Here is a 115343-nt window from a genome sequence, read left to right on the forward strand (position 1 = left end):
ACATCCACACCCAAACCAACCGCAGCCAACAACACCAACACCGACGAACCACCCACCCAAGCCTGGGGTCGGCAGGACGCCGGGTAAGGCGCGGGACTGTCGCCAGCCTCGGTGCCATGACCGGCGAAGAGTTCCGGCAAGCGGCCATCGAACGCGACCGAAGCAGCCAACAGCCCCTCCACCAAAGACGCAGCGGCGTCCGGGAAGCCGGCCCTGACCAGGCCGTGTATGGCGATGGCGGTGTCGTGCGGCCAGATCGAGCCGGTGTGGTAGCCGTAGGGGTTGAAGCCCACCGAGTCGCTGCTCAGTGTGCGCAGACCGTGGCCTGCGTCGAGGTCGGGCCCTGTGAGCCGGGCGGCCAGCAGGGCGCTTTCCTCCTCGTTGAGCAGGCCCGTGCCGAGTAGGTGCCCGAAACTCGAGGTCACCGCGTCCGCTGGTCGGCCATCACCGTCCAGGGCGACCGCCGGGTAGGGGCCCTGCGCGTCCTCCACCCAGAAGTGCTTGCGGAAGCGGTCGGCCAGATGCTCGGCCCACTCCTCCCACTCATCGGCCCCGGGGCGGCCGAAGGCCCGGAGCAGTGAGGCTCCGCCCCGTGCCGCCTCGTAGGCGTACCCCTGGACTTCGCACAGTGCGATCGGTGCGGTGGCGAGGCGGCCGTCGCGGTAGCGGATGGAGTCGCTGGAGTCCTTCCAGCCCTGGTTGGACAGGCCGTGGCCGGTGTGGTCGACGTACTTGAGGAAGCCGTCGCCGCTCGCGTCTGCCTGGTCGCGCATCCAGGCGAGCGCCGACTCGGCGTGCGGTAGCAGCTGTTCGACCTCCTGAGGGGGCAGGCCCCAGCGCCAGGCGTCGTGGAGGAGGATGATCCACAGGGGGGTGGCGTCCACGGTGCCGTAGTACAGGGGCGGGAGGGAGAGCTGGTCGGCGATCTGGAGGGTGCCTCGGCGTACTTCGTGCAGGATCTTGCCGGGCTGTTCCTCCGTGGTCGGGTCGGTGACGGCGCCCTGGCGGCGGGCGAGCGTGCGCAGGGTGCCGGCGGCCAGGTCGGTGCCGAGCGGGAGGAGCATGCGGGCGGCCCACAGGGAGTCCCGGCCGAAGAGGGTCAGGAACCAGGGGGCGCCGGCGGCCAGGAACTGGTCCGGGCGGTCCGGGTGAGGTGACATCGGGTCCGTCAGTCTCAGGCGGTCCAGGTCGGCGAGTGACTGCTCCAGCCACCGGTCGAGGCCGCGTTCCGCACTGCGCAGCACCGGTCTGCGCCAGGGGAGTTGGTCCTCGGGCGGGGCCGGGAACTGGTCGCCGTCCGCGTGGGCCGCGGTGCAGCTCAATGTCACGCTCCATGAGGCACCGGGGTGGAGGTCAATGTCGTACGACAGCTGCCCCGTCGGCACCTCGAGCGTGTCCGGGGCGGGCTCGCTGAGCAGGCTGACGGTGAAGTCGTCGTCGTTCCAGGACAGACCGTTGCCGCCGGTGTCCGCGGCCTGCGGCGTCACCGCCTCGAATATCTGCCCGGACTTGACCTGCTCCATGGTGGCCAGGTCCGTGGCGGCGCTCACCGTCAGTTGGAGGGTGACGTGCTTGATACCTGCGTTGGTGACCTCGAAGGTCTCTTCCAGCCGGCCGGCCGCCGTGCGGCGACGCCGGTGCAGGGCGACCGCCGGGTCCGGGGTGGTCTCGCCGAGGCCGCGCAGGATCGCCCGGAAGTCTGCGCGATCCGCTCCTCGCAATCCGCCCTGGACCGGGGCCAGAGCGATGCCCTCAGCCGCGACGGTCAGCCAGGACAGCGCTCTGCGGTCGCCGTGGTAGAAGCCGTCCGCACCCTCGCTGAGCTGCCCGTCTGCATGCGAGATCACGAGGCTCGGCGCATGCAGCGTGATGACCGCGTCATGCAGGAACGGCTGTAGGCCCGCGGCCGTGGACGGGGGTGCCGTGACCGGGTCGTTGGTGTCCTGGGTCTTGACATTGGTGTCCAAGGAAGTAGAACCTCTCAGCGTTTGAACGTTCCAAAGACATTAAGTCACTCTTCAGAGCGCTGACAACGACTTTGGAACGCTAAAACCAAGTCCGCACCTCCTCTGCACGTCGGAGAGCCGCATGCCCCGCTCCAGCAAACGCCCATCGGCCCAGGGCGGCCCGGTGACCCTCGCAAGGGTCGCCGCCCGGGCCGGGGTCTCACCGCAGACCGTGTCGAACGCGATCAACTCGCCGGACATGCTGCGGCCCGAGACCCTGGAGCGGGTCCGCCGCGCGATTGACGAGATGGGCTACCGCCCCAGCCGCGCCGCGCAGACGCTGCGCACCCGTTCCAGCAAGCTGATCGGCTACGGCATCCAGCCCGCGCCGTCCAGCAATCCCGTCCTGGACCGGTTCCTGCACGCCCTGTCGCAGGCTGCCGACGAGGCCGGTTACCGGATCCTGCTCTTCGCCTGCCCGCCCGGCGGCCCGGCCCTGGACGGATACGAGGAACTGCTCGACCAGCACGAGGTCGACGGCTTCGTCCTGAGCGGCACCGACCGCGGCGACCCGCGCCAGGCATGGCTTGCCAAGCGGGGCGTGCCCTTCGTCGGCTTCGGTCGGATGTGGTCGGGGCGGCAGATCGGTGACTGGGTCGACGTCGACGGCGCCTGCGGTACGGACGCCGCGGTCGAGCACCTGGTGGCCCAGGGGCACCGCAAGATCGCCTTCCTGGGCTGGGAGCGCGGTACCTCCGGCGCCGGTGACGACCGCGCCGAGGGCTGGCAGCGGGCCATGCGTCGGCACGGGCTGCCGACCCGCGGGCGGCGCGGGCAGAGCGTGAACGACATCGACGCGGCCCGCGCCGCCGTGAAGCCTCTCCTGGACGGGGGCGCGACCGCGGTGATCGCGGCCAGCGACATGCTGGCGCTCGGCTGCTACCAGACGCTGCGCGAACGCGGCGCCCTGCCCGGAGGGGACGTCGCCGTGGTCGGCTTCGACGATTCGCCGACCGCCGAGATCCTCTCGCCCGCCCTGACCTCCGTCGCCCAGCCGCTGGAAGACGTCGGCCGGGAGTGCGTACGGCTGCTGCTGGCCCGGATCGCCGCCCCCGACGCACCGCCCGAGCGCCTCCTGCTGGAGCCGTCCCTGGTCGTCCGCGACAGCACCACCTCAACGTCCACCGCCGGCGAGTAAGCGCCACCAGCCCGCCGGCCCTCACCCGAAACGCCCGTCTCCTCCACCCCACACCCCGGGCCCACGCCCCTGTGCACGCCCGGGTGGAGCCGCCTGTACCACCCCGATCCCCTCGGAGGAATCCATGGTCAACCGTACGGCCGCAGCGGCACTCGTAACCTGCGCGGCACTCCTTGCCGTCACCGGCTGCTCGTCGAGCTTCGACAGTGACAAGAAGACGGCGCAGGACTCCAGCGGCAAGCAGCACCTCTCCGTGCTGATTGCCTCCTCGGGCGATGCCGAGGCCAAGGCCGTCAAGGAGGCGGCGGCCGCCTGGGCCAAGCAGTCCGGCCACACCGTCACCGTGGACGTGGCCAAGGACATCAACCAGCAGCTCGCCCAGTCCTTCACCGGGCACAAGCCGCCGGACGCCTTCTACGTCGACTCCGCCCAGTTCGCCAACTACGCCAAGGGCGGCTCCCTGTACCCCTACGGCGACCAGATCACGGACGCGAAGGACTTCTCCGCCCAGCTGCGCGCCTCCTTCACCCATGACGGGAAGCTGGTGTGCCTGCCCAAGGACACCTCCACCCTCGCCCTGGCGATCAACACCCGTCTGTGGAAGAAGGCCGGTCTGACCGCCAAGGACTACCCGACCACCTGGGCACAGCTGAAGAAGGTCGCCGCCAAGCTGACCTCGGGAGGCGTCACCGGGCTGGTCACCAACGGCGAGTACGCGCGCGTCGGCGTCTTCATGAAGCAAGCCGGCGGCTGGATCACCAACGCGGACCAGACGAAGATGGCCGCCGCCAGCAAGCAGAACACCGAGGCGCTCGGCTACGTGCAGTCGCTGCTGAAGTCCGGCTCGATGAAGTACGCCAGCCAGGTCGACACCAACTGGGGCGGCGAGGCCCTCGGCAAGGGCAAGGCCGCCATGACCATCGAGGGCAACTGGCTCACCGGCGGTATGGAAGCCGACTTCCCGGATGTGAAGTACAAGGTGGTCCCGCTGCCCGCCGGTCCGGCCGGCAAGGGCACGCTCGCCTTCAGCCAGTGCTGGGGCGTGGCCCAGGAAAGCTCCCACCGGGCGGCGGCCGTGGACCTCGTGAAGTATCTGACCTCCAGCGCACAGCAGTTGAAGAACGCCGCCGCCTTCGGCGTGATGCCCTCCCGTACCAGCGCCCAGGCCCAGTACGCGAAGCAGAACCCTTCCGCCAAGGCGTGGGCCGACGCCAGCGCCTACGCACAGGGCCCCGTGACCGTCGCCGGCTTCGACAAGGTCCTCACCCAGTTCAACACCGACCTCGCCGGGCTGGCCACCGCCGACCCGAAGAAGATCCTCGCCGACCTGAAGCGCAACGGCGAACAGGCCCTCACGAAGGGCCACTGAGCCACCATGCCTCCCCGTGACACCACCCTTACGGCAGCAGGCGGCAGCTCCCAGACGGCCGACTTGCCGGGCGCCCCTGACCCGCCCGGCAAGGCCGGCCCGGCCGCGGCGCCCCCCACCAAGCCCGCCCCGCGTGTGGGGCGCCGCGGCGAAGGCGCCTGGGGCTGGCTGTTCGTCAGCCCCATGGTGCTCATCCTCGGCCTGTTCCTGGTCCTGCCGATCCTGATGGCGCTGTGGGTGAGCCTGCTGCACTGGGACGGGCAGTCCAACCCGTTCAGCGGCCAGGCGAAGTTCGTCGGACTCGACAACTACCGGGCCCTGCTCACCCAGGACGGCCTCGACCGCACCCTCTTCGCCACCTCGCTGCGCAACACCGCCTACTACGTGCTGCTGACCGTGCCGCTGCAGACCGTCCTCGCGCTCGGGCTGGCGCTCCTCGTCAACCAGCGGATCGTGCGCGGCCGTGGCGCCCTGCGCACCGTGTTCTTCTTCCCCTCGGTCACCAGCTCGATCGCGGTCTCCACGATCTTCCTGTTCCTGTTCCAGGGCAGCGGCGCCGTCAACACCGTACTGTCCTGGATCGGGGTGAAGGGCCCGAGCTGGTTCAACGACCCCCGCGGAGTCCTCTCCCTCCTGCTCGGCGGACTCGGCATCATCGACACCGCCCCTCACTCGGGCGCCCTGGCCGACCACTCCTTCATGGGACTGCCCTGGTTCGAGTGGCTGTCCGGACCGTCCGTCGCGATGTGCACGATCATCCTGCTCGCCGTGTGGACGACCTCCGGCACCTTCATGCTGATCTTCCTCGCGGCCCTCCAGGACATCCCGCGCGAACTGGAGGAAGCAGCCGCCCTCGAAGGCGTGAGCCGCTTCCAGATGCTGCGCTACGTGACCCTGCCCGCGCTGAGGCCCGTCCTCTTCCTCGTCCTCACCCTCGGCCTGATCAGCACCTGGCAAGTCTTCGACCAGGTCTACGTCATGAGCCAGGGCGCCCCCGGAAACACCACCCTCACCCCTGCCTACCTCTCCTACTCAACCGCCTTCGACGACGCCAACTACGGACAGGGCGCCGCCATCGCTTTCATCCTGCTCGCCCTGATCCTGGCCATGACCGCCCTGCAACGCTTCCTGCTGCGAGAGCGCACCACCCGTCCCCGGAGGAACCGATGAACGCCAAGGCCACGGCCTCCCGGGAGCCGGGAGGCCCCGTCCTCGGCCGCTTCCCCCTCCCCCTCCGGATCCTCGGATACACGACCATCGCCGCGCTCGGACTGCTCTACCTCATGCCGTTCGTCATCCAGGTCGTCACCGGATTCAAAACCGACCCGGATGCCGCCGGCCACCCCCTCGGGCTGCTCCCCACCACCCCCACAACCGCCGCCTACCAGCGCCTGTTCGGCCTCAGCCAGGCCGGCGACGGCGTGCCCTTCCTGCGCTGGCTGGGCAACTCGGCGTTCATCGCCGTCGTGGTCACGGCCGGGCGGGTGCTGTTCGACTCGATGGCGGGCTACGCCCTGGCCCGCCTCCGCTTCCCCGGCCGCACCCTGCTCTTCGCCTTCATCCTCGCCGTCCTCGCGGTGCCCGGCGTGGCCCTGCTCATCCCACGCTTCCTGGTGCTCAACACCTTCGGCCTCTTCGACACCTACACCGGCATGATCCTGCCGCTGATGGTCGACGCAGCGGGCATCTTCATCATGAAACAGTTCTTCGAATCCATCCCCCGCGAAGTCGAAGAAGCCGCCCGCGTCGACGGCGCCGGCATCTTCCGCACCTTCTGGTCGGTCGTCCTGCCCATGGCCCGCCCCGCCCTGCTCACCCTCACCATCCTCTCGTTCCAAGGCTCATGGAACGAATTCACCCACTTCCTCGTAGCCACCCAGTCCAGCCAGTACGAAACCCTCACCACCGGCCTCGCACGACTCGTCTCCGGCAGCCTGGGCGGCGGCACCCAATACCCCCTCAAACTCGCCGCCGCCCTCCTGGCAACCCTCCCCGTCGCAGCCCTGTTCTTCTCCTTCCAGCGCTACTTCGTCCAAGGCGCCAACGCAGGCGCCGTCAAGGAATAGCCCAGCCCCGCAACCACCCGATGACTGCTGCCCCGACCCCCGACCCGAGCCGCCACGCGATCGCCGACACCGTGGCGTCGCCGAGGCCCAGCAGGCTGACCGCCCACTCCACCTCCCGGCTGTTGAACTTGGCCCACGGCGGCGCGAAGGCATGCTCCTCAATCCGGTGGCGGAGTTGCGGTGGTGTGCTCGGGCGTGAAAGGGCTACCTGGCGGACCGTTCGAGCCGCCCTGGTCGGCCTCGAACCCCGCCACGCAAACCTCTGCCTCGGCGGCCGACCGCCATCGATCCCGTCCAGAACCTCATCGACTCCATGATCGAAGCAGGCCACGGGCCCGGCGCGATCTGGGTCCAGCTCATGGAGGAACACGAGACCTCGATCTCGTACGCCCTCATCAGACGCTGCGTCCAAGACCGCGCACAACCCAAGCACGTCGACTCGGCCAACACTTCCTCGATCGAGGTGTCGCAGGAACAAGGGACTTGGTGGACTGACGACATGACGCCCCTCTCGAAGCGAGTCCTCCGAGCGCTCGACCAGTTCAATGCCGCCTACCCTTGGGACCACAACGCCCACTACCACCGGTGGCTCATGCGGCAACTTCCCCAACGCTTCGACAGTGCGCTGGACGTCGGCTCCGGCAGCGGCGCACTGGTCCGGCGCTTGGCCACACGCGCCAACGAGGTCCAGGGAATCGACTCCGACCCGGTGATCACAGCCCAGGCGCAGAGGCTGACTTCTCCGTCAACCCCAGCGACCTTCACGGTCGCAGATGCGCTGACCGGGATCCCCGCCAGTTCCTACGACGTCATCACCTGCGTCGCCACCATCCACCATCTGCCCTTCACCGAAGCTCTCACTGTCTTCCGCAAGCACTTGGCCCCCGGAGGAACCCTGGTGGTCGTCGGCCTGTCCCGGGCGCAGACTGCCGGAGACTATCTGCTCGGCGCGGCCGCCAGCCCGCTGAATGCAGCCACAGGCTGGCTCAAGAACAAAGGCCGCAGGGTACCCCGGCCGGTCTCGATGACCGCCCTGACCCGACCAGCGGACATGAGCTTTTCCGACATCGTCAGTCAGTCCCATGACGTGCTGCCCGGCGCACGACTGCGTCGTCGACTGTTCTGGCGCTACACGCTCGTATGGCATCGCCATTGAGCGGACACCAAGATCACCCTGCCGAACGGACCGAGTCGGGTGTCTCACTCAATCCAGTCTGCGCAGCTCAACAGGCATGTCGTCGACCAACTTCATTGAGCTCTTTCCACTCTCACGCTGACGCGAGTGAAGGCCGTCCTCTGTCTTCACCTCACATCAGTGTGAGGGAATTACGGGGCGTCGCAGTGCAGTCTTGGAAGCAGCAGAGTTCTCGAGGTTCCGAGGAAATCCGTTGGGCTGCCCGGCTTGCCCCAGTCATGATCTACTCATGGATGCCTATCTGGAGACCGAGCGCCTGGTCCTGCGGCACTTCACCGCCGATGACGCCGACCTGCTGATCGAGCTGGACAGCGACCCGGCGGTGATGCGCTACCTGACCGGCGGCCAGCCGACCGCGCCGCAGGTCGTCCGAGAGGAATACCTGCCGCGCATCCTTGCCGGCTACGAGCGGTGGGACGGCGCACTCGGGCTCTTCGCCGCGCACGAAAGGGACGGCGGTGCATTTATCGGCTGGTTCCACTGCCGTCCACAACCAGAGGGCCCGCTGGACGAAGTCGAACTCGGCTACCGACTGCGACAGGCAGCATGGGGCAAGGGCTATGCGACCGAGGGCTCGCGAGGCTTGCTGGCGAAGGCATTCACTGAGCTCGGTGTGCGCATGGTCTGGGCCGAGACGATGTCCGTGAACCACGGTTCGCGCAACATCATGGAAAAGCTCAAGATGACGCTCACGGACAACATCCCCATCCCCTCCGACATGGAGATGATCGAGGGCTCCGAGCACGGGGGCGTACGGTACGAGATCACCCAGGAGCAGTGGAAGCAGAAGTAGCCCTGGTTTGCGCGGCATCGAGTCACCAGGCGGTATCCGGGACCGCTCCTACGGATCAGGTCGTCTCCGTCCGCTGCCGGCGTACGGCGGGCAGGGCGATGTCATCCCCTGTGTCCCTGCCGGAGTGAGCCCTTCTCACACGGACGTGAGGTGAAGGGTGAGGACGGCCTTCACGATGCCCGTGATCCGGTTGGTGCTGCAGCGGAGCTTGCGCAGGAGTCGCCAGCTCTTGAGGGTGGCCATGGCCTGTTCGCCGACGCACCGGATCTTGGCGTGGGTGGTGTTGTGGCGGCGCTGCCACCGCTTGAGCTCGCATCCCTTGAACGGGACGCGGACAAGGCGGCCGGCGCCTTGGTATGCCTTGTCGGCCCAGCATTTGAGACCGGCCTCGGTGAGGGCGTCGATGATGCCGTGCTCGCGTGCCGCGGTCAGATCGTGTGTGGCGCCGGGCAGTGCGGGCGAGGCCCACAGCAGCCGTCCGAGCGGGTCTGCCAAGACCTGGACGTTCATGCCGTGGTGCCGTTTCTTGCCCGAGAAGTAGGGCCGGTCGGCGGCGATCCGGTCGATCGCCAGCACGGTGCCGTCCAGGATCACGTACGCCTTCGTGCGGGCCGTCGCTATCGCCTCGTCGAGCATGGGGGCCTGCGCTGCCAGGACCTCGATCGCTTCGCGGATGTAGCGGTAGACGGTCGCGATCCCGATGCCGAACCCGGCCGCAAGCTGTGCGTAGGGATCACCGCACCGCAGGTGGGCGAGGGTGAGCAGGGCCTGGCGTCCTGCAGTCAACCGCCGCCACCGGGTGCCGATCTCCCGGCGACGGGCTGCGAGTTCGCGGCTCAGGTGGCGCAGCCGCGCGGTGGACAGATCGATCGCCGACGGGTACACAAGCACACGAAGCTCCTGACAGGGCGCGGTGGATCCTGGTCGTGACACCTCCTACCCGGCGCTTCATCGCGTTGCCGAGCTGCCCAGCTAACGGACACCGAAGTCAGGTAGGAATCAGCTCATTGAGAGCAGACAGAGGAGACAACGGACAAGCGGTTGCTGAGACTCACCTGCAAAGCCGCTCATTGGGATTCCGCGGCCGTGGCTTTCGGTGTGCCCTTCCCTCCCTTTAGGCACGCTGCGTCTCACCGCAGGAAGAAGTACCGCTTTGCCGATTCTCATGAGGTCGCGGTTGCGTGGTAGCGATGGTCGCCCCGGCGGCGGCTACTCGGTTGGGGGGCAGGCTGCCTTCCGGTAGTCGGTGGGCGGGAGGCCGTAGGCGGTTCGGAAGGCGCGGGTGAAGTCGGCTGCGCGGGGGAATCCGCAGTGGGTGGCGATGGCGTGGATGGGGGCGGTGCGCCAGGTGGGGTCGGCGAGTTCGCGGCGGGCGCGTTCGAGGCGCTGCCGGCGGATGAAGGCCGAGACGGTGGTCTCTTCGTGTCGGAAGAGGCGGTGGAGATAGCTGGTGGAGATGTGGTGCGCGGCTGCGATGATCGGGGGCCGCAGGTCCGGGTCGGCCAGGTGTCGGTGAATGAAGGCTTGGATGCGCAGGGTCAGAGCGCGCCGGTGGGTTTCGGGGGGCACCTGGTCGTCGGCTTCCAGGTGGTGGGCGAGGGTGGCGGTGAGCAGGTCCAGGGCCACCGTGCTCAGCCGGGCGGCGTCTGCGGCCTGGTAGCGCGTGGTGTTGGTGGTCAGGCCGGTGAGGAACTGTGCGAGTAGTCCGCCGATCCCTTCCCCACCGGGTAAGGGGCGGGCGAGGAGGCCGTCAACACGGTTGGGGGGAAGCGGCAGCAGCCCCTTGGGTATCGAGAATCCCACTGATTGCAGCGGACCGGCGACGGTCTCCCAGGGGCGTGAGGTGTCGACGACGTACATCTGCTGTGTGCCGTGTACCGCTTCGTGGCCGGCGTGCCGGATTCCCAGGGTTCCGCGCAGGAGGAGTGCGAGGGTGTAGCACTCCGGGTCGGACTGCCGTATCAACTTGGGTGTCCGCAGTCCCGTGACCGGCTGGACCTTCGTCGGTACGATCGACAGCGACCCCAGCTGGAGACGGCGCAGCTCACCGTCGAAGTCACCGGAGTGTTCGCTGCTGGTGTCCATCGGGCAGATCGTCGTGGCCAGGTGTTCGCGCCAGACATCGAACCGGTCGGCCGTCGGCACGTCACTGCTGCGGAAGACCGTCTCCAGCGTCATCGTGTTCCCCCATGGGTGAGGCTGCGTTCTTTGGTCATGCCGTGACTCCGCGTCGGTGCCCCGGTGACGGCCCATCACGGAGCGCTTCTCGCCATGCGGTTCCGGCTGTTGTTCACCCAGGAGGTTGGCACGGCCGCGCCCGCTGTTGACGACGGCTCGCCCCTCCGCTCGCGGGATGACCGGAACTCGGCCCCTCCGTGGCCCGTTCCCCGGACCCGGCATCACCACGGCTCATGCCCCGCAGGAAGCCCGATCGTTGTTCGACCGCGCAGAGTGCATCGGCCCACAGACGTCTCGCTTCGCGACACACGCCGACTCCCGCCTTCGGCTCGCCGGCTCCGCCGGTACCGCTCCGGTAGGACGTGCCACTCCCCCGGGTGACTCACGTCCCGCCGACCACCTGGCACCGAGCCGTCTTGGCCGGACTGCGGAGAGGGGGACGGCAGACCATCAGGCCCGGCCTCGGGTCGGTGATCCCTGCTTGCTGCGTAGATGCCTTGTCAGGGAGGTGTGGTCTGTGTGCTAAGGGCTGTGGTCTCTCTGCTAACGACGTGTCCTTGAGGGCTTGGGAGTCTGTTCCGGTCGACACCGCACGTAGATCGCGCGCGCCAGTAGATCACGCCAACGCACAAGAACCAGTTGGAGGAGAGACATGATGCGTATTCGTCTTATAGCCGCTGCGGGCGCCGCCGCCACTGCGCTCTCGCTCGGCGTCGCGTTGCCGGCCTTTGCCGGCGACGCTCAGCCGTCGGCCGGGCGGTGCCACGCGGTGGCTTCCCACCGCACCGCTGACCTCGGGGCGCTCATGGCCAAGAAGAAGGTCAAGGTCTACCAGGACGCCAAGTACAAGAACAGGAACACGACCTTCACTGAGGACATGTGGGATCTGAAGAAGGACGGCTGGAACGACACGATCAGCTCCGCCAAGAACCAGGGCAAGCGCACGGTCACCTTCTACTCGGAAAAGAAGTTCCATGGCGCCCACTTCTCCCTGGCGCCGGGCGACCGGGAGGCGCACTTCGGCGACCGCGGCATGTCCGACACCACGAGCTCCATCAGGTTCCGCTGACAGCAAGCCCTGATCTTTGCTGACAGCGAGTCGCTGACGGGCAGGGTGCGGCGCGGCGCCCAGGGCCGTACCCCGCCCAGCCTGACGCACACCGCGCAACGCACTCCGAGAGGCAACCATGTCGCTCTCCCGGGCACGGGCCGCCACCGCACTCGCGCTGCTCCTGGCCACCAGCGCCGTTGCCTGCACAGCGGTGGAAGACAAGCCCGCACCCGCCCGTCACACCACCGCGCAGCCACCGTACGCAAACCGGCAGACCGGGCAGCTGAGGCTGCCGCTGGACGCCTATGCATCGACGGATGCCGAGACCCACCTCGTGGAGGACGCCCAGGACATCCTCATGCGCCGGTGCATGAACGAGCTGGGCATGGAGTGGAAGACCCTGCCCCGGGTGGCCGCCCAGGACATCGAGCCGCCGAACCTCGGCCGTTACGGAACCGGCGAGGCGGAAGCCCTCCGCTACGGGTACCACCCGCCCCCCGACGCGCCGTCGGTGGTACGGCGGAACCGTGCCTGGGACGAGCGCGAGGCGCTCCCCGCCGAGGTACAGCGCGCGGCCTACGGCCCCTCCGGCAAGGGCGGCTGCCTCAAGGCCGCCCAGCACCAACTCGTCGGCGACACCGCCCCACCCGACTACCACGTCTTCAACCAGCTGACCGGCACCGCCCTGAGAACCTCCCGGCAGGCCCCCGACGTACGCGACGCCCTGCGCAGATGGCACACCTGCATGGCCAAGGCGGGCTTCGACTACCCCGACCCCATGGCCGCCGCCGTCAGCGAGCGCTGGAAGACGCCCGAACCCACACCGGCCGAGCGCGTCACCGCCCGTGCCGACGCGGCCTGCCAGCGGTCCAGCAAGGTGATGACGGTATGGGCAGCCGCCGAGACCCGCATCCAACACCACCTGATCCAGCAGAACACCGACCGCCTGCGCGAAGCGAAGGCCCGCAAGGACCGCTGGCTGGCAGCTGCCCGCCGCGTCCTGACCCGCGAGGGTCGCACCCCTCACCCGCCTCATGTGTCCGACCACTAGCCGTCCAAAGGGGTTCATCATGCGTATCGGTCGCATGGCCGCTGCGGGCGCCGCCGCCGCACTCACCCTCGGCGCCGCGCTGCCGGCAACCGCCGATGGATCCCCGGCAGCCGCCGGCCCGCTCAAGGCCGACAGGGCAAAAGTCGAGGTCTTCAAGCACCCCAAGTTCAGGGGCAAGCACACGGCCTTTACCCGCAGCGTGCCGAATCTGGCGGCCCGCGGCTGGGACCGCATCGGCTCCGCCAAGAACGTCGGCAAGCGCACCGTCACCTTCTACCAGCACGCCGGCTACCACGGCGTCCGCTTCTCCCTGGCACCGGGCGAGTCGGAGCCCCACTTCGGCGATGTCGGCATGGGCGACAAGACGGGCTCCCTCCACTTTCGCTGACAGCGGGTAACGTCCACAGATCCGCGGCCGGCACGTCCCGTAGCGGGGTGGGTCGGAGGTGTTCTTGTCACCGGTGGCGAGCGCCACTCCCCCACGGGTCGACCCAGCGCACCAACGAACGGCCGCGACCCATGCTCTGAGCAGCTGCTCGTATGCGTCCTGCTCGTCGGCCACACGGCCCGCCGGTGCGGGCGGCCATGAACTCGCGTATCGCGCGGTGAGCCTCGGCGGGGATGGCGTCGGGGCCGCAGGGGGTCGCCATGCCGGGGACCGTACGGGCAGCCACTGACAAACGCACATGAAATCGGCCCCAGGCGTGCAGCGCGAGGGGCATTGGCCACGCTCCGGGCCCTGCCACGGCGTACCGTTCTGAGTGCTGAGGTCAGAATGGAGGCCCATTATGGCGTACTTCACCGACACCCACGGGGGCGACAGCAACGGCCAACGTCTGGCGCGGCTCCGTATGAGGCGCCGTTGGACGCAGCAGCGCCTCGCTACGGAGACCGGCTACAGCCTCTCTGCCATCAAGGCGTTTGAGCAGGGGCGCCGCGCCCTGGACAGGCCCGCGACCATCCTGCCGCTGTGCCGGGCGCTCGACTGTCACCCCACGGAGATCACCGGTGGCCCTGTCATCCCGCCCCAGGCAGACCTTGAGGGACAAGCCGCCATGGCCGCGGTGGCACCGGTGCGACGGGCATTGCTCCGTCACGGTCGGCCGACTCGCCCCAGCGACGAAGAGGTAGCGAGCGTCGACGTGGACGAGCTGCGGGTGCGCAGCACCGCGGCGAACTCCGATCGGCATGCTGCACGGCTGGCTCAGGCTGGTGGGACGCTGCCGGCGCTTCTGCGGGATCTTCAGGTGGCGGCCGAGGTAACGGAGGGGCCCGAGCGCCGGGACGTCTATTCGCTGCTGGCTACGGCCTACGAGTGCGCCATGCAGTACCTGTACAAGCTCGGCCACGTCTCGGACGCCACGCTGGCGACCGAGCGTGTGCTGTGGTCTGCGGAGGCCACGGGCGACCCCTTGCGGGTGCTGGCGGCGCGTTGGTACGACGCCGGGGAGTTCCTGAACATCGGAGAGCACGACGAAGCCGGCGCGATCATCGACGAGGCTTTGGCTCAACTGACTCAACGTTCGGCGGCGTCGGCCGAAGCAGTCTCTCTGCGCGGCGCGTTCGAGCTGAAGGCGGCGCTGAACCATGCCCGTGCGTCGGAGAAGGCGGCGGCGGAGCGTCATTGGCAGCGTGCTGTGCAGGCTGCTGATGTGCTCGGCGAGGACCGGGACGATTGGCACCTGCAGTTCGGGCCCACCAATGTGGCGATCTGGGGTGTCAGTCTGCCGGTGGAGTTGGGGCAGGGGCGGGTTGCGGTGGACCGCGCGAAGGACGTCAAGCTGCCGGAGTCGTACAGCCGTGAGCGCCGTTCACACCACTTCATCGACGTGGGGCGGGCCCACTTCTACAACGGGCAGAGGGACCTGGCGCTGGATGCGTTTCTGCGGGCTGAGCGGCTGGCGCCCCAGGCTACGAGGATGCACGCCGGCGTACGGGAAACGGTGGGCACCATGATTCGTACTCAGAAGCGCGGCCAGTTGGCTGAGTTGGGTATCCGTCTCGGGGTCGTGTGACCTCTGGGGCTACAACCTGTAGTCCTTGTGTCACTCAGCAGTCCCTAGCGTCAGTGATGCAGGTCATCTCAGACGCCAGGGGTTCGTTGTGCAACCAGTCTCGCAGGACAGCCCATCAGTACCGCCTGGTGCGGCGCAGCAGGTCGACGCGGAGACCATCAAGCGGACGATCCGGCGGGCGCTGGTTCTCGGTTCCGGCCCGGTGGACCTCGACGCAATGGCCGTCCTGGACGGGGAGTTGCGCGACCACATCGGCCTCCTGCTGCCCCTGTCGCGGGAGTCAGTTGGTCGACTGTGGGCCGGCAGCATCGAGGCGCACCGGCTGACAGCCCGGCTCGATGGCATCGAGCGGCAGACCCGGCAGGGCCTCGGCCCTGGGCCACTGTCGGCTCAGGTCCAGGTGCACCAGCTCGCCCGGGACTGCCAGTGGCTGCTGGCCCGGCACGCCGCGGAGGGCCGCCGGTGACTGACGAGATGGCCCCGCTGGTGTTCGTCTACGACCGGTGCGCCAGCCGCACCCGCCGCGAACTCGACCTCCGACTGATCGGCTGCCACAACTACGCGGACGGCATGGGCTGGGTCCTGGCCGGCGGTGGCCCGTGGCTCGACCGCGGCGCCGATGCGCTGACCCCGCACCGGCCGCAACTGGCCGCGATGCTCAACCTGATGCAGACAGAGGCCGCGCGCCGCGAAGTGCTGTGCCTGATCCACAACTGGGGCCGACTGGCGACCGACCCCACTCACCGCCTGGTGCTCCAGCAGCGCATCGTTGAGGCCGGCGGGTGGACGATCACCACGTTCGGCGAGTCGGACCGTCGCAGCCGTGAGGCGCTGGTGGTGAGGGGGTCGTGACGCGCAAGCGGCTGAATCCCGTTCGCGTCGCCACGTACCTGACCTGCCTGGCTTCGCTCACCTTGCTTCTGGCCGTCGGCATCGCTAGGAGCGACCATGACTGACACCCCGTCTCCTCCTGGTGGCGGCATCTGGTGCGTGGTCTGTCCTCACACCGTGCAGCCCGACGAGATGACGCGGGTGGTTGTCCCGCCCGCCGCCCGCTGGCAGCAGGCAGCAGGCCTTCCGGCGACCGCGCACCAGGCGTGCGCCGAGCGGTACGGCCTCCAACCGCCCGGACCGAACACCGAAGCGGGAAGGCCGGCCGCACAGCCAGAGAAGTACTGACACCCACGGGTGTAATCCGACTGGAGGTAGCTGTGAGACTCCCGCGCACTCGATACCCTCCGCCGCATGGGGACCTTCGCCGAAGAAGCGCGGTCTCGGCTGGCCACCATGCTGCGGATGGCAGGGGATAGCGCGCCGGACCGAGACAGAGTGATCTCATACGTGGACGCCACCCCGGAGCCGCCACCACTCGGCCCGGACGGCATCCAGACCAGCGGATGCCCGCACTGCCAGGCGACGATGTGGGGCCAGCGCGACCGGGACGGACGACCGATCTCCGTGTGCGCCCGCTGCGGGCACGTCGAGGAGTGATCCATATGCAATGTCCCGAGTGCCGGGCAGAGATGACCCCTCCAGGTGTGTACGACGACCGGCACTGGTGCCGTTGCGGCCGCGTCGCGTACGAGGGCGAGACGGCCGAGGACATCGAGATCCGCGAGCGCGGCCGACGGGAGACGTTGGACCTGCTCGACTACGCGATAGCTCTGAGCGGCGGAAGCCGTGCGCCCTCATTGCGAGAGGAGCCCGACATGGGCCAGCAAATCCAGACCCGCGGATGCGGGAAATGCGGCGGAACGCAGTACAAGACCTACGAGGTGGATGAGAACGGGCAAGTTACCGGCGAGAGCAACTGGATCTGCCAGAGTTGCGGGCGCATGGGCTGATCGCTCCATACCCCGCACTGAACACACGGGGCGAAGCCAGACCTGCCAGTCCACCGGGCAGCCAGCTACGAATCCCGGACGAGCGCCGACAGGGGCACGCCGAACGCGTCGGCAAGGAGCAGCAATCGCGCTACGTGGGTACGGGACGGCGCAGCGCTCGGCGTCGGCGAGCCAGGCGACGCTCACTCACCGGGATCAGGTCCAGGCAGATGTCCGCCGTCTAGCTGACTTCGCCGCGGAAGCTGGCGAGGGCGGCGGCCAGGTGCTGCAGCGCGTCCGGCTGCATAGACCGAGCGCAGCCAGCGGTCGGCTGTCCGGCAGCGCCAGGACCAGCTCGGCGCGCTCGGTGTACATCGGCCGGGCCGGATCTGCCGTGGCGGGCTTGGTGATGTCGACCAGGGTCATCGGCGGGCCTCCTGGGCCAGCGCGAAGTGCACCGAGTGGACCGGAGGTGCGGCCGGAGGGGTACGGGCGTCGACTTCGGCGTAGGGCGGGCATGCGCGCTGCGGGTAACGGCCCGTCGGCACCCAACCTCGGCACCACACCAGCAGCCACGCGGACCATGCCTGGTTCCGGCACAACCACATGCTTGTAAACCGGCGGGTGTATGCCATGGCTGACGAGTACGACGGGTAGGACGCAGTGCCCTGCCGCAGGCTGCTTAATCGGAGGCAGATTCATCGGAGGCAGAGGCAAGTACTCGTTCGGTGGAGCGCGCCGGGATATCACCGCTGACTTGCACCCCTAAGACAACGCACATAGACCGGTCACTTGCTGCCCCTGTCTGCGCACATCGGGTTCCTACGTTGGCTCACGCCGCCCGAGCACGAACAAGGCGTCAACACCCGTAACACCGCCCAGGACATGGACGTCATCCGGGCCGCCCTCGGCGAGAAGAAGATCAACTACGTCGGCTACTCCTACGGCACCTACCTCGGCGCCGTCTACGGCAGCATGTTCGGGCCCCACCGGGACCGCAGCGTCCTCGACTCCTCCCTCCCCCTGGAAGGCACCGGACAGTCGTACATGATCTCCAAGTCGCAGGCGGAGCGCCGCAACGTCGAGGAGTGGGCCGAGTGGGCGGCCCGACGCAACCGCGCACTCGGGCTGGGTACGTCGCGCGAAAAGGTGCTGAAAACGGTCGAGACGGTCTCGGCACGGCTGGCTCGTAAGCCCGTGGGGAGCTGGAGTCAAAGCACCTTCGACTTGCGGATGGGCGACGCCCGTCTGCTGTCGCAGTGGGCCCGACTGGCCGAGCGCGTTGCCGCGTTGCGCGACGGCAAAGAACCGGATCCCGATCAGAGCACCGGCCGCAAGGCACCCGCGCCCGACGGCGCGGGGCCCGACGAACGCCCTCAGGAAGAGTCCAAGGAACGCAAACTCGTCGACCGGGCCACGGACACCATCCTCGCCGAGGGCAAGTGGCCCAGCGACCTGGAGACCTACCGCAAGGACGTCCGCGAGAACCGCGACCACTACCCCTACGGCTTCGGCATGATGGGCTACCTCCCCCAGCCCTCCACCTTCCGGTCGTTCACCCCGCCGGAGAAGCTGACCCGTATCAAGCGCGACGGCTACCCTCGCGGGCTGGTCGTCCTGGCCAAGCGCGACATCCAGACGCCGTACGAAGGCGAAGCGGCCATGGCTGAGCGGCTCGACGACGTGCTGATCTCCGTCGACGACGGAAACCACGAGCAGTACCTGACCCGCCGAACCGCCTGCGTGGACCCGAAGGTCACCGACTACCTCATGAACGGAAACCCGCCCGCCGGTCCGGTGTCCTGCTCGGGCCCCGAACGCAGGCCGGACATCCCGGCCGACGGCTCCCGTAGAGTCTCCCGAGTTTGAGGCTTGGGTGGTGCAGCAGCTCGACGCGCTTGCCACTGCTCCCCGGACGAGACCAACGAGAACCGCTGACCACACAGGATCGCCGCAGCATCCCCCGGAAGAACAAGGAACTCCACTGACGAGAGCCGATCGCGGCATCTGTGGGGCGGGCAAAAGCGCCCGCCCCACAGGGCACACCCAAACGGAATACCCCGCCGGGGTATGTAGTTCTGGGCTGCGTGGAGGCCCGGCAGCGGGTCACACTGGACGGGAATGGGGATGACGGTCATGGAGCCCAGCACGCACCACACCGGTACCGCACACGACCACGCCACACATCAGCATCACCTCGGGCAGCACGGCCCGCACGCGTCGGGGGCCTCGTGGTCCACGGCGGCGAAGGCAACGCTGCACTGCCTGACTGGCTGTGCCATCGGCGAGATCCTCGGCATGGTCATCGGCACCGCCCTGATGTGGGGCAACGTCGAGACCATGGTCCTGGCGATCGCGCTCGCCTTCGTGTTCGGCTACTCGTTCACGCTGTTCGCGGTCCGCCGGGCGGGCCTGGACATCAAAACCGCGATCAAGGTCGCGCTCGCCGCCGACACCGTGTCCATCGCCGTGATGGAGCTGATCGACAACGGCATCATCGCCCTGGTCCCCGGCGCGATGGACGCCCACCTGTCCGACGGGCTGTTCTGGTCGGCGCTCCTGGGCGGCTTCGGCGTCGCCTTCCTGATCACCACCCCGGTGAACAAGTGGATGATCGGCCGCGGCAAGGGTCACGCCGTCGTCCACGCCTACCACTGACCCAGCCATACCGGGACCGCGCCCGGGACGTCCCGTACGGCGGGGAGGTCCGGGGCGCGACTGCGTTCCCGGGACTCGATGGCCGTCAATGACCCCGACGGGTCGAACCCCTCCTGGTCGCAGCCCTCGCGCCGGACTCGGCGTACCGTACTCCTGCCAGGAAGGCCTCTGCGGCACCTGCCTGCGCCAAAGGTCATCCGCGGCCCCATCCACCGTGATCCCAGCGACCTCGAACCGACCGACGCAGAAGCAGGCCTCGCCCTGGCCTGCCGCACCCGATCCGCCGGGCCGGGCGTCACGCTGGACTTCGACCAGGGCTAGGCGCGCCCCACCCCTGGGTGAGCGTCAGCCCGAGGCCGCACAGCGGTTCACCGGTCCGCGGTAGGCGCTGGAGATGTCCCGGGCTACGGCAGGACTGATCGCACCGACTCCGGTGACTGGCCCAGCACCGCTGTGCCGTCATCGGCGGTGATGATCGGCCGCTGAATCAGCGAGGGGTGGGCGGCCAGCGCCTCGATTCACCGGATACGGTCTCCCGTTTCGCGCGGCCACGCCGCGAGGCCCAGTTCCGCTGCGGCCGGTTCGCCGATGCGTGTGATGTCCCACGGCTCCAGCGCCAGCAGATGCCGCGAGTGGGCGGCGATCCGCTCCATGGCAGTGCAGTGGTCCAGTCCGTCTCGGTCAGCCGGCCCGCCTCCCGCACCTACGGCCGGGTGAGCCGGTCCGCGGCGGCATTCGCCTGCCAGCCGAAGAGGTCCTTGGGACCGGGCCGCCCTCGGTTGACCCGGTCGCCGGGCCGGCCTCGGAGCCTCGGACGCCCAGGATCCGGCCTGCCCCGACCGCCACATCCATCGCGACCGGTTGGGGTGCAGCAGTGAGGTCGTGGGGACCCACCGCTCGACGTCGTGCTCGGTCACACCGTCCGAAAGCTGAGTGTCCACCCGGACCGGCCACTCCTCCCCCGGCCCATACGGCGTACGCGTCCCCCACGGCTCCGCGATGCGATCGGGTGAAGGTCCCACCTCACACCTCTATCGTGCCGCCCGATGCCTCCCAGGCGCCGTGGCGCAGCTGGGTCGACGAGGTCGTGGCGAGCTGGGCCGCGTGTCTGCTCACCACCCCCGAGCTCGCCGACGAGGCGGTGGCCGCCCTGGCAAGGTGTGAGCACGCCGCGGGGGTGAGCCTTGACTTCCGCCGCCTGACCAGGCTCGACGACCGCGATTGCCGGGCGGCGGCGCTGCTGCGCCACCCGGATCTCGTCGCTCCTGTCGCCGAGCTGCACCGCGCCGCGCTCGTACGGCAACTGCGCGACGACCCAGCTCGACGCGAGCTGCGCCTAGGTCTTGTCCGCCCGATCATGTACGGGGCGGGTGACCGGACGTAGGCCACGGACGGCGAGGACGATCAGCAGGCCGAAGGCTGCGAGGGCGGTGAGCGTGCGCATGTTGTTGAACAACTCCCAGCGCCCCAGGATCTCCGCGTGCTCGGCCGGGGCTGAGGTAACCGCCCATCGCTTGATCTGCCCGTTGATCGGCACATTGCCGAACCGGGTTATCAGGAAGGACGCGAGGGTCAGCAGACTTCCCGCACCCGCGATCAGACGGGCGCGGCCGCCTGTCAGGACGGCGAGGGTCAGGGAACTCAGGAACGCCGTGCCCATCGCCGCCTGCATGGTGATGCCGTTCATCTTCATCAGTTCGGCATGGAACGACAGCCGCATGTCGAGCGGTACGGCATTGAACGTGGGGACGAGATTGGCCGCGCCGTAGCCGAACGCGCCGGTGAGGAGGCCGGTGGAGAGCAGGGCGAGTCCGTGGACGAGTCTGATGCGCATGTGCGTCGGCTCCAGTGCGTTGGCTCTTGGGGGCGTGTGGTCGGCTCTGGTAGGTGATGAGCAGGGTGCCGGGGCTGCCACCAGCGCGGGGTTCTGCGGCATCTCCATGGATTCAAGGGTTGCGGGGTATCCGCTATAAGTCCAAGATCGTGATCTTCTGGCATCCAGAACCGTCTTTTATGGCCCTCGGTACCTGCGGTAGTTGGGGCTTGTCCGGTCGTTCAGGCGACTGCTCCGTGGTCAGGTCATGGATGTGGACATGTGGCGGGGTGATCTGAGTGATCCCGAGTGGGGCTGGCTGCGGCCGTTTCTGACGGTCAGTGACAGGCATTGCGGCCGGTGGCGGGACCATCGACAGGCGATCGACGGGATCCTGAGCACGCGGCGGGCGCTCGTACCGATCCGCCGCCGGCGCCCGCCTGTGCAAAGGCTCACGCGGCGGACGACCACCCGGCTTCGAAGAAGCGCGGTACAAGAAACGCAACACCGTTGAACGAGCCGTCGACCGGCTGAAGCAGCACCGAGCCCGTGGCCACTCGCTACGACAAGCGCCGCTCAGGAACTGACCGACGCGGAGTGGCAGATGCTGCTGCTCCCGTGCCCGCCCCGCAGCTTCACCATCGTCGGGGACCGCGCCAAGGCCAGGCACGGGTTCACGGAGTCGTGGCAACAACGTCTTGAGCGAATCGGGCTCGACCGGATCAACCTGGCCTCCCGGAGCGTCAACTACCGGGCACCGGAAGAGGTCATGATGCTGACGGGATCGCCTGCGTCATCGGCGCTGGTGACATCGGAGTTGGCAGATTCCGGACGACGTCCCGCGTCCGGTCGAGGACGTCGACAAGGGGACGTCGACAAGGAGCGAAGAAGCGGTCGACCGGTATGTCGCGATGACCCGGGCGCCCAGCAACTCGTCATCCTGACGAGCTCGTGAGTCGGCCGCACGGGGCCTGCTTCCCTCCGAGTTGGTGGCAGGGCGGACCAGCCTGCGCAGCTGGCGACCCCGCCATGCTCACGATCAGCCGCTACGAGCCGGCCCCGCCGCGCACCCCTCCTGACGTGCCGACTAGCGCTTGGCGCCGATGCCGGTCAGTGCTCTTACCTCCATCTCCGCCTGCTTGTCGGGGTCCGCGGGGTGCTTGCTGAGAACCGTGCCCAGGAAGCCGCAGAGGAAGGAGAGGGGGATCGACACGATGCCCGGGTTGGTGAGCGGGAACCAGTGGAAGTCGACTCCCTGGACGATGGACGTGGGCGAGCCCGAAATCGCCGGGGAGAAGGCGATCAGCACCAGTCCGGACACCAGCCCTCCGTAGATGCTCCACAGCGTGCCCGTGGTGTTGAACCGCTTCCAGTACAGGGAGTAGAGCATGGTGGACAGGTTCGCGGACGCGGCGAGGGCCAGCGCCAGCGACACCAGGAAGGCGACGTTCTGTCCGTTGGCCACGATGCCGCCGATGATGGCCAGGAAGCCGATCACGATTGCCGTCAGGCGGGCGACCCGTATCTCGGACCGCGGGTCTGCCTTGCCGTGCCGGAGTACGTTGGCGTAGACGTCGTGCGCGAACGACGCGGAAGCGGCGAGCGTCAGGCCGGCGACCACCGCCAGGATGGTGGCGAACGCCACCGCGGCGACCACGCCGAGCAGCAGCGTGCCGCCGATGCGGAAGGCGAGGAGGGGTGCCGCGGAGTTCTCCCCGCCCGGGGCGTTGAGGATCTTTTCCGAACCCACCAGTGCGGTGGCGGAGTATCCGACGATGAGGATGCCCAGATAGAACGTGAACATCGACCAGGAGCACCACACCACCGATCTGCGCGCCTCCTTGGCGTCCGGCACGGTGTAGAAGCGCATCAGCACGTGCGGAAGGCTGGCGATGCCGAGGACCAGCGACAGGGAGAGCGAGACGAAGTCGAGCTTGGTTATCGCGTTCCGGCCGTACCAGCCGCCCGGTTCCAGCAGGCGCTCGCCCAACGGGCTGTTCTGCGCCGCTTTTTCCAGCAGGCCGGAGAAGCTGAAGCCGAACTTGCCGAGGATGAAGACGCTGATGAAGGTCACGCAGAGCAGCAGCAGGGTGGCTTTGATGATCTGCACCCAGGTCGTGCCCTTCATGCCGCCGACCAGGACGTAGAAGACCATGACGACGCCGACGCCCGTGATGACCAGGGCCTGGCCGCCCTTGCTGTGCACGTTGAGCAGCAGGGCGATGAGACCGCCGGCGCCGGCCATCTGGGCCAGCATGTAGAAGAACGTGATCACCAGGGTGGCGTTGGCCGCCGCCGCCCGCACCGGGCGCTGTTTCATCCGGAAGGCCATCACGTCGCCCATCGTGAACCGGCCGGTATTACGTAGCCGCTCGCCGATGAGCAGCAGGGCGATCAGCCAGGCGACCAACCATCCGACCGAGTAGAGGAATCCGTCGTAGCCATGGACGGCGATCGCTCCGGAAATTCCGAGAAAGGAGGCCGCGGAGAGGAAGTCGCCGGACAGCGCGATGCCGTTCTGCATCCCGCTGAAACCACTGCCCGCCGCGTAGTAGTCGGAGGCGCTGGGACTGCTGCCACTGGCCCGGTAGACGACGAACAAGGTGATGCAGACGAAGACGACGAAAATGGTCACATTGAGCGTCGGACTGCCGGTCGTACCGGCTGCGATCAGCACCTTCATTTCCTGCCGGCCTCCGCGTCGGCCCGCACCAGCTCGTGAATCCGGTCGGACTGGGGGTCGAGCCGCTTCTTGGCGAAGCGCGCATAGGTCACCACGATCGTGATCGTGGTCAGAAACTGCGCCAGGCCGAAGAGGGTACCCACGTTGACCTCGCCGGCCACCTTGCGCCGCATGAATTCGTTGCCGTAGGCGGAGAACAGGGCGAAGGTGAGGTACCAGCAGAGGAAGAGCGCGCTCATCGGGAACACGAAAAGCCGCAGTCGCCGACGGAGCCGGGCGAACTCCGGGCTGGCCTGGATTGCCGCGAAGTCGGGCTCGCCGGTGGGGTCGCATAACGGCCGGTCGCCGGCTTCCGAAAATGGGCCCGGAGTTCCGAGGCCGACGGCCGGCGTCGATGGGGGTGGAGCGGGAGGCTGCATGTCTCTCGTCATAAGTCCCTCCAGGTTTCGGCGCGTTGACCGGTCCGCCTACCGCTGAGGGAGGGAGTGTAGCGACCCGCCCGGTGCAGTCAAAGGCGGGGGGACCGGTAGCGCGCGGCCCGCTATGGGCTGGTCGTTACTGACTGGTTGTGGCCCGCCACGGGGTATTTGACGGTTCTCCCCGGTTCCCGGGGCATTCAGCCCGTTTACCCGTTGTCTGGGTGCATCAGGCAGCTTCTGACGAGCCATCACCGAGGAGCTTCTCTCTCCAGGCATCGCCGATGGTCAACGTCGCTCGTAAAGCGGGCCCTACGCGCGGAGCGGTCCCCTCCGGCAAACGTCGGACACCCGGCAGCAGAACACGTCAAACCATTGGCACGGGCGATCAGTTGCCCTACACTCGCCACCGCTCGACCGCTGGACATACATCCAGGAAATTCGCGATTCAATTATGTTGGCTGCCCAGACCCGGGAGGTAGACCCGCCGGTGGGACTCCTTGAGCATTCCCGCATCATCGCGCGACCAGGGTGGAATCGTTGGCTGGTCCCCCCGGCTGCGCTGGCGATCCACCTGTCGATCGGTCAGGTATATGCCTGGAGCGTTTTCAAATTACCGTTGGAGAGCGCCCTGCATATCTCGGGGGCGGCCAGCGCATTACCGTTCCAGGTCGGCATTCTCGTGCTGGGGCTCTCCGCGGCCTTCGGTGGCACCCTCGTCGAGCGCAGGGGCCCGCGCTGGGCGATGCTCGTCTCGTTGGTGGCCTTCTCCTCCGGATTCCTGATCGCCGCACTCGGCGTCGCCACCCGCTCCTACTGGCTGGTGGTCTTCGGCTATGGCTTCGTCGGCGGAACAGGCCTGGGCATCGGCTACATCTCGCCGGTGTCCACCCTGATGAAGTGGTTCCCCGACCGGCCGGGCATGGCCACCGGCACCGCGATCATGGGCTTCGGCGGCGGCGCACTGATCGCTTCGCCCTGGTCGACGCAGATGCTCTCCGCCTTCGGCAGCGACACGGGTGGGATCGCGAAGGCCTTCCTCGTGCACGGTGTCACCTACGCCGCCCTCATGACGCTCGGCGTGATGCTCGTGCGCGTACCGCCCCAGGGATGGCGGCCGGCCGGCTGGCAGCCCGGCGAGGACACCGGGAGGCGGCTCGTGACGACCGCGAACGTCTCCGCGAGGAACGCGGTGCGCACGCCGCAGTTCTGGTTGCTGTGGGTCGTGCTGTGCATGAACGTCACGGCCGGGATCGGAATCCTCCAGAAGGCCGCGCCGATGATCCAGGACTTCTTCCGGGACACGGCAAGCCCGGTCAGTGTGACAGCCGCCGCCGGGTTCGTCGCGCTGCTGTCCCTGGCCAACATGACCGGCCGGATCCTGTGGTCGTCGGTCTCCGACGTGATCGGCCGCAAGAACGTGTACCGGCTGTACCTGGGCGTCGGCGCTCTGCTCTATCTGACCCTGCTGCTCGGCAAGAACAGCAGCGTGACGCTGTTCATCGTCGCCGCCATGGTGATCCTCTCCTTCTACGGCGGGGGATTCGCCACCGTCCCCGCCTACCTGAAAGACCTGTTCGGCGCGTACCAGGTCGGCGCGATCCACGGTCGGCTGCTGACCGCCTGGTCGGTTGCCGGAGTTGCGGGGCCGGCCATCGTGGAGGCCATCGCGGATATGAGGCAGCGTGCCGGGCACACCGGGCCGGGCATGTACACCTTCTCGTTCTCCATCATGATCGCGCTGCTCGTCGTCGGATTCCTGGCCAACGAACTGGTGCGCGCGGTCAATCCGAAGTTCCACGAGCCCGAGACGGCGGTCCGCAGCGAGTCCGACCCCGTCCCGGCCAAGAACGCCTAGAACCACGGTGAACTGATGACTGATCCGGATCAGGCCCCACAGGCCGACGGCGCGAACGTGTTCCGGAGTCCTGGTCGCCGTGGCACGGCTCTGGGTGACAAAAGCGCGTAGCGACGGTGCAGGTACGGACGGGCCCTGACGAATCGCCGGTTGTTCGTGAACTGAAGTAGGGATTCCAAAAAGTGCGTGGTGGGCTCGGTCCGACGGAAGGCCTCGCCGAGACGGTGCGAGGGGGTGAAGCGCTCGCGGTACGGCCCCGAGTGGTGCCGGGGTACGAGGTACCTGCGCGGGAGATGGCCTCCCTCCCAGGAGAGCTCCGCAGCGCGAAAGAACCTCGTGAGGTATTGGCGCGGGGCCACCGGTCCCGGGGCGGGGGACATCTCTCGTGACCCCGGCAAGGCATGCGTGCCCGCGGGTGCGCCGGGTGCCGCAGTGGTCCGCCGTCGTGCAGTGGCGGAACTGGCGGCTGCCCGTCAAGTTGGCCGCCGTCCTGGCGGTGCCGGCGCTGCTCGGCGTCGCCTCTTCAGTGGTGCAGATCCAGCGCGAGGTCGCACGCGCGGAGGAGTACGCGGACATCCAGCAGCTGGTCGAACTGCGGGGCGGCCTGACGTCGTTGATCGGCGGACTGCGGCAGGAGCGGACCCTGTCTGCCGAGCACCTGGGCGACCTCACGCCCGTCGGTCAGGCCGCACTCCGGCGGCAGGCGCGCGCCGTCGATGACGCCGAAGCGTCCGTCAGGCGCACGGCCACCAAGCACTGCCACCTCGACCAGGTCTCAAAGACCCAGTACCACGAGGCGGGCACGTTCCTGCGACGGTTGCCCGCGCTGCGCGTCCGGGTGAACTCGGGCAGCATCGCGGCGTGGAGCGCCGCGCAGCAGTACAGCGCGGTCATCAAGAGCGTGCTGGCTCTGGACCAGGCCCTGGTCAACCAGTTCGGCGACCCCCAGCTCTCCCGGCCGGCGACCGCGTCGTACGACCTGGAGGTGGCCCAGGAGCAGATCGGCCTCCAGCACGTCATCATGCGGGAGGCGGCCAGGCGCGGCGGCCTGCGGGACCGGGAGCTCAGCCGGGCGCTACAGGACTCCGACACCAGGTTGCGGGACAAGCTCGCCGACTTCCGGGCGTTGGCCACCCCCGTGCAGGAGAAGGCCTACGCGGAAACCGTGACCGGCTCGGCCGTCAAGCGGCGCGCCCAACTGGTGGACATCGCGCTGTCCCAGCCGGAGGTGTCCGACGACCCGGGGCAGGGCGCTTCGTGGGAGATCCCGGTCAAGGACTGGAACGTCAGCTCCGAGCGCACCGGCGAGCTGATGGACAAGGCACAACTCGGGCTTGCTCACGACCTGCGCACGGTCTCCGCCGAGCTACAGGACCAAACCAGCGACCGGGCGGGCGCGGCGTCCGTGATCCTGCTGGCGGTGTTGCTGCTCGCCGTCGGCATCGGTGTGCTGATCGGCCGCTACCTGCTGCGGTCACTGGTCGTACTCCGCTCGACCGCCCTCGACGTGGCCGAGCGCAGGCTGCCGGCCGCGGTCGCGAACATTCGCGAGGGCCATATGCCGAACGCAGCGGTCGAGTCGGTGCCGGTGCACACCACCGAGGAGTTCGGGGAGCTCGCGCGGGCCTTCGAGGCGGTACACGGCCAGGCCGTGCGGCTGGCGGTCGAGCAGGCCACGCTGCGCAGCGATCTGCGGAACACCCTGGTCAACCTCTCCCGGCGCAGCCAGAGCCTGGTGGAGCGCCAGTTGCAGCTGATGGAGCAGTTGGAACGGCACGAGGAGGACCCGGACCAGCTGGCCAGCCTCTTCAAGCTCGACCACCTCGCGACCCGGATGCGGCGCAACAACGAGAACCTGCTGGTGCTCTCCGGCAGCGAGCTGGCCCGCCGCCTCGATCAGCTCGTGCCGCTGGGCAACGTACTGCGGGCCGCAGTTTCCGAGATCGAGCACTACCAGCGCGCCGTGGTGCAACTCCCGGCGCCCGTGGAGGTGATCGGGTACGCGGCCGGTGACCTGGCGCGGCTGGTCGCCGAGCTGATGGACAACGCCACCAGCTTCTCCCCGCCGGACACCCAGGTGGTGATCGGCAGCACCTGGCGGCGCGACGGATCGGTGCTGATCGACATCCTGGACCAGGGCATCGGGATGAACGACGCCGAACTGGCCGAGGCCAACCGGCGGGTGGCAGCGGGCAGCTCCGCGGACGTGCCCACCTCGCGGCAGATGGGCCTGTTCGTGGTCGGCAGGCTGGCAGCCCGGCACGGCATCAGCGTGCAGCTGACGATGGACCAGAAGGGCAGCGGCCTCCGCACCTTGGTACTCGTACCGGCTGAGCTGGTGAAGGCGGACGCCTCAAGTGATCTGGTCCGAGAGGGAACCCTGCTGAGTACGCCGGCCACCAAGCCCGCCTCACGGGTGGCGGCACTCCAGGCGCCCCATGCAGTCACCGCGGGCACGTCGCCGCGCCGGGGCGATGGCCGGACGCCCGCCACAGCCCGCGTCGACGACCCCACCACGGCCCCTGAGCGCACCGCCGGCGCCGCCGAGCCGGACCGCCCGGCCGACACCGGGGCGTACGCGGACCTGTCCGCCACAGCCCCGCCCACACCGGTCACCGAGGACGCGCCGGACGTCACCGACACCGGCTCATCGAACGGGACACCCCTAAACGGCCATGCCCTCCAGGACGCCACGCACCGGCCCGCGCCGCAGACGCCGTCCGGGCCCACAGACCCACGCGACGCCGAGACTTCGTGGTTCCAGCCGGCCACACCGACGTGGTCCGGCGCCACCCCTCAGGACCTCGCACACCCACCCGCGCCGCCCGCCGCGAACGCGCCCGAGCCGCAGACGTCAAAGAACACCGACGGGTTCTCCTGGTTCGCGTCCGGGTCGGCCCGCCCGCCCGCGGCAGAGCCCCTGGACACCCCGCACCCCCAGCCCACCGCGGGCCCGTCCACACCCGCCGCACCGCCCCGGCCGCCCGCGACCGAGCCGACGGGCGATGCGGAAACGAGCGCCGCGGAGACGGCCAACCACACGCGGGCCGGACTGCCCAAGCGGGTGCCGCGCGCGAACCTGGCACCGGGGCTGGCCGCACCGCCCGCCGGTGGCGCCGGCGACGTACCCGCGAGCCAGGACGCCGGCCGGACCCGCGGATTCCTCAACAGCTACCAGGCAGGAATCCGTCAGGCTCGCCCCGACGAGACGTGACAGCACCCCGACGAGCCCGGCAGGAGAACCTCCCATGACCGCACCCCAGCTCCGACAGGTGAGCCAGTTCGGATGGCTGGTCACCAACTTCACCGAGCGCGTGCCCAACGTGGCACACGCCGTGGTGGTCTCGGTCGACGGGCTGATGCTGACCGCGTCGAACCGCATACCGGATGCCCATGCCCAGCAGCTCGCCGCGATCGCCGCAGGCGCTGTCAGCCTGATCCAGGGCGCCGCGAGCTGTTTCGAGACCGGTGACATACGGCGGACCGTCGTACAGATGAAGAACGGGATCATGCTCCTCATGTCGATCAAGGACGGCTCGTGCCTCGCGGTGCTGGCAGCGCCGGACTGCGAGATAGGGCAGATCGCCTACGAGATGACCGTGCTCGTCGACCAGGTGGGCGAGATCCTGACCCCGGAACTACGCGCCGAGTTGCACCAACTGAACCAAGCCGCCGCTCAGCAGCCCGGATAAGGCGACCATGAGCACCGGTGGAGGCCCATTCGGACCCCCTCGGGAGGGTCAGGGGCCGGAGGACGACCAGACATTCGCCGACGTGCTCAACGCGTTCAGCTGGGACAACGCACGACGCAGGCGGAAACGCTCCGAACCCGGCGACCAGCCCCGGACCGCGCCTCACCACGAGACGGACCCCCCGCCGACCCATCCGGCGCCGGCCTCCCCGGAGGTCGCTCCGCCCCCAGACCCGCTCAGCGCCTGGACGCCAGAGCACCAGCACCAGCACCAGCACCAGGACACCGACCAGTACGCGGCCTCGATCGTCCGCGCCTACACCTGGACCGGCGGCCGCACCAGATCGAACCACCACTTCGAGATCGAGACCCTGGTGACGGCCACCGAACTGGGCTACCGCTCCACCGCCATCGCGCAGACGGAGTACCGCGCGGTGATCGGGCTGTGCGGACAGCCGGTATCGGTGGCCGAGGTGGCCGCGCTGCTCTCACTCCCCCTCGGGGTGGCCAAAGTGCTGCTCGGTGACATGGCGGATCGTGGACTGATCACCGTGCACCAGACCGCCACCACCAACGGCACCACCCCGGACCGCGCGCTGATGGAGCGGGTACTGAGCGGACTGCGGCGGCTCTAGGTGACACACGTTCGCGGGCTACCGGGCGGACGGACGTACCGGGGCCCGTAGACCGCCTCACGTCGGCGCGGGCGACCGGCCGGTATCGGCTGCCGGAGGTACTGGGCCGCGCCGGAACTGGCGAGTCGCGGGGGCCCAGGAAACCGGCGTCCCCGCACGGGCGGTCACCCGCATCCTGCGGGCCATCAGATGCCTCGCCTGGCATCTGATGGCCCGCTGCTTTTGACGGCAAAGAGATAGAGTCCTGCTCCGCCGACGACGGCAAGGTGCTTGCCGGAGGGTGCGAAGGCTGCGTCAGTCAGGTACGCGTTGGTCCGAATCCAGCAGATGCGCCGCATGCCGGAGAGGTCGTACAGCCCGACGAGACCTGGGTCCGCGACCAGGGCCGCGTGCGTCTGGCTTGAGGTGATCCGACGAACCCAGCCGAGCGAGGGTCTCCGTGGCTGGGCCCCAGTGGCCGGTGGCGTGGCTTGCCGCTGACGTCGGCGAGGAGGGAGCATGCTGCGTTGGTACTGCTGGCCCGCGCTGGTCAGACGCCAATGGATGATCGCCTTCCGGCCGTCGCTGTCAGCTGTCACGGCGAGGACTCTGTCGCCTGCGGGTGTGAAGCAGACACTGCACCAGTTCGCCCACTCGACGGGTGGCCACAGGGACAGGCCGGTTCCTGGGGCACCGTTCAATGTGGCCACTTGCAACGGCTCGCCCGACCGCCCGACCGCGTACGTCCTTCCGTCAGGCGCGAGTTCCACGACGCCCGCGCGGTTCGGTGACCCTTCACCGATTTTCACGAGGTCCAGTTGACTGCTGGGCGGGGAAGCGGGTTCACCATGGCCCGCCCGCGGATCCCACGGGTCCAGGGAGAGCCATGTCCCTTCCACCGTCTGCACCTTCACCGTGCGGCCGCTGGGCTCCCAGAGCACGCGCATGAGACACGGCGTGCGTCGTGTCGTCTCACCCTCGATTCGGTCAGGTCGCCATAGTTTGATCACCCGGTCACGGTTGGCGGTGGCGATGATCTTGCCGTCGGGCCGCCACGCGAGACGGTCGCCACTCGTGCGGCTTACGGATGCTCCGAGTTCCATGCGCGCCGCTTGCTCGGGACACGCACCCTGCCTCAGTTCCGGATCGGGAGGCACCCGCCACAGCGCTATGGCAGCGTCACGGCCCTGCACCGCCACATGCCTGCCATCCGGGGCCCAGTGGACGCCGCCGGGCGCGCAGTCCCTCTGTCGCCACAGGATCTGCCCGGTCAGAGGATCCACAATCAGGGCTGTATGAGCAACGTCCAGCGCGGCGGTGCGGCCTCCCGGCCTCCACCTCAGTGACGGGCTGTACTCCCGGCCGGGAAAGTGTCCTGAGGATTCGGGAAGCCGCATCCCGCAGGGGTTCGTCCAGCGTTCCAGTCGTACCGCGTACCTGTCTCCGTCGATTATCCGCACGCGGGCGAGCAGCCCCAGTTCGCCGTGCCAGTCGAGGGCAGTCACCTTGCCCTGGAGTTCGGTGCTGCTGCTTCCCGGAAGCAGCCTCGGGCGGCTTGCGGACTCCAGCACCCAGTGCCGTACGCCGCCGGTGTCGGAGGAGACGGCAAGTGAGGCGGAGTCCGGTGACCAAGCGAACGTCGGCCATCGCGCGGAGAGCCTGGCGGTCTCTGCTCCGTTCGCGGCACGGTGGATGAAAAGGGCGTTGTCCGTGCAGACGGCGAGATGCTCGCCATCGGGGCTCCAGCGAAGATCTCTGAGTAATTCGCCAGGAATCGGCCGGGACCACAGCCGCTGCCAACCGGCCTCGCTCGTATCGACGACTTCGAGGGTGCCGGGTCCGGCACCGGCGAGGAGGCCGCCGGCCGGATGCCAGTCGATGGTGTGGTACGTGCCGGACCCGCGTGCCGCGAACGACCGCAGCAGAGCCCCACTGTCGCGGTCTGGAAGAGGACGTACGGCTACGAGACCATGCCCTGGCCGGGCTTCCTGGATATGGCAGACCTCGTCGGTAAGTTCCGGGCGACTGATCAACCGGCTCTCCAGCGTCAGAGCGATGTCGATCCGGGCGGAGCCGCCCTCGGCCAGCAAATGCCCCTCCTGGCCGAGCAACCGCATCAGTTCGCGGGTGTACCCATCGCCCTCGCGAGCAGCGGAGTACAGGGCCAGGTCGGCTTCGAGCGCCATCGGGCCCGATGCGGTGACGCGAGCGGTGAGGAAACGCATGTCGCGCAGCAGGGACGCGAGTTCGTCCAGCCGCTCCGCCTGGACCAAGTGGTAGGCGATGCCGTCTGCCTCGGGCAGGGCGTGCCAACCTGACGCCGGGCGCAGGACGTCGAGGAGGTGGGCACTGGCGCGGGCCATACGCCCCGGTTCCATGCCACGCAGCGCCTGCCGGGTAATGGTGTGAAGCCGCAGCCCGTCGGCATTGGGGGCAGTGGCCAGGGAACGGCTGATGAACCGGCCGCACTCGGTGCGTGTCTCCACCTCGCCCATGTCCCACAGGCGTTGGAGCAGCCGATACGGAATCGTCTCACCGTCCGGAAAGGCGGCGAGGGAGACGAATCGGTCCCGGCTGCTCTCTCCCCCGGGAGTGCTCTCGGCCAGGTCGGTGAGGCTGAGCTCCAGGGTCCTGGCTATCCGCCGGGGTACATCGGCGTCCGACATCCTGTCCAGCGCCGCCGTGATGCCGCCCTGGCAGTCCAACTCGGCCGCGAGTCTGTTCACCGCATCGGTGACGGTCATGGCATGGCGGCCACTGTCGACCAAGTTGTCCACGATGCCGGAGAGCATGGCCAGCGCAAGCGGCGAGTTCCCGACCCGGTTGCGTAGTTCGCCGGCTCTCGCGACGCCCAACGAAGGAAATGCTGCCCCCTCTGCGTCGCTCATGGCATCCACGACGAGCTGCGTTCCGTTGAGCACTCCCTCGCGCCTGGTGGTGACCAGCAAGGTGACCTGTTCACCGGCGGCAGCGAATTGCTCCAGATCGGCCTTGCTCCATACATCGTCCACGACCAGCAGCACCGGGCGGTCCGGGAGATTGGCCCGGAATACGCTGGCTGCCGAACGAGGGCTGACACACATACCCTGTGGCGACCCGGTGAGCGCTTCCGTGCAGGCAGTGAGGGCTCTGACGATCCGCATGTCGTCGGGTTTCCGACCGAGTTCGGCCCACAGCACGCCCCCGCCGAACCGATCGCTCACCTGTTGGCACGCCCAGCTCGCAAGGGTCGTCTTGCCGAAGCCGCCCGCCCCGCACAGGACCACGTCCTGTCCGTCCAGGAGGGCTTTGACAAGCAGCTCACCCACGTCCGCCCGCTCGATAAACGGCGTCGGTGGCCTGGGGGCCATGTTGACGTACCGCGGCGGAGAGGCTTGGCGAGCCTCGTGGATCACGACGCTACTGATGTCGCGTGCCTGTACGACAGGGCCCCACGCGTTCCCTCGGAACTCGTTGTGAGTCCCATACTGACTGGCCATCACTCCTAAGTGTCACCTACCCCGCGGGCTCGAACAAGCGGGCTGGTAGGCGTGCCCGCACTGCCTCCAGGGATCTCGACGCCGGGCGCTTGTGAGGCATTTGTCGGTCACCGGTAACGATACGGGTTTCAGCCACACAACCCTTGACGTCGCGCTGAGCCGGGGCAAAACTTCCGTTCATCGGTCGGCATTGCCGAACACCTACCGGCAATACGCATTCGAGCGTGGCAATGCCAAGGGCCGGCAACGCCCTCACCTGAGGCGCGGACCACCGAAGGGGACCCGGAGTTCGCCTTCCCCTGGACGAAGGACAAAGGAGTCGCGGGTGCCCAGCTCCGACAGCGCTCGAAGGCCCAGAACACGGGCTGACCGGCCATCACCTTCGGGTGGAGCTTCGCGGTACACCGCCCCGGTGCAGCTTCCCTGCCCTGACAGGGAACAGCTCGGTGGGCCGGGCGCCGACAGGCTGCGGCCCGGTGATCAGAGCCGGTCCCCGCATGTCCCGCTGCCTCCGCGCCTGTCGTACTCCCCCTTCATGAGGACCTGATGACACAACACATACCGGACGCGGTGTTCTGGTGCCTCGCCGCGGTCACGCTCGCCGGAGCGTCGCTGCTGGTACGCCAATACCGGATCACCGCCGCCCTGCGCCGTCGACTGACGATCCACGAAGCCGGCCTGATCGCCCGGGAGGAGGAGGTCCGGCACCTCTCCGAAGTTCGGCTTCCCGCACTGGTCGAGGCGGCCCACGGCAGCGCACCCGTGCCCGGGCCTCTCGATGCGGATCTCGCCGGAACGACGTACGGAAAGAACCTGGAGCAGATCGTCGAGCAGTTCACCGGGGCCGCCGAGGCCACGCGATCCCGGGCGGACAGGTCGGCGAAGGCGGCACTGAAGGCGGCGATGCGCGCCCTACAGGCATTGGCGAACGAGCAGCAGGTGTCGATCTCCGACATGCAGGACCGGCACGACGACCCCGATGTGCTCCGGGACCTCCTGGAGGTCGACCACGCCAATGCGCAGTTCGGCCGGAGGGCGCAGGCCATCGCCATGCTCTGCGGCTCGTGGCCCGGACGGCAGCGGGCCGCGTCACCGCTGCTCGACGTCGTACGCGGTGCGACATCGAGGATTCGGGACTACCGACGCGTCAAGGTGCACTCGCGCGTCGACATGGACGTCGTGAGCCGAGCCGTCGAGCCGGTCGTCCTCGCGGTCGCCGAGCTGCTGGACAACGCGGCGCGGCACTCCCGGCCCAACACCACTGTCGAAGTCGGCATCCAGCCGGCCCACAACGGCGTCAGCATCGTCGTCGACGACGCCGGCATCGGCATGGACGCGCGCGAAACCGAGGAAGCCGGTCGGCGTCTGTCCGGCCTGGTGGACATCGACATCAACAAGCTCGGTGTCCCGCCGCAGTTCGGCTTCGCCGTCATCGGCGCACTCGCCGCCCGGTACGGATTCAGCGTCTCGGTCGACACGCAGTCCCCGTACGGCGGTGTGCGGGCCGTGCTCTTTCTCCCCAACGCGCTCCTCAACCGGGTGCGTTTCATGGGCCCGCCCATCCCCGCGCTGGGTGCCGAGACGCCGCCCGCCCCGGAGCCGGCATCCCCCGGCGCGCCCGAAGCGGAGGCAGCGCCGTCGTCCACCACGGGTGGCCTGCCCAAGCGCCGCCGACGCACGCAGCAGCATCAGGCTGCCGACGGCGGCCCCGAGGCCCCGGCCTCCGAACCCGCGCTGGTCCGCCCCGCCGCCGAGAGTGCCTCCCGTATGGGCGCGTTCGCCCGCGGCACCCGCTCCGGCCGCGACTCCTCCCCCGACACCGAAGGAACCCCCCAGGAATGACCGGCCAGATGACCAGCGAACTCGGATGGATGCTCGACGAGGTCCTGAAGGTCCCGGAAGCCCGCCACGCGATCCTGCTCTCCGCGGACGGCATGCTCCGCGCCCACTCCCAGGGCATCAAGCGCGACGAGGCCGAGCGGCAGGCCGCGGCGTTGTCCGGACTCCAGTCCATCAGTCACAGCACCGCCGAGTTCTGCGGGCGGGAGACCTCGCCGTGGCAGCAGACACTGGTCGAGTTCGTCGACGGGTACGTCTTCCTGGTGGCCGCCGGCGCGGGCGCGTATCTGGCGGTCTCGGCCGGCCGGGACGTCGACATGGAAGCCGTCACCTACAGCATGCACAAGTTGGTCGACCGGCTGGGCAAGGAGCTGACCAGTCTGCCGCGGCAGCACTCCGTACCCGGCAGGCCGGACGACTCCGGTACGGCATGACCCCGCCGCGCCCCCGGCGTGGCAGAGGACTCGTACGGCCGTACGTCGTCACGGAGGGCCGCGCCCATCCGACACGCAACACACTGGACCTCGTGGCGCTGGTGACGGCCGTGCACGACCGTCCCCCGCACGGACTGAGCCCGGAGAAGCAGCGTGTGATCGAACTGTGCCGGCCCGGGGCGCTGTCGGTCGCCGAAGTGGCCGGACATCTCGCTCTGCCTGTGAGCGTCACCAAGGTCCTGCTCAGCGACCTCGTCGACAGCGGTCACGTCCACATCCGGCCTCCCGTCCCCAAGGCACAACTGCCCGACGCCCGACTCCTGCAGGAGGTGCTGGATGGGCTCCGCTCCCGTTTCTGACCCGGTCGACCCGGTCTACGTCTCGGACACGGTCACGACCGCGATCAAGATCCTCGTGGTCGGCCACTTCGCCGTCGGCAAGACCACGTTCGTCGGCACCCTCTCCGAGATCCGGCCGCTGCGCACCGAAGAGACCATGACGCAGGCCGGCGAGCTCGTCGACGACCTCACGGGCATCCCCGGCAAGACCACAACGACCGTGGCCATGGACTTCGGCCGCCTCACGCTCAACGAGTCTCTGGTGCTGTATCTCTTCGGCGCCCCCGGGCAGAAGCGCTTCACCCAGCTGTGGAAGGACATGCTGAACGGAGCTCTCGGCGCACTGGTGCTGGTGGACACCCGAAGGCTCGACCAGTCCTTCGACATCATGGGCCTGCTGGAAGAGCACGGCATGCCGTACGCGGTCGCCGTCAACCAGTTCGACGGCGCGCCGGTGTTCCCCGAGGCGGAGATCCGCGAGGCTCTCGACCTGCTCCCGGAAACCCCCCTGGTCACCTGCGACGCGCGGGAAGCCACGTCCGGTGCCGGAGCGCTGATCTCCCTCATCGAGTACCTCCAGACCCGCACCCCTCAGGAGCAAGGATGACGACACCGCGGCCCGCACACGACGCGGCGCCTCCTCTCGGCTGCCCGGCGCACGGCGGCGCACGTACGGTGGAGCGGCTGTACGGCCCGGAGTTCGCCACCGACCCCATGGCGTCGTACACCCGACTGCGCGCCCACGGCTCCGTCGCGCCCGTGGAGATAGCGCCCGGCGTGCGCGCTTCTCTGGTCGTCGGCTACGACACCGCTCTGGAGGTACTGCGCAGTCCGGAGCGCTTCTCCAAGGACCCGCGCCGATGGCGGGCTCTCGCCGACGGGACGGTGCCGGCGGACAGCCCGGTCGTGCCGATGATGACGTACCGGCCGAACGCCCTGTGGACCGACGGCGACGAGCACGGCCGACTGCGCGGCGCCATCACCGACAGCCTGGGCCGCGTGGACCCCGACGCGCTCAGGCGCTACGTGGAGCACAGCGCCGACACCCTCATCGACCGGATCGGCCCCAAGGGGCGGGCGGATCTCCTCCACGAATACAGCGCCGTCCTGCCCCTGCTGGTCTTCAACCAGCTCTTCGGCTGCCCGCCCGCCACCGGGGACAAGCTGGTCGAGGGCATGTCCGGGATCTTCGACGCCGACGCCGGCTCCGAGAAGGCGAACGCGGTGCTCGCCGAGGGCGTCGCCGAGCTGGTGGCACTCAAGCGGGCGGAGCCGGGGCCGGACGTGACGTCCTGGCTGATGGCCCATCCCGCCGCGCTGACCGACGAGGAGATGACGCACCAGCTGGTGGCGCTCATAGGCGCGGGCACCGAGCCCCAGCTGAACCTGATCTGCAACGGCCTGCGGCTGCTGCTGTCCGACGACCGGTTCGCCGGTGATCTCGCACGCGGCACCATGCCCGTCGAGGACGCCATCGACGAGGTGCTGTGGACCGACCCCCCGATGGCGAACTACGCCGTCCACTACCCGCTCCACGACCAGGAGCTCGACGGAACCCTCGTCCGCGAGGGTGAGCCCATCCTCATCAGCCTGGCCGCCGCGAACACCGACCCGGGCCTCGGCGGCGAACGCCGGACCGGCAACCGCGCGCACCTCGCGTGGAGCGCGGGCCCGCACACCTGTCCGGCGAAGGGCCCCGCCCGCGTGATCGCCGCGGTCGCCCTGGAGAAGCTCCTCGACCGGCTCCCCGACATCGAACTGGAAATCCCGGTCGAGAAGTTGGAATGGCGGCAGGGCCCCTTCCACCGGGCTCTGGCCGGCCTGCCCGTCCGCTTCCCGCCGATCGGCCGACGGGGCTGAACGCTCTCCGGTGTGACGACGCAGCCCTCGTCGACCTCGATGGTGGTGGCCTTGATGGTGTTCTGCTTGCGCTTGCCGGAGACGAAGACCCGGCGTCCGGGGCGGTGCGCGGACGGGCAGCGGACCTGGCGGGTGTCCTCACCCACGCCTCCGCGCCACATACAGGGGCTGCCCGCGAGCCGGGGTACCAGCCCTGTTCCCCGACGGCAGATCTTCGGGGAACGCCCGCAGGCGCAGCTCCGATACCGCGCGCCTGTCCCACGGTGCTGCCACAGGCACTTAAATTTCAGAGCGTGACTAGACAGCCGCAGCGCTTCACGATCTTGTTGGTCCCCGAACATGTTGAGGACAGGGGCGGTGCCTCCGTGGAGGACTCAGCCGTACGATCGGCGGTCGTCGAGGCGACAGGCGAGATGGGCGCCTCGGGCTACCCCCGCTACGCCGGGCACGGGATCGTGGCCGACATCGACCCCAGCACGCGCACGGTCGAGGCGCTGCTCGTCGATGGTGCAGAGCTGGACTACGGGCTGACCGCCAGGGTCACTTCCTGATCGCGGTGTCGTTGGCGAGCGGCTTGTCGTGACACCGGCGCGGATCGAGTGGTGAGGGCTGCCGACGGCTCCGCAGAAACCGGCGGACCAGCGCGGGGCGTCCATCGACGAGACCGTCCATGCGGAAGCGCTCGCGCCGGCCCGTATCGTCTGCATCCGAGGGCTCCGGTACTGATGGTCACCTTGGTCGACGGCATCACCTACCGGAGACAAGCTCGGCCAGGTGGTGCAGCGAGTTGGTGAGATGCTCAGGGCCGAACGGCGGGAACTGGATGTACTCCCGGATGGACTGCGGCACCGCCGACCAGTCGTAGGTGAGCGTGACCTCAGTCTCGGACGGACCGAGCGGCGCAAGGTCGTAACGCCAGATCCAGCCGCCGAACTCCAGGTGACCGTCGCCCTTCTCCTGCCCCGTCAGCCAGCCAATGGCGCGCGGTGGGTCGAGCACCTGGACCTTGTTGGCCACCCGGTAGTCACCGTTCGGATGGTTGGCGTGGTACATGTCCATCCGGAAGATCTGCCCCACCTCGGTCAGCGGCGCCCGGTCGACAGCTTCGTGAACCCAGCCGGTGCCATCGATCGCAGAATGGGTCGTCGGGTCCGCCAGCACCGCGAACACCCTCGCGGCGGGCACGGCGACAGTCAGGGTGGCGCTCACATTCTCCTGGTCCACGGCGTGCACGCTCCTTGTCATCTCATCTCGGGCCTCCCGCAGGCGCGAGGGTGGACGTTCCCAACAATGCAGACGACGCGACGAGACGGAACTCATCGGTCGTGTGGGCGGAACCCGCACCCGTGCCGCCGATGGCGGGCTCGTAAGGGTCAAGTTTCGAGGGCCGGGGAGGCAGTCTCGCTCATCTGCATCCTGCGACACGCCACACCGACCACATCCGCCTGACCGCCACCCGCAGCCTGGACGTGACGACACCTCCCAAGCCAGGCAAGGGAATTCGGCCCCACAGCCCCACCCAGCGACCTCCAGTTGCACGCCTACACGCACAGCTCCTTGGACCCTCACCAAAAGCAGCGAGAGATCATCACTGTCGCCCGGCGGGGCGGGCGGCCCGGTTCTGCCGCCACTGCTCCATGACCTGTCGGAGGGACTCGCTCACGAGGAGAAGGAACTCGGCGGAGGACTCGAAGCGGGCGCCCGCCGGGGTTGTGGCCCCGAGAATCTCGGTTGCGCGCTGCGATGCGGCCACCAGGGCGTCGTTCATCTGCAGAGCTGCATGGAGGGACCGGAGCCAGATCTCATCGTCGATGACATAGCGTTCGCGGCGCGCGCCGCTAGCTCGTTCCCGCCTGAGCAGTCCCTGCTGTTCGAGGAAGGTGACGGCGTGCGAGACAGAGGCAGGGCTGATGCGAAGCCGCTGGACCAGGTCAGCGGCGGTGAGGGTGCCGGAGTCGGTGGTGGACAGGCAGGCCAGCACCCTGGCCGTCATCCGGGGCAGGCCCTGCTGAACGAGGAGAGCGGTGAAGGACTCCGTGAAGTCCTGGACTGCTTGGGGGTCACGCCCGTGGCCGCTGTCAGGGACCGGCGGCGCCGGAGGCTGAGCCTGCTTGCTTCGGCGCGCACGATGCCGTGTGGCCTCGTGTGCTCGATCCGCGCCGTAATCGTCGGGTCCGCCGTTGCGGGTGACCTCCCGCATGATGGTCGAGGCGGGCCGCCCCAGGCGCCTGCCGATCTCTGTGTATCCGAGTCCCTCGGCCAGCCCCGCAGCGATGTGCTGCCGATCCTGGCTGGTCAGCCTGCCTCCGGGCATCGGTGGTCGTCCCCTATCTGTCGACTCGCGCGAAGCTCGGCGCCCGCACACCCCGCTGCAAAGTATGCGTTCACACGCAGCTCATTGCAATTCGAGTCGTGATCGCCCATTGCATTCAGCTTCACATTCATTGCAACGCAAGGCCTATTTGCCAAGCAGGACTGGATACATGAATCCCTTTGTATGTTGACTGATTAGTGAACGCAATGTAGCGTCGCGGACGGTTCAGTGATTCCCAAACGTTGGCGGGGTGCCGTGGCGCCACAGAAGGAGTCCCCATGACCGAGCTCACCCCCGACCCCCGTGCGTCGCTCATCGAAGCCATGAGCGCCACGCCGGGACGGGGCTCGCAGATCGAACACTTACGCAAGGAGATTGATGATGGGAAAGGGCAACAGCAGCTTCTCCGAAACAGGGCTGCGCAGACTGCGCGACGTGCTGGCACGGCATGTCGAGTCCGGGAAGATTCCCGGGCTTGTCGCCCTGGTCAGCCGGGGCGGTGAGACGCACGTCGAAGCAATCGGGACGATGCGCCATGACGGTGGCGCCCCGATGCGGCGGGACACGATCTTCCGGATGGCGTCCACGTCCAAGCCGGTCGCGATGGCGCCGGTGATGGTCCTGCTCGACGAGTGCAGGCTGCGGCTGGACGATCCGGTGGAGCAGTGGCTGCCCGAACTCGCCGACCGCCGGGTGCTGAAGCGGATCGACGGCCCGCTGGACGACACCGTGCCGGCGCGGCGGCCGATCACCGTACGGGACCTGCTGACCTCCACGTTCGGGCTCGGCATAGATCTGACGGCGCTGGGCTCGCCGATCATGAACGCGCTCTTCGAGCGGGGCGTCTTCAGCCAGGGCGCGGAGCCGCTGCCCGAGCCGGACGAGTGGATGCGCCGCCTAGGCACGCTGCCGCTGATGCGCCAGCCCGGAGAGCACTGGCAGTACCACCTCAGCCACGACGTGCTCGGCGTGCTCGTCGCGAGGGTCACGGGCCGGCCGTTCGAGACGTTCCTGCGTGAACGTGTCCTCGATCCGCTGGGGATGAAGGACACCGGTTTCCACGTGCCCACCGACAAGATCGACCGGCTGCCGCCCAGCTACGCCCCCGATCCGCAGACCGGAGAGTTCAACGTGTGGGACGAGGCGGTGGGCGGACAGTACAGCGCGCCTCCGGCGTTCCAGGCAGGCGGCGGTGGGCTGGTCTCCACCGTCGACGACTACCACGCCTACTTCCGGATGCTGCTGAATCACGGGACGCACGGGACCGAACGGATCCTGTCCCGGCCCGCCGTCCAGCTGATGACCACCAACTGCCTCACCCCCGAGCAGGAGGCCACCCGATCCGCCCTGGCCCGCAACGCCGTCCAGGTGTCGTTCGGCCAAGGGCAGCAAGGCGGCTGGGGCTTCGGGATGGCGGTGCGCACCTATCGCGGCGACTACGCGCCCATCGGCCAGTTCGGCTGGGACGGCGGAACCGGCACCTCGACGTACGCCGACCCGGACAACCAGCTCACCGGAATCCTGCTCACCCAGGTCGGGTTGTCCACTCCGGATCCGGCGCGGCTCATCCACGACTTCTGGACCACGCTCTACCAAGCGATCGACGACTGACACCGAGCCCGCCCCTGGTAGGACCCGCCTGCAACCCACGACCCCCGACGGTCAGCCCCTGGCGGCCGAACCATCAACGTTTCCGCCGGGGTTGGGTCTTGGCCCTGTCTGCCTAAGGCCGGGATCGCCCGAGGGTGCGGTCCCCTCGCGCGACCCGACCTGAGCAATCGAGATACCCGGGCATCAACAGGACCGCATTCCACCATCCGTCCGTTCCGTTGGCTTTCGTAACAGATTTAAAGGAGCACACCACCATGTCCCTCACCCTTACCGACCAGGACAAGCTCACCCTGACCACCGCCGCGTACGGCGCCGTCGAGCTGCTGTCCGCCGCTGACGCCACCGGCTCGCCCCACAAGGTCGCCACCGACGGCTCCATCGCCCTGGCCTCCGCGACCGGTCTGGTCGGGCACGTGCTCGCCAAGCCCAAGGGCCTGAAGCTGAACGGCAAGTCCGTAGCCGGAATCGCCGACCAGGTACTGCCGGCCCTGACGGCAGCGATGAGCCTGCTCAAGAAGCAGGAGCCGGCAGAGGCCGACATCTTCCGCAGAACCGTCATCGTCGCCATCGAAGCAGCCACCCGGGCCCACAAGGGCGAGCCCAGCCCCACCATGGCTGAGATGACCCGCAAGATCACCGAGGCCCTCGACGCCGCTTGACGGGATGGGCGGCCGGGACTGTCCGGCCGGGCTCCCCGCGATCGAGATCCTGTCGGTCTTCGCCGATGACGCGGCCGTCCGTTTCGCCTGCCACGCAACATCGGTCAACTCGCCCCGACGCGCCACCCCACGATCATCAACCATCCACAGACACCCACAGGACACGCCCTGACACCGACCTGCCCCCGGCATGGTCGGGGCAGAGCCGTGTCAGTCGTGTGTCAGGTCCGTCGGCGGTTGCGGCCGCCGCCACCGCCGCGAAAGGAAGTCCGATGAGTCAAACGGTTCCCGTTCCGCACGGCCTCCCCATGGAGCGCGATGCGGGTCCCTTCGCCCCACCCCGCCCAATCACCCAGCTGCGCGAGGCTCGCCCTGTCAGTCCCTTGGTCTTCCCCGACGGCCACGAGGGCTGGCTCGTCACCGGCTACGACGCGGTCCGCCAGCTCATGGCCGACACCCGGTTCAGCTCCCGCCAGGACATCGGCGTTCTCCACGTGCCGTACGAGACCCCCGGCATGCCCGCCGCTACCGAACCGTCCCCGCAGGTGCCGGGCTTGTTCATCGCCATGGACCCGCCGGACCACACCCGGCTGCGGCGCAGGCTCACCGGCGCCTTCACCGTAAAGCGCATGAAACAGCTCGAAGAGCACATCATCGATATCGCCGAGCGGCAACTGGACGAGCTGGCGCGCCTTACCCCGCCGGTCGACCTGGTCAAGGAGTTCGCGCTGCCGGTGCCCTCGCTGGTGATCTGCGAACTGCTCGGTGTCCCCTACGCGGACCGGGAGACCTTCCAGGTCAACTCCGCCAAGTTCATGGAAAAGGACGTGTCGCTCGACGAGAAGATGGCCGCCTACGGCGCACTGACCACGTACCTGGCCGAACTGGTCACACGCAAACGCGCCACCCCCGGCGAAGACATCCTGTCCGACCTGGCCCGCCATGACGACCTCACCATCGAGGAGCTGACCGGCATCGCCTTCCTGCTGCTGCTCGCGGGCCACGAGACCACCGCCAACATGCTGGGCCTGGGCACCTTCGCGCTCTTGGAGCACCCCGAGCAAATGGCCGAACTGCGTGCCAACCCGGATCTGATGCCGGATGCCGTCGAGGAACTCATGCGCTACCTGTCCGTTGCCGATATCTTCTATCGCTACGCCACGGAGGACCTCGAACTCGGCGGCGAAACAATCGGCAAGGGATCGACCGTCGTTGTCTCGTTGCTGGCCGCCAACCGTGACCCCCAGCGCTTCGACAACCCCGACACCCTGGACATCCGCCGCAAGGCCCGCGGTCATCTGTCCTTCGGCCACGGCGTCCATCAATGCCTGGGCCAGCAACTGGCCCGCATCGAGATGCGCGCCGGCTTCGAGGCACTGCTGCGTCGCTTCCCGACCCTCGAGCTCGCCGTCCCCGCCGGCGAGGTGAGACTCAGGACCGACATGAATATCTACGGCGTCCACGAACTGCCGGTCACCTGGACGGAAGCGGCCCGGTAAAACTGTCGGCCGAGCCCGTCACCTATGCGGGAACGCGCTTTTGGGGCCTGTCGTGTGGAGCATTCCGGTGAGCGGCGAGCCCCAACGCAGTTCCACAGGGCATGCCCTGGTCCGGCTCCATACTTCAAGCCACCGAGCCCGTACGGCGTCTGCCAGCGCAGTACCTTGAAGAGGGACTTCGTCATCGTTCCTTCCGCCGTCGCCAGACGACCTTCGCCAGTTTGCCGATCGCACCGCTGATCAGCACGCTCAGCACGACCAGCCCGGCAAAGACGATGAGGGGATGCCATGCAGACTCCTGCAACCAGGGGAGCACATTCCTTCCGACCCAGCCGACGTCGACCTTGGGCTCGACGCCGCAGCAAGGGGGCTCGGCCTTCTTCCCGAACAGCCATGGCCTTTTGACGGTCGCCCCGATCACGATCAGGGCGGCCAGGATCAGGGTCAGGAAGGCCGGTAGCAGTCGTCTGCTCAGGCCCCAGGCCGCCAGAGCGATAAGCAGGGATCCGATGGCCAGGAGTACCAGCGCGGTGAGACCCAGGAGGGCGCCGTCCCCGTTCATGGCCCAGATGGCCAAGGCCACAAAGGCCAGCCCGAGGACCGCCAGCACCCGGGGCGAGCCGCTGGTGAGGCCGGCCGCCCGGTAGGCCACCATGGTGACGGTGCGGGCGGAGGCGAAGAAGGGTTTGACCGACGTCGGTGGCTCCTTGAATCCGGTGAGGGCGCCGGTCGCCGTGGCCATGGCCTTGGTGACCGTGCGTGTGAAGAGTGGTTGGCCCAGCTCCTTGGCGAACGTTTCGTCCGGGACCGGGCAGGTGGCGAGCGTCGCGGCCACCGCCTGCGCGTTCACGGGCTTTACTGCCGCACCGGGCTCGCGCGCGGAGTCGATCAGCTCCCGCTGCTGCCGGCTCCAGTTGCGGCTCACGGCGGCCGAGGTGGCGGCCTGTGCCGCCGCCAGCGCCATGTCCAGGCTCCCGGCCTCGTCGAGCACCTTTCTGGCCCATGGGTCGTGCCGGGTGGCGGGCGTGCTGAGCATCTGCTGTGCGACGACGGGCAGTTCGTTCGCGGCGATCCACTCCTGCCAGCGCAGTGCCACCCACAGGGAGGTCAACGGGAGGCTGGCCGGCACGGGCTGGGCGGGGTCGTCGAGATACTTCAGCTCATCCCGGACCTTGTCGGCGGTGAGCAGGATCTCGGGCTCGCCCGACCTCTGCACCGGCCAGCCCGCCGGCTCCATGCCGTCGAGCACGTTCCGGCGCAGTTCCTCGTAGAACCAGTGGCTCCGTTCCGTTCGCGGGGCGGGCGACTGTTCGGCGAGCTGAAGGACACGCCGAGGATCGAGCAGCATGTGGACGAGCCAGCCGGCGCCGTCCAGTCGGCCCCAGGTCCAGTCGTTCGCCCGCCACGAGGGCTTGTAGAAGGCCCCGAAGTGATGCAGCTGCATTCCGTTGAGCTTGGCGGCCGCGGTGACACGATTCGGGGCGAGAACACTGCGGGTGTCCGCGCTCACCTGGATGAGCTCGACCGGCTGCTCAACCTCCACGCCGATGGGCAGTACGGAACGTGTGGCGACGTGCAGGTCGAACAGGTAGGTCGGGACGACTGCAAGGTCTTCGCGGAGGAATTGCAGATAGCACCTGAGCTCCTGCGACGCACGCCGCTGTCGCTCCGCTGCCGTCTTCCGGCCGAACAGACTCTCCGTGGCCGGCGGCGCACCGTCGTCGTCGCCGATGAGCAAGCGCAGGTCGCCCACGATTGCGGCCAGCTTTCCCCAGCCGTCCTGGAGGGACCCCTCGGAGGGATTGGCGGGTGTCCTCAGCTGTGCTTCGTACTCTTGGGCAACGGTTTTGGCCACCTCGGGGAGAGCGGGCCAGCCGGTCCCCTCAAGGGCCCTGAGCGTCTCGTCGACGAGAGCGTCTGTGTCCGGCCGCGCCTCGGCGACGAAGGCCTGGTGTGTCCGGCGGGTCAGTGCCGACAGTTGGGTCCAGGCGTCCGGCCTGCTGATGTACGCCGCTTGCAGCATCGACAGGACCGTGGCCTTGGCACCGTCGAATGCGGGTCGGCCGAACTTGGCCAGCCGGGCGCTGTCTCCCGGGCGGGGATGGATCCACTCCGCGGAGACCGCCGCCGCGGCCGCGTCCCGGCAGTCCTGCTCCGCGCTGAGCCCCGGTTCGAGCGCCTTGAGCCAGGCCTTCGGCATCCGTTCCTTCGGCATTGTCGTCACGGCCCGCATGAGTGAGGCGATGACAGGCCGGACGAGCCGGACGGCCTCGCGTGCGCGATAGTCGGTCAGCATCCCATCCGTGAGCAGGCGGCCGATGGAGCGGCACCTCACACCGATCTCCGCCATGCGCAGCCGGGTGTCACGGATCGAATCGACCCGATCGTTGTGCTGGCGCAGGGCTGTCAGGTCCGCCTGGATGCTCTGGCCGAGGACGCTGCCGAGGTCCTTGAGCAGCGCGTCACCCAGGGTCCAGGGGGCGTCGAAGGACTCCTTCTCCCGAGGTGCTTCGCGCGGGTCGGGTGTTTCGCCTGGGGACGGGACGACGTACAGGAGCACCCGTCTGACCTGGCGTTCGGCCGGGCGGTCGAAGACGGACTGGAGCAGCGGGCCGATCGGCCGGTTCGCGAGCAGGCCGCCGTCGGCCACCCAGTGGTCACGGGTGATGTTGGCGAACTTCCCCATGGCGGGGTGCCTGGGGACTTTGGCGCCGGAAGCGGGGATCGCCTTCTCGAACGGGACGAACGCGGGCTCGAAGGCGCCGGGGTACGAGGCACTGCAACGCGCCGCGAGGGCCACCAGGCTGTTTCGGTCGGGGCTCGTGAGCTGTTGCTCGTCGAATACGAACAGACCTCGCCGGTCCACGTCCTGGACCAGGGTTCCCAGGCTGTCGGTGAACCGGCTCGTCTCTCCCGTGAGCAGGGTGGTGGTGATGAAGACCTTGGTCTTCCGCGCGGTTCCGTCGGGAAGGGCCGGCGCTTGGAAGTACCGATCCGCCTGCTTCAGCTTCCCGATCCCCTCCAGCAGATCCTTGAACAGCACGCCGTCGCCCTGCAGCAGCGAGGGCGGCTTGGACTCCTTCGGGTCCCGCAGCAGGGTCTCGAAGGAGCCGGATGTCAGCCAGAAATCGCGCAGGTCGCCCAGATCGAGCGAGTTCGCCCGTGCCAGCCCGAGCAGCGCCCCGTTGATTCCTCCTGCGCTCGTTCCGGACAGCATGTCGATGCTGACCGTGACGTCGAGCAGATTGAGGAGGCGGACATAGAGGTCTCTCACCCTGCCGTCGCATCCCGTCGACACTCCGAGCTCGGGTTCGAACGGGTGGTCGGCCGCCGGGTACCGCCGCCAGGCCGCCTGCTGGAGCAGATTCAGCTCGCGGGCGACACCACCCATCCAGATCGCGAGGCTCACACCTCCCGTCATCGCGGTGGCGATACGGATCTCCTGCGTGTTCGCACCGACCTGCTTCACATCCATGCCCTCGCTCCTCCAGCTCGGACCGCTCGTGTCCAGCCCGGCCAGAGTCGCTCAGCGTGCCGCGCCCGGCATGCCACCGCAGGGCATTCGGCCTAGGGCGTGTCTCCCCGATCTCCGTGGATCAGCCTGCGGCGTCTGGTGCCGTGCAGCTCGGCATCCGGAGGCCAGTTGAAGAGCTGAGGCGGAGCGAAGCGGAGCGCAAGGCGGAGCATCTCCCGCGGACTGGGTGTCCGTGGGTGATGCGACAACGCCGCGAGGTGCGGTGCCAGACGCCGCAGGCCCACGGAGATCGGGGAGACAGGCCCTAGGCACGGCGGACGTTCAGTCCGGGCAGCCAGCCGGCGGACGCACCCGTTCCGATCAGAGGCGGACATGGACTCGACTCGGCGGCGGACGGGGCCTCGGATCGGCGGCGACGCGGACTCGGACGCGATCCGCTCCCGTGCCTCCAGCCGAGCGGCCACGCCCTGCCCGGCGCCACACGCCCGTACCGCGCCGCGCCCGGACGCCGAATGCCATTGCCGGAAAGGACACCGACCGCCGCCCTCACCACCGCCATCGGCACCGCGCTGCTGCGCCCACGGTTGGGCCCAGGCTCCTGCCCCCAGTGCTGGGCCGCACCACGGTGGGGGCGGACGGTCACGCGAGCGACGGCCACCGATCGGCGGCCCAGGCCAGCCATCCCGACCACCCAGGAGGTGGAGCTCCAACCTCATGTCCTTCGAGTTCCGCGGCGTCGGGCTCCTCGAACAGCGTCCTCCAGCGCAAGAGGTCCGCTTCGCTCATCGGGAAGGTCTGATCCGGGGTGGTCAACTGGCGATGGGCGATCCGGGCACGTTGGGTCTCATGGTCCGCCGGCACGTACACAAGGCGGCAGGACGCGCCCACGGACTCCGCCAACCAGCGGATCGCGGACCGCTCGTCACGAGACCAGCATCCGAAATCCAGGACCACGTTGGTTCCAAGTCTCAGCGCCTCCAGGCCGAGCCAGAGCAGCCGTCCTTCCAGCACGTCGCGCTTTCCGTCCGCCTCCGGCTCGCCGAACAGGGGAATCATCCACTCATCCGGCGTCAGCCGCAGCGCGCCGTGCTCCTTGGCGAGCTGCCGAGCCCTCGTGGTCTTTCCTGCCCCGGGCAGGCCGACGGTCAGGAACAACGTGGTCACGCCCAGATCGTGTCAGGAAGACCAAGTGAAGGACGACTGCTTTTTCTGCCGAGATCGCCGGGCCGCACGACGGGAACAATGATCCCAATACTGGCGGGGATTCCTCCGGGGTACATCCGCCGGTTTACCGGTGCGTCTCGGTGACAGGAAATGCATCGTCGATCTCGCTGGGTTACGTTTCGGATAGTCGTCGGCGGGAGAGACAACATGAGTTACACGCTGTTGCGCGGCCTCTTCGTCATCCGTTATCCCGACCTGCCACGGCAGGGGCCGGAGCCGGACGGTGACACGGTCAAGTTCCGGCCGGACTCGCCCGCCCTGGTCGAGGGGCTGCGTCGGCCGTCGGGGACGCCGCCGGACATCAACGCCAGAGGCATCTCGGTGCGGCTGGAGGCGATCGACGCGCTGGAGACGCACTTCGATGAGACCCACCAGGAGCTGGTCGGCGCAAATGCCGCCCGCGGCAGATTGCTGGAATTGCTGGGGTTCACCGGCGTCACCTTCTTCGAGGACCTTCCGAACAAGGTCGAGGCGGCCGATCAGGACAGCATTCGCGGTTATGTGCTTTCCAACGGAATCGACTCCAACGGACGGCTGATCGGGTTCGTCCATCCCGGCGACCCCGACGAGCCGGACGGGGCGGACGTGTACCTGGACGAAGCCCGGGTGGACGACTCGGCCAACGCGACGCTGATGGAGGAGGGGCTGGCCTACCCGGCGTTCTACGCGACCCTGCCCGCCTCGCTGCGCACTCACCTGGCCGGGAAGTCACGGGCGGCGCGGGCAGCGCAGGCGGGGCTGTGGCGAGACTCGACGGCCGACCCGAACGGCAAGGCCACCGTCCCAGACCTCAACTCATTGCAGCAGTTGGTGATGTGGCCCAAGCTGTTCCGGCGGCTCGTGCCATACCTTGCCGGCGGGGCCACCGACTTCACCGGCTTCGATGCCTGGTTGCGTGCCGATACGGTGCACCGCGACGACCCACTCTTCCTGCTCGACCGGGGCGAACACGGCAACATGCACGACGTGATCAGGGCCGCGGGCAACGATGTTCAGCTCACGGTCTGGCCGGAGGAGTTCATCATCAGCCCCGACCCCGCACCCCCAGGGGTGCCCACCCGCTCTCCGTAGGCAACGAGACTGGCGCGCGAGGCGTCCACGCCCCCGCCATCACGTCCGATCACGGACCTGGCCGGCCAGCCGACCGTGCTGAAGCAGCAAGGGATCGACGAGCCCGTCACGGCCTGCCTCATCTGGTTACCCCTCGCGAAGAAACTCCGGGTGGCATGGGACATCACGATTGGGCTCTCGGAGGTGGAGGGTGCGTTCCGTGTCGTGGTCGACGGCCGTGACGGAGCCATCCTGTACTGCGTGCAACTCGTGCCGGGGGCCGTCTGCCAGGGAAACGTCTTCCGAAGCGATCCGGCCACTCCGAGAACGGTCCTGCCCTTTCCTCTTGAGTGGCGGGCCTACGGGCTCGGGACGCCTCCTGAGCTGCCTCCGTCACCCCCTGTCTGGGTAGCTGACCACCAGACTGCCGGTTATGCGTCGGTGGCGCGGGTCGGCGCGAGCGGTCCGTCCGTCTCAGGCGACAACGTCGAGGGTGCGGTGGTCTTCATTGGACAGTGGCTCACCAACGACGACCAGGGATTGCGGCGGTTCCCGTATGACGAGCAATTCCCCGCGGACCAGATCAACTTCGCCACCCTGGGCGCGCAGTCCACCTACGAGATCGGAAGCCTCTGGTGCGCCGCCCTGTTGGAAATGAACCGCAGGATCGGGGCGGACCTCGGCCTCCAGCTGGTCATCGAGTCGATGAAGGGCCTGCCTGCCAACCCGAGCCTTCTGGACGGCAGGGACGAGCTCCTTCTCACACTTGACGATCTTCGGGACAGCGGTGCCCTTACCGTCGCAGGGCATGCGTCGGCCAAGAAGGGGATCTGGGCGGCCTTCGCGGCATTCGGGATGGGCACCGGTGCCAGCTCACAAGGCCCGTCCATCGTCGGAGCGGTCGCCGACGACTCCGTGCCGTGAGTCTGCCACCGGCGGGAGCGTCGGTCACGATGGCCCCGGCGGTGGCGAACCGCGTGGCGTCATGCCACGAGAGGCCGGTCCATGGGTGAGATGGGGGCCGGCAGGGCGGTGGAGCCGGTCAGGTAGCGGTCCGTCGCGGCCGCGGCGGCGCGTCCTTCCGCGATGGCCCACACGATCAGTGACTGGCCGCGTCCCGCGTCGCCCGCGACGAAGACCCCGTCCGTCGAGGTGCGGGGCGTCCGCCGGGACAGGTCGGCGTGGGTGGCCTGCGGTGTGTAGGCGGGCTGGGCGAGCTGGGTGGCCGCTGTGGCGGCGAAGGCCGTGTCGCGGGCGAAGTTCCCCCGTTCGTCCAGGGTCAGCCCGAGCTGGCTCATCAGGCCGGTGTCCCGCTGGGGGCCGCTGAAGCCCAGGGCGATCAGCACCAGCTCGGCCGGGAGCACCCGCTCGGTGTCCGGCCGCGGTTTCCTGGCCGTGGGTTCCACTTCCGTCAGGCACAGTGCCCGCACATGGCCGGCCGCGGTGCCTTCGAAGCGCAGGGTGGCGCTGGAGAAGAGCCTGGGGTCCGTGCCCTCGCGGCCGCGGGCCTCTTCATGGGCGTGGGAGATCCGGTAGACCTTCGGATACGTGGGCCATGGCTCGGCGTCCGGCCTGGCCGACGCTGGCTCGGGGTTGATGTCCAGCTGCACCACGGAGGCCGCGCCCTGTCGCAAGGCGGTGCCCAGGCAGTCCGAACCGGTGTCGCCGCCACCGACAATCACCACATGCTTACCCTCGGCGCTGACGGGTGGGGCGGCGAGGTCGCCCTCCCCCACCCGGTTGGCAAGCGTCAGGTAGTCCATCGCCTGGTGGATGCCGTCCAGCTCACGACCGGGGACTGCAAGCTCGCGCCGCTCCGTCGCCCCAACCGCGACGATCATGGCATCGTGCCGCCTTTGGACATCGGCCGCATCGACCTCGCCGCCGACATCCATCCCGGTGCGGAACTTCGTTCCCTCCGCCCGCATCTGGTCGAGACGCCGGTCCAGATACCGCTTCTCCAGCTTGAACGCCGGAATGCCGTAGCGCAGCAGACCGCCGATCCGGTCGGCACGCTCGTAGACCACTACGGTGTGGCCGATACGGGTCAGCTGCTGCGCCGCCGCCAGGCCCGCAGGCCCCGAACCGATGACGGCGACACTCTTGCCGCTGAGCCGCTCCGGCGGATGCGGGCAGGCGTAGCCGCGCTCCCAGCTCTCATCGGCGATGGTCTGCTCCACATTCTTGATCGTCACGGGGTCGGCGTTGAGCGCCAGCACACACGCGTCCTCGCACGGCGCCGGACACAGCCGCCCGGTGAACTCGGGAAAGTTGTTCGTCGCATGCAGCCGCTCCGCCGCGGCCCGCCAGTCCCCCCGCGCCGCGTAGAGATTCCACTCGGGAATCAGATTCCCGAGCGGACAACCGCTGTGACAGAACGGAATACCGCAGTCCATGCACCGCCCCGCCTGCTGCGACACCAACGGCAACAGCGCCTGCCCCGCATAGACCTCGTCCCAGTCGCCGAGGCGCTCCTCGACAGGGCGCGGAGGCACCGGCCGACGGGGAGTCTTGAGGAAACCGTGCGGATCGGACATACGCCGCTCCAACGACCACTTCACGGTACTTACAGCGGTCTGACCAGCGTACGCCCGTATCGCCCCGCTTTCACCGGCTGACGGACTCGGCGACGATGGCCGGGAGCCTTGCCGGCGCTGCGTCTGCCGGCAGCGGCGACCCTCGCGAGCACTCCCCGTCAGGAATTGCCGAGCCGATCTTGCAGCACCTGTGCGATCAAGTCGTGGATCAAGGAATCTCCGGGTGAGCGATTCTCTTTGAGCTGGTGCAGATCGTCCGGGCCGAACCAGCCGTAGGCAGAGTGCTTGGACCACTCCAAGGCCGGGTGGTCCAAGTCGCCGTCGACCTCGACGAGATAGTCCGCCTCGCGCCTGAGCCCCATGCCGTCATCACCGGCCCAGGAAGCGACGCCCAGGAGTTGCCGCACTCGGCGAAGGTGCCACCCGGTCTCCTCCGTGACCTCGCGGGCGAGGGCCTCCATGAGGGTTTCACCGGGTTCGACGTGCCCGCCCACGATGTCCCAGGTGTTGGGGAAGAGACGGCGGTCGGGGCTGCGTTTCTGGGCGAAGGCTGCGCCGTGCTCGTTGAGGATGACCGCACCTACGGTCCAGACTTCGCCCTGTGCGGGGACGGGGACCTCGACGCCCGGCTCTACCGTGACCAACGGGGTGTCTTGTGGCATGACCAGCAATGTACAGCGCTGAGGTCGCGGGTGGTCATGGGCTCATGGGTGTGTGGCGGGGACGCGAATTCCGCCTGTGCCTGCGGAGTTGGCGCGGTTGTTGTACAGCCTCGGTGGAGGATTTCGCGCAGAGTCGTTTTACAACTAGGCGTCATGGATGGGGTTTTGACGCTCACGCGCAAAAGCCGATGAGTCCGGCCGGGAACCGGTCGGCAACCGGTCGGACTCATCGGCTTTTTGGTTGAGGTCAGCTCATGGCCGGGGGTCAGTGACCGCCCTCGTCCACGACCGCGACCTCCTCGATGTTCTGCTCGATCGCCTCGGCCGAGACGGCGGTGGTGCGGGCCCAGTAGTAGATCCCCAGGGCGAACAGCGTGACGATCACGATGTCCCACCACAGCGGGATGTGGCCCTGACCGCCGAAGCCGCCCTGCCAGGAGATCAGGCCCATGCCGATCAGGTACGCCGGAAGCCACTGCGCGGCCTTCCAGTCCAGCCGCGGGGCGTTCGGGAGCTGCTTCTTCGTCGCGTACCAGGCGTAGCTGCCCAGCAGCACGTAACCGATGATGATCGCCCCGCCGAGACGCTCGAGGGTGTCCCAGCCGGCCCAGTAGATGATCAGGCTCGCGACGACGAAGGCCGCGGGCGAGATCACGCTGCCGCCGGGGAGGCGGTACGGCCGCTCGTGGTTCGGCAGGCGGTCGCGGAACACGCCGAACGCCAGCGGCGCACCGGCGTACATCAGGACGCTTGCGGAGGTGATGAAGGAGACCAGTTCCTGCCAGCTCGGGAAGGGCAGGAAGCAGATCACGCCGGTCACGAACGAGATGATCAGGCCGAACCACGGCACGCCCCGGCGGTCCGTCTTCTCGAAGAGCCTCGGCGCGTAGCCGTTCTTGCTCAGGCCGTAGGAGATGCGTGAGGTCGAGGTGTTGTAGATCAGGCCGGTGCCGCCCGGGGAGACGATCGCGTCCGCGTACAGGACCCAGCCCAGCCAGCCCAGACCGATGACGGTGGCCAGACCGGCCCACGGGCCGCTGATGCCGGCGTAGTCCAGCTTGGCCCAGCCATGCGCGAAGGATGCCAGCGGCAGTGCGCCGATGTAGACGATCTGGAGCAGGATGTAGATGACCGCGCCGATCAGGACCGAACCGATGGTGGCGCGCGGCAGGTCCCGCTTGGGGTTGCGGCTCTCCCCCGCCAGCTGGATGGCCTGCTCGAAGCCGAGGAGCGCGAAGATGATGCCGCTGGTGCTGATGGCGCTCAGCACGCCCTTGGCGCCGAACGGCGCGAAACCGTGCGAAGTGAAGTTGTGCGGGTGGAAGTTGGTCGCCGCGATGATGAAGATCGCCGCGAGGGGTACGGCGATCTTCCACCAGGTGGCCGCGCTGTTGGTGTGCGCCAGGACCTTCACGCCGAGGAAGTTCACCGCGACGAAGACGGCCATCAGGATGACCGCGACGATGAAGCCGCTCGTGGTCAGCGTCCCGTTCGCGTGGAGGAAGCCTTGGGCCCATGACCAGTGACCGGCGTAGCCGATCATGGCCTCGACCTCGATCGGGGCGACCGTCGCGGCCTGGAGCCAGGAGAACCAGCCGAACGACATGCCGGCGAGGCCGCCGAAGGCGTAGTGCGGATACCGGGCCGTGCCACCGGCCACCGGGAAGAGGCCGCCGAGTTCGGCGTGCACCAGCGCCAGGAGGACGAGCGCGACCGCGCCGATACACCAGGAGATCACCGCGGCCGGGCCCGCCACCACGACGGCCTTCTCGGCTCCGTACAGCCAGCCGGAGCCGATGATGGAACCGACCGAGGCCCACATCAGACCGATCAGGCCGACGTCCCTGCGGAGGGAGCCTGATCCTTGTGTCTTCAGGGGCGTGATCTCGTCAACGCTTGCCATAAGAGGCCTTTCAAGACAGGGCTGGCCGAAAATTTGCCTCAGAGTAGGGAGGATTCAGAGCCCTGCAAAGAGTCGTTGACTGAATAATTGTATTCGGCGAAATTCCTTACCCAAATTAGGGCTGGAGGGTGTGGACAATTGACGGAAGGGGGTACTCACGCCCACTTCGAGGCCGGGAGGCGTGGCGGACGGCGATGAAGTGACTACCCGTCCGAACTTTTGGAGAGGGATTTGAATTTGCGAAAAATTTGAGATCCGGGGGTATGTGATATTGCCCGTCGCTGATAGGGGCCAAGGCTCGGGGCGCTGTCTCGTTTGATCAACGCGTGGGGGGGGGTGGCTGCGCCTTGCGCGGTCCTCGCGAGTGGCTGGCAGTGTGCGGCGGGGACCTGACGCGGTGCCGGATGCGGCCAACTCGGACTCGTAAGGCCCCAGTCGACGGCGGGCCCGGCGCCTCCGCACCTGCGCGGGTGGGTGCGCACCGCCTAGACTCCCGTCCGACCGGTACCTCGCCGGCCCGGCCCGTCGTGCATCAGGTGCACTGACGCGGCCCATGGGCCCGCACCCTCAGAAGGACTCACCCACCTGTGAAGAAGAGCGCGATAGTCGGCCTCTGCGGCCTCGGCCTCCTCGTGGCCGCCGGCGCCTACGAAGGCAGCGCGTCTGCCAGCGACCCGCTGACCCTCGCCGAATACGAGAAGATCAAGGCAGGCAGCGGCGAGAAGACCCTGTTCCGGTACGCCAGCACCTGCCAGCAGGAAGACGGGAGCGAGCCCACCGACGGCTACCCCATCACCTGGACGTGCTACGGGGCCGACGGGGCGAGTAGTGCGGTGTTCTTCTACTCAAAGGGTGTGCTCTTCAGCAAGGCGCAGACGGGGCTCGTGTAGGCCGCAGGGCTGCGCAGAGCCGAGGGCCGACGGGACCACGTCCCGTCGGCCCTCGGCGGTCAGGTCCCGTCGGCGCTCGGCTCGTCGTCGGCTGCGGGCGGGCGTCCGTCAGCCGACCGAGGCCATGAAGCTCAGCATCCGGGCGTTGGCCTGGTCGGCGTGGTCGATCTGGGGGCCGTGGCCGGTGTGGGAGATGATCTCGGCGCGGGCGCCGGGTATCAGGCGGGGGACGCGTTCGCACTGGCGCTCCGGGTGCACCAGCAGGCTTCGTGCGCCGAGCAGCAGGTAGAGCGGGGTGCGGAGGGTGCGCAGTTCGTCGTCGGTCAGCGGGAGCGGCGCCGGGCGGCGGATGCGGTAGGCGCGGACGCCGAGCCTGATCATCGCGCGCAGTTCCGGGACGATGAGGACCGGTTGTTCCAGCCAGGAGGCCAGGTGGCGGCGTAGCGGCTTCGGCGCGAAGGTCGCCAGCAGGCCGACGAAGAGCCAGACGAAGAAGCGGGCGCCCACCTTCTCCAGACCTCCGGGGTCAAGGAGCGTGACCGAGGCCAGCCGGCCGGGTCCGCGGTGGGCCTGGTTCAGGGTGAGCCAGCCGCCGTAGGAGGAACCGACGAGGTGGACCCGTTCGAGGTCCAGGCCGGCGAGCACCTCGTCCAGCCACTGGGCGGCGCGTGCGGGCTGGTGGATGGGTTCGCGCTGCACGCTGCGGCCAGGGTCGCCGAGAGTGTCGACCGCGTAGACCGGGCGCTCCGCGCTGAGGGCGGCGACGTTCGGGTACCACATGGAGGAGTTGCTGCCGGCGCCGTGGATCAGCACCACCGGGGTCCGGGAAGCGGCGGCGGGCTCGGTGGGGTCGTACCGGTAGACGTGTGTGGTCCCGAAGCTGGTCTCCACGTCCGTCTCCGCACTCGCGGCCCGTCCCAGGGCGAAGACCGCGTCGCAGGCGGCGAAGTACCGGGTGCGCAGGTCCTCGTTCACATAGCGGCCGACATCTGCCGGGACGCGGTCGCGGGTCATGGTCTTGGGCACGGTGGAGCACCTCCGGGAACGTCCGTTTTTCGTGGTACGACCGTACCACCATGGTGGTACGGCTGTACCATCAAGCTGTTCCGGCAGGGCCGGACGCGGATGAGGAGAGGACGGAGGACCGGCTGATGCCGAAGCGCGTGGACCATGAGGAACGGCGCACCCAGATCGCCGAGGCGCTGCTCCGGGTGGCGGGGCGGCGTGGACTGCACGCCGTGGGGATGCGTGAGGTGGCCGCCGAGGCGGGGGTGTCCGTCCGGCTGGTGCAGTACTACTTCGAGACCAAGGAGAAGCTTCTGCTTCACGGGCTGGAGCAGTTGGCCGCCGGGCTCGGCGCCCGGGTCGCCGCCCGGCTGCGGGCGGCCGGCGACCAGCCGGGGCCGCGCGCGACGATCGAGGCGCTGCTGATGGAGTCGCTGCCGACAGACGAGGAGAGCCGGACCCTCCACCTCGTCTACACCTCGTACGCCGTGCTCTCCGTCACGGACGAGACACTGGCCGCCCAGCCCTTCATCGACAACCCCAATGCCGCCGAAGACGCCCTCACCGGGCTGCTCCAGCAGGCGCGGGACGCACAGCTCACCGAGCCGGACATGGATGCGCGGATCGAGGCGGTCGGTCTGCTCGCGCTGTCCGCGGGGCTCGGCACCAGCGTTCTGGTCGGCCAGCGGAGTGTGGAGTCGGCCGTCGGGGTGCTGCGCCACCAGCTGGACCGGATTTTCCGGGAAGGGTAGGCGTCGCGCTCACCGCGGCGGTGGCGACCGGGGAATGGTGAACCTCCCACGGCGATACGGTAGTTGGGCGCCGGAAGTTGTTGCGTGTGTCATGTTTGGAATGCCGGAGGGGCGTCGCGAGGCAATGACATAAGTCAACCTTTACGAAATTCAAAGTGGCTTTATGAGGGTAAAACCGGTCGCATGCAAGGGAGTTGGCGAGCTGGAGGGGCGTCTCCGGAGCGAGTTGGAGCCAGCAGCTCCGGTAAATGCACTCGTGGTAGCGGCGATTTGACGGTGCGTCACCGTACGCGCATGCGGAATTGGGGATTCAGTCCAGCGAGCAAATCCAGCCGGGACCCGGCAAACGGCTGCTTGCGGGCCGTTCACGGGCGACAGGACGATCTGGGCATTCCCGTGTGTCGTTCGGCCGAGTGCCGGCCGAACGGCATGCCTGCCTGCGAGGAGGTTCTGTGAACGAACAGATGAGTCTCAGCCCGGATGCAGCACGGCAGCTCGCGACCACGACCAAGACCAGCCCCCAGATGCGCGGCATCACCCCGCGCTATCTGCTGCGCGCCCTGCCGTGGGTGGACGTCGAATCCGGGGTGTTCCGGGTGAACCGGCGGCGTACCTACGTACTCGGCGACGATCGCATCAGCATCCACACCGACGGCGGTTCACCGCGCGTCATCCCGGGCGATCTGCGGGAACTTCCCTACCTCCGGGAGGCCGATGACGCGCTGCTGTCCGAACTGGCGGACGCGTTCACGGAAGTGACCTTCGAGGCCGGGCAGGTGCTGGCCCAGGACGGTGACGCGCACGACCAGCTCTGGGTGATCGCCCAGGGCCGGGCCGAGAAGCGGGTCAGCGGCCGCTACGGCGAGGATGCGGTGCTCGAAGTCATCGGTGACGGCCAGTTCTTCGACCTCGACGCCTGGACCCGCTCCGGGCCCATGCCGTACCGCGTCAAGGCGCTCACCCCCGGTGTGGCGCTCCGCGTCGAGCGCAGCGCACTGGCCGGGCTGTGCGACCGCGATGCGACGGTACGCGGTGCGCTGGACGCCTACCTCGCGACGGACGGCGTCCTGCCCGGTGCCGAGGTGCCGGTGGATCTCAGCTCCGGGCATGTCGGCGAACCCGAACTCCCCGCGACGTTCGTGGACTACGAGGACGCGCCCCGCGAGTACCACATGACCCTCGCCCAGACCGTCCTGCGCGTCCACACCAGGGTCTCCGACCTCTACAACGGACCGATCGACCAGATCCGCGCCCAGTCCAACCTCACCGCGCACGCACTGCGCGAGCGGCAGGAGGCTTCACTGCTCAACCATCCGGAGTTCGGTCTCTTCAACAATGTGGCCCCCGGGCAGCGGGTTCAGTCGCGTACCGGCTCGCCGACCCCCGACGACCTGGACGAGCTGCTGACCCGGGTCTGGAAACAGCCCGGCTTCTTCCTCGCGCACCCGAGGGCCATCGCCGCGTTCGGCCGGGAATGTACGCGGCGGGGAGTGCCCCCGATGATCGACAACCGGTTCGGCAGCCCGCTGCTGACCTGGCGTGGGGTACCGCTGCTCCCCTCCGACAAGGTGCGGTTCTCCGGCGGTGCGGGCATCGGTACGACGGAGATCCTGCTGATGCGGGTGGGCGAGGCGGAGCAGGGCGTGGTGGGGCTGCGTCCCGCGAAGATCGAGGACGAGGTGGAGCCCGGGCTGTCGATGCGGAACATGGGCGTCGACCAGAAGGGCATCACCTCGTACCTGATGACGGCGTACTTCAATACCGCGGTGCTGGTGGAGGATGCGCTCGCCGTGCTCCAGAACGTCGAGGTCGCCAACTACCATGACTACTCCTGACGTTGTGCGGGCGCTGTGGGCGGGCGCGGTGCCGGCCCCGGCGCCGCCTCCCGATCTGCCCGCCGGTACACCGGGCGCCCCGGCGGCCGCCGTTCCGGACTCCGCCCCGGCTGCCGAACCCACCGCGCTGCCCACCCAACGTGCCGCGTTCTCCCCCGAGTTGGCGCGCCGGGACTTCCCGGTCCTGCACCGGGTCGTCAACGGGCATCCGCTGGTCTGGCTGGACAACGGGGCCACGACACAGAAGCCGCGTCAGGTGATCGAGGCGGTGGCCGGCTTCTACGGATCCGCCAACTCCAATATCCACCGGGGTGCGCACACCATGGCCCGGGAGGCCACCGAGGCGTACGAGACGGGCCGGGCGGCGGTGGCCCAGTTCCTGGGGGCGCCGTCGCCGGACGACATCGTCTTCGTACGCGGCACCACCGAGGCGATCAACCTCGTCGCCCAGAGCTGGGGGCGGGCGAACCTCGGGCCCGGGGACGACGTGCTGGTGCCGGTGCTGGAGCACCATTCCAACATCGTGCCCTGGCAGTTGGTCGCCAAGGAGACCCGGGCCCGGGTGGTGCCCGTACCGCTGCGACCTGACGGGCAGATCGATCTGGACGCGTACGCGGATCTGCTCTCCATGCGCACCCAGCTCGTCGCGATCAGCCATGCGTCGAATGTGCTCGGCACGGTCCCACCGGTGCGCGAGATGACCGCACTCGCGCACCGGTACGGGGCCAAGGTGCTGGTCGACGGAGCGCAGGCGGTGGCGCACTTCCCCGTCGACGTCCAGGAGCTGGACGCCGACTTCTATGTGTTCTCCGGCCACAAGCTGTTCGCCCCCACGGGGATCGGCGCCCTGTACGCGAAGCCGGAGATCCTGCGGGACATGGCGCCGTGGCAGGGCGGCGGCAACATGATCGAGTCCGTCGACTTCACCCGTACCACCTATGCCCCGGTGCCGCACTTCCTGGAGGCCGGTACCGGGCACATCTCCGGTGTGGTCGGTCTGCTGTCGGCGCTGAACTGGCTGACCGCCTTCGACCGGGACGCCATCGCCGCCTACGAGACCTCGCTGATGGCGTACGCCCAGCAAGCCCTGGCCACGGTGCCGGGACTTGAGCTGCTGGGCTCCGCGCCGGACCGGATCGCCGTACTGACCTTCACCCTCGCCGGCCAGGACCCGGTGCGGATCGCCGACTGGCTGGACCAGGACGGTATCGCCATCCGTGCCGGGCACCACTGCGCCCAGCCGGCGCTGGCCCACTACGGCCTGGAGAGCGCGGCCCGTGCCTCGCTCGCGCTCTACAACACGTCCGAGGAGGTGGACAAACTGGTGGCGTCGTTGCTCCGGTTGCAGCAGGCCGCTTGAGGCCGCGACGCCGGCACCCCTCCCCGTCGCCGACCGGCTCCCGGTCGGCGACGGCGGTATGCGGGCGATCTGACGAGCCGTCGTGGCGGGTCGTCAGGCCAGCGGCTCCGCGGCCAGCCAGGCGGCGATGGCCTGGGCGATGGGCTGGTCGGTGTCGAGCTGGATGAATCCGAACTGTCCGCCCTGGTTGCATTCGAGGAACCACCACGTCCCGTTGTGGTCCTCGGCGAAGTCGAAGGCCCCGTAAGCGATCTGAGCGGTGCTCATATACGTGTTCACCGCCCGGCGGACGAGGTCGGGCACCTCTGCGGGCTTCCAGGCGCCGTGCTCCGTGAAACGGCTGTCCACCTCATCGGGGTCGGCCTCCTTGCGGGCCGCGAAGAGTTCGCCGTCGATACAGGTCAGCCGGATGTCGGCCTGCTTGCGGATGTGCTCCTGGAACAGGGTCGGGCCGGCCGCCACCGCCTCGAAGTCCGCGTCCGGGCTGATCCGGGTGGTGGGCAGCACCATCGGCGGGTCGCCGGGGTGCTTCCCGGAGATCGACTTCACCACCAGGTCCCGGTAGGTGGCGGCGAATTGGCGCGCGTCCGCGGGGAACGAGGTGATCAGCGTGGCGGGCACGGGGAACCCGCACTGCTGGGCGATATGGAGCTGCCACGGCTTGTACCGCGCCTGGGCGGCCGCGGCAGGGTGGTTCATCCAACGGGCCCGGGTGCAGCTGAGCATGCCGTACAGCGCCTGCTCGGACTCCGCGGTCAGCCAGGTGGACTGTTCCGGGGCACGGGCGCCAGGCGTGCCGGGGCGGCGGACCCACACCGAGCGCAGGCTGTTCAGGCTGACCATGCGTTCGTTCGTCTTGAGGAATCCCTGGAAGTCGCCGTTGGCATAGTCCGCCGACAGGGCAATCCGCCCGGGCAGATCGGCGGGGTCGAGGCGGACGAGCGGGACACCGAGGTCGTGCAGATTCGAGACCACCATGTCCGCCGTCAAGTCCTCCTCGCAGGTAAGGACCAGGACGGTCATCGCGGTTCAGTCGTCGAAGTGGGTCTTGGAACCGGCGGTGGAGGCGGTGGTGCCGGTCGCCAGCAGGACCGCCCGACTGCTGGTGGCCGGGCGGCCGTCCGGCAGTACGTTGAGTTGGCGTGTGGCGTCGTACGTGTAGGGGGTACTGGTCGCCGACTTCACCGCCGGACGGGCGTAGCTCAACGCAAACGGTCGCATACCTTCTCCTTCAAATCCCCGTGTTCCGCGCCCTGTATCGGTCAGGGACGGGCACCTCGCCGGACGACTCTGCCCACAAGACGCAACAGATCGGTCAAGAGTTGCCACCTTTGCTCGTTTCCAACGATCTACTTGACGGAACTGCCACCGGAACGTATTTATCGGCCCGCTTATTGCCTGACCGTGATAGACGCACTACGCCACGTATTTGCTTGTCCTTGAAGCGTGAAGGGGTACTCGGCCGGACCGTCGGCGCCTTGTGCAGAGGAGGTACACACGGGCGCACTTATCGCTACACTCTCGCTCTGCTATATGAACACTACGCAGAGCGAGCGCCGGCGTGGGTACCCGGCGTGGGTACGTCTGCGGGTGGTTTCCGGGGGGAGCAGGCATGGTTCCACAGGTTGAATTCGATCCCGCATGCGGCATCGACGCCGAGGACCAGGGATACCTCACCGACGCCCTTTGCGATGTTGCCGTGCTGGACAGCGACGTCGCCCTGGCGGACGACGGGTCCGCGCCGAAGGGCTACTGGCCGGCCGATGTCCACACGGTCACCGTGTTACGGCGGCTTGCCGGCGGGCGCAGCGGTTCGGAAGTCCTGGAGATCGAGGTCAGCGTAAAGAAGGCCGCCACCTTCCTCCAGGTCGCAAAACTGATGAGCCATGACGAGGCGGTGCAGGAGTGGGACGCATTCTCCGCCTTGGCGAGAAAACACGACGACACGCTTTACGTGCCGATCGTGGCGGTGAGTCGATCGGTGATCGACAAACAGTATGCGGTGGACTTCAAGCGGCACGTCGTGGTCTACGCACATGTACGGGACCGGGATCAGAACACCGAGGGAACCGTTCGGTCACTGGAAGACGTGGTTGTCGAGGCCATAGCGAATCCAGAGGCCACTGAGCAGGGCGTGGCGACGCTTTCGGCAATGATGAGTACGCTCCGCAACAAGCTCTACCGCAACGCCGCATCGGCATCGCAGCAGCGCCTGCGGGAGGAGAACTGGAGCCTCGGCCCCAATGTGGTGCTGAAGGTCGATGAGATCGACGCGCCGGAGTCCGGCCCGGTCCGGCTGGTGCACGGCAATCCCGGCGCCCAGGACCTCCGCAAGCCGGCCGTGACCTCCATCGCGCTGCTCCAGGCGTCCACCGCACCCCCGGGCGCGGGCCGGAGCCTGGCCAAGGGGGACACCGTCCGGCTCCAGTTGCACAAGGCCGAGGTGGCCGGGTCAGTGGTGTCGGGCGAGTTCAACTCCCTTCGGGTCCATGTGGAACTGACCGGAGGCGCGGGCGACCGGAGCGATGTCGCCGAGCTGATCGGCAAGCGTCCGCTCGATGTGTACGGCACGGTTCAGCACACCCGCTCGCAGCGCTGGTCGGAGCTGTTCTCCGCCTGTCTGTGCGCAAAGGGCGACTTCAGCGAGACGGAAGAAGGCCTGCTGAAGTACGACGGGACGGCCGTCGGACATCCGGTCAAGGCGCTGCTGAGCGTCCTCTCCGCGTCCGCCGAGGCCAGGACGCGTTCGTATGTGCACGGCGACCTCAACCCGCGCAACATCATGTTCTGCGAGAAGAACCCGTACCTGATCGACTTCGCGTCCTTCGATCCGGACGGTTACCTGCTCGCCGACCTCGCCTGGATGGAGGTGTGCATCCTCCGCGACTGCGTGGCCCCGTTCCTGTCCTGGTCCGATCTGGTGCGGCTCCAGCGGTACTTGGCGTTGCTCACCGTCGTCACCCCCCTGTGGGGAGCCGATGCGATGGTCTCCGCCGCCGCCTTCGTGGTGGATGCGGTCGCCGAGGACTCGCCCGTACTGGGCCGTTGTCTGGCACTGCTGTGGACCCTTCGGCTGGGCATCTGGAAGGCGGTGCCGGCCGAGGACCGCGAGAACTGGCCGCGGCACTACTTCCAGCATCTGACGCTGGCGGCCTGCCGTACGTTCAAGTGGGAGGCGGCCGACCAGTCCGAGCACCAGGTCGGTGCGTCCACCGCGGTCTCCGGAGTGGCCTCGGAGTGCCTGGTGCCCGGATACCGCCACTTCTTCGACCGGTGGACCGTCAGCCAGGCCCGGATCGCCCGCGAGATGCTGCTGGGCAACCCCGAGGAGCTCAGCTGGGCGTCCGCCGATCTGCTGACGGCCGCCCTGGTGGCCGGCGGTGTCGAACGGCCCCGGCGGGCCGGCTCGGCGACCCGCCGGGCGACCGAGCAGCTGTTCTGCGGCCCGCTGGCGCCGGCCGTCGAGGAGCTGCAACAGCTGTGCAAGGACAAGGAGTTCGACAGCTCCCAGCACTTCCGCGACTTCACCTACATCCCCCTCGAAGGACGCGTGCTGGCACCGGGCGAGCCGTATGTGCAGCAGGGCGAGGGGGCGCTGGCGGTGGCGCCCAAGAGCTGCTTACGCCTGCTGGCCCAGCACGATGTCGCGGTGCTGGTGGCCGATTCCGGGTCGGGTAAGAGCGTCGTGGTCCGCGAGCTGAAGATGCGCATGATGAATGCGTTCTCCAAGAACGCAGACCCCGATGCGGCCGCCGGAACCCCGTGCTGCCTTCCGTTGTCCGTCAGCGCGGTGCAGTTGAGCATCGAACTGCTCGCGGCGTCCGACCTGACGCCCGCCGCCGTCCTCCGTGGCCTGATCCCCCTGCCGGACGAGGTGTCGCAGGGCCGGCTGGAGCGCCTGCTGGAGATCGGGGCCATCCATCTGACCGTGGACGATCTGCACAAGGTCGAGCTACGGCACCGCAGAAGCGTGACCGCCTGGCTCAAGGAGCTGCACGTCAAGCATCCGCAGGCGCGCATCGTGGTGTGCCAGCGAGGCGGCGACTACCAGCCGGAGGTCTTCGGGTGGCCGGCGGTCGTCCTGCACAAGGTACGGGAACAGCCCGCCCGCACCTTCATCGCGGACCAGCTGCGCAAGAAGCACCCGACCAAGTGGCAGGCGAAGTTCACCCAGCTGGAAGAGCTGCTTTTCAAGGACCCGGCGGCGGTGGCACTGCGCGAACTCGCCGGCAGGCCGCTGTTCCTGAAGATGCTGGTGGGGCACTTCGTGACTACCGGCGAGGTCCCTTCGAACCCGGGGATACTGGTCCACAAGTATCTGGAACGCATGCTGACGTCGGGCGAGCACGCCATCCCGGTGGCCCAGCAGCGGCAGATGCTGAACAAACTGGTGAGCAGGCTCGGGGACTCCGGTTCGCTCAGCCGCGAGGAGGCCGTTCAGGTCCTCCAGGACCCGGCGCGGCAGGATGCGGAGCAGGACCTGGAGACCCTGCTGTCGACGACCGCCGTACAGCAGGACGCCTCGCGGATCACCTTCTGCAACCCGCTGGTGCAGGCGCTGTGCGCGGCGTCCGTCCTGCTGGAGGATGCCCAGGACCACGTGCCGTCGGTGACCGACCGGATCCGCCGGTTCGGCTGGCGGGACGCGGCGCTCTTCCTGGTCGCCGATCCGCATGCGGACGAGGACACGGTTGCCGCGGTACTGCGCACGGCGGTGGAGGCGAACCCCTGGTACGGGGCGATGCTTCTGCAAGCGGCCCCCGAGGACGCCGTGCCCGACGTCCGCCAGGCGTTCCTGGAGGCCCAGCACGCGGTGCTGCGTTCTGCGGAGAGCGGCCGGCCGGCGTGGCGGCGCTCGGCCTACGCCCTGGCCAAATACGGTGCGCGGGCGGCCATGGACGTCCTGCGGGAGGTGGCGCTCGACGAGGAGGGCGCTCCGCAGGCGGTGAAGGCGGCCATGGACGGCCTGGTGATGATGCACCAGTGGTACGTCCCGGATGCGACCGTCACGTTGCAGGAGGTCCTGTGCCGGCTGCTCGATCCGCCGCCCGGACACAGCGTGCGGGATGCGGTCGTCGTCCGGGCGCTGCGCAGCATTCAGGCCGCCGGGCTGACGAGCCTGGCCGGCCACGCATGGTCCCGGCTGGAGCAGCCCGGCGCCTCCTGGGAGGTGACCTCGCAGGCCTGGGACACGCTCATGCAGCTGAACGTGGTGCCCAACCGGGCCCTGCGTGCGGTGTATGCGCAGGCGTGTGCGGGGCAGCTGGCCGAGGTCGACCGGGAACTGGGGTTCACGGCGGCGACGGCCACGGCGGCGGAACGCAATGAGGAGCGTCTGTTTCTGCTCAAGCGGCTGGCCGCGGAGGGCGATATCGAGACACTGCTGGCCTACCGCTTCCGGGCCGGCCTCGCCGAGTGCCCGGACTGGCGGGAGATGCTGGACCAGGCGGCCAGGACGGTGCAGGCCGGCTCCCCGCAGAACGTCCTGGCCGGTGCGCTGCTCGACCAGGAGATGTTCGGGTCCGGGCCCGAGGGCTGGAAGGACCTGCTCACCCAGGCCAATGAACATCTGGCGGTGATCGGGGCGCATCGTCTGCTGGCGGACGGCCGGGTCCTGGGCGCGCCCCTGCTGGAGGAGGTCGGTGCCCAGGCGTCGGCGAAACGGCTGTCGATCGTGGCGGCGTTCGTCCACTGTCTGTCGCCCGGCGACCAGGTGGTGCTGGAGCGGCTGCTGGATCCCGTACTGGCCACGCTCACGGCGGAGTTCATCGACCCGGTCTCCTGTCTGGTCTCCGCGGCGGGCACCCTCGACCACGATCTGGGGCTGCGGCTGGCCCTGCGGGTCCAGGAGGCGCTGATCGAGCACGGTCTGGAGCAGCAGGCGGTGCACTGGCCGTGGTGCACGACATGGCGCCGGATGCTGCCGCTGCGCGCCGAGACGGCGCTGTTCGTCGACGAACAGGGCATCGACTCCCCCACGTTGACGACGCTGCTCGGCAGTGTTGATGTGCTGCTGGACGCACCGTACGTCCAGCCGATGGTGCTCGCCCCGACGGTGCGTCAGCAGCTGCTGTCGCTACAGCCGAAGAGCCCGGAGGGCATAGCCGCCCATCAATTCGTGATGCTCGCGGCGAGCGCGGGGCTCCACGAAGCGCTGCCGTTCGTCCATGAGGTCGCCGCGAACCAGCACAACATCGGCACCGTCATCACGCACTCGCACGGCGTGCACGGCCTGGTGCGGGTGTCGCTGGCGGCGCACGCGACCACGGCCATCGGCTATCTGGGGAGTCTGGCGCTGCTGGAGGACCTGATGCTGGAGGCGGAGACGGCGGAGCAGACGCTGCACCGGATGGCGCACGAGACCGATGCGCTGCATCCGAGTCTGGAGCGGGCCCGGCTGGTGGGCCTGGGCTACTGGGGCCAGTGGCAGGACCTGTTCCTGGCGCTGTCTCCGGAGGATCCGGTACTGGCCGCGGCCGCCCGCAACATCGTCAACCACTGGTTGCCGGGTCCGCGGGACCGGATGGGTGAAGCCTGCTTCCACAGCATCGCGCGCTGGACCACCCGTGAGCTGGAGGCGGGGAGGCTTCCGGCATCGACACAGGCGGTGCTGACGCAGATTCGTGACAGCGCGGAAAACAGACTGGGGCGCTATGTGCGGTGAACGAAGAGCGGGCCGGACGGGACTGTGCGGATACGCCCTAAGGCAGCCCCATCTCGCGTTTGGCCGCGGCGACCACCGCCCGGCGGCTTTGGGCCGCGGCGATCAGGGCCTCCTGCCGGGCGTCGCCCGGTGGGGCTTCCTGGGCCGCGCGCTGGCGGCGCAGCAGGTCCTCCCCGGCCTGAAGGACCTCTCCGGAGGCGAGCAGGCGCAGCCGGGTCAGCTGGCTGCGCATCTCGGCGTAGCACGCCTGGGCCCTGTCGGCGTTGAGGGGCCGGTCGGCCGGGGCGTGGCGGACGAGGTCGGAGTGCGCCCAGCTCGCCTCCAGGAAGGCGACGAAGGCATCGGTGAGCGATTCGCGTGCCCATCTGCGGTGCTCGCGGCGGCCGCCGATCACCGTCGTCACGACCAAGGTGGCCAGACTTGTCGCCGCCGCCACCCATGCTGCCCACGCGCTCGCGTCCCCCATGGTCCTATTCTCCAGGGCCGCGGGTGGTCCCGGGGGCGCAATCAGATGAATGAGGCGGCTGTCAAGCTCGCAAACTCATCTCATTTTCTCCTTGGCCTAGTGGTGTCCGCTGGTGGACAGTCTTGGCAGGGGAGTCAGGCAGCCGGCACCGATGCCGGTATGTTCGACCGTTCCTTGGGGGGGAATTGCCATGGCGGCAGCTGAGTCAGACCGTCCGGACGGCAGAGGTCGCGGGGAGACCGCACCGGTGTCATTGCAACAGGCGATGGTGGACGTACTGGCCGCCTCACCACGCCTCGCGTCGCATGCGGGGCGGCGCGCTCTGGTGCGGATGCTCGCCCGGTCCCTGGACGATCCGCTCAGCGAGCCGGACGCACAGACGCGTTCTCTCGACCAGTTCTCGCAGTTGGTGGCGCAGTGCACCGCCCTCGCGGAGGGTGCCGATGCGCTGGCGGATGCCGTCGGGACGCTGACGGACGATCTGCGCACCACACGGAAGATGCGGCTGCTGTGCGACCGCTGGTCGGCGCGCAGCTGGCTGGCGGAGCCCGAACTGCTCGCTCTGGAGGGCCTGTTAAGCCAGGTCTCGACGGACGACGTGCATGTCATCGCGCAGGCCTCGTTGCAGCCGCTGGCGACGCCGCTGCCGCTGCACTGCACCCATGCGTGGAGCATTCTGCTCCATCTGCTGCGGCGCAATGCGCTGCCCAACGGGCTGCCGCCTTTCATGGCCTTCCTGGAGTACCTGGCGGCCGCGGTCGACGACAACGTGGGTGAGCAGATTCGCAGTTGGACGCTGCGGCACGCCCAGGCGGCCGGGCTGGCGTCGTCGCTGCGGGAGTGCCGGGCAAGAGCCACCTCGGTCCAGTTGCCGGACGCGACGGACCGCCGGGTGATGTTCGTGCTGATGCCGGACGGCCTGGAGAGCGACTATTACGTCCTGCGGGTGTGGCACGACGAGGGCGGCGCCTACGACGGTCCTCCACTGCGGGACGACGACACCCGGGTCCGTGAGACCGATATCGCCAGGGCCGTCACCAGCAGACTGCGGGACGCCCTGGTCGCCGGCCAGCGGGCGGACCTCACGGTCGAATTCTGGCTACCGCTGGCGCTGGTCAACGAACCGGTGTGGGAGTGGTGCCGGCCGGCCGGGGAGATGGAGGCCGAATGGGACTGCCGGGTGCTGGTGCGCAGCCTGGACCGGCTCCAGTCGCCCGACTCGCATTCGTCCTGGCGCAAACGGTGGATGCAGTTGATGCGTGAGGATGTACCGGCACCGCCGTGTGCCGGCCGCCGGGAGGCCACGGAGGAGGCGCGGCGGTCGAGCGAACCGCTCATCCTCAACTCACCTCCTGATATGGAGGACGGTCGAAGAGAGCTGATGGACGCCATCCGCTCCGGTGCCCCGGCCATCCTGTGGCATCGCCAGAACTGCTCGAAGCCGTTCCGCGAATCGATGCAGAACCTCATCCACCGCGGCCCGCTCAAGGACCTGCCCAGCAGGATCGGTGAGATCCATCTGTCACCGGGTCCGTTGGGCGACGAGGCGGAGCTGTTGCGTGAGGTGACGCTGCTCTGGGACGACCCGGACCGTCCGCTGCCCGTTCTCAAACCGCTCGTCGCCCCCGATGAGGTTCCTGCCCCGTGAACACACTTGAGGCCGCGACGTGGCTCATCACCGCCGCGCCCGCTGCGCCCGTCACACCTGCCCAGCTGCGCGGCCCAGAGCACCTCGCTGCCTCACGCACGGTCTTCGACCCGGCGCCGGAGGGGTGGCCGTCCTCCTTGCCGCTGCCCGCTGCCGAGGCGTCGGTCAGCGCGCTCCAGGCCCTGAGTCAGTTGCAGCCCGAGCTGACGGAGCTGCGCAAGCCGGCGCCGGATGCGTACGCGATACCCGCGGCGCCGGGGCCGGTCTGTCCGCCGTCACCGGATCCGACGGTGCGGGAGCTGATCCTGGTCGTCGACACCGGGCTTTCGATGTCCGCCTGGTATCCGACGATCAATGCCTTCGCCGCGTCCGCCTGTGAGCTTCCGCTGTTCCATGAAGTCCACATCGTCCAGCTGCGCAGCCAGGCCTCGACCACGCACTCGGATCTCTTCGACCGTTCCAAGGTGGACGAACTCCGGCTCGGGCGTGCCGCGCCGCCCCATCGCCAGAAGACCGTCTTCGTCATCACCGATGGTGTCGGCGCCGCCTGGAAGCGTGGGCTGATCTGGCGCGACCTGCGGGCCTGGGCGCTGCACCACACCGTGGCGATCCTGCATGTCCTCCCCCACCACGACTGGTATCTGTCGGGCATCCGTGCCCGGCCCCATCAACTGCGCGCGCTGGTACCGGGGTGTCCCAACAGCGCCCTGGAGGTCGCGCCGCCCGAGAGTGCCCCCGCGGCCGCGCAGAGCACCGCGCCGGCGCGGGACGGGCACCGGCTGCTGATTCCGGTGCTGGAGATACGCAAACGGTGGCTGGACCAATGGGTGCGGCTGATGACCTCCAGGCTGTGGGTGCACCAGCAGGCGCTGGAGGTCCCGTCGGCGTCCACGGCGACGGGACTGGTGCCCGCCCCCGCCGGTGCCCCGGAGGCCGAGCCCACGCCGGAACAACGCATCGGCGAGTTCCGTACCGCGGCCTCCGAGCATGCCTTCACGCTCGCCGTGCTGCTGGCCGCGGCACCGCTCAACCGCCACATCATGCAGCTCATCGCCGCCGAACTGCTGCCCGCCGCAAGCCCCGGCGATCTGGCGGCCGTGCTCACCAGCGGACTGCTCAACACGGTGGAGAACAGCGCGGAACACAGCGATCCGCATGACCAGGTGGTCTTCGACTTCATTCCCGATGTGCGGCAGAAGCTGCTGTCGCTGGGCGAATCCGCCAAGACCCGGCGCGTCGTCGCCCTGCTGGACCAGTACCTGGGTCCTCATGTGCCGGCGGTCCTCGGAATCAGCCAGCGCGTCAAGAACCCCGGCGTCGCGACCTTCCCCGAGATCACCCCCGAGGCGCCGCCCTACCTCCGTGTCGAGTGCGCCGTACTCACCGCGCTCTCCGGGGCCTCCACTCCGCACCGCGAGGCGGCCGAGCGTCTGCGCAAGAGGCTCGGAGGGTTCGCGTAGGCGTCGGCCTCGTGCCGGCATCGTCCTCGGCAGGTGATGCCGTCGCCTGCGCCGGGTGAGCCCGTATCAGCCGTGGCGCGGAATCCGGTCAGCCGGCCGCTGAACCCTGCGCGCCGCGCGGCGACGGGAACAGGACAGCGGACAAGGCTGATGCCGCGGAATTCCGCGCCGCCGGCAACATTTCGGCAATCAGGAGTGCGCCGGTCTGTCGCCGCGCTCGCGCAATACCAGCCGGCCGGCCGTGTGTTGCCCTTACCGTGGCGGATCACGCCCGCCTACTGACGCCCGGGTATTGGCCGGAAGTTCCGGAGCTTTGGCCGAACTTCCCGGTATCGATTACGGCCATCGCCCAACCGGTCCGAATGCCGACTTGTCCGCGCCGGAAGTCTGCGGGAATACAAGGGCATTGAATACGCAACGTCCGACCTTCGGCGTGACGTCCGGAATGCACCTTCCAGGGGGCAATGACGGCCCGTAGGTTTCTCCGTGAGGCACATGCCTCAGGAAAGTGCACACTCAACCTTTCTCGTGACTTCCAGAAGTCACAAGGTCAGGAGGAGCTCGTGGCAAGTCGCAAGGTCATCGCTGCCGTTCTTTCCGCATCGACGCTGCTCAGCGTGGGTCTGCTGACCGCCGGCAGCGCCCAGGCAGCGACCCCCTCGCCGCTTCGGGCGGACGTACGGTACACGTTCCAGAACGTCGGGAGCGACCGGAACCTCGACGCGTTCGGGAACGACACCGTCAAGGCCTGGTCGGCGGATGCCTCCGGAACTCAGGACTTTTACCTGAGAGCCGGCCGCTTCCAGGGGTACCAGCTGGAGAGCGCCCACCACCCCGGCCGGTGCATAACGGCCAAGGGAATCGGGCAGCAGATCGCGCTGGACAACTGCAACTCCGCCGTACAGGCCCAGTACTGGGACTATGCGAACCGGGACGACGGCTCCGCCCTTGTCAGCCGTAAGTACTCCCGGGGCTGCATCGGAGACGAAGGCGAGTTCAACACGGTAGCGCTCAAGCCGTGCACCGGGGCCGACGACCAGCGGTGGATTCCTCTGATCGGCTAGGCGGAATTCGCCACACGAAAGCCCATCCCCAGTAGATAGCCACGAATGAGTGGAGCAGTGGACTCCCCGCCAGAGGGCCCACCGCACACAGCACGCAGCACGCCCTGAGGGGGCGGCGAGCCTTGGCCGAGCTCGCCGCCCCCTCAGTCGTTCCCATGGAAGAGCCCGGCAAGGCCTCACCTCACAAGCCCCATTGGGCACTTACGCCTCACCCGTACCGCATTCGCCTCTTCCCGTCACATTTCCCGCACATGGCTGCCATCATCTGTTCACCAATCAACGAAAAGAGCGGGGGCGGGCATGTCTGCACCACAGGGACCGGCATGGGGACAGCGGGGACAGCAGGGACAGCAGGGGCATCCGATGCCTCCTATGTGGCAGCCGGAGCCGCCGCGACCCCACGGCAGGGGAAGGCGCGCAGCCGCCTATGCGGGTACCGCGTTCATTGCGCTGTTCCTCGGTGTGGGGATCGGCGCGTCGGACGCCTCGGCCGGCAAGGCACCGACGGCCGGGGCACGGCACCCGGCGCCGGCCGTGACGGTGACGGCAACGGCGACGGTCACCGCGACGGCGACCCCCAGGCCGGCCGTCACCGTCTCCCGGAAGCCCGAGCCGAAGGTGACCGTGACGGTCACGGCGTCGCCCAGGGCCAGTGCCGAGGCCGAGGCCGAGGGCGATGAGCCTGCGGAGTCGTCCGGCACCTCCGGCGACTCCTCCCGGACGGCGTCGTCGTCCGGCGGCGGCGCGGCGAGCGGCGCCACCGCGCAGTGCCGGGACGGATCGCTGTCGTATTCGGCGCACCACCGGGGCACCTGCTCGCATCACGGCGGGGTGGCGGTCTGGTACCGGTGACGACCGCCTGGGGTCGGCGGAGCCACATGGGCTGAGCAGCGCAGGATAATCACCCAAAGTGCTCACGGTGTCACTGCCTGACGTCGGTTTGCAGCATCGCCGGTGCGGCAGGATCGGAGGTACTTTATTTATGTCGCCTTTATGTCGCTTTGCGCCCGTAGGGCCGCTACCCGGGCGCGGCGGGGAGCCGGAGGTGCTCCCCGGCAGAGGTGACGAGAGGAGGTGCAAACCGATGCGGGCACAGCAGATCAAGCGCTCGCTCGCGGCTGCGGCGGCCGGAGCGCTGATGGCCGGTGGAGCCGCCGTCGGATCGACGGGCATGGCCACGGCCGCCACCCCCGCCGCCTCGCCCACGGTCGCCGTGGGCCAGCAGGTTCAGGCCAAGTGCACCTGGCACCATGGCCACTGGACCAAGCACTGGCACAAGGGGCACTGGGAGTTCCGGTGGCACGGGGGCTGGTACGACAGCCATCACCACTGGCACAAGGGTCACTGGTCCAAGCACTGGCACCCCGGCCACTGGGAGTGGACGTGGCACAAGGGTCACTTCAGCTGCCGGCGGTGAACCGGGCGGCACCGGAGTGATCCGGGCGGCCTGAGGCCGCTGCCTGCCGACCGGCGGGAGCCGTCCGGCCGGTCAGGGGCGGCGGCCTCGCGCCCTGCGCGGCACGGGTTCCGGACTGCATCGTGTGAAGAGCTCATGATGAACTTGTCTACGATGCAGCCATGTTGGCCTATGCCCCTGCGCTGCTCTTCTCCCTCTTCTTCTGCGTCGGCGTGCTCCGCGACCGGCGGCGGTTCGGCAACGCCGTCCATCTGGGGCTCGCCGTCACCTTCGGGTTGCTCGCCCTGATCGGCAAACTCGGCCGGACGCACCCCCTGTTGGGGCAGACCGCCGCCGTGGCGCTCCTGGCGCTGCCGACCCTGGGGGTCGTCGTACTCGCCGGCTTCCTGATCGCCAACGGCGTGAAGATGGTGCGCAAGGAAGGACGGCGTCCCGCCAATCTGCTGTCCCTGCTGGCCGGACTGGGCATCGTCGGTCTGGTCGTGCTGCTGATCGCGGCCGTGGTGCTGCGCTCGCGTACCTTGCTGGTGATCGGGGGGACCGCCGTCGGGCTGGTCGGCTATGTCTCGTTCCTCTTCCTGTGCTTCGTCGGATACGCCTTCCTCTACGGGCGGTTGCCGGTCCGGCGGGACGCCGATTATGTGGTCGTGCTCGGCTCGGGGCTCATCGGCGGGTCCAAGGTGCCGCCGCTGCTGGCCAGTCGGCTGGAACGCGGACGCGCGGTGTACGAGCGACTGGCCGCCCGCGGCGGCGCGCCCCTGCTGCTGACGTCCGGGGGCCAGGGGCCGGACGAGCAGCTGCCGGAGTCCCATGCGATGGCCGACTACCTCATCGAGCGCGGGTTCCCCGCGGACCGGATCGTACGGGAGGACCGCTCACGCACCACCGAGGAGAATCTGCGGTTCAGCCGGAGCCTCATGGAGGAGGCGAAGCCGGACTACCGGTGCGTCGTGGTGACCAACAACTACCACGCCTTCCGCGCCGCGTTGATGGCCCGGAAGACCGGTGTGAACGGTCAGGTCGTGGGCTCCCCCACAGCCGCCTACTTCTGGCCAAGTGCCACGATCCGTGAGTTCGTCGCAGTGTTCCTGGGGCACAAGGTGGTCAATCTCGGCGTCTGTCTGTTGCTCGTTCTTGGCGGTGTGCTCATCTGGTGGAACCGTTGAGATTCCGGCCGTGAGCAGGGCTGCGGGGCGGATCGCCGGGGGCGCGGAGGTGGACCAGGTCTTCACGGGTTTGTAAACAACGGGACACAAGAACACTCAAAATAGGTAAACCGCAGCAGTCGGGCGCAATGTGCTCTAGCGTTCACGTCCGACACGGACGCGGTTGTGCGCCGGGGGGTTCCGACCGCGCCGAAGTGAGGGGACGACCAAGTGGGGGGCCATGGGGTTGTTCGAAGCTGCCGCATCACGGGGGATCGCGTCACCCACCGGGACGGCCGAGCTGACACGTACATCGAGACCGCACAAGGAGACCGGGCAACGGCCCGCGGAGCGGCGGCTCTTACAGGTGGCGGTGGTCGTGGACCTGATCGGCACGGTGGTGCCGGTCGGTGCGGTCTGCGCCGCGACGCGGCAGCCGCAGCCGCTGCTCACCGCCGTACTGGCCGGCGCCTCATGGCTTGCCGTGGGCCTGGCAAAGAATCGTTACAGCAAGGGTGAACTCGGAGGCACTGGGGCGGTGATGCCGGTCCTGCGGGACTGGCTGACCATGCTGGGCGTGCTGGCCGTCACCTGCGTCGCGGCACGGATCGAGGTCGCCACCGCGGTCTGTGTGCTCGCGCTGGTGCCCTGCCTGGCGCTCACCGTGGTCCGGTGCAATCTGATGCACCGGTACCTGCTGGCGGTGCGCCGTCGTGCGCAGGCGCTGCGCCGGGTACTGCTCGTCGGGGAGGCGGGCGCCGTCGATATGGTGCTGGCCGAGCTGGCGCACCGTACCGACCATGAGTACATCGTCGTCGGCAGCTGCCTCGTCGGGGAGGAGGCCATCGACTCGGCGCTGCCCGTGCCTGCCCGGCTCGCCTCCGACGGTGACTCCCTCGAAGGGCAACTGGACGGGGAGACCGTGCTGCGGTGCGCGGCCGCTCTCGATACCGATCTGGTCCTGGTGGCGCCCGGCCGCCGGATGTCCGCCGCACGGGTGCGCCGGCTGGCCTGGGCGCTGCACGACGAGGGCCGGGATCTGGCCATACTGCCCGGGCTGCTCGATGTGTCACGGCATCGCGTACGGCTGGCCAAGGCGGCGGGCCTGACGGTGCTGCACATCGCCCCGGCGGCGCGGCGGGGGCTGCCGGTGCTGCTGAAGGGGGCCACCGACCGGTTGGGGGCGCTGCTTCTGCTGGTGCTGCTCTCGCCGGTGTTCGCCGTGGTGGCGGCGCTGGTCAGGCTCACCTCGGCCGGGCCGGTGTTCTACTGGCAGATCCGGGTCGGCCGGGACCTGATGCCGTTCCGGATGTGGAAGTTCCGCACGATGGTCGTCACCGCCGACCGGATGCGGGCCGCGCTGGAGACCGCGAACGAGCACGACGGGGCGATGTTCAAGATCCGGCGGGATCCGCGGGTGACCCGGGTGGGCCGGGTACTGCGGCGCTTCTCGCTGGATGAACTGCCCCAGTTGTTCAACGTGTTGGCCGGCCATATGTCCCTGGTCGGTCCACGGCCACCGCTGCCCGAAGAGGTCGAGCGGTACGACGGGACGGAGCTGCGCAGGCTGAGCGTCAAACCGGGGCTGACCGGGCTGTGGCAGATCAGCGGACGGTCCGATCTCTCCTGGGACGAGACCGTCGCGCTGGATCTGAGCTATGTGGACAACTGGTCCTACGCCCGTGACATCGATGTGCTGGTGCGCACCCTGCGCGCCGTGGTGGACGGACGCGGTGCGTACTGACCGGGGCGGGTCCGGGTGTGCGGGTGGCGGTGCCCCGACGAGGGGCGGACGCGGCCCGCGCACCACGGGCCCGGCGGCCTCAGGCGGGCGCCGGCGCCGAGCGCCACGCGCGGTAGGTCCGGTCGATGCCCTCGGCCAGCGGGATGGTCGGCGCCCAGCCCAGCGCCCGCAGCTTGCTGATGTCGAGGAGCTTGCGCGGGGTGCCGTCGGGGTGGGACGGGTCGAAGGAGATCCGTCCCTCGTAGCCCACGACGGAGGCGACGCAGGAGGCGAGGTCGGCGATGGTCAGGTCCTCGCCGCAGCCCACGTTCACCGGGTCCTCGCCGTCGTAGTGGCGCAGCAGCACCTCGCAGGCCGCGGCCAGGTCGTCGACGTGCAGGAATTCACGTCGTGGGGTGCCGGTGCCCCAGAGGGTGAGGTCGGTCAGTCCGTTCTCCTTGGCTTCGTGGAAGCGGCGGATGAGCGCCGGGAGGACGTGCGAGGTCTCCAGGTCGAAGTTGTCGCCGGGGCCGTAGAGGTTGGTCGGCATGGCGGAGATGAAGGAGGAGCCGTATTGCCGGCGGTAGGACCGGATCTGGACCAGGCCGGCGATCTTGGCTATCGCATAGGCCTCGTTGGTGGGCTCCAACGGTCCGCTCAGCAGGGCGTCTTCGGTGATGGGCTGGTCGGCGTGCTTGGGGTAGATGCAGCTCGATCCGAGGAACAGCAGCCGGCGGACGCCGGCCCGGTGCGCACCGGCGATGACGCTGAGCTGGATGCTCAGGTTGTCCTCCAGGAACTGCACGGGGCGGGTGCTGTTGGCCATGATCCCGCCGACTTTGGCGGCCGCCAGGACGACGGCGTCGGGGTGGGCGGTGCGCAGAAAGTCCGCGGTGGCATCGGCGTCCCGCAGGTCGAGTTCGGCCCGGGTCCGGGTCACCACGTCGTAGCCCTGGGCGGACAGCCGCCGGGTCACGGCGGATCCCACCAGGCCGCGGTGGCCGGCGACGAAGACGCGGGCGGGGGTGGGCAGCAAGTCATCCATGGGCCGGATTGTGCCAGTGCATCCGAGACATCCACCGGCTATTTCCGGAAATATCTGTCGCTTCTCGCGCTCGACCGGGGGTCTTCGAGCGGGTAGCGTCCACGCCCCGCGACCCGCCGGTACGCGAGGACATCACCGACCACTCCTGAAACACCATCACTTCTCGTGGGGGGAAGCCATGCCCAAAACCGCCGTTATCACCGGTATCACCGGCCAGGACGGTTCGTATCTGGCGGAGTTGCTGTTGAGCAAGGGGTATGAAGTGCACGGGCTGATGAGACGCTCGTCGAGCTTCAACACCGAGCGCATCGACCACATCTACCAGGACCCGCACACGCCCGGCCGGCGGCTGCTGCTCCACCACGTCGACCTCTCGGACGGGGTCGCGCTGGTGAATCTGCTGCGCGATGTGCGGCCCGACGAGGTCTACAACCTCGGCGCCCAGTCCCATGTCCGGGTCTCGTTCGACGCGCCGCTCTACACCGGTGATGTGACCGGCCTGGGCGCCGTACGGCTGCTGGAGGCGATCCGCGCCAGCGGCATCCGGACCCGGCTGTACCAGGCCTCGTCCTCGGAGATGTTCGGCTCCACCCCGCCGCCGCAGAACGAACGGACGCCGTTCCACCCGCGCAGCCCCTACGGCTGCGCCAAGGTCATGGCTTACTGGTCCACGGTCAACTACCGGGAGGCTTATGGCCTGTTCGGGGTGAACGGCATCCTCTTCAACCACGAGAGCCCACGGCGCGGCGAGACCTTCGTGACCCGCAAGATCACCCGTGCGGTGGCCCGCATACAGGCGGGGCTCCAGGAGCATCTCTACCTCGGCAACCTCGACGCGGTCCGTGACTGGGGCTATGCCCCGGAGTATGTGGAGGCGATGTGGCTGATGCTCCAGCGTGACGAGCCGGACGACTATGTCGTGGCAACGGGGGTGGCCGCGACCGTACGGGACTTCCTCCAGGCCGCGTTCGACACCGTGGGGCTGGACTGGGAGCGCAGTGTGCGCTTCGACCCGAAGTACGAGCGTCCCAGTGAAGTGGACGCGCTGATCGGCGATCCGTCCAAGGCCAGGAGCCTGCTGGACTGGTCGGCGAAGGTGCGGTTCGACGAGCTGGCGCGGATCATGGTCGAGTCGGACGTACGGCAGCTGGAGGACGAACTCTCCGGCCACCGGGTGCGGGTGGACCGATGACCGCTCCCTCCGCCACCGCCCGCCGGCTGCGCGGCTTCACCGGCGCCGGCTACGACAAGGGCCGTGGGCTGCTGACGCAGGCCGCCTGGTTCGCCGTGCTCAACCTGGTGTTCGTGAAGTGGTGGTGCCCGCCGCGGTTGCGGCCCCCGCTGCTGCGGGCCTTCGGCGCCCGCATCGGTGACCGGGTGCTCATCCGGCACCGGGTGCGGGTGCAGTGGCCGTGGAAGCTGACGATCGGGGACGACGTCTGGGTCGGCGAGGACGCCTGGCTGATCAACCTGGAGCCGATCAGCATCGCCGGCGACGTCTGTGTGTCCCAGGGCGCCGTGCTCTGCACCGGAAGCCACCAACGGCGCTCCCCCACCTTCGAGTTCGACAATGCGCCGATCCGGCTGGAGGCCGGGGCGTGGGTGGCCGCCCGCGCCATGGTGCTGCGGGGTGTCACCGTCGGTGCGGGCGCGGTGGTCGGCGCGGGCGCCGTCGCCCACCGGGACGTGCCTCCGGGGGCCGTGCACGCCACCGGGGGGAAGCGGTGAGGATCACCCATGTCGTCACGCTGGTGAGCGACGACGGTGCCTACGGCGGTCCGGTGAGCGTGGCGACCGGACAGCTGGGCGAACTGGCCGCGCGGGACCATGACGTCGAGCTGCTTTCGCTGTGGCGGGGGCGGGGCGCGGTGCCGCGCACCGTGGACGGGGTGCCGTTGCGCGCCCGGAGGGCCCGCACGCTGGTGCCGGGGCAGGGGTTCCTCGGCCTGTTCCACCCGGGGCTGCTGTGGCTGCTCTGGCGCCGGGCGGGCCGGGCCGACGTCCTGCATCTGCACGCCGGACGCGATCTGGTCTCGCTGGCCGCGCTCGCGGTGGCCGTGGTGCGCCGCCGGCCGTTCCTGGTGCAGACGCACGGCATGGTCCAGCCCCGCCGTACCGCCGTCGCCCGGGTCTTCGACCGGGTCTACGTCCCGCTGCTGCGCCGGGCGGCGGCGGCCCTGGTGCTCACCGACGAGGAGGAGACCGGGCTGCGGCGGGTGCTGGGCCCGGGCGGGCCGCGGCTGGTCAGGCTCAACAACGGGGTGCGTGCCCGGCCGGCCGGTGGGGAGCGGAGCCCGGCGGATGTGCTCTTCCTGGCCCGGCTACAGGCCCGTAAGCGGCCCGAGGCGTTTGTGCGGATGGCGGCACTGGTGCACCGCAAGCGGCCCGATGTCTCGTTCGCCGTGCACGGTTCGGACGAGGGGCGGCTGGCCGAGGTGCGGCGGCTGATCGCCGACGAGGAGCTGGGCGAGGTGGTGACGTACGGCGGGGCGCTGGATCATGAGGCGGCCGTGCGGCGGACGGCGCGGGCCACCGTGTACGTGCTGCCGAGCGTCGAGGAACCGTTCCCGATGAGTGTGCTGGAGTCCCTGGCGGTGGGTACACCGGTGGTCTGCACGGACAGCTGCGGTATCGCCGGCGCGCTCCGGCGGCGCGAGGCCGCCATGGTGACCGACGGTTCGCCGGAGCAGCTGGCCGACGCGGTGCTGCGGCTGCTGGAGGACACGGCGTTGCGGGAGCGGGTGGTGCGCGCGGGCCTGGCGGCCGTCGAGGCGGAGTTCTCGCTCGCGGCGGTGGCCGACCGGCTGGAGGAGTACTACCGGTCCCTCACGGGAGCCTGGTGAGGCGGGCGGCGGGGCCGGGGCCCCGCCGCCCGGCACTACCGGCCCGCTCTGGCGAGCTGCAGCAGTGCGGTGATCCGCTCCAGGCCGGCCCGGCTGCTGAGCCGCTGCTCGACGTAGTGCGGCCCGCGGGCGCCGAGCCGGGCGGCCCGCTCGGGATCGTCGGCGAGCGCGCGGACCTCGGCCAGCAGCGCCTTCGGGTCCTCGGGGGCAATCACCGATCCGGCGCCCGAGCGCAGCACCTCCTGCGCGGTCCCGCCCTCGGCGGCCACCGAGGCGATCACCGGCCGTCCGGTCATGAAGTACGAGGTCAGCTTGGACGGCAGGCTCATATCGAGCACCGAGGCCTTCTGGGTCACCGCGAGGACGTCGGCCGCGGCGAGGACGTCGGGGAACTCGTCGGCGCCGGCGGGTGGCAGGAAGGACAGCGCGGAGCAGCCGGCGGCGAGCCGTTGCAGGTGGGCGCGCTGGTTGCCGTCGCCCATGAGCACGAACCGTACGGGGGCCGCCTCCTGGCCGGCGAGCCTGGCGGCCTCGACCAGTACCTCCAGTCCTTGTTTGAGGCCCATGTTGCCGGCGTGCAGCACGACGGTCTCCCCGGGCCGCCAGCCCAGTCGGGCCCGGGTCTCTTCCCGGTCGCCGCTCGGGCCCTGCACATGCGTCCAGTTGGGCACCACATGCACGCGGGCGCGGGGCACGCCCATCGCGGTGACCCGGGCCACGAACGACTCGTGCACCACCCCGACGACGGTGGCGCCGCGCAGGATCCGGGCCTCCACCGCCCCGGCCAGTGCGGCCGCCCGGCCGCCGCCCCGGATACCGCTCTGCTCGGCCGCCGCCCCCATCAGGTCCTGGACGACCACGACATGCGGCGCGCCGGCCCGCCGTGCCAGGCGTCCGCCCAGCACTCCCCCGGCCAGGGTCGGCATCTGGGTGAGCACCACGTCGGGCCGGATGCGCGGCGGCGGCGCCACGGCGCCGTGCGCGAGGATGCTCGCCTCGAACAGCGCCCGGTGGGCGGCGGTCTGGCGCGGGGGTACGGTGTGCCGCCGCCGGTGGACGGTCACCCCGCCCCGGCGTTCGCGCAGTCGCCACCGGCCGCGGTACTCCTCGGCGACCTGCCACGCCGGATAGTGCGGCATGCCCGCGAGGACATGGGTGTCCGCGCCGGACGCGGCGAGGTGCTCGGCTATCTGCGTCGAGTACGGCCCTATGCCGGTGTGTTCGGGTGCGTAGTTGGTCGAGACCACGAGCACACACCGGCCGGCGAACGAGTCTTCCACGGCTGCCCCCTCTGGATGTGCGGTCATCGTAGAAGCGGCCGGGGCGGAAAAACCGCGCATTGGGTTGCGATTGTGTCCCGAAGGCGGCCTTGTTATCCGATGTCCCTTAGATTGGCGTCGCTGTCAGGGAGTTGGGGGAGGTGGGGCCGATGACGGCCGTGAGGCGGCCGGGTGCCGCACCGCCCGCGCGCGCGGTCGCCGCGCTGTGCTGCTGGGCGCTGTTATTGGTGGTGTTGCTGCCGCTGGTGGTGCTCCAGTCGCTGGACGCCCGCTTCGGTGCCGCGCTCGCCGTGCAGTGCGTGGTGGTGGTGCACAGCGGCGCCGCGCTGGCCCGGGTGCTGACGGATGTCCGGGCCCGGGTGATCGGCTTCGGCTTCTGGCTCTTCTCGTATGTGTGGCTGGGTCTTGCGCCGTTGGCGATGCTCGCGACGGATGCGTATCCGCGGGGGTTCGTCGTCGACGCGGAGACGGCCTTCATGACAACGGTCCTGGTGGAGACGGGACTTGTGGCCTACAGCGCGGGATCGGCGCTGGCCTCGTGGCGGTCGTCCCGGGCCTCGGTGCTCCTCGAACCGGTCCTCGCCCGGCGGCTCTCGCCGGTGCGGGTGCTGCTGCTGTGCGGTGTGGCGCTGCTGCTGGCCGTGGTGCTGATCCCGGGTCAGGGCGGGCTGTCGGCGTTCTTCCTCAGCCGGCAGGCCGCCAACGAGGCGGCGGCGCAGGCCGCGCCCTCGGGGTCGGCGGACCGGGCGATGGCGGCGTGGGCCCTGTCGGTGCCGGCGTTCTGGGCGCTGGTGGGGCTGGTGCACGTACCGCGGTTCACGGCCGGTGACCGGATCCTGCGCGGGCTGCGCTGGCTGCTGCTGCCGCTGCTGATCGCGCTGAACGTCGTGGTCAACAACCCCATCAGCCAGCCGCGGTTCTGGGCCGGTACGGTCCTGCTGGCGCTGGTCTTCGGCGCCTCCTGGCTGCGCGGTCCGCGGGCCTTCCGGGCCGGCGCCGCGGGCGTGGCGGCCGTGGTGCTGGTGGTCTTCCCGTACAGCGACTACTTCCGCTACGACAAGCGGGAACCGGTCCGGGTGGTCTCGCTCGCCGAGCAGTTCACGTCCAACGGCGACTACGACGCCTTCCAGCAGATGGAGACGGGCGTGGACTACGTCCGTGCCCATGGCTTCACTCCGTCGGCCGCCCTGGGGCCGCCGCTGTTCTTCGTGCCGCGCGCCACCTGGCCGGGCAAGCCGGACGATGCGGGGATCCTGCTCGCCCGGCATGCCGGGTACACCTTCGACAATCTCTCCGCGCCGCTGTGGATCGAGTCGTACATGTGGGCCGGCTTCCCGTCGGTCCTCGCCGTCTTCGGTCTGATCGGTGCGGTGGGACGGCGCATCGACGCTCTCCGGCACCGGCTGCGGCGGCGCCCGGGCACGCTCGCGGCGCTGCTGGTACCGGCGTTCGGCTTCTACCAACTCGTGTTGCTGCGCGGCAGTCTGATGGCGATCGTGGGCCCGCTCGCCCTGCTGGTGTGCATCCCGCTGCTGATCACCCGTAAGCCCGGGCGTACGGCGCCGCCGCCGACGCCGGAACCCGGGTTTCCGCCGCAGTACGCGGCGTCTTCACCGCTGACCACAGGAGGAGCACGTACGTGAGCGTCTTCGACGAGCCCGTGGAGGAGCCGGACCAGATCCGCGATCAGCTGCGCCAGCTCTTCCGCTACCGCGCCTTCATCGTGCTCGGCCTGCTGCTGGGCCTGCTCGGCGGTGGTGCGGTGTCGGTGCTGGGGGGCGCCACCTACACGGCGACCGGCGAGGTCGTGGTGCATGCGATCAGCACCGCGCCCTTCGAGGCCGGCGGAGTCTCGGCGGACAAGCAGATCAGCATGGGCACCGAGCGGCAGATCGCGCAGAGCGCGTCGGTGGCGGCAGGTGCGGCCAAGGCCCTCGGCGAACGGACCGCGCCGGCCACCCTCCAGCGGGATCTGCGGGTGAGCAACCCGCCGGAGACCCAGACGCTGATGTTCGAGTACAGCGCGGACTCCGCGGACCGGGCGGCCACGCTCGTCAACGCCTTTGTGCATGCGTACCTCGACTACCGGCAGACCGCGGCGACCCAGCGGATCAACACGACGGTCGGCAAGCTGGGCGCCGAACTCGGGCCGCTGCTGGAGCAGCGCAAGGTGCTGGACCGGCGGATCGCGGGCGAGAGCGCAGGTTCGGGGCGGGCCACCGACCAGTCCGAGCGCAGCAATCTGGTGTCGGAGATCGCCGATCTCCAGGGGCGGATCTCCAGTCTGAAGTCCCTGGACACCACGCCCGGCGACATCGTCCGCAAGGGCGATCCGCCGGCCTTCCCCTCCAGCCCCGGTCTGGGCATGCTGCTGCTCACGGGGGCGGTGGCCGGTCTCGCCCTGGGCATCCTGGCGGCCTGGGTCCGGTCGGTCCTGGAGCCGCGGGTCCGGTCGGTGGCGGACGTGCAGAACAATCTGCGGGCGCCGGTGCTCGGCATCCTGCCGCGCCGGCGGGGCGGCGGGGAGGTGCTGGAGGTCGGCCGGTCCGGCCACGGCAACCGTGCCGAGGCGTACCGCACGATCGCCTTCCGGCTGGTGCACGACCGGCGTTTCGCGGGGTGCGGCAGCCTGCTGATCGTCTCGCCTCGGGAGAACGCGGATGCCGTCTCGGTGGCGGTCAACCTCGCCGGTGCGTTCGCCGAGATCGGCAACGACATCCTCCTGGTGGAGGCGAATCTGCGCACGCCCGACCTCGCCCTGCGGCTGCCGCTGCATCCCGGCCATGGGCGCCCTGTGCCGGGCAGTTGGGCGGAGGGCGAGCGGCTTGCGGTGGACGCGGGCGTGGACGGACGCTTCGATCTGCTGCCGGGCCGGGAGGTGCCCAATCCGGCGCGCGCCCTGACCTCGCCGCAGTTCGCCCGGCTGCTGGACGCGCCGTCGGGCCCGTACGAGCACGTCGTGGTCGTCACCGGACCGCTGCTCTCGCACGCGGACGGGCTGGCCGTCGCCAAGCAGGCGGCCGGTGTCGTGGTGGTCTGCGACCTCAACGAGGTGCGCCGGGACGATCTGGACCGGGTGTGGGAGCTGATCACGGGGGCCGGCGGGCACCTCCTGGGCGCCGTCCTGGACAAGGGGGCCCGGGGTCCGTCGCTGCGCCGGCTCGCCGACGGGGGGCCGACCCACCGCAAGCGCGGCCAGGGCCGTCAGCGGGCCGCCGTGGTGCCGCCGGCCGGCCCGCCGCCGCCCCGTAGCGGCCGGATACCGGGGGCCGGAGCGTCCGCCGACGCCGACGCGTCCTCGCTGCGCGGGTGACGGCCCTCGGTCCGGCGGGCTCCGGCGGCCGGCCGGCGGCACCGGCGCCCTCACATGCCACGGCCGGCGGGCAGGGCGTCGCCTCGACCGCACGCGGCAGTCTGTTCGCCCTGGCGGGCTCGGGCGCCAATGCCGTCTTCGGGTTCGTCCTCGTCGCCGTCGTCACCCACGGGCTCGGGGCCCACGGGGCCGGCGCGGTCTTCACCGGTGTCGCGGCCTTCACCATCATGAGCAACGCCCTGAAGCTGGGGGCCGATACCGCGCTGGTCCGGTTCGTCTCCCGGGACCTGGCGCTCACCGGTGGGGCCGGGGTACCGGGTCTGCTGCGGATCTCGGTCCTGCCGACGCTGCTGGCGAGCGCCACGGGGGCGGCGGTGCTGCTGTTCTCCCCCGGGCTCGCCGGCCTGCTGCTGCCCGAGCTGCCCGCCGGCCAGGCCTTTGCGGTGCTGCGGCTGTTCGCGGTGTTCCTTCCGGTGGCGACGGTGGCGCTGGTGCTGCTCGGCGCCACCCGGGGGTACGGCTCGGTGGTGCCGTTCGTGGGCGTGGAGCAGATCGGCAAACCGGTGCTGCGGGTGCTGATCGCGGTGCCGGTGGTCCTGGTCGCGCCCGGCGTGGTCGCCCTCAGCGCGGCGTGGCTGCTGCCCGGGGTGCTCGGTGCCGTGGCGGCCTGTGTCTCGCTGCGCAGGTCACGGCGGGACCGTCCGGGCACCGGCCAACCGCCGTCGCAGGCACGGGAGTTCTGGGCCTTCGCCGGGCCGCGCGCGGTCTCCTCGGTCTTCGACATCACCGCGGTGTGGATCGGGGTGATCATGCTGTCGGTGCTGGGCACGAGCGCCGAAGCGGGCGTCTACACGGCGATCGGGCGGCTGGTCACCGCGGGGACGCTGCTCCAGCTGGCCGTCAGGCTGGCGGTGGCCCCGCAGATCAGCCGGCTGCTGGCGGGCAGTGATACGCAGGGGGCACACCATCTGCACCGGTTGTCGACGCGCTGGATCGCGCTCTTCTCCTGGCCGGTGTTCGTGCTCCTGGCGGCCTATCCGCACACCGTGCTGTCGCTCTTCGGGGCGGGGTTCGACGGTGGTGCGCCGGGTCTGGTGGCGCTGGCGGTGGCCTGTCTGGTCAATGTCGGGGTCGGCAATGCGCAGACGGTCATCCTGATGGCCGGCCGGAGTACCTGGAACCTGGTGGTCGCCGGTGCCGCTTTCGTGGTCCAACTGGGCAGTGGAATATGGCTGGTTCCGCGGTACGGGGTACTGGGGGCGGCAGTGTCCTGGGGACTGGCGATCGTCGTGGACAACGGCCTGTCGGCCTGGCTGGCCCGGTCCCGGCTGGGGTTTCGCACCGCGGACCGCGGCTACCTGCTGGCCGCCGTGGTGGGCCTCGGGGCGGTGGCCCCCGTGGCGTTCGCTGTACGAACGCTATTCGGTGACAGCGTTCCCGGTGCTCTCTTGGGAATGGTTTTGGCCATTGGGGCATTCGGCGGCCTCGTCTGGCGCTATCGTTTGCCGCTGGGGGTAGGGGAGTTCTTCGGGGTGTTGCGCAAGCGCAGTTCCGGAAACTCTCGATGAACGCCGAACGCATTGCGACACCGCTCGTCCCGCCACAGAAGTCGTTCCACCGCTCGTCGCGCCACAGAAGTCGTCTCGTTCGCGTTTCCTCTCCCGATAACTCCGATCGCGCCATGCTTCCAGGGGGGACCTGTGCGCCAAAGAAGCAGACCCGTCCATCTCATGCTCGCAGCCGCGGTACTGGGCACCGCCTCGACGGCACTCGCCGCCGGGCCAGCCCAGGCGGCCGGTGAAGCCACCCTGACCGCCGATCCGCTGAGCACCTGGCAGACCGACGGCATCGTCTGGTCCCTCGCCTACGCCAAGGGCATCGTCTACGTGGGAGGCACCTTCAACCACATCCGGCCGCCCGGCGCGGCCCCCGGCACCGGCGAGCTGGCCCGTAAGAACTTCGCGGCCTTCGACGCCACGACCGGGCAACCGCTGCCGTGCGCCCCGGCGTTCACCGGCGGCAGCAACACCGTCCGGGCCCTGAAGGCCTCGCCCGACGGCTCGCTGATCTACATCGGCGGCTCGTTCGGCAAGGCAGGCCCGGTCGGACGTTCCAACACCGCCACCCTCAACACGGCCGACTGCACGATCGGTGCGGACTGGAAGCCCACGGTCAGCTCGACCGTACGGGCCATCGACGTGACCGCCGACACGGTCTACATCGGTGGCGGGTTCGGCACGGTCCAGGGGCAGAGCCGCGAACGGATCGCCGCGCTGCGGCCCAACGGCGCCCTGCTCCCCTTCAGGGCGACGGTCCGCGGTTCGTCGATCCCCAACGACCCCACACCGGGCGTCAATGCCATCACGGTCGCCCCTCAGCTCAACAAGGTCATCATCGGCGGCCGGTTCACCTCGGTGAACGGCAGTCTGTCGGGGGTGCACGCACTGGCCGGTCTGGACGCGACGACCGGTAAGGTCGTCGACTCCTTCAGCGGCTGGATCCCCCAGAGGTCGGCGGTCAAGACGCTCGTCAACGACGGCACCAACTTCTACCTGGGCGCCGAGGGCACCGGCGGTGGGGTCTTCGACGGCCGGATCGCCGGCCGGCTCTCGGACGGCGGCCAGCTCTGGAAGGACACCTGCCTCGGCGCCACGCAGGCCGTGCTGCCGTACAAGGGCGTGCTCTACAGCGGCTCGCACGCCCACAACTGCGGCGACACCCCGGGCGGTTTCCCGGAGATCAAGAACCGCCAGCACTTCCTGGCGCAGTCGATCTCCGACAAGACGATCCTGCCGTGGTTCCCGGACACCAACGACGGGATCGGCGAACAGATCGGGCCGCGCGCGCTGACGATGGCGGACGGCATCCTGTGGGCGGGCGGGGAGTTCACCACCGTCAACGACGCCCCGCAGCAGGGCCTGACCCGGTTCGCGGCCGGCCCGGACACCGGTGCGCCGCAGGTGCCGTTGCTCAGCGGGTCGAGCCCGTCCCGGGGCAAGATCACGCTGAACTGGAGGGCCTCGTGGGACCGCGACGACGGCGTGCTGACCTACAAGATCTTCCGGGACGGTGAGTACCTCACCTCGCTCACCAAGGACTCGCGGTACTGGGACCGCCCCGATATGAGCTACACGGACACCGTGCAGCCGGGCTCGGCGCACCGCTACTCCCTCGAGGTCACCGACGGCAGCAATGTCTCGGGCCGCAACGGCCCGGTTCATGTGACCGCCAGAAGCTGACCGTGGTGCCGAGCGGGGGTGGACCGTGGGGGTGAACAGTGGGGGGTAAATGACGCACCGAGTAGGTTATGCGCCCGGGGTCTACGACCTCTTCCATGTGGGGCATCTGAACATTCTCCGGCACGCCAAGAGCCAGTGCGACTATCTGGTGGCCGGTGTCGTCTCGGACGAAATGGCCATACAGGCAAAGGGAAAAGCACCGGTCATTCCCCTCACCGAGCGGCTGGAGATCGTGCGCAGTGTCCGGTTCGTGGACGCGGCATTCGTCGAAACCGTGCCCGACAAATTGGAGACCTGGCAGCAGGTGCGGTTCGACGTCATCTTCAAGGGCGACGACTGGCGCGGGACGAGCAAGGGCGACAAGCTCGAGCGGGATTTCGCGACGGTCGGGGTCGAAGTGATCTATTTCCCGTACACCGTGCACACGTCGAGCACTCTGCTGCGCAAGGCGCTCGACGGGCTGGCGAATTCGGCGTGAGCTGAAGCGGCCCCGGTGGAAACCGCACCGGGGCCGTGCGCCTTTCGTCCGTCCCCGGTCCTCAGTGGCCGGGGGCGGACAGTTCGCGGTACCACTTCACCAGGAACGCCACCATGAAGAGGAGATGGGCGGCGAGCAGGGCGCCGTACAGACCCACGAAGAGGTCACGGCTGCCGAACAGCAGGAACATCGCACAGAACACCCCGTAGTCGACCGGGAGCAGGGCCACCGAGCGCAGCGTGGAGACCGGTGCCCCGGCCGCCGGGCGGGCCGCTCCACTCCGCAGGCGTTCGGCGCGCTTGAGCTGTTCGGTGAGGATCCCGCCGAAGAAGACCATCACCGCGGCGAATTGGAAAGCGACCGGGAGCAACAGGAGTACGGGGTCGGAGAATCCGAAGTGGCGGTAGAAGGAGACCAGTACGGCGATGTGGAGGGCGAGCATCTTGGCGCAGTCGACCACATGGTCCAGCCACTCCCCCGCGGCGCTGCCGGTACCCGTCAGCCGGGCGAGCTGCCCGTCGGCCGAGTCGAGGGCGAAGCCGAGAACCAGTGCCGCGAAAATTCCGAGTGCCGCCGCCGGCGAGGGCCGGAGGACGGCGATCATCACCACCCCGGCAAAGGTGAAAGCCCCGCTGACAAGCGTTATTTGATTGGGCGTCAGCCTGACGGTGTAGCCCATGGCGGCCAGCACCCGGCCGGCCGGCCGGTTCACATGGCGCGAGTACAGCGACACCCCCTTCGCGGATTTCTGGGCCGTCGAAAGCTCTCTGATCGCATAGCCGAACCGGCTCATATCCCCCACCTGATGATTTGGCCCCCGAAGGAGCAACATCATGGCAGGCAGGATCTCTCCGTCCAATGGTGCGGCCACCCGCAGGACGATTCTGGCGGGAACTGCCGCTGCCCTGGCGGCGGCGCTCACCGGCTGCGACTCCGATTCCTCCGGTTCCTCCTCCGGCGACCCGTCCGACGACGCCCGGGCTCCGGTGGTCTCGGGCCGCAAGCCCAAGGGCAAGGACGTCATCGACGTGGTGGCGGACTGCGGTGCCAGGGGTGACGGCCGGACCGACGACAGCCGGGCGTTCGCCCGCGCCTACGCCTATGCGGCCGGCCGGGTGTGGGACCACGTCGGCCGGACCGTGATCGAGGTGCCGGCCGGCACCTACCTCATCAAGGCGCCGAACGCCCTGCTCAACGCCCCCGGCGGAAAGGTCAAGGCGAACGGCTTGCGGTTCCGCGGCGCCGGGAAGCGCATGACCCAGCTGATCTTCGCGCCGTCCAGGGCCGAGGACGCCTATCTGTGCCGCAACGAGGACAGCTGGGCGAATGTGACCTTCGAGCAGATGGCGTTCGCCGCCGGCACCCCCGGTGCCTCGTTCTTCTACTCGTACTCGACCGGTCAGGCTCAGGACTACCGCTTCACCGCCTGCGAGTGGACCGGCGAGTGGACCTACGGGGTGGCCCTGGACGGCAGCAACACCAACTCGGAGATGCGCTGGGAGGCATGCCGCGTCGGCGGCGCCTACCGCAAGGCGTTCCTCTACTCGGGGCTCTCCGAGAAGTCACAGGACCACGCGCAGCAGGACCAGTTCCTCAACTACTGGTTCACCGACATGAAGGTCGAATACGCCTGGGGCAACTTCCTGGAGTTCCCCTACGGGGGTTCGATCACCTGCCGCGGCGGTTCGTACATCATCACCGGCCGACGCCCCCATGCCTCCGGCGACTACGGGCGCACCAGCACCTTCTTCCGCTTTCCGCGCGCCGCGCATCATGACTCCGTACAGCGCTTCCACGCCGAGGACATCCGCTTCGAGGTGCGCAACCCCGATACCGTCGTGATCGACTGTGCCTGGGACAGCGGAACGGTGCACTTCAACGACTGCGACGACACCGCGCACGCCTTCAAGCCCTTCTCGAAGAACACTCGCCCGCACCGCTATCGCATCGGGGCGCGGGGGCCGCTGGTGCGCTACGACTCGTGCCAGCTGTCCGGCCGGCACGTTTACGGGTCGGGCGGCGGCGGTGCCGGCTCGGAGCCCAGCGCCCGCTATGACATGTGCCTGCTGCGCCATCACAGCCAGCAGGACTTCATCGAGGGGGCCGGCGACCGGGTGAAGTTCGTCGACTGCCTGGGGCCCTGAACGGGAACGGGGCCTGAGCCGGAGGGACGAGACCTCTCTGGTGGACGTCTCGCCCCTCCGGGCGCCGGGTCAGCCGGTGTGCAGGGTCGCGTCGTCCAGGACGAAGCTGGTCTGGAGGGCGGCGTCCTCGGTGGCGGTGAAGGTGAGGGTGATGCGCTGTCCGAGGTAGGGGGTCAGATCGAGGGTGCGCTGGACGTAGCCGCTCGCGGCGTCGGTGTTGGACAGGGTGGTCAGGACGGTGCTGCCCACCTTGACCTTGAAGGTGTCATAGACGACGCGCTCCGTTTCGTCCGTGTCGATGTGCAGCCAGTAGGTCAGGGTGGCCTTGCCGCAGCCGGACGGTACGGTCACCGTCTGGCTGAGGGTGTCGGTGGCGGTGGATCCGTAGCCGCCGAGCCAGGCGAACCTGCTGCCGGTGTGGGCTGGCTGGCCGCTATGGGCGCCGATGGCTCCGGTGTCACCCGTCCAGGGCGAAGTGCCGTTCTCGAACCCGCCGTTGGTGAGCAGCTGTTGGCCGGTGCAGCCGCCGGTGCCCTTGACGGTCAGGGTGTAGGTCGTGGTGTGGGTGACGGACCCGGTGCCGGTGACGGTGAGCGGGTAGGTACCGGGGGCCGTGCCCGCTGCCGTGGCGACCGTCATGGTGGAGCTGCTGCCGGAGGTCACCGAGCCGGGGCTGAAGGAGACCGTCACGCCCGCCGGAGCGCCCGAGGCGGAGAGCTTCACCGTCTGCGCCGATCCGCTGGTGGTGGCCGTGGAGACGGTGCTGGTGGCCGAGGTGCCGGGGTCGACGCTGCCGGCGGCGGGGCCGGCGCTCAGGGAGAAGTCGTTCGCCGGTGTGGAGTCGGTGACGGCGAGCTTCCAGAGGGTGTAGGCGATGCCGTCGACGCTGTGGTTCAGCCCGGTGCTGTTGATGTTGGCCGTGGTGTCGCAGGCCTGGTGGTAGCAGCCGTCATACGGCCGGTTCGCGGTGCCGCCCCACTTCGCCGCCTGCGCCGAGGTCTTCCTGGCACCGGCGCCCCTGGCATATCCGGAGGTCGGTATGCCGGCCTGCTCGAAGGAGTAGTCGTCGGAGCGGCCGGCGCCCTCGGTGTTCTCCTCCGGCTGGAGGTTGAGGGAGTCCCAGTAGGCCTTCATGGGCTGGGCGGCGGCGGAGCTCATGTGGTTGATGAACCAGCCGCCGTTGGGCGAGGCGATCATGTCGAAGTTGTAGTACGCCTTGATCCGCGAACGCTCCGCCGATGAGAGGGAGTTGACGTAGAAGTCGGAGCCGTTGAGGCCCTGCTCCTCGTCGGTCCACCAGCCGAACCGCACCCGGGCCGCCATGGCGGGGTGCTGTTCGGCGAGGGTCAGGGCCGTCTCCAGCAGGGCGGCCGAGCCCGAGCCGTTGTCGTTGATGCCAGGTCCCGCGCCGACGCTGTCGAGGTGGGAACCGAACATGTACACCGTGCCGGTGTCGCCCTGCGGCCATTCGGCGATCAGGTTCGGTCCGGCGCCGGACGCACAACCGGACGTACAGGGCTGCTCGGTGACGGTGTACCCGGCGGCCTGGAGCTTGTTCTTGACGTAGGCGACGGAGTCACGGTAGCCCTGCCCGCTGGATTTACGGGTGCCACCGTTGCGGTTCGCGATGTTGTTCAGCTCGGTCAGATGCGCCTGGACCTTGGCCACATCGACGTCCGGGGCGCCGGCGGCCGGCGCCGATATCGCGCGTACGAGCGGAGTGGGGGGAAGATCCGCCCGCGGCGCGGCCGTGGCTGTGGGGGCTGCGGTCAGTCCTGCTGCTCCGAGGGTGGCGGCGAGGGATACGCCGGCCACCACAAGTCTTCGTAACACCATGACTCCTTGAGGGGGTAGGGAGTTCTACCGAAGCGGAGGTTCTGGTGGATCACCGGGCCTCATCAACGTCGTGTGAACGACATGTCCATGACCCAAGTGGCCGTACCTTCACACCCCGCTGCCCGCACGTCAACAGATGTCCCCGCATGGGGCGGTGTTTGTCGTAAAGCAGCAGAAGACGCCCGATATCCGGGCACGACGACGCCGGCGGTGAAGAGGCGAAGACCCGCTACGGCAGCGCGCCGGAAGACCCCGGCGCCGCGCGCCATGCGTCAATCATCAAGCGTCAGGCATCTCCGCGAGCCGGAAGGGGCCTGCGGCGCCGGGACCGAACATGACCGGCAGGTTGCGGCCGAGGGGCACCACGACGATCGGCTCCTCGCGGTACTCCCGCAGGAATTTCTCCAGGGGCTCCCAGATGAGGCTCCGGTACCCGGTCTCGGACCGCTGACGTTCGAACGAGAGGGTCAGCGCGGACTCCAGCACGGTGACGCTCACGGCGTCCACCTCCAGCCACTCTCCACCGATCCACGCTTCGAGCCTCACATGCGACATGGCGTAAGCCTGCCTGGTCGGGGACGCCGCCCGCAACGAGCCACGGTGACACAGCCTGGCAACAAAACCTTGCCGACGGCCGCCGAAGGCGCGTGAACCGCATAGCGGGTGAACTGATCGGTTCGGTCTATAAGGGGACATCGATGGCGGTTTTCGGTCACTTGTGGACTGTGACGCTACGTGCGGGGCGGATTGATCTTGAGCGCTGACGGGAGCCCGGTCCGGCACGGACCTGGCACGGACCTGGGCGCAGGAGATGCCGGACATCCGGTAGTTGCCAGGATCTGCCGGAAAATTTTCTGTCTGTGTGCGCAAATGGTGGAGAAAACCGACTGAAACTGTGCTCTGGGTTTTGACTATCGATCGTCTGGTACCCGAATGTCTGAGTCATGCCCGTCAGACCCCGAGCCGCGACCAGCGGCCCGCTGCGCATGCGCGACTTCCGACTTCTCCTCGCCGGAGCCGCGGCCGGACAGCTCGGCGCCCAGGTGACCCTGGTCGCCCTGCCCCTCGTAGCGGTACTCCGGCTCAACGCGCCCGCCTTTCAGGTGGGTCTGCTCACTGCCGCCGAAACCGCGGCATTCCTGCTGGTCGGACTGCCCGCCGGGGCCTGGGTCGACCGGATGCGGAAACTGCCGCTGCTGATCAGGGCCGATGTGGTGCGGGCCGTGGCCATGGTGAGCATCCCCCTGGCCGCCCTCGCCGATGTGCTGACGATGGTGCAGCTGTACGTCGTCGCCCTCGTCACCGGAGTAGCCACGGTCTTCTTCGACGTGGCGCACCAGAGCTTCCTGCCGCAGCTGCTGCCCAAGGAGCAGCTGGTCCGTGGCAACGGGGCGCTGGAGACGATCCGTTCCTCGGCGCAGGTCGCGGGTCCCGGGATCGGCGGCGGCCTGGTACAGCTGCTCGGGGCGCCGCTGGCCATCGTGGCGGATGCGACCGGCTATGCGGTCTCGGCCCTCTTCCTGTGGCGTATCAAGCGCCCGGAGAGCCGCCCGCCCCGCATGCCGGGGGCCTCACTGCGCAAGGACGTCGGCGAGGGGCTGCGCTTTGTGTTCGGCCATCCGCTGCTGCGGATGATCGCCATGGCGACCGGGCTCGCCAACCTCTTCAGCGCCATGCTGATGGCCACTCAGGCCGTCTTCCTCGTCCGGGTGCTCGGCCTGGCGCCCGGCGCGATCGGCCTGATGCTGTCCGCCGCCGCGGTCGGCGGGCTGGCCGGTGCACTCTGCGCGGGTCCGCTCGCCGCCCGGTTCGGCCAGGCCCGGCTCATCTGGCTGTCCCCCCTGGTCACCGGCCCCTTCGCGGTGCTGTGGCCGCTGTCAGGGCGGGGGGCGGGTGCGGCGCTGTTCGCGGTCGGCGCCGGCGTGGTCTTCTTCGGCGCGGTGGTCTACAACGTGGCGCAGGTGAGCTTCCGTCAGACCCTGTGCCCGCCCCGGCTGCTCGGCCGGATGAACGCCACCCTGCGGTTCGTGATGTGGGGCACCCTGCCCGTCGGTGCGCTGGCCGGCGGTGCGCTGGCCGATGCGTACGGGGCCCGCGTGGCGCTGGCGTGGTGTGCGGCCGGGTTCCTCGCCGTACCGCTGCCGCTGCTGCTCTCCCCGCTGCGCCGGATGCGGGACCTGCCGGAGACGGCCGCTGACACGGACATGGGCACCGGGACGGACGCGGAGCCGGCCCCGGCGCCGCACTCGGACTCTGAGGAACCTGAGGCACCCGAGGCAGCAGCCCCTGCGGAAGCGGCGGTCGCGGTGCGGCCCACAGCGGCCGCGGCCGGCGAGGACGACCCGGCCGTGCCCCGGTCCCGCGGCTGACGCACCAGGCCCCCGCGACCGCGTTCCGGGCCCGAGCACCAAGCACCAAGCACCGAGCACCAAGAGGCCCGCACCCGGGCCCCGAAGGCCGAGGCCCGCACCACCGGAGCCCGTACCTCCGGGCGCCGGCCTGCCAGCTGCACGCACTGCCCTGCGTCCCCACTCACTGCCCGTCCCCCGGTCCGCCCGGTGGCGTGGTCAGCACCTACAGAGAGGTTTCCGTGCCCAGCATCACGAGCCAGTACCTGGCCCGCTTCCGCCGGCTCGACGACGGTGGCGGCGCGCCGGACCTGCTGCCCGTCACCGGCGCCCAGCGTCGCTTTGTGCTGGTGCGGTCCATGGACCCGGCCGGGCGGCCGGACCTCGTGCCGATGTTCTTCTCCTTCCCGCGCGGGACGGTGGACCTCGGGCGCCTCGCCGCGGCCGCCCGGCATCTTGCCGTACTACACCCCGTGCTGCGGGCCCGGCCGGCCGTGCTCCGGGGTACCCCGGTGCTCCGCCTGGCCGAGCCGGAGGTGCCGGTGGTGCAGGTGTCCCGTGCGCCCCGGGAGGACGCGGCGGCCGCGCTGCGGCGGACCTTGCGCGACTGGGACCCGCAGGGGGCGCCGCTCCGGCTGTTCCTCGTGGCGGATGACCCCGTCGGCGCTCGGGATGAACCGTCCGGCGCCCGGACCGGGTCCGACGGCCCGCGGGAGGTGCTCGCCGTCGTGCTGGAGCACACCGCCTGCGACGGCCAGTCGCTGGCCCGGATCGTCGAGGAGCTGGGCGCCGCGTACGCCGCCGGTCCCGGGGCCGACGGGCCGTCGTCCGCCGACGTCACCGCCGAACTGGACGCCTACCGGGAGGCGGTGCTGCTCCAGCTGGACGCTGAGGACCGGGCGGGTTCGCCGGCGGCGATGGCGTACTGGGGCGACCGGCTCCGGGCGGTGCGTGAACAGGCCCCCGCACCACGGCAGGAGGCAGCCTCGGCACCCGACGGACTGCCCAGCGGCTCGGCCGCCCGGCAGATCCCCGAACCGGAGTCCGGTGCATCGTTCCCCCAGCTGCTCGACGCCTGCCGGGCCGCCGCGGCGGTGCTGTACGGGCGAGGCCATGTGGTACCGCTCGGCTATCCGTGGGGCGGCCGCCCGCCCGGTGCCGCACCGGTGCTCGGCTGCTTCCTCAACACCGTGGTGTTTCCCACCGCGACCGGCACGGTCCCGGCAGCTCCGGAGGAGACGGCCGGGGCGTGGTGGGACGATCTGGACCACGCCGCCGCGCCGTTCGACGCGGTGGTGCACGCGGCCCGGGCGGCAGGCTCCGGCTGGACCGGCCGGCTCGACGGGCTGCTGACCGTGGACGACGCCCGGCGCCGCCCCCCGCTGCGCCTGGGCGGGGTGACGGGCCGCGAGATCCACATCGACGGCAGAGCGGTGCGCGGGCCCTTCGCGGTGTCCGTCACCCAGGGCGCCGAACTCCAGCTGCGCATGGTGTGGGACCGCGCGGTGCACTCCGACGCCCTCGCCGAGGAGGCCTTCGCCGCACTCACCGATGCACTGCGCGCCCGCACTCCGGTAGGCGGCTGACACCCCGGGCCGCCGTAACCGGCCCCGCACCAGCTGACGATCACCAGACCTGCGGCCTGCCGCGCGATCCGCGACCGGCCCGCACCCCTGCGGCCGGGCCCGACCGGGCCCGGCCGCCCCATCCCGATCCGACCACCTCCATCAGGGACCGCCCATGCTTCCGCTCTCCTCCTCGCAGGAGATCGTCTGGCTGCACGAACAGGTGCAACCGGGCAGCCGCGCCTACAACTTCACCGCCGCACTCGATCTGTGGGGCACCCTCGACGCCGAGGCCCTTCAGCTCGGACTCGCCGCCGTCCTCGGCCGGCACCCCGGACTGCGGCTGGAACTCGTCGCCGTCCCCGGGGCGATGCCCGGCCAACGGGTCGCGGAGAGCTGCCCGCCGCGGCTGCGCACCGTGGACCTCAGCGGGGCGTCGGACCCGGAGGGCGCCTACGAAGAGCTGCTGCGTACCGAGGCGGAGACCCCCCTCGACACCTACGAGGCGCCGCTGCTGCGCTGGACGCTGGTCCGGCTCGCGGAGGACCACCACCGGCTCATCCACGTCGAACACCATCTGATCCACGACGGCCACTCCTTCGCGATCCTCCTGCGGGACGTCTTCACCGTCTACCGGGGCCATGTCCTGGGCGAGACGGTCGAGTTACCCGCCGCACCCTCGTACGCCGACCACGTACGGGCCCAGGCCGAGGCCACCGGGCCCACCGCCGACGAGGAGCGGCGGGCCGGTCTGGACTTCTGGACCGGTGAACTGCGCGAGATGTCCTACGACCTGCCGCTGCCCGGGCTGACCCGGCCCGGGGCGCGGCGGCGGCACCACGGCGGGCAGCTGCGCCAGTCGATCGGCGCGGATCTGGCCGCACGCCTGCGGGAACATGCCGCCGCACGCGGTCTGACCCCCTTCGCCGCGCTCCTGGGGCTCTTCGCCGAACTGCTGCGCCGGCACAGCGGCCGCGCGCAGATGGTCATCGGCACCGCGGTCGGCAACCGCCCGCGCGGGTTCGAGGAGACCGTGGGCATGTTCGTGAACACCATTCCGCTCCCGCTCCGGCTGGACCCGTCCGCGCCGGCCGAGGAGTCGATGGACGAGGTCACCGACACCCTGATCCGCGCGCTGCCGCACCAGGACGTGCCGGTCCAGGAGCTGACCCGGGCGCTCGGGCGGCACACTTCCGGCGCGGACAACCCCCTGTTCAGCGTCATGTTCAGCGCCCATGACGCCCAGCTGCCCGAGATCGAGGTGCCGGGGCTGGACATCACGCTGTTCGAGGGGTTCAACACCGGCACCACCCGCTTCGATCTGGACGTGGTGCTGCTGCCGGACGACCGGCGCGGGGTCAGCCCCCGGCACGGCGCGCCCGGTATGACGCTGGTGTGGGACTACGACGCCGATATGTTCGGCGAGGAGGTCGCGAAGCTGCTCGCCGGCCGGTTCCTGGACCTGCTGCGGGCCTACCTCGATGCCCCGGGTACCGTCCTCGCCGATCTGGCGCTGCCGCCGGCCCCGGCCGTCGCGGACCGGGCGCCCCGGGCGGGTGACCGCGATCCGCTGGATCCGGGCGCCGCCCATGACCCGTCGCTCCCGGCGCTGCTGGTCGGCGCCCGCCGGATCACCTACGGCGATCTCGACGCGCAGGTGGCTTCGCTCGCCCAGCGGTTGCGTGCGGCGGGGGTGACGGCCGGTCAGCCGGTGGCCGCCGTGCTGCCCCGCGGCGCCGACTCCGTCGTGACACTGCTGGCGTGTCTGCGGACCGGAGCGGTGTACTGCCCGCTGTCGCCTTCGGATCCGCCGGCCCGGCTGGCGCTGCTGCTGGAGCGGCTGTCGCCGGCCCTCGTCCTGACCGCCTCGGGCACGGACGTCACGGGCGCGGATGTTGCCGGGCCCGGTTTCAGCGTCCCCGCCGGTCTCCCGGCCGCGCCGGTCGACGCCCCGGTCCTTCCGCCGGCCCGGGACGCCGAGGTGGTGCCCGGGGCCGCGTACATCATCCACACCTCGGGGTCGACGGGCATACCCAAGCCGGTCGCCGTCGGGCGGGCGGCGCTGGAGAACCATCTGACCGGCGCGGCCGAGCGGTTCGGGCTGGCCCCGGGTGACCGGGTGCTGCTCTTCGCCCAGCCGTCGTTCGATGTGGCGCTGGAAGAGGTGCTGCCGTCGCTGTACGCGGGGGCCTGCCTGGTCGTTCCGGAGCACGAGGTGCCCACCGGAGCCGAGTTGACCGCGCTGCTGGCCGCCGCCCGGGTCACCGTGGCGAACCTGCCCACCAGTTACTTCCTCGCCACCCGCGAGGACCTCGGCCCCGCGCTCCGCGAGGGCCGGTGGGCGCCGCGGCTGCTGGTCCTCGGCGGGGAACGGCTCCCGGCCGAGGTGATGCGCGCATTCCTCGCCGACACCAAGGCCACCGTGCTCAACGTCTACGGGGTGACGGAGGCGGCCATCAGCTCCACCGCCCAGGAGATCACCCTCGACGGCCTCGTCGAGGGCGCGGAGATCCCGCTCGGCAGTGAGCTGCCCGGCGAACGGGTGCACGTCCTGGACGCCGGGCACCGTCCGCTGCCGGACGGCGCGGTCGGCGAACTGGCCATCGCCGGCGCCGGCCTCGCCGAGGGCTATGCCGGCAACCCCGAGGCCACCGCCGCCCGGTTCATGACGGTCGACGCGCTCGGTGGTGAGCGGGTCTACCTCACCGGCGACGTCGGCTACCGCGGCCTCGACGGACTGCTGTACTTCCTGGGACGCCGGGACAACCAGATCAAGCTGCGCGGCTACCGCATCGAGCTGGAAGAGGTGGAGGCCGCTGCCTCGGCGGTGCTGGGCGGCCGCTCCTGCGCCGTCGTACTGGACCGCGAGGCGCCCGGCGGCCCCCGGCTCGTCGGCTTCCTGGAGGACACCGATCAGGCTGCGGAGTGGGACGAGCAGGCGCTGCACACGGAGTTGAGCCGCCGGCTGCCGGGCGCCCTGGTGCCGGGGCGCTGGGCGCGGCTGGAAGTGCTGCCGAGGCTGGCCGGCGGCAAGCCGGACCGGGTGGCGCTGTCCGCGCGGGCCGCCGCGCTGGAGCCGGCCGTCACGGTGGCACCTGCCGAGCAGCCCACCGCAGCAGGCCCGGTGCCGGACGATCCGCTGACCGCGCTGCTCGCCGACGGCTGGCAGGAGGTGCTGGGCCACCGCCGCTTCGATGCGGCCTCGCACTTCTTCCGGGTCGGCGGACATTCGCTGCTCGCCGCGCAGTTGGCCGCGTGGCTGGAGCCCAGGCTGGGCGCGCGTCCGCCGCTGCGGCTGCTCTTCCAGAACCCGGTGCTGGCCGACCAGGCCGGCGCCCTCGCGGCCGTCGCCACCGGGCCGGCCGCCACCGCTACGACCGCTGTGAGGGAGTCGTGATGACCCGGACCGAGACCGCCCCGTCCGGATCCGCGGCGGACGCCACCACCCGCCCGGATCCGCAGGACGGGCCGCTCAGCATCGCCCACGGCGCCGCCCCCATGGCCGCCACCCCGGCCGGTCTGCTCACCCGCTTCACCGAGTGGACCGCCCGCTCGCCCGAGGCCCCCGCGGTGATCGACGGGCCGCACACCTGGACGTACCGGCAGATCGACGCCGCCGCCGACGAGGTGGCGGAGGCGCTGCGCGACCGGGTCAGGCCCGGCGATCTGGCCGGTGTCTGCCTCGACCGTTCTGCGGCGCTGGTGGTGACCGCCGTCGCGCTCGCCAAACTCGGCGCGGTCTATCTGCCGCTCGGCCCGCAGCCCGGTGAGCGGCGCCTCAACGCGGTCGCCGAGGACCTGGACGTGGTCTGTCTGATCGGCGATCCGGAGCTGCTGCCGTCCCGGTACCGGACGCCGGACCAGGTGGTACTGCCGCTGCCGACGGCGGGCGCCAATGCCCCCGCCGGGCCGGTGGCCGCGTTCGCCGGAGCGCCCGGCCCCGGGGCCAGGTCCGCGCCCGCCGAGGCGTTCTACGCCGTGCTGACCTCCGGTTCCACCGGCCGCCCCAAGGCCGTCGCGGTCGGCGAGGGTGCGCTCGGCACCCTGCTCGACTGGTACCACGCCGAGTCCGGCCTGGCTCCCGGGGACCGCCACTCCCTGCTCATCGGCGTCGCCTTCGACCCGCATGTGCTGGAGCTGTGGGCCGGGCTGACGTCCGGGGCCGCGCTGGTCCCGGCTCCCGACGAGGTCCGCTGGGACTCGGGGGTGCTCACCGAGTGGTGGCGCGAGGCCGAGGTGTCGGTGGCGGTGGCGGCGACCCCGATGGTCGAGCCGCTGCTGGACCGGCCCTGGCCAACCGACCTGACGCTGCGTCACCTCTTTGTCGGCGGTGACCGGATGCGCCGCCGCCCCGGACCCGATGTGACCGCCACCGTCCACAACGCCTACGGGCCGGCCGAGGCCACCGTCCTCGCCACCGCCTACGCGATGCGCGGCACGGATCCCGAGGCCGGCGAGGAGAGCGCACCGCCCATCGGCGGTCCGGTGCCCGGTGTGACCGTCGTCGTCACCGATGCGGACGGCCGCCCCGTCGGCCGCGGCACGGACGGCGAACTGCGCCTCGGTGGACGCTGTCTGGCGCTCGGCTATCTGGACCCCGAGCTGACCGCGCGCCGCTTCACCGCCCCGCCGGCGGACGTCGCGCTGCCGGGCGTGGACCGGCTGTACCGCACCGGGGACCGGGTGCGGATGCGGGCCGACGGAGTGCTGGAGTTCCTGGGCCGGCTCGACGACCAGGTCAAGATCAGCGGGGTGCGGATCGAACCGGCCGAGGTGGAGGCCGCGTTCGAGCAGGACCCGGCGGTGCGCAGCGCCGTCGTCGTCGCCCCCCGTGCCGCAGACGGCCGCGCCCGCCTGGTGGCGTACGTACGGCCGGCCGCCGGCGCCGCGCCCACCGCTGAGGGGCTGCTGCCGGCGGTCCGGGCCTGGCTGCCCGAGCAGGCCGTGCCCTCCGCCGTACGGATCGTCGATTCCTTCCCGCTGGATGCCAACGGCAAGGTGGACCGGGCCGAGTTGCTGCTCCGGACGGCCGTGGAGGACACCGGGGCCGGCGCTGACGCACCCGGCGATGCCCGGCCCGACGACGACGCCACACCTGGTGAGCGGCTGGTCCTCGGCGCGGTGCGCGAACTGCTCGCCCGGCCGGGCACCACGCTGGCGGAGAACTTCACCGCGGCGGGCGGCACTTCACTGGTCGCCGCCCGGCTGCTGGCCGTCATCCAGCGGGAGGGCGGGGTGCGGCTGCGCGCCCCCGAACTGCTCCGTCAGCCCGATCTCCGCGCCGTGGCGGCCCTCGTCGACGCCCGCCGCGCGGCCCTGAAGCCCGGAGGAGCCTGAGATGGCCGCCCGTACCCCGTTACCCGACGACATCCGGAAGGAAGGGCCCGTGCCCACCGAACGCACCCTGGCGAGCGAGCGCGTCCCGTCGACCGAGCCGGAGCCCTCGGCCGGCCTGCCGGCCCTCGTGGCGTGGCATGCCGAAAGGGCGCCGGACGCCCTGGCGGTGGCGGACGGCGACACCGCGCTCACCTACGCACAGCTGGTCCGGTCCGCCCGTGCGCTCGCCGCGCATCTGCGGCGTCACGGTGTCCGCCCGGGCGATGCGGTGGCGCTGCTGATGCCCCGCTCCGCCCGCACGGTCGTCACCCAGCTCGCCCTGTGGTGGGCGGGCGCCGTGTGCGTACCGCTCGATCCTGCGCATCCGCGCCCGCGTACCGAGGCCCTGATCGCGGACGCGGGGGTGACGCTGACCGTCGGGGACGGCAAGCTGCTGGAGACCGTCGCACCGGCCGGCGCGACCCTGGCGCTGCCCGACGAGCCGGAGACCGAGGAGCCGGCCGCCACGCCCACTCAGGCGCCGATGGCCGAACTCGGGCCGGACGCCGCGGCGTTCATCATGTTCACCTCCGGGTCCACCGGCCGGCCCAAGGGCGTGGCGATCAGCCACCATGCGATCGCCCAGCTGGTCACCGCCCCGGCGTACCTCACCCTGACGCCCCGCGACCGGGTGCTGTTCCACTCGCCGATGACCTTCGACGCCTCGACCTTCGAGGTGTGGGGCGCCCTCGCCAACGGCGCCGCTGTGGTGGTGTGCACCGTGGAGCGGCCCTCCTTGGAGGACCTGGCACAGCAGGCGGAGCGGCACGGCGTCACGGTGGCCTTCTTCACCACCGCGCTCTTCCACCAACTGGCGGTGCGCCGCTCCCGGATCTTCGCGCTGCTGCGCACGGTGGTGGTGGGCGGGGAGGCGCTGGCGGCGCACCACGCCCGCGCGGTGCTGCGGGCATTCCCCTGGCTGGAGCTGGTCAACGGCTACGGCCCTACGGAGACCACGACGTTCGCCACGGCCCACCGGGTCACCGACGCCGACTGTGACGGACAGGTGCCGATCGGCCGGCCCCTCGCGGGGGCGACCGCGCACGTCCTGGACGAGGCCGGCCGGCCCGTGCCGGACGGCGCGCACGGCGAACTGTGGGTCGGTGGCAGCCGGCTGGCGCTGGGCTACACCGGACGGCCGGAGCTGACCGCCGAACGCTTCACCGTCCACCCCGAGCGGGGCCGGCTCTACCGCACCGGCGATGTCGTCTCACAGCGCCCGGACGGTGTCCTGGAGTTCCACGGCCGTACGGACGACCAGGTGAAGGTGCGCGGCTTCCGGATCGAGCCGGGAGAGGTCGAGCATGCGCTGCGGGAGCAGCCCGAGGTGGCCGATGCGGCCGTCACCGTGCACCGCCCCTCCCCCGACGACGCCCGTCTGATCGCCTTCGTCGTCGCGGCACCGGGCCCGGTTCCGCGGGCGGAGGCGCTGCGCGACCGGCTGGCCGCGGTGCTGCCCCGTCATCTCGTGCCCGACGAGCTGACCGTCGTCGGCGAACTGCCGCTCACCCCGTCCGGCAAGGTCGACCGCCGTACGCTGACCGAACTGCTCGGCATGGACGGCGGCGACGGCCCGGCCGCGCCGCTGAGCCCGCTGGAGCAGGCCGTCGCCGAACTGTGGAGCCGTTCCCTGGGCCGCGAGGTGACCCGCCCGGACGCCGACTTCCTCACCCTGGGCGGCCATTCCCTGCTCGCCCTCGTCGTCACCGACGACCTCCGCGAGGAACTGGGTGTCGAGCTGACGCTCGCCGACTTCTTCGCCGCCCCCACCGTGGCGGACCAGGCCGCCCTGGTCGAGCGCGCGCTGCTCGCCGCGCACCACGATCCGCGCCCGCACGCCTCGGAGGACACCGATGGCCACTGACCGCACCGCCCCCGCTCTCCAGGAGGAGCTGCTGCGCCGGGCCCGCGCCCGCGCCACCCGCCCCGCTCCCCCGCCCCAGGCCGCGCCCCAGGGCCCGGCGCCGCTCTCACACGCCCAGCGCCGTATGTGGCTGATGGACCGGCTCGGTCACGGCGACGCCTCGTACAGCGTGCCGTTCGCCACCCGGCTGCGTGGTCCGCTCGACGTGGCGGCGCTGTCCGCCGCGCTGACCTCGCTCGTACGCCGCCATGAGATCCTGCGGACCCGTTACGGGCAGCGGGACGGCGAGCCCTACCAGGAGGTGCTGGCCGCACCCGGGACGCTCGCGGTGCGGGTGGTGGAGGCCGAGGTGGCCGACACCCAGGCGCTGCTGGTGGCGGAGGCCCGCCGCCCGTTCGACCTGTCCGCCGGGGCGCTGCCCCGGGCCCTGGTCGTACGCCATGCGCAGCAGGACCACACCGCCTTGCTGACGTTCCATCACATCTCCATCGACGGGCCGTCCTTGGAGACGGTGGCGGAGGAGCTGGCCGAGCTCTACGCGGCCGCCGCCGGCTCGCCGGCGGGGCCCGCCCCCGGCGCCTCGCCCGGACCGCAGCGGCCGGAGCCGCCGCAGTACGGGGACTTCGCGCGGCGTGAGCACCGGGCCGGCGACGAACACCTGGAGGAGGGGCTGCGCCACTGGACCGACCGCCTCGACGGTGCCGCACCGCCGCGTCTGCCCGCCCCGGTGCACGCGCCGGCCGACGCCGGCTCCCGGCCCGCCGGGACGCATACCGCGCCGCTCGACGGACAGCTGCCGGCCGCCCTGCGCGAGCTCGGCCAACGGCACCGGGCGACCCTGTTCACCGTGGCGCTCGCCGCGGCCTTCGCCACCCTGCACCGCTGCACCGGCCAGGACGACCTCGTGATCGGCGTCGCCGGTACGCACCGCCGGGGCACCGCCATGCGCGGCCTGGTCGGGCTGTGCGTCAACACCCTCCCGCTGCGCGTCGACGCGTCCGGCGACCCGTCCTTCAGCACGCTGCTGCACCGCGTACGGGACGCCCTGCTCGCGGCGCAGCGGTACCGCGAGGTGCCGTTCGACCTGATCCTGGAACGGCTCGGCGCCACCGCCCGCGGTGCCGACGGGACGGCCCTGGTACGGGTGACCGCGGACGTCCTGGGCGCACCCACGGCACTGCACCTGCCGGGGACGGTCGGTGAACACATCGAGGTCGGCGTCGGGGAAGCCAAGTTCGACCTCTCCTTCGGCCTGACGGACACCGACCGGCCCGCCACTCTCGTGCAGTACCGCCGCACCGCGCTGGACGAGGCGGCGGCCACCGCCCTCGGTACGGCCTACGCCGCACTGCTGACCGCGGTGGCCGACGACCCGTCCCTCACACTCTCCCAACTCCCCGGTCTCCAGGGCGTGTCCACGCCTCCGCGTGCCGAACCGGCCGCCCACCCCGCCGAGGCGTTGCTGAGCGCCCACCCTCAGATCGCCGAGGCCGCGGTGGTCGCACCGCCGCAGGGGCCGCTGCTCGGGTACGCGGTCCTGCGGGAGACCGGCGGCCCGTCCCCCGCCGAACTGCGCGCCCATCTGCGGGCCCGTCTGGCACCGGACCTGGTGCCGGCCGCGGTCACCCTGCTCGACGCGCTGCCGCGGACCGCCGACGGCGCGGCCGACCCGGCCCGGCTGCCCGGCATGCCGGCGCTCCCCGTACCCGAGGGGCCGCACGCCGAGGCGGTACGTACGGGCTTCACGGCACTCCTGGGCCGAACCCCCGCCCCGGACGACGACTTCTTCGCCCTCGGCGGCCACTCCCTGATCGCCGTCCAGCTCGCCGAACGGCTGCGCCGGGCGCTGGCCCTGCCACTGACCGGCCTGGACATCATGCAGGCCCGCACCCCACGGGCGGTCACCGCCCTGCTGGACACCCGTGCCGCGGAACGCGCCGCGGCGCCCGTCACACGGTCCGCCCGGCGGCCGCGGACGCGGGCCGGCAGCGTCCTGGTCACCGGCGCCACCGGCGGGGTAGGCGCTTTCGTCCTGCGCGAACTCGCCGCCCAGGGGCGGCCCGTACTGGCCCTGGCCCGCCCCGAATCCGCGCATCTGGTCGCGGCGGAGGGCGTGGAGGTCGTCGAGGGCGACCTCGCCGATCTGGACGGGCTGCGCAAGGCCGTGGCGGACGCGGACGCCATCGTGCACGCGGCCTGCACCTTCGCCCGTCCCGAGGTCGATGTGGCGGCGATGGAGGCCATGGTCGACGCCTGGTCGCACGGCCCGTTCACCTTCGTCAGCAGTGTGGACGCCTACGGGCACCCCGGCGGGGAGGGGCCGGTACCGGAGGAGTCCGCGTCACGCGAGCCACTGAGTCCGTACGGCCGGGCAAAGCTCGACTGCGAGGCGCTGCTGCTCCGCGCGGCCGGTACCGGCGGCCGGGGCGGTGCGAGCGCCGTCCGCTCCCCGCTGGTGTGGGGCCCGCACGACCGGCTGCGCGACCAGCTGCGCTGGGGCGCCACCGGTCTGCTCTACCAGGCCGCGCGGGAGGGCCGCCCCCTCACGCTGCCGCGGCCGGGCACCCGCGGCCACGCCTGGTACGGCGCACCCTGGGTGCACGCCGCGGCGCTGGCGCGGGCGGTGGTCTCCTGCCTGGACGCGCCGGTCCACGGGGTGGCCAACGCCGTCAGCGGGCATGTCGCCTGGCGGGACCTCGCCACCGACCTGGCCGAACTCCTCGGCAGCGACAGCGAGATCCACGAGACGGACGAGGTCCATCCGGATCTCGACCACCACTGGCACTACCAGGCCGACCGGCTGGCGCAACCGCTGGCCCCCCGGCCCGGCGAGGACCGGCGCTCCGTACTGACGGCCATGATCGCTCCGCCGCCGGAGCACTGAACCACCGGCCGAGGACGCCGGCCGGACCACTCCCGCACGCGGCGTGGCTGCGCTACCGCACGGTGCGCAGCCACGCTCAGCGTGCCGGGTGCGTGCCGGCCGCGTGGACACGCAGCGCCCCGTACACCGACCAGACCACCGAGACCAGCGGTACGGCCACCACCGCCCCGAGCACCCCCGCCGTGACACCGCCACAGACGACCGACAGCGCCACCACCACCGGATGCAGCCGGACCGCCCGGCTCATCACGAGAGGGTGCAGCACATGGCCCTCCAGCTGTCCGATCACCACGATCAGCAGCACGACGACCGCCGCCACCACCGGCCCCTTCGCGGCCAGCGCCACCACGGCGGCCACCGCCAGCGCCACCGGCGAACCGACCAGCGGGACGAATGCGGCGAAGAACTCCAGCACGGCCAGCGGCACGGCGAGCGGAACCCCCAGCACGAACAGCGCCACCCCCACGAGGACCGCATTGGTCGCGGCCACCACCACGATGCCGCGGGTGTAGCCGGTGAAGGTCGTCCACGCGGTACGCCCCGCGAGACGTACCGGATCGCGCCTGGGCACCGGCAGCTGACCGCCGAACCACTGCCACATCCGGCCGCCCGAATGCAGGAAGAAGACCGAGCAGAACAGCGACAGCGCCCCCACCGTGAGCACCTCCACCAGCCGGTTCACCCCGCTGAGGGCGGTGCTGATCAGCGTCGCACGGTGTCTCGAGACGAACCGTGAGAACCACGACTGAAGTTGGGAGAAGACACCGCGGCGCAGATGGAACGGCGAGCCTTCGAGCCAGCGCTCGATCCTGGCCACGCCACCGCCGAACTCCCGGCGCAGCCCGTCCCACTCCCCTGCGACGTTCGCCCCGATCAGGCTCAGCACGCTGAACAGCAGCAGGATACTGAGCAGCAGACCGGCCGTGACCGCCGCCGAGCGCGGCATCCAGCGGCTGAGCAGGCTGGTCAGCGGCTCCAGAAGGGCCGTCAGCACCAGGGCCAGGAACACCGCCAGCGTCACCAGATGGAACCGCCCCAGCGCGACGAAGACCGCGTAGACGGCGGCACCCACGACGATCAGACGCCATCCGTAGGCCGCCGCTACCCGCAGCGCCGGAGCCACCGCGCCGGCTCCACCGCCCGGCTCCGGACCAGGGCCCGCCGCGCGACGTCCCCGTACGGCCCGCTCTCCGCGTGGCGTGCGCAGGGCACCGGGCCGACGGCGCCGGGCTCTGCCCCGGAGCGCGCCGGACGAGGTCTCCCGCTCGCTGCCGGACCGATTCCGCATACCAACACGAGGTATCACCTGCGGAGGGTCTTCGAACGCAGATGTGCGGGCATTCCCCCGAAGGCACCCTGTCACTGGCGATACGCAAGGAGAGGGATTGACACAGTGTGACGAGGGTAGAAGGCCGCTGCGGCCGATCTGAACACCCCGCAGGTCAACGCCGCGCCCCGGCCCCGCAGGGCCGTGCACCACCAGAAGGGAATCACTCTGCGTGAACAGCATCTGGGTTGGCCCGACGGGCATCGGCCAGAGACCCGCCGGCCTCCGGCATTCACGATGTGCCATTCATGACGGGCGTGTTGAGGCCCGCCTGATCCGGTCCCGGCGTTTACTCATCGCCCCGGCGTCGACGCGAACGAGGTGAACCCGATGAGCACCACAACGGGCAGTACGACGAGCGGTCCGACGGACCTGCGCCGAGGCACACCACCCTCGGCGCACCTGCTGACCCTGGAAAGCCGTCCCCAGGCAGCAGCCCTCGCGCGCGACGCCACCACCCGCTTTCTGTCGGGCCTTCAACCCCCGATCGACCCGGCCGCCGCCGACGCCGTGGTACTGGTCGTCTGCGAGCTGGTCACCAACTCCGTACGGCATGCACGCGGCCCCTCGTGCTCCTTGCGGCTGGCCCTCTGCGGTGATGCGGTGGCGGTGGCCGTGACCGATGCAAGCACCGCGCCACCCGTGGCACGCGTCCCGGACATCAACAGCGACGAGGGCGGCTTCGGCTGGCCAATGGTCCAACAGCTCGCGCTGGCCACATCGGTAAGCATGACACCCCAGGGCAAGACCGTGTATGCGCTCCTCCCGTGCCGCCGGCACGGGACCCGCCCGGCCTGACCGAACGTCAGCGCTGGCAGGGGCGGCAGGAGTCGAACCTGCGACAGACTCGGTTTTGGAAACCGACGCTCTGACCGGACTGAGCTACACCCCTTTGACGCGCTCAGCTTCGCACAGACGTACGCCGGGCTCCACCGGTTTCCGCACTCTCCTCGCTGCCCGGCTGCTCAAGTTCAGCGGGCCTGATCGACCGGCACGCGATCAGCAACGATCGGCTGACGTGGCGTCACGGTCCCGGGCACGACGGGCTACCGGCTTGGGTGTGGGGCCGCGGCGTCGACCACCTCGACGGTCGCGCCCAGGCGCCGCAGGGCGGCCAGTTCGTCGGCCGGTGTGCCGCGGTCGGTGATGACCCGGTCGTAGCGGGTGAGGTCGCCGTAGGCGTGCGTGGCGGTCTTGCCGAACTTGGAGTGGTCCACCAGCAGCAGTGACCGCTGTGCGCAGTCCAGCATGGCTTCCTTGATGTCGGCGTATTCGCGGATCGGGTGGAAGAGGCGGCCGCCGAGGACGGAGACCGCCGACATCACGGCGAGGTCGGCGTGCAGGCGGGCCAGTGCGCGCAGGACGTCGGGGCCGACGCAGGAGCCGAACTCGCCGCGGTAGCGGCCGCCGAGGAGGGTGACGTCGGCGCCCGGTGTCTCGTCGAACAGCCGGGCCACGCCGAGGGAGTTGGTGACCACCGCGACCGCTTCGGTCCGGGCGATCCGGGCCGCGAGCGGGAAGACGGTGGTCGAGTCGTCCAGGACGACGGTGCTGCCGGGCCGGATCTCGTCGGCGACGGCGGCGCACAGGGCCTCCTTCTCTGCCAGGTTCACGCCGGTGCGGAAGCGGGTGGCGGTCTCCATGGTGAGGGTCGGGAAGGGCACGGCCCGGCCGCGTTCCTTGCGCAGCAGGCGCCGTTCGGCGAGCTGGTCGAGATCGCGGTGCATGGTCGCGAGGCTGACGCCGAAGTGCCTGGCCAGTTCGTCGATGCGGACCTCTCCGTGCGCGACGACATGGGCCAGTACGTCCTGCCGTCGCCGGTCGACCTCGGCCAGCGACGACCGTGCGGAAGCCATCGGGGCCGCCCCTTTTTCCCGGTCGGGCAGCGGCGGGCGCGCCTACCGCTGCGGATGGATGACGGCCTTCACGGCGGTCGCGTCGTGCGTGGCGACGGTCAGCGCGCGCTCGGCCTCGGCAAGACCGTAACGGTGGGAGACCAGGGAGTCGAGCCGGACCGCGCCCGACGCCGCGAGCGCTGTCGCGGCGGGCCAGGTGTGGGCGTAGCGGAAGGTGCCGGTCACCTCCAGCTCGTAGTTCTGCACCCGGCTGAGCGGCAGCGGCACCTCCTCCCCGCCCATGCCGATGAGGACCACCCGGCCGGCCCGTCCCACGGTGCGGATCGCCTCGCCGGTGACCGCGGGGACGCCGGAACACTCCAGCAGGACGGTGGGCGTGTACCCGGCTTCGGCCAGGTGTGTGTGGGAGACGTCCAGGGTGGTGGCGCCGGCCGACCGGGCGAGTTCGAGGCGGTGCGGGAGGACGTCGGTGACCAGTACCTCGCGGGCACCGAAGGCGCGTGCCGTCTGTGCGGCGACCAGTCCGATGGGGCCCGCGCCGGTGATCAGGACCCGGTCACCGGGGGCGATACCGGCTTTGCGGCAGGCCCAGACGGCCACCGACAGCGGTTCGAGCAGTGCGGCCTCCTCGATGGTCAGCGAGTCGGGGACCTGGTGGGCGAAGTCCTGGTGGACGGCCAGGTATTCGCAGAAGGCGCCGTCGACCGGTGGCGTGGCGAGGAAGCGCATGTCCGGGCACAGGTTGTAGCGGCCCGTGCGGCATTCGGCGCAGCTGCCGCAGGGAGTGCCGGGCTCGATGGAGACGCGGCGGCCGATCCGGCCGGTATCGGTTTCCGGGCCGCAGGCGACGACGGTGCCGGCTGCCTCGTGCCCCAGGACGAGCGGTTCCCGTACGACGAAGTCCCCGATGCGTCCGTGCCGGTAGTAGTGCACGTCCGAGCCGCAGGTACCGACCGCCTCGACGCGGATCAGCAGCTCTCCCGGGCCGGGGGTGGGGACGGGGCGTTCGTCGAGGGTCAGCTGCCCGGGACCGTGCAGTACGGCGGCACGCATGGTGGCGGGGAGCGCGGAGGTGACGGTCATGGCGGGTCACGGCTCTCTGGGGTGAGGGGATGGAGCACCTCTTCTTTTACCAGATTTCTGATAGCAGAACAGACTAGTGTTTGCACAAAATGTGAGAGATACGGAAGCGAGGGGCCGCTTCTGACCGGCGGCGGGTGACGGGAGGCTTCATGATGGGGACGTTGAGTGAGCACGCGGTCACGCGTGTGGTTCCTCAGGGCTCGGTGGACCAGCAGTGACTCGGTGCACCCGCAGCGAAAGGAAGACGCATGCACGCTCGCCGTCTCGCCGTGGCCGTCGCGCTCGTGCTGGCGGCCGCCGTGTCCACCGCTGCCGCCGCCCCGGCGCAGCCGGTCCGGCCGGCCGGCAATACCGAGGTCGCCCTGGAGCGGGGCTCGGCCCACTTCCGGCTGTCTCCCGGCCTCCGCAGCGCGCTCAAGGCCGACGGCGTGGTGATCAGGGCGGCCGGCGCGCAGGGGGAGAGCGCCGCGCGGGACCACTCCGGCGGCGGTATCCGGCTGCGTCTCGTGCGGGGCGCGGTCACCAACAGCGGTGGGAAGCTGGGCGGCGAGCTCCGGTTCGGCGGCATCGTCCTGGCGCTGACCAAGGCCAGGGCCGGCGCCGGTGCGGCGTCCCGTGCCGGTGACGGGAAGGCCGTCTCGATCACCCGATTCGAGGTGAACCTCGGACACGGCTCGCTGACCGCCGCCCTGCCCAACGGCACCAGGATGGTCGTGGGCACCTTCCCCCGGCCGGCGACGAAGGGGGCCCTCGACGCCAGGAAGGGCGTCGTGCGGATCGGCCTCGACGTCAAGGCCACCGCGGCCGCCACCCGGCTCGATGCCGCCCTCGGTACCCACTCCTTCACCGTCGGCGGGCCGTTGCTGCACGCCCGGATCGTCGCCTCGCTCGATCCGTCGGTCGACCTCGAGACCGCGCTCAACCTGGGTCATCGCCGCACGTCGGACTCCTAGGCCAGCGCGACCGGCGCCTCCAGTCCGCGCTCCAGCGCCGCCGGCAGCGGGCGGGTGTGGAGCACGCCCAGCCGCTGGGTCGCGCGGGTCAGCGCGACGTACAGGTCGCTCGCGCCGAACTCCTGCGGCTCCGCCACGATCACCGTGTCGAACTCCAGGCCCTTGGCCTGCCTGGGGTCGATCAGTACCACCGGGCTGGTCAGATCCGGGGCGGGTCCGGCGGAGGCGTCCGGAAGGGCGGGGAGCAGCGCCTCGTGGCAGGAGCGCGGAGCGATCACCGCCAGGCGGCCGGTCGCACCGCTCTCCCGTGCGACCGCCTCCGCGACCGCGGCGGCCAGGTCGTCGGTGCGGTGTGCCCAGGGCCGTATGCCCGTCGAACGGATCGAGCGCGGCGGCTCGAAGGCGGGGTCCGCGGACCGGGGCACCCGCGCCGCGAGCTCCATGATCTCGGTCGGCGTACGGTAGTTGACGCCCAGCCTGACGTGGTGCCAGCGGTCCTCGACGTACGGCGCGAGGATCTTCTCCCACGAGCCGCAGCCGCCCGGCTCGGCGGTCTGCGCCGGGTCGCCGACCAGGGTCATCGAGCGGGTCGGGCAGCGGCGCATCAGCAGCCGCCAGACCATCGGGGACAGTTCCTGCGCTTCGTCGACGATGATGTGGCCGAAGGCCCAGGTGCGGTCGGCGGCGGCGCGTTCGGCGGCGCTGCGGTGGTCGGCCTCCTCGTGCCGGTCTGCGAGCCGTTCCGCGTCGACCAGGTCGTGCGCGGCCAGCACCTCCGAGTCCTCGTCGTCCCGGTCCTCGAACTCCTGGGTGCGGGAGCCGTAGGAGAGGTCGAGCACGCCCTGTGCGTAGGCGATCCGCTCCTGGCGTTCGGCCTCTGCTGCGGCGCGGGCCGCCGAGTCGTCCTCGCCGAGGAGTTCGGCGGCCTCGTCCAGCAGGGGGATGTCGGCGGGGGTCCACCCGGCATCTGTGCGGCCGGGGCGGCGGATCGCCTCCGCATCGGTCTCCGGGAGGTGGACGGGTTCGGTGAGGAAGTCCGCGACCAGGTCCTGCGGAGTGAGGACGGGCCACAACTCGTCGATGGCACGGTGCACTTCGGGGCTGGTGGCGATGGCCTTGCCCAGCTGGGCGATGTCGTCGGCCCCGAGCAGATTGGGGCCGCCGTAGGGGTCCGCGCCGATCCGGTCGGCCAACTGCGCGGTGAGCGCATCGATGATGCGGAACGCGAAGTGCGGCCGCGCGAGGTTGTGCGGCAGCCGCGTCTCGCGCGCTTGGCGCCGTGCTTCGGCCGCCATGTCCGCGTCCAGCCGCAGTTCGCCCTCGTCGTGGTCGATCACGGTCACCTCGTCGGGCAGGGTCTGCCGGTCGCGTACGAAGCGTGCCAGCGCCTCGGCCATCGCCGCGCTGCCCTTGACCTCGGCGGCCTCGGGGGTGTCGGTCGCGGTGGGGGTCACGCCCGGGAAGAGCTCCCCGGGGGTGGCGAGCAGGACACCGGTCTCACCGAGTGAGGGCAGCACCTCCGAGATGTACCCCAGGAACGCGGGGTTGGGCCCGACGATCAGCACGGCACGGCGGGCCAGTTGCTCGCGGTGCGCGTAGAGCAGATAGGCGGCGCGGTGCAGGGCGACGACGGTCTTGCCGGTGCCGGGGCCGCCCTCGACGACGAGCACGCCGTGGTGCGGGGCGCGGATGATGCCGTCCTGCTCGGCCTGGATGGTCTGCACGATGTCGTGCATCCGGCCGGTGCGCGCCGCGTCCAGCGCGGCCAGCAGCACGGCGTCCGCGTCGCTGCCCTCGTGTCCGGTGCGCACCGTGTCGGTGAGGTCCAGGATCTCGTCGTGCAGGGCGGTCACCCGCCGGCCCTGGGTCGTGATGTGGCGCCTGCGTCGCAGCCCCATCGGGGTGTGGCCGGTCGCGAGGTAGAAGGGGCGGGCGACCTCGGCCCGCCAGTCGATGACGAGCGGAGTACGGTCCGGGTCGTCGCGCCGGATGCCGATCCGGCCGATGTGGTGGTCCCGGCCGTCGCGGAATGCCAGCCGGCCGAAGCACAGCCCGTTCTCGCTCGCGTCGAGGGCGGCCAGCAGGGCGGACTGCTCGGCCACCGAGACATCGCGTTCCAGCCGGGCCTGGGCATGGGTCTCTTCCCGTGGCAGGGCGTTGTTCACCGCCGCGGCAGTGCCGGCCCGCATTTCGGCGAGGCGTTCATGGAGCAGATCAGTGAATTCCTGCTCCTGCCGCAATTCCTCGTTTGACAATTCAACTCCGCTCGGATACAGTTCGGAATGAAGATTGGTTCTGCGTATAGACAGTTGAGGCATAGAAGCCTCCAATATACGCAGAGGAATACCCCGGCCGTCAATTCGGTCCGGGGAATTTTTTTGCCCTTGCACAGAGGACGAGCCGGCGCGGGAATGCGCGCGGTCGATCACTGGGGCCGCCTCTCCCCCGGTCCATGCCGACGGCCGATGGGCGTTCCACGTTCCGGGCCCGTTCAACTGTCGGCCACGCTCCCCGTACAAGCTTCGGAATGAGAAATTCCGATTGGTGACACCGTGTGGCCGGACACGCCGGCCACCGCACGGAGGGCCCCCATGGCCGGCATTGAAACCACCACCGACCGTCGTCGATTCCTCCTCACTTCCGGTGCCGCCCTCGCGGGCACCGGCGCCGCATTCGCCCTTCCCGGTCAGCGCAGCAGCAGTGCCGCGGACCCGCGCCCCGCGCACACCCCGGCCCAGCCGGGTAACCATGCCACGCCCGCCCGGCCGCGCTCCGGGCGGGCGGCGCCGTACGGCACCACGACGCTCGACACCACGGCGCGGCTCGCCGGCAGCGGCGGCTACCGACGCCTCACCTCCGGTCCCGGGTGGCCGGTGGTCGTACGCAGCGAACTGGCCGGCGCCAGGGCCGGGCGGCGGGACCGTCGGACCGCGCTGGCGTGCTTCGTCCAGTTCACCGATCTGCATGTGTCCGACGCACAGAGCCCGTTGCGGAGCGAGTTCCTGCGCGCCGGGTCGCCGGGGTGCTGGCGGGCGCAGGAGGCGCTGTCGGTGGCCGGCGCGGTCTCGCTCGTGGAGCAGGTCAATGCGCTCGGCGGCGGGCCGCACACCGGCCGGCCGCCGGCCTTCGTCATGTCCACCGGGGACAATATCGACAACCACTCCATGGTGGAGCTGGA

The 115343-nt window shown here is 69.9% G+C and carries 92 protein-coding genes, 1 tRNA gene and 4 pseudogenes (1 of these 97 running past the window's edge); 65 read left to right on the plus strand and 32 right to left on the minus strand.

The genetic code is table 11. The features are described 5' to 3' along the window. On the minus strand, positions 1-1967 hold a 1967-nt coding region (locus tag ACZ55A_RS19980; RefSeq protein ID WP_468841597.1), incomplete at its 3' end, for an amylo-alpha-1,6-glucosidase. A 121-nt stretch (positions 1968-2088) separates the two neighbouring features. On the opposite strand from ACZ55A_RS19980, the gene ACZ55A_RS19985 reads away from it, so the two are divergent. The 6 genes from ACZ55A_RS19985 to ACZ55A_RS20010 all read left to right on the plus strand — a co-directional run bounded on the left by ACZ55A_RS19985 (position 2089) and on the right by ACZ55A_RS20010 (position 8567). Then, on the plus strand, positions 2089-3144 hold the full coding sequence (locus tag ACZ55A_RS19985; protein WP_468841599.1) for a LacI family DNA-binding transcriptional regulator: 1056 nt from the start codon (positions 2089-2091) through the stop codon (positions 3142-3144). Between the two features lie 124 nt (positions 3145-3268). Next, complete coding sequence (locus ACZ55A_RS19990; protein WP_468841601.1) at positions 3269-4513, plus strand: sugar ABC transporter substrate-binding protein; 1245 nt, start codon at positions 3269-3271, stop codon at positions 4511-4513. A gap of 6 nt (positions 4514-4519) precedes the next feature. Beyond that, on the plus strand, positions 4520-5683 hold the full coding sequence (locus ACZ55A_RS19995) for a carbohydrate ABC transporter permease (RefSeq protein WP_468841603.1): 1164 nt from the start codon (positions 4520-4522) through the stop codon (positions 5681-5683). Further along, entirely contained in the window at positions 5680-6579 is a 900-nt protein-coding gene (locus ACZ55A_RS20000) for a carbohydrate ABC transporter permease (protein WP_468841605.1), read from the plus strand. The genes ACZ55A_RS19995 and ACZ55A_RS20000 overlap by 4 nt, the downstream gene beginning before the upstream one ends. Positions 6580-7078: 499 nt before the next feature. After that, positions 7079-7735, plus strand: coding sequence for a class I SAM-dependent methyltransferase (locus ACZ55A_RS20005; RefSeq protein ID WP_468842060.1), 657 nt, complete (start codon positions 7079-7081; stop codon positions 7733-7735). A 268-nt stretch (positions 7736-8003) separates the two neighbouring features. Beyond that, positions 8004-8567: a GNAT family N-acetyltransferase gene (locus ACZ55A_RS20010; protein ID WP_468841607.1), complete on the plus strand. Its 564-nt coding sequence runs from the start codon at positions 8004-8006 to the stop codon at positions 8565-8567. Positions 8568-8702: 135 nt separating this feature from the next. Here the strand turns inward: ACZ55A_RS20010 and ACZ55A_RS20015 are convergent, their stop codons facing one another. Beyond that, positions 8703-9458, minus strand: a complete 756-nt coding sequence (locus ACZ55A_RS20015; protein ID WP_468841609.1) for a transposase family protein — start codon at positions 9456-9458, stop codon at positions 8703-8705. Between the two features lie 318 nt (positions 9459-9776). Next, entirely contained in the window at positions 9777-10745 is a 969-nt protein-coding gene (locus tag ACZ55A_RS20020; protein ID WP_468841611.1) for an AraC family transcriptional regulator, read from the minus strand. Positions 10746-11397: 652 nt separating this feature from the next. Here ACZ55A_RS20020 and ACZ55A_RS20025 point away from each other — a divergent pair. From ACZ55A_RS20025 to ACZ55A_RS20065, 9 genes are all read left to right on the plus strand, one after another. Continuing rightward, positions 11398-11814 carry a peptidase inhibitor family I36 protein gene (locus ACZ55A_RS20025; RefSeq protein ID WP_468841613.1) on the plus strand — a complete coding sequence of 139 codons (417 nt, stop codon included), beginning with the start codon at positions 11398-11400 and terminating at the stop codon, positions 11812-11814. Positions 11815-11932: 118 nt separating this feature from the next. After that, a complete protein-coding gene (locus ACZ55A_RS20030; RefSeq protein WP_468841615.1) occupies positions 11933-12847 on the plus strand; it encodes a hypothetical protein in 915 nt (304 codons plus the stop codon). A gap of 19 nt (positions 12848-12866) precedes the next feature. Continuing rightward, positions 12867-13235 carry a beta/gamma crystallin-related protein gene (locus tag ACZ55A_RS20035; RefSeq protein WP_468841617.1) on the plus strand — a complete coding sequence of 123 codons (369 nt, stop codon included), beginning with the start codon at positions 12867-12869 and terminating at the stop codon, positions 13233-13235. 400 nt (positions 13236-13635) lie between these two features. Next, a complete protein-coding gene (locus tag ACZ55A_RS20040; protein ID WP_468841619.1) occupies positions 13636-14862 on the plus strand; it encodes a helix-turn-helix domain-containing protein in 1227 nt (408 codons plus the stop codon). 88 nt (positions 14863-14950) lie between these two features. Next, positions 14951-15328, plus strand: a complete 378-nt coding sequence (locus ACZ55A_RS20045) for a DUF6415 family natural product biosynthesis protein (protein ID WP_468841621.1) — start codon at positions 14951-14953, stop codon at positions 15326-15328. After that, the gene (locus tag ACZ55A_RS20050; RefSeq protein ID WP_468841623.1) at positions 15325-15714 is read left to right on the plus strand and encodes a recombinase family protein; all 390 of its coding nucleotides are present in this window, start codon (positions 15325-15327) and stop codon (positions 15712-15714) included. The genes ACZ55A_RS20045 and ACZ55A_RS20050 overlap by 4 nt, the downstream gene beginning before the upstream one ends. 96 nt (positions 15715-15810) lie before the next feature. Then, positions 15811-16041: a hypothetical protein gene (locus ACZ55A_RS20055; RefSeq protein ID WP_468841625.1), complete on the plus strand. Its 231-nt coding sequence runs from the start codon at positions 15811-15813 to the stop codon at positions 16039-16041. Positions 16042-16191: 150 nt separating this feature from the next. Next, complete coding sequence (locus ACZ55A_RS20060; RefSeq protein ID WP_468841626.1) at positions 16192-16353, plus strand: hypothetical protein; 162 nt, start codon at positions 16192-16194, stop codon at positions 16351-16353. Positions 16354-16400: 47 nt separating this feature from the next. Further along, positions 16401-16706, plus strand: a complete 306-nt coding sequence (locus ACZ55A_RS20065) for a hypothetical protein (protein ID WP_468841628.1) — start codon at positions 16401-16403, stop codon at positions 16704-16706. A gap of 195 nt (positions 16707-16901) precedes the next feature. On the opposite strand, the gene ACZ55A_RS20070 is transcribed toward ACZ55A_RS20065, so the two are convergent. Next, on the minus strand, positions 16902-17111 hold the full coding sequence (locus tag ACZ55A_RS20070; RefSeq protein WP_468841630.1) for a hypothetical protein: 210 nt from the start codon (positions 17109-17111) through the stop codon (positions 16902-16904). A gap of 366 nt (positions 17112-17477) precedes the next feature. On the opposite strand from ACZ55A_RS20070, the gene ACZ55A_RS20075 reads away from it, so the two are divergent. The 3 genes from ACZ55A_RS20075 (at position 17478) to ACZ55A_RS20085 (ending at position 19728) form a co-directional block, all read left to right on the plus strand. Continuing rightward, positions 17478-18554 carry an alpha/beta fold hydrolase gene (locus ACZ55A_RS20075; protein WP_468841632.1) on the plus strand — a complete coding sequence of 359 codons (1077 nt, stop codon included), beginning with the start codon at positions 17478-17480 and terminating at the stop codon, positions 18552-18554. 267 nt (positions 18555-18821) lie between these two features. Next, positions 18822-19343 (plus strand): DUF4396 domain-containing protein, encoded by a 522-nt coding sequence (locus tag ACZ55A_RS20080; RefSeq protein ID WP_468841634.1) that lies wholly within the window; start codon positions 18822-18824, stop codon positions 19341-19343. Between the two features lie 88 nt (positions 19344-19431). Then, positions 19432-19728, plus strand: coding sequence for a 2Fe-2S iron-sulfur cluster-binding protein (locus tag ACZ55A_RS20085; RefSeq protein ID WP_468841636.1), 297 nt, complete (start codon positions 19432-19434; stop codon positions 19726-19728). A 19-nt stretch (positions 19729-19747) separates the two neighbouring features. On the opposite strand, the pseudogene ACZ55A_RS20090 reads toward ACZ55A_RS20085, so the two are convergent. Together ACZ55A_RS20090 and ACZ55A_RS20095 are read right to left on the minus strand one after the other, a co-directional pair. Continuing rightward, positions 19748-19963: pseudogene (locus tag ACZ55A_RS20090) on the minus strand (ArsC/Spx/MgsR family protein); the annotation flags it as partial. Positions 19964-20049: 86 nt separating this feature from the next. After that, positions 20050-20365: pseudogene (locus ACZ55A_RS20095) on the minus strand (nitrate reductase); the annotation flags it as partial. 41 nt (positions 20366-20406) lie between these two features. Here ACZ55A_RS20095 and ACZ55A_RS20100 point away from each other — a divergent pair. After that, positions 20407-20727: pseudogene (locus tag ACZ55A_RS20100) on the plus strand (hypothetical protein); the annotation flags it as partial. Here ACZ55A_RS20100 and ACZ55A_RS20105 read toward each other — a convergent pair. Further along, positions 20680-21177 carry an anthrone oxygenase family protein gene (locus ACZ55A_RS20105; RefSeq protein WP_468841638.1) on the minus strand — a complete coding sequence of 166 codons (498 nt, stop codon included), beginning with the start codon at positions 21175-21177 and terminating at the stop codon, positions 20680-20682. The pseudogene ACZ55A_RS20100 and the gene ACZ55A_RS20105 sit on opposite strands and share 48 nt — an antisense overlap. Before the next feature lie 550 nt (positions 21178-21727). Between ACZ55A_RS20105 and ACZ55A_RS20110 the strand changes: the two are divergent. After that, a pseudogene (locus ACZ55A_RS20110) lies at positions 21728-22111 on the plus strand (AAA family ATPase); the annotation flags it as partial. Between the two features lie 132 nt (positions 22112-22243). Here the strand turns inward: ACZ55A_RS20110 and ACZ55A_RS20115 are convergent. Continuing rightward, positions 22244-23839, minus strand: a complete 1596-nt coding sequence (locus ACZ55A_RS20115) for a solute symporter family protein (protein WP_468841640.1) — start codon at positions 23837-23839, stop codon at positions 22244-22246. Further along, positions 23836-24078, minus strand: coding sequence for a DUF485 domain-containing protein (locus tag ACZ55A_RS20120; RefSeq protein WP_468841642.1), 243 nt, complete (start codon positions 24076-24078; stop codon positions 23836-23838). The genes ACZ55A_RS20115 and ACZ55A_RS20120 overlap by 4 nt, the downstream gene beginning before the upstream one ends. A gap of 667 nt (positions 24079-24745) precedes the next feature. Here ACZ55A_RS20120 and ACZ55A_RS20125 point away from each other — a divergent pair. The 4 genes from ACZ55A_RS20125 (at position 24746) to ACZ55A_RS20140 (ending at position 30439) form a co-directional block, all read left to right on the plus strand. Further along, a complete protein-coding gene (locus ACZ55A_RS20125) occupies positions 24746-26113 on the plus strand; it encodes an L-lactate MFS transporter (RefSeq protein ID WP_468841644.1) in 1368 nt (455 codons plus the stop codon). Between the two features lie 424 nt (positions 26114-26537). Beyond that, the gene (locus ACZ55A_RS20130) at positions 26538-29327 is read left to right on the plus strand and encodes a sensor histidine kinase (RefSeq protein WP_468841646.1); all 2790 of its coding nucleotides are present in this window, start codon (positions 26538-26540) and stop codon (positions 29325-29327) included. 34 nt (positions 29328-29361) lie between these two features. Next, positions 29362-29805: a roadblock/LC7 domain-containing protein gene (locus ACZ55A_RS20135; protein ID WP_468841648.1), complete on the plus strand. Its 444-nt coding sequence runs from the start codon at positions 29362-29364 to the stop codon at positions 29803-29805. Positions 29806-29887: 82 nt separating this feature from the next. Then, complete coding sequence (locus ACZ55A_RS20140) at positions 29888-30439, plus strand: DUF742 domain-containing protein (protein WP_468841650.1); 552 nt, start codon at positions 29888-29890, stop codon at positions 30437-30439. A gap of 185 nt (positions 30440-30624) precedes the next feature. On the opposite strand, the gene ACZ55A_RS20145 is transcribed toward ACZ55A_RS20140, so the two are convergent. Further along, positions 30625-33726 carry an NB-ARC domain-containing protein gene (locus ACZ55A_RS20145; protein WP_468841652.1) on the minus strand — a complete coding sequence of 1034 codons (3102 nt, stop codon included), beginning with the start codon at positions 33724-33726 and terminating at the stop codon, positions 30625-30627. Between the two features lie 717 nt (positions 33727-34443). On the opposite strand from ACZ55A_RS20145, the gene ACZ55A_RS20150 reads away from it, so the two are divergent. From ACZ55A_RS20150 to ACZ55A_RS20175, 6 genes are all read left to right on the plus strand, one after another. Continuing rightward, complete coding sequence (locus ACZ55A_RS20150) at positions 34444-35739, plus strand: ATP-binding protein (protein ID WP_468841654.1); 1296 nt, start codon at positions 34444-34446, stop codon at positions 35737-35739. Continuing rightward, positions 35736-36170 carry a roadblock/LC7 domain-containing protein gene (locus ACZ55A_RS20155; protein ID WP_468841656.1) on the plus strand — a complete coding sequence of 145 codons (435 nt, stop codon included), beginning with the start codon at positions 35736-35738 and terminating at the stop codon, positions 36168-36170. The genes ACZ55A_RS20150 and ACZ55A_RS20155 overlap by 4 nt, the downstream gene beginning before the upstream one ends. Next, positions 36167-36529 carry a DUF742 domain-containing protein gene (locus tag ACZ55A_RS20160; RefSeq protein ID WP_468841658.1) on the plus strand — a complete coding sequence of 121 codons (363 nt, stop codon included), beginning with the start codon at positions 36167-36169 and terminating at the stop codon, positions 36527-36529. The genes ACZ55A_RS20155 and ACZ55A_RS20160 overlap by 4 nt, the downstream gene beginning before the upstream one ends. Beyond that, the gene (locus ACZ55A_RS20165) at positions 36507-37115 is read left to right on the plus strand and encodes a GTP-binding protein (RefSeq protein WP_468841660.1); all 609 of its coding nucleotides are present in this window, start codon (positions 36507-36509) and stop codon (positions 37113-37115) included. The genes ACZ55A_RS20160 and ACZ55A_RS20165 overlap by 23 nt, the downstream gene beginning before the upstream one ends. Next, positions 37112-38368 carry a cytochrome P450 gene (locus ACZ55A_RS20170; RefSeq protein ID WP_468841662.1) on the plus strand — a complete coding sequence of 419 codons (1257 nt, stop codon included), beginning with the start codon at positions 37112-37114 and terminating at the stop codon, positions 38366-38368. Before ACZ55A_RS20165 ends, ACZ55A_RS20170 begins: the two co-directional genes overlap by 4 nt. A gap of 293 nt (positions 38369-38661) precedes the next feature. Then, positions 38662-38919: a hypothetical protein gene (locus tag ACZ55A_RS20175; RefSeq protein WP_468841664.1), complete on the plus strand. Its 258-nt coding sequence runs from the start codon at positions 38662-38664 to the stop codon at positions 38917-38919. A 196-nt stretch (positions 38920-39115) separates the two neighbouring features. Here the strand turns inward: ACZ55A_RS20175 and ACZ55A_RS20180 are convergent, their stop codons facing one another. Beyond that, a complete protein-coding gene (locus ACZ55A_RS20180; protein ID WP_468841666.1) occupies positions 39116-39592 on the minus strand; it encodes an SRPBCC family protein in 477 nt (158 codons plus the stop codon). Positions 39593-39956: 364 nt separating this feature from the next. Next, positions 39957-40682, minus strand: a complete 726-nt coding sequence (locus tag ACZ55A_RS20185; protein WP_468841668.1) for a GbsR/MarR family transcriptional regulator — start codon at positions 40680-40682, stop codon at positions 39957-39959. Positions 40683-41063: 381 nt separating this feature from the next. On the opposite strand from ACZ55A_RS20185, the gene ACZ55A_RS20190 reads away from it, so the two are divergent. The 3 genes from ACZ55A_RS20190 (at position 41064) to ACZ55A_RS20200 (ending at position 44451) form a co-directional block, all read left to right on the plus strand. Next, positions 41064-42293, plus strand: a complete 1230-nt coding sequence (locus ACZ55A_RS20190) for a serine hydrolase domain-containing protein (protein WP_468841670.1) — start codon at positions 41064-41066, stop codon at positions 42291-42293. 254 nt (positions 42294-42547) lie between these two features. Further along, positions 42548-42952 carry a hypothetical protein gene (locus ACZ55A_RS20195; protein ID WP_468841672.1) on the plus strand — a complete coding sequence of 135 codons (405 nt, stop codon included), beginning with the start codon at positions 42548-42550 and terminating at the stop codon, positions 42950-42952. Positions 42953-43224: 272 nt separating this feature from the next. Beyond that, positions 43225-44451 (plus strand): cytochrome P450, encoded by a 1227-nt coding sequence (locus tag ACZ55A_RS20200; RefSeq protein WP_468841674.1) that lies wholly within the window; start codon positions 43225-43227, stop codon positions 44449-44451. A gap of 181 nt (positions 44452-44632) precedes the next feature. Here ACZ55A_RS20200 and ACZ55A_RS20205 read toward each other — a convergent pair whose 3' ends face one another. Together ACZ55A_RS20205 and ACZ55A_RS20210 are read right to left on the minus strand one after the other, a co-directional pair. After that, positions 44633-47926 (minus strand): patatin-like protein, encoded by a 3294-nt coding sequence (locus ACZ55A_RS20205; RefSeq protein ID WP_468841676.1) that lies wholly within the window; start codon positions 47924-47926, stop codon positions 44633-44635. 639 nt (positions 47927-48565) lie between these two features. After that, on the minus strand, positions 48566-49090 hold the full coding sequence (locus tag ACZ55A_RS20210; protein WP_468841678.1) for a P-loop nucleotide/nucleoside kinase family protein: 525 nt from the start codon (positions 49088-49090) through the stop codon (positions 48566-48568). A gap of 207 nt (positions 49091-49297) precedes the next feature. Here ACZ55A_RS20210 and ACZ55A_RS20215 point away from each other — a divergent pair, with 207 nt between their 5' ends. Continuing rightward, positions 49298-50221, plus strand: a complete 924-nt coding sequence (locus ACZ55A_RS20215; protein ID WP_468841680.1) for a thermonuclease family protein — start codon at positions 49298-49300, stop codon at positions 50219-50221. Between the two features lie 75 nt (positions 50222-50296). Further along, positions 50297-51124 carry a M36 family metallopeptidase gene (locus ACZ55A_RS20220; RefSeq protein WP_468841682.1) on the plus strand — a complete coding sequence of 276 codons (828 nt, stop codon included), beginning with the start codon at positions 50297-50299 and terminating at the stop codon, positions 51122-51124. A 59-nt stretch (positions 51125-51183) separates the two neighbouring features. On the opposite strand, the gene ACZ55A_RS20225 is transcribed toward ACZ55A_RS20220, so the two are convergent. The 3 genes from ACZ55A_RS20225 to ACZ55A_RS20235 all read right to left on the minus strand — a co-directional run bounded on the left by ACZ55A_RS20225 (position 51184) and on the right by ACZ55A_RS20235 (position 55302). After that, the gene (locus ACZ55A_RS20225) at positions 51184-52737 is read right to left on the minus strand and encodes a glutamate synthase subunit beta (protein ID WP_468841684.1); all 1554 of its coding nucleotides are present in this window, start codon (positions 52735-52737) and stop codon (positions 51184-51186) included. Positions 52738-52895: 158 nt separating this feature from the next. Then, complete coding sequence (locus ACZ55A_RS20230; RefSeq protein WP_468841686.1) at positions 52896-53399, minus strand: NUDIX hydrolase; 504 nt, start codon at positions 53397-53399, stop codon at positions 52896-52898. 265 nt (positions 53400-53664) lie between these two features. Next, a complete protein-coding gene (locus ACZ55A_RS20235) occupies positions 53665-55302 on the minus strand; it encodes an APC family permease (RefSeq protein WP_468841688.1) in 1638 nt (545 codons plus the stop codon). 587 nt (positions 55303-55889) lie between these two features. Between ACZ55A_RS20235 and ACZ55A_RS20240 the strand changes: the two genes are divergently transcribed. Then, positions 55890-56192: a hypothetical protein gene (locus tag ACZ55A_RS20240; protein WP_468841690.1), complete on the plus strand. Its 303-nt coding sequence runs from the start codon at positions 55890-55892 to the stop codon at positions 56190-56192. A gap of 108 nt (positions 56193-56300) precedes the next feature. Here the strand turns inward: ACZ55A_RS20240 and ACZ55A_RS20245 are convergent, their stop codons facing one another. Further along, entirely contained in the window at positions 56301-57206 is a 906-nt protein-coding gene (locus ACZ55A_RS20245; RefSeq protein ID WP_468842062.1) for an alpha/beta fold hydrolase, read from the minus strand. A gap of 137 nt (positions 57207-57343) precedes the next feature. Between ACZ55A_RS20245 and ACZ55A_RS20250 the strand changes: the two genes are divergently transcribed. From ACZ55A_RS20250 to ACZ55A_RS20260, 3 genes are all read left to right on the plus strand, one after another. Continuing rightward, on the plus strand, positions 57344-57949 hold the full coding sequence (locus tag ACZ55A_RS20250; protein ID WP_468841692.1) for a TetR/AcrR family transcriptional regulator: 606 nt from the start codon (positions 57344-57346) through the stop codon (positions 57947-57949). 452 nt (positions 57950-58401) lie between these two features. Beyond that, positions 58402-59784 (plus strand): family 2B encapsulin nanocompartment shell protein, encoded by a 1383-nt coding sequence (locus tag ACZ55A_RS20255; RefSeq protein ID WP_468841694.1) that lies wholly within the window; start codon positions 58402-58404, stop codon positions 59782-59784. Then, positions 59771-61144 (plus strand): SufS family cysteine desulfurase, encoded by a 1374-nt coding sequence (locus tag ACZ55A_RS20260; RefSeq protein ID WP_468841696.1) that lies wholly within the window; start codon positions 59771-59773, stop codon positions 61142-61144. Before ACZ55A_RS20255 ends, ACZ55A_RS20260 begins: the two co-directional genes overlap by 14 nt. 93 nt (positions 61145-61237) lie before the next feature. Here the strand turns inward: ACZ55A_RS20260 and tgmB are convergent, their stop codons facing one another. Both tgmB and tgmA read right to left on the minus strand, forming a co-directional pair. Beyond that, a complete protein-coding gene (gene tgmB / locus ACZ55A_RS20265; RefSeq protein WP_468841698.1) occupies positions 61238-62167 on the minus strand; it encodes an ATP-grasp ribosomal peptide maturase in 930 nt (309 codons plus the stop codon). 6 nt (positions 62168-62173) lie between these two features. After that, the gene (gene tgmA / locus ACZ55A_RS20270) at positions 62174-62365 is read right to left on the minus strand and encodes a putative ATP-grasp-modified RiPP (RefSeq protein WP_468841700.1); all 192 of its coding nucleotides are present in this window, start codon (positions 62363-62365) and stop codon (positions 62174-62176) included. 391 nt (positions 62366-62756) lie between these two features. On the opposite strand from tgmA, the gene ACZ55A_RS20275 reads away from it, so the two are divergent. Continuing rightward, positions 62757-67808 (plus strand): hypothetical protein, encoded by a 5052-nt coding sequence (locus ACZ55A_RS20275; RefSeq protein WP_468841702.1) that lies wholly within the window; start codon positions 62757-62759, stop codon positions 67806-67808. 37 nt (positions 67809-67845) lie between these two features. Here the strand turns inward: ACZ55A_RS20275 and ACZ55A_RS20280 are convergent, their stop codons facing one another. Further along, positions 67846-68274, minus strand: a complete 429-nt coding sequence (locus tag ACZ55A_RS20280) for a hypothetical protein (protein WP_468841704.1) — start codon at positions 68272-68274, stop codon at positions 67846-67848. 247 nt (positions 68275-68521) lie between these two features. Here ACZ55A_RS20280 and ACZ55A_RS20285 point away from each other — a divergent pair, with 247 nt between their 5' ends. The 3 genes from ACZ55A_RS20285 to ACZ55A_RS20295 all read left to right on the plus strand — a co-directional run bounded on the left by ACZ55A_RS20285 (position 68522) and on the right by ACZ55A_RS20295 (position 72446). Next, positions 68522-69922 (plus strand): VMAP-C domain-containing protein, encoded by a 1401-nt coding sequence (locus tag ACZ55A_RS20285; RefSeq protein WP_468841706.1) that lies wholly within the window; start codon positions 68522-68524, stop codon positions 69920-69922. After that, positions 69919-71382 carry an SAV_2336 N-terminal domain-related protein gene (locus tag ACZ55A_RS20290; protein ID WP_468841708.1) on the plus strand — a complete coding sequence of 488 codons (1464 nt, stop codon included), beginning with the start codon at positions 69919-69921 and terminating at the stop codon, positions 71380-71382. Before ACZ55A_RS20285 ends, ACZ55A_RS20290 begins: the two co-directional genes overlap by 4 nt. Before the next feature lie 563 nt (positions 71383-71945). Beyond that, a complete protein-coding gene (locus ACZ55A_RS20295) occupies positions 71946-72446 on the plus strand; it encodes an RICIN domain-containing protein (RefSeq protein ID WP_468841710.1) in 501 nt (166 codons plus the stop codon). Positions 72447-72871: 425 nt separating this feature from the next. Here ACZ55A_RS20295 and ACZ55A_RS20300 read toward each other — a convergent pair whose 3' ends face one another. Next, positions 72872-73258 (minus strand): hypothetical protein, encoded by a 387-nt coding sequence (locus ACZ55A_RS20300; RefSeq protein ID WP_468842090.1) that lies wholly within the window; start codon positions 73256-73258, stop codon positions 72872-72874. On the opposite strand from ACZ55A_RS20300, the gene ACZ55A_RS20305 reads away from it, so the two are divergent. The 4 genes from ACZ55A_RS20305 (at position 73230) to ACZ55A_RS20320 (ending at position 76752) form a co-directional block, all read left to right on the plus strand. Then, positions 73230-73298 (plus strand): DUF3761 domain-containing protein, encoded by a 69-nt coding sequence (locus ACZ55A_RS20305; RefSeq protein ID WP_468842064.1) that lies wholly within the window; start codon positions 73230-73232, stop codon positions 73296-73298. The genes ACZ55A_RS20300 and ACZ55A_RS20305 overlap by 29 nt on opposite strands. A 232-nt stretch (positions 73299-73530) precedes the next feature. Continuing rightward, on the plus strand, positions 73531-73863 hold the full coding sequence (locus ACZ55A_RS20310; RefSeq protein ID WP_468841712.1) for a hypothetical protein: 333 nt from the start codon (positions 73531-73533) through the stop codon (positions 73861-73863). Between the two features lie 161 nt (positions 73864-74024). Next, on the plus strand, positions 74025-75029 hold the full coding sequence (locus ACZ55A_RS20315) for a YdcF family protein (RefSeq protein ID WP_468841714.1): 1005 nt from the start codon (positions 74025-74027) through the stop codon (positions 75027-75029). Positions 75030-75387: 358 nt separating this feature from the next. After that, complete coding sequence (locus tag ACZ55A_RS20320; RefSeq protein WP_468841716.1) at positions 75388-76752, plus strand: sugar transferase; 1365 nt, start codon at positions 75388-75390, stop codon at positions 76750-76752. Between the two features lie 79 nt (positions 76753-76831). On the opposite strand, the gene ACZ55A_RS20325 is transcribed toward ACZ55A_RS20320, so the two are convergent. Next, entirely contained in the window at positions 76832-77776 is a 945-nt protein-coding gene (locus ACZ55A_RS20325) for a GDP-L-fucose synthase family protein (RefSeq protein WP_468841718.1), read from the minus strand. Between the two features lie 178 nt (positions 77777-77954). Between ACZ55A_RS20325 and gmd the strand changes: the two genes are divergently transcribed. Genes gmd through ACZ55A_RS20340 form a run of 3 tightly spaced genes read left to right on the plus strand, consistent with a single transcriptional unit; the run spans position 77955 to position 80619 of the window. Next, positions 77955-78968 carry a GDP-mannose 4,6-dehydratase gene (gene gmd, locus ACZ55A_RS20330; RefSeq protein WP_468841720.1) on the plus strand — a complete coding sequence of 338 codons (1014 nt, stop codon included), beginning with the start codon at positions 77955-77957 and terminating at the stop codon, positions 78966-78968. Next, positions 78965-79504, plus strand: coding sequence for an LbetaH domain-containing protein (locus ACZ55A_RS20335; protein WP_468841722.1), 540 nt, complete (start codon positions 78965-78967; stop codon positions 79502-79504). Before gmd ends, ACZ55A_RS20335 begins: the two co-directional genes overlap by 4 nt. Continuing rightward, on the plus strand, positions 79501-80619 hold the full coding sequence (locus tag ACZ55A_RS20340) for a glycosyltransferase (RefSeq protein WP_468841724.1): 1119 nt from the start codon (positions 79501-79503) through the stop codon (positions 80617-80619). Before ACZ55A_RS20335 ends, ACZ55A_RS20340 begins: the two co-directional genes overlap by 4 nt. Positions 80620-80654: 35 nt before the next feature. On the opposite strand, the gene ACZ55A_RS20345 is transcribed toward ACZ55A_RS20340, so the two are convergent. Then, on the minus strand, positions 80655-81866 hold the full coding sequence (locus tag ACZ55A_RS20345; RefSeq protein ID WP_468842066.1) for a glycosyltransferase: 1212 nt from the start codon (positions 81864-81866) through the stop codon (positions 80655-80657). A gap of 182 nt (positions 81867-82048) precedes the next feature. On the opposite strand from ACZ55A_RS20345, the gene ACZ55A_RS20350 reads away from it, so the two are divergent. The 5 genes from ACZ55A_RS20350 to ACZ55A_RS20370 all read left to right on the plus strand — a co-directional run bounded on the left by ACZ55A_RS20350 (position 82049) and on the right by ACZ55A_RS20370 (position 88929). Continuing rightward, complete coding sequence (locus ACZ55A_RS20350) at positions 82049-83542, plus strand: hypothetical protein (RefSeq protein WP_468841726.1); 1494 nt, start codon at positions 82049-82051, stop codon at positions 83540-83542. Continuing rightward, entirely contained in the window at positions 83539-85212 is a 1674-nt protein-coding gene (locus tag ACZ55A_RS20355) for a polysaccharide biosynthesis tyrosine autokinase (protein ID WP_468841728.1), read from the plus strand. Before ACZ55A_RS20350 ends, ACZ55A_RS20355 begins: the two co-directional genes overlap by 4 nt. Beyond that, on the plus strand, positions 85209-86780 hold the full coding sequence (locus tag ACZ55A_RS20360; protein ID WP_468841730.1) for an oligosaccharide flippase family protein: 1572 nt from the start codon (positions 85209-85211) through the stop codon (positions 86778-86780). Before ACZ55A_RS20355 ends, ACZ55A_RS20360 begins: the two co-directional genes overlap by 4 nt. Before the next feature lie 162 nt (positions 86781-86942). Beyond that, positions 86943-88451 carry a fibronectin type III domain-containing protein gene (locus tag ACZ55A_RS20365; protein ID WP_468841732.1) on the plus strand — a complete coding sequence of 503 codons (1509 nt, stop codon included), beginning with the start codon at positions 86943-86945 and terminating at the stop codon, positions 88449-88451. A gap of 49 nt (positions 88452-88500) precedes the next feature. Further along, entirely contained in the window at positions 88501-88929 is a 429-nt protein-coding gene (locus ACZ55A_RS20370; protein ID WP_468841734.1) for an FAD synthase family protein, read from the plus strand. A gap of 61 nt (positions 88930-88990) precedes the next feature. Here ACZ55A_RS20370 and ACZ55A_RS20375 read toward each other — a convergent pair whose 3' ends face one another. Continuing rightward, positions 88991-89722 carry a CDP-alcohol phosphatidyltransferase family protein gene (locus tag ACZ55A_RS20375; protein WP_468841736.1) on the minus strand — a complete coding sequence of 244 codons (732 nt, stop codon included), beginning with the start codon at positions 89720-89722 and terminating at the stop codon, positions 88991-88993. Positions 89723-89762: 40 nt separating this feature from the next. On the opposite strand from ACZ55A_RS20375, the gene ACZ55A_RS20380 reads away from it, so the two are divergent. Beyond that, positions 89763-91073 carry a glycosyl hydrolase family 28-related protein gene (locus tag ACZ55A_RS20380; protein WP_468841738.1) on the plus strand — a complete coding sequence of 437 codons (1311 nt, stop codon included), beginning with the start codon at positions 89763-89765 and terminating at the stop codon, positions 91071-91073. Between the two features lie 69 nt (positions 91074-91142). On the opposite strand, the gene ACZ55A_RS20385 is transcribed toward ACZ55A_RS20380, so the two are convergent. Continuing rightward, positions 91143-92906, minus strand: a complete 1764-nt coding sequence (locus ACZ55A_RS20385) for a M28 family peptidase (protein WP_468842068.1) — start codon at positions 92904-92906, stop codon at positions 91143-91145. Positions 92907-93188: 282 nt separating this feature from the next. Continuing rightward, positions 93189-93464, minus strand: coding sequence for a hypothetical protein (locus ACZ55A_RS20390; protein ID WP_468841740.1), 276 nt, complete (start codon positions 93462-93464; stop codon positions 93189-93191). A gap of 389 nt (positions 93465-93853) precedes the next feature. On the opposite strand from ACZ55A_RS20390, the gene ACZ55A_RS20395 reads away from it, so the two are divergent. The 6 genes from ACZ55A_RS20395 (at position 93854) to ACZ55A_RS20420 (ending at position 106946) form a co-directional block, all read left to right on the plus strand. Continuing rightward, positions 93854-95278 carry an MFS transporter gene (locus ACZ55A_RS20395; protein WP_468841742.1) on the plus strand — a complete coding sequence of 475 codons (1425 nt, stop codon included), beginning with the start codon at positions 93854-93856 and terminating at the stop codon, positions 95276-95278. 221 nt (positions 95279-95499) lie between these two features. Beyond that, positions 95500-96843, plus strand: a complete 1344-nt coding sequence (locus tag ACZ55A_RS20400; RefSeq protein WP_468841744.1) for a condensation domain-containing protein — start codon at positions 95500-95502, stop codon at positions 96841-96843. Between the two features lie 154 nt (positions 96844-96997). After that, a complete protein-coding gene (locus ACZ55A_RS20405) occupies positions 96998-100219 on the plus strand; it encodes a non-ribosomal peptide synthetase (protein WP_468841746.1) in 3222 nt (1073 codons plus the stop codon). Next, positions 100219-102159 (plus strand): non-ribosomal peptide synthetase, encoded by a 1941-nt coding sequence (locus ACZ55A_RS20410; RefSeq protein ID WP_468841748.1) that lies wholly within the window; start codon positions 100219-100221, stop codon positions 102157-102159. Before ACZ55A_RS20405 ends, ACZ55A_RS20410 begins: the two co-directional genes overlap by 1 nt. 1 nt (position 102160) lies before the next feature. After that, a complete protein-coding gene (locus ACZ55A_RS20415; RefSeq protein ID WP_468841750.1) occupies positions 102161-104062 on the plus strand; it encodes an amino acid adenylation domain-containing protein in 1902 nt (633 codons plus the stop codon). Continuing rightward, positions 104052-106946: a condensation domain-containing protein gene (locus ACZ55A_RS20420; RefSeq protein ID WP_468841752.1), complete on the plus strand. Its 2895-nt coding sequence runs from the start codon at positions 104052-104054 to the stop codon at positions 106944-106946. Before ACZ55A_RS20415 ends, ACZ55A_RS20420 begins: the two co-directional genes overlap by 11 nt. A gap of 76 nt (positions 106947-107022) precedes the next feature. On the opposite strand, the gene ACZ55A_RS20425 is transcribed toward ACZ55A_RS20420, so the two are convergent. Continuing rightward, on the minus strand, positions 107023-108234 hold the full coding sequence (locus tag ACZ55A_RS20425) for an AI-2E family transporter (protein WP_468841754.1): 1212 nt from the start codon (positions 108232-108234) through the stop codon (positions 107023-107025). A gap of 369 nt (positions 108235-108603) precedes the next feature. On the opposite strand from ACZ55A_RS20425, the gene ACZ55A_RS20430 reads away from it, so the two are divergent. Further along, on the plus strand, positions 108604-109071 hold the full coding sequence (locus ACZ55A_RS20430; RefSeq protein ID WP_468841756.1) for an ATP-binding protein: 468 nt from the start codon (positions 108604-108606) through the stop codon (positions 109069-109071). 14 nt (positions 109072-109085) lie between these two features. Here the strand turns inward: ACZ55A_RS20430 and ACZ55A_RS20435 are convergent. The 3 genes from ACZ55A_RS20435 to ACZ55A_RS20445 all read right to left on the minus strand — a co-directional run bounded on the left by ACZ55A_RS20435 (position 109086) and on the right by ACZ55A_RS20445 (position 111212). Beyond that, positions 109086-109165 (minus strand) — tRNA-Trp (locus ACZ55A_RS20435). Positions 109166-109319: 154 nt separating this feature from the next. Continuing rightward, a complete protein-coding gene (locus ACZ55A_RS20440; RefSeq protein ID WP_468841758.1) occupies positions 109320-110129 on the minus strand; it encodes a DeoR/GlpR family DNA-binding transcription regulator in 810 nt (269 codons plus the stop codon). Between the two features lie 42 nt (positions 110130-110171). Then, positions 110172-111212 (minus strand): NAD(P)-dependent alcohol dehydrogenase, encoded by a 1041-nt coding sequence (locus tag ACZ55A_RS20445; protein WP_468841760.1) that lies wholly within the window; start codon positions 111210-111212, stop codon positions 110172-110174. A 248-nt stretch (positions 111213-111460) separates the two neighbouring features. Between ACZ55A_RS20445 and ACZ55A_RS20450 the strand changes: the two genes are divergently transcribed. Further along, on the plus strand, positions 111461-112165 hold the full coding sequence (locus ACZ55A_RS20450) for a hypothetical protein (protein ID WP_468841762.1): 705 nt from the start codon (positions 111461-111463) through the stop codon (positions 112163-112165). On the opposite strand, the gene ACZ55A_RS20455 is transcribed toward ACZ55A_RS20450, so the two are convergent. Next, positions 112162-114405, minus strand: a complete 2244-nt coding sequence (locus ACZ55A_RS20455) for a HelD family protein (protein ID WP_468842070.1) — start codon at positions 114403-114405, stop codon at positions 112162-112164. The genes ACZ55A_RS20450 and ACZ55A_RS20455 overlap by 4 nt on opposite strands. Positions 114406-114756: 351 nt before the next feature. Between ACZ55A_RS20455 and ACZ55A_RS20460 the strand changes: the two genes are divergently transcribed. Continuing rightward, a protein-coding gene (locus ACZ55A_RS20460) for a TIGR03767 family metallophosphoesterase (RefSeq protein ID WP_468841764.1) crosses the window boundary here: on the plus strand, positions 114757-115343 show its 5' portion. It continues 1240 nt past the right edge of the window; the window shows 587 of its 1827 coding nt (coding positions 1-587); it begins with the start codon at positions 114757-114759; the stop codon falls past the right edge of the window.

This window comes from Streptomyces sp. NPDC034111, assembly GCF_055575375.1.

What these genes read in the sequence shown, in the direction of transcription:
- ACZ55A_RS19985 (WP_468841599.1), top strand. Translation starts at nt 2,089, where the DNA reads ATGCCCCGCTCCAGCAAACGCCCATCGGCCCAGGGCGGCCCGGTGACC.
- ACZ55A_RS19990 (WP_468841601.1), top strand. Translation starts at nt 3,269, where the DNA reads ATGGTCAACCGTACGGCCGCAGCGGCACTCGTAACCTGCGCGGCACTC.
- ACZ55A_RS19995 (WP_468841603.1), top strand. Translation starts at nt 4,520, where the DNA reads ATGCCTCCCCGTGACACCACCCTTACGGCAGCAGGCGGCAGCTCCCAG.
- ACZ55A_RS20000 (WP_468841605.1), top strand. Translation starts at nt 5,680, where the DNA reads ATGAACGCCAAGGCCACGGCCTCCCGGGAGCCGGGAGGCCCCGTCCTC.
- ACZ55A_RS20005 (WP_468842060.1), top strand. Translation starts at nt 7,079, where the DNA reads ATGACGCCCCTCTCGAAGCGAGTCCTCCGAGCGCTCGACCAGTTCAAT.
- ACZ55A_RS20010 (WP_468841607.1), top strand. Translation starts at nt 8,004, where the DNA reads ATGGATGCCTATCTGGAGACCGAGCGCCTGGTCCTGCGGCACTTCACC.
- ACZ55A_RS20020 (WP_468841611.1), bottom strand. Translation starts at nt 10,745, where the DNA reads ATGACGCTGGAGACGGTCTTCCGCAGCAGTGACGTGCCGACGGCCGAC.
- ACZ55A_RS20025 (WP_468841613.1), top strand. Translation starts at nt 11,398, where the DNA reads ATGATGCGTATTCGTCTTATAGCCGCTGCGGGCGCCGCCGCCACTGCG.
- ACZ55A_RS20030 (WP_468841615.1), top strand. Translation starts at nt 11,933, where the DNA reads ATGTCGCTCTCCCGGGCACGGGCCGCCACCGCACTCGCGCTGCTCCTG.
- ACZ55A_RS20035 (WP_468841617.1), top strand. Translation starts at nt 12,867, where the DNA reads ATGCGTATCGGTCGCATGGCCGCTGCGGGCGCCGCCGCCGCACTCACC.
- ACZ55A_RS20040 (WP_468841619.1), top strand. Translation starts at nt 13,636, where the DNA reads ATGGCGTACTTCACCGACACCCACGGGGGCGACAGCAACGGCCAACGT.
- ACZ55A_RS20055 (WP_468841625.1), top strand. Translation starts at nt 15,811, where the DNA reads ATGACTGACACCCCGTCTCCTCCTGGTGGCGGCATCTGGTGCGTGGTC.
- ACZ55A_RS20070 (WP_468841630.1), bottom strand. Translation starts at nt 17,111, where the DNA reads ATGACCCTGGTCGACATCACCAAGCCCGCCACGGCAGATCCGGCCCGG.
- ACZ55A_RS20080 (WP_468841634.1), top strand. Translation starts at nt 18,822, where the DNA reads ATGGAGCCCAGCACGCACCACACCGGTACCGCACACGACCACGCCACA.
- ACZ55A_RS20085 (WP_468841636.1), top strand. Translation starts at nt 19,432, where the DNA reads ATGACCCCGACGGGTCGAACCCCTCCTGGTCGCAGCCCTCGCGCCGGA.
- ACZ55A_RS20105 (WP_468841638.1), bottom strand. Translation starts at nt 21,177, where the DNA reads ATGCGCATCAGACTCGTCCACGGACTCGCCCTGCTCTCCACCGGCCTC.
- ACZ55A_RS20115 (WP_468841640.1), bottom strand. Translation starts at nt 23,839, where the DNA reads ATGAAGGTGCTGATCGCAGCCGGTACGACCGGCAGTCCGACGCTCAAT.
- ACZ55A_RS20120 (WP_468841642.1), bottom strand. Translation starts at nt 24,078, where the DNA reads ATGAGCGCGCTCTTCCTCTGCTGGTACCTCACCTTCGCCCTGTTCTCC.
- ACZ55A_RS20135 (WP_468841648.1), top strand. Translation starts at nt 29,362, where the DNA reads ATGACCGCACCCCAGCTCCGACAGGTGAGCCAGTTCGGATGGCTGGTC.
- ACZ55A_RS20150 (WP_468841654.1), top strand. Translation starts at nt 34,444, where the DNA reads ATGACACAACACATACCGGACGCGGTGTTCTGGTGCCTCGCCGCGGTC.
- ACZ55A_RS20155 (WP_468841656.1), top strand. Translation starts at nt 35,736, where the DNA reads ATGACCGGCCAGATGACCAGCGAACTCGGATGGATGCTCGACGAGGTC.
- ACZ55A_RS20160 (WP_468841658.1), top strand. Translation starts at nt 36,167, where the DNA reads ATGACCCCGCCGCGCCCCCGGCGTGGCAGAGGACTCGTACGGCCGTAC.
- ACZ55A_RS20165 (WP_468841660.1), top strand. Translation starts at nt 36,507, where the DNA reads ATGGGCTCCGCTCCCGTTTCTGACCCGGTCGACCCGGTCTACGTCTCG.
- ACZ55A_RS20170 (WP_468841662.1), top strand. Translation starts at nt 37,112, where the DNA reads ATGACGACACCGCGGCCCGCACACGACGCGGCGCCTCCTCTCGGCTGC.
- ACZ55A_RS20185 (WP_468841668.1), bottom strand. Translation starts at nt 40,682, where the DNA reads ATGCCCGGAGGCAGGCTGACCAGCCAGGATCGGCAGCACATCGCTGCG.
- ACZ55A_RS20190 (WP_468841670.1), top strand. Translation starts at nt 41,064, where the DNA reads ATGGGAAAGGGCAACAGCAGCTTCTCCGAAACAGGGCTGCGCAGACTG.
- ACZ55A_RS20195 (WP_468841672.1), top strand. Translation starts at nt 42,548, where the DNA reads ATGTCCCTCACCCTTACCGACCAGGACAAGCTCACCCTGACCACCGCC.
- ACZ55A_RS20200 (WP_468841674.1), top strand. Translation starts at nt 43,225, where the DNA reads ATGAGTCAAACGGTTCCCGTTCCGCACGGCCTCCCCATGGAGCGCGAT.
- ACZ55A_RS20205 (WP_468841676.1), bottom strand. Translation starts at nt 47,926, where the DNA reads ATGGATGTGAAGCAGGTCGGTGCGAACACGCAGGAGATCCGTATCGCC.
- ACZ55A_RS20215 (WP_468841680.1), top strand. Translation starts at nt 49,298, where the DNA reads ATGAGTTACACGCTGTTGCGCGGCCTCTTCGTCATCCGTTATCCCGAC.
- ACZ55A_RS20225 (WP_468841684.1), bottom strand. Translation starts at nt 52,737, where the DNA reads ATGTCCGATCCGCACGGTTTCCTCAAGACTCCCCGTCGGCCGGTGCCT.
- ACZ55A_RS20230 (WP_468841686.1), bottom strand. Translation starts at nt 53,399, where the DNA reads ATGCCACAAGACACCCCGTTGGTCACGGTAGAGCCGGGCGTCGAGGTC.
- ACZ55A_RS20235 (WP_468841688.1), bottom strand. Translation starts at nt 55,302, where the DNA reads ATGGCAAGCGTTGACGAGATCACGCCCCTGAAGACACAAGGATCAGGC.
- ACZ55A_RS20245 (WP_468842062.1), bottom strand. Translation starts at nt 57,206, where the DNA reads ATGACCCGCGACCGCGTCCCGGCAGATGTCGGCCGCTATGTGAACGAG.
- ACZ55A_RS20250 (WP_468841692.1), top strand. Translation starts at nt 57,344, where the DNA reads ATGCCGAAGCGCGTGGACCATGAGGAACGGCGCACCCAGATCGCCGAG.
- ACZ55A_RS20260 (WP_468841696.1), top strand. Translation starts at nt 59,771, where the DNA reads ATGACTACTCCTGACGTTGTGCGGGCGCTGTGGGCGGGCGCGGTGCCG.
- tgmB (WP_468841698.1), bottom strand. Translation starts at nt 62,167, where the DNA reads ATGACCGTCCTGGTCCTTACCTGCGAGGAGGACTTGACGGCGGACATG.
- tgmA (WP_468841700.1), bottom strand. Translation starts at nt 62,365, where the DNA reads ATGCGACCGTTTGCGTTGAGCTACGCCCGTCCGGCGGTGAAGTCGGCG.
- ACZ55A_RS20275 (WP_468841702.1), top strand. Translation starts at nt 62,757, where the DNA reads ATGGTTCCACAGGTTGAATTCGATCCCGCATGCGGCATCGACGCCGAG.
- ACZ55A_RS20280 (WP_468841704.1), bottom strand. Translation starts at nt 68,274, where the DNA reads ATGGGGGACGCGAGCGCGTGGGCAGCATGGGTGGCGGCGGCGACAAGT.
- ACZ55A_RS20310 (WP_468841712.1), top strand. Translation starts at nt 73,531, where the DNA reads ATGCGGGCACAGCAGATCAAGCGCTCGCTCGCGGCTGCGGCGGCCGGA.
- ACZ55A_RS20315 (WP_468841714.1), top strand. Translation starts at nt 74,025, where the DNA reads ATGTTGGCCTATGCCCCTGCGCTGCTCTTCTCCCTCTTCTTCTGCGTC.
- ACZ55A_RS20325 (WP_468841718.1), bottom strand. Translation starts at nt 77,776, where the DNA reads ATGGATGACTTGCTGCCCACCCCCGCCCGCGTCTTCGTCGCCGGCCAC.
- gmd (WP_468841720.1), top strand. Translation starts at nt 77,955, where the DNA reads ATGCCCAAAACCGCCGTTATCACCGGTATCACCGGCCAGGACGGTTCG.
- ACZ55A_RS20335 (WP_468841722.1), top strand. Translation starts at nt 78,965, where the DNA reads ATGACCGCTCCCTCCGCCACCGCCCGCCGGCTGCGCGGCTTCACCGGC.
- ACZ55A_RS20350 (WP_468841726.1), top strand. Translation starts at nt 82,049, where the DNA reads ATGACGGCCGTGAGGCGGCCGGGTGCCGCACCGCCCGCGCGCGCGGTC.
- ACZ55A_RS20365 (WP_468841732.1), top strand. Translation starts at nt 86,943, where the DNA reads ATGCTCGCAGCCGCGGTACTGGGCACCGCCTCGACGGCACTCGCCGCC.
- ACZ55A_RS20370 (WP_468841734.1), top strand. Translation starts at nt 88,501, where the DNA reads ATGACGCACCGAGTAGGTTATGCGCCCGGGGTCTACGACCTCTTCCAT.
- ACZ55A_RS20375 (WP_468841736.1), bottom strand. Translation starts at nt 89,722, where the DNA reads ATGAGCCGGTTCGGCTATGCGATCAGAGAGCTTTCGACGGCCCAGAAA.
- ACZ55A_RS20380 (WP_468841738.1), top strand. Translation starts at nt 89,763, where the DNA reads ATGGCAGGCAGGATCTCTCCGTCCAATGGTGCGGCCACCCGCAGGACG.
- ACZ55A_RS20390 (WP_468841740.1), bottom strand. Translation starts at nt 93,464, where the DNA reads ATGTCGCATGTGAGGCTCGAAGCGTGGATCGGTGGAGAGTGGCTGGAG.
- ACZ55A_RS20395 (WP_468841742.1), top strand. Translation starts at nt 93,854, where the DNA reads ATGCCCGTCAGACCCCGAGCCGCGACCAGCGGCCCGCTGCGCATGCGC.
- ACZ55A_RS20405 (WP_468841746.1), top strand. Translation starts at nt 96,998, where the DNA reads ATGCTTCCGCTCTCCTCCTCGCAGGAGATCGTCTGGCTGCACGAACAG.
- ACZ55A_RS20410 (WP_468841748.1), top strand. Translation starts at nt 100,219, where the DNA reads ATGACCCGGACCGAGACCGCCCCGTCCGGATCCGCGGCGGACGCCACC.
- ACZ55A_RS20415 (WP_468841750.1), top strand. Translation starts at nt 102,161, where the DNA reads ATGGCCGCCCGTACCCCGTTACCCGACGACATCCGGAAGGAAGGGCCC.
- ACZ55A_RS20420 (WP_468841752.1), top strand. Translation starts at nt 104,052, where the DNA reads ATGGCCACTGACCGCACCGCCCCCGCTCTCCAGGAGGAGCTGCTGCGC.
- ACZ55A_RS20425 (WP_468841754.1), bottom strand. Translation starts at nt 108,234, where the DNA reads ATGCGGAATCGGTCCGGCAGCGAGCGGGAGACCTCGTCCGGCGCGCTC.
- ACZ55A_RS20430 (WP_468841756.1), top strand. Translation starts at nt 108,604, where the DNA reads ATGAGCACCACAACGGGCAGTACGACGAGCGGTCCGACGGACCTGCGC.
- ACZ55A_RS20440 (WP_468841758.1), bottom strand. Translation starts at nt 110,129, where the DNA reads ATGGCTTCCGCACGGTCGTCGCTGGCCGAGGTCGACCGGCGACGGCAG.
- ACZ55A_RS20445 (WP_468841760.1), bottom strand. Translation starts at nt 111,212, where the DNA reads ATGACCGTCACCTCCGCGCTCCCCGCCACCATGCGTGCCGCCGTACTG.
- ACZ55A_RS20450 (WP_468841762.1), top strand. Translation starts at nt 111,461, where the DNA reads ATGCACGCTCGCCGTCTCGCCGTGGCCGTCGCGCTCGTGCTGGCGGCC.